This window comes from Brenneria sp. hezel4-2-4, assembly GCF_013155275.1.
Classification (GTDB): Bacteria; Pseudomonadota; Gammaproteobacteria; order Enterobacterales; family Enterobacteriaceae; genus Brenneria.
In genome coordinates, this window is the sequence record NZ_JABJXS010000007.1 from 55,400 (window position 1) to 170,742 (window position 115,343).

Annotated in this window: 96 protein-coding genes, 5 tRNA genes, 1 other RNA gene and 9 pseudogenes (2 of these 111 running past the window's edge); 45 read left to right on the forward strand and 66 right to left on the reverse strand. The window is 53.5% G+C overall.

Going from position 1 to position 115,343, the window contains the following annotated elements; genetic code table 11:
- From HOY33_RS14420 to HOY33_RS14445, 6 genes are all read right to left on the reverse strand, one after another.
- Positions 1 to 727: the 5' portion of a PFL_4669 family integrating conjugative element protein gene (locus tag HOY33_RS14420; protein WP_150437325.1), read on the reverse strand. It extends 95 nt beyond the left edge of the window; the window shows 727 of its 822 coding nt (coding positions 1-727); the start codon lies at positions 725 to 727; its stop codon lies off the left edge, out of view.
- Between the two features lie 288 nt (positions 728 to 1,015).
- On the reverse strand, positions 1,016 to 1,225 hold the full coding sequence (locus tag HOY33_RS14425) for a TraR/DksA family transcriptional regulator (RefSeq protein ID WP_150437326.1): 210 nt from the start codon (positions 1,223 to 1,225) through the stop codon (positions 1,016 to 1,018).
- A complete protein-coding gene (locus HOY33_RS14430; RefSeq protein ID WP_150437327.1) occupies positions 1,215 to 1,799 on the reverse strand; it encodes a DUF2857 domain-containing protein in 585 nt (194 codons plus the stop codon). Before HOY33_RS14430 ends, HOY33_RS14425 begins: the two co-directional genes overlap by 11 nt.
- Positions 1,796 to 3,241 (reverse strand): ParB family protein, encoded by a 1,446-nt coding sequence (locus HOY33_RS14435; RefSeq protein WP_172290881.1) that lies wholly within the window; start codon positions 3,239 to 3,241, stop codon positions 1,796 to 1,798. Before HOY33_RS14435 ends, HOY33_RS14430 begins: the two co-directional genes overlap by 4 nt.
- Positions 3,242 to 3,265: 24 nt before the next feature.
- A complete protein-coding gene (locus tag HOY33_RS14440) occupies positions 3,266 to 3,451 on the reverse strand; it encodes an AlpA family transcriptional regulator (protein ID WP_150437329.1) in 186 nt (61 codons plus the stop codon).
- Positions 3,452 to 3,582: 131 nt separating this feature from the next.
- Positions 3,583 to 4,518, reverse strand: coding sequence for a hypothetical protein (locus HOY33_RS14445; protein ID WP_172290882.1), 936 nt, complete (start codon positions 4,516 to 4,518; stop codon positions 3,583 to 3,585).
- A gap of 688 nt (positions 4,519 to 5,206) precedes the next feature.
- Here HOY33_RS14445 and HOY33_RS14450 point away from each other — a divergent pair.
- On the forward strand, positions 5,207 to 6,007 hold the full coding sequence (locus HOY33_RS14450) for a MipA/OmpV family protein (RefSeq protein ID WP_150437331.1): 801 nt from the start codon (positions 5,207 to 5,209) through the stop codon (positions 6,005 to 6,007).
- A 129-nt stretch (positions 6,008 to 6,136) separates the two neighbouring features.
- On the opposite strand, the gene lepA is transcribed toward HOY33_RS14450, so the two are convergent.
- From lepA to HOY33_RS14465, 3 genes are all read right to left on the reverse strand, one after another.
- Positions 6,137 to 7,936 carry a translation elongation factor 4 gene (lepA, locus tag HOY33_RS14455; protein WP_172290883.1) on the reverse strand — a complete coding sequence of 600 codons (1,800 nt, stop codon included), beginning with the start codon at positions 7,934 to 7,936 and terminating at the stop codon, positions 6,137 to 6,139.
- A gap of 188 nt (positions 7,937 to 8,124) precedes the next feature.
- A complete protein-coding gene (locus tag HOY33_RS14460) occupies positions 8,125 to 9,222 on the reverse strand; it encodes a metal-dependent hydrolase (RefSeq protein WP_150437333.1) in 1,098 nt (365 codons plus the stop codon).
- A gap of 130 nt (positions 9,223 to 9,352) precedes the next feature.
- Positions 9,353 to 10,303 carry a Gfo/Idh/MocA family protein gene (locus tag HOY33_RS14465; protein ID WP_253906973.1) on the reverse strand — a complete coding sequence of 317 codons (951 nt, stop codon included), beginning with the start codon at positions 10,301 to 10,303 and terminating at the stop codon, positions 9,353 to 9,355.
- 340 nt (positions 10,304 to 10,643) lie between these two features.
- Here HOY33_RS14465 and HOY33_RS14470 point away from each other — a divergent pair, with 340 nt between their 5' ends.
- The 5 genes from HOY33_RS14470 (at position 10,644) to HOY33_RS14490 (ending at position 16,564) form a co-directional block, all read left to right on the forward strand.
- Positions 10,644 to 11,645: an alpha/beta fold hydrolase gene (locus tag HOY33_RS14470; RefSeq protein ID WP_150437335.1), complete on the forward strand. Its 1,002-nt coding sequence runs from the start codon at positions 10,644 to 10,646 to the stop codon at positions 11,643 to 11,645.
- Between the two features lie 354 nt (positions 11,646 to 11,999).
- Complete coding sequence (locus tag HOY33_RS14475; protein ID WP_150437336.1) at positions 12,000 to 13,241, forward strand: MFS transporter; 1,242 nt, start codon at positions 12,000 to 12,002, stop codon at positions 13,239 to 13,241.
- A 15-nt stretch (positions 13,242 to 13,256) separates the two neighbouring features.
- A complete protein-coding gene (locus HOY33_RS14480) occupies positions 13,257 to 14,333 on the forward strand; it encodes a sugar phosphate isomerase/epimerase (RefSeq protein ID WP_150437337.1) in 1,077 nt (358 codons plus the stop codon).
- Complete coding sequence (locus HOY33_RS14485; RefSeq protein ID WP_172290885.1) at positions 14,326 to 15,477, forward strand: Gfo/Idh/MocA family protein; 1,152 nt, start codon at positions 14,326 to 14,328, stop codon at positions 15,475 to 15,477. Before HOY33_RS14480 ends, HOY33_RS14485 begins: the two co-directional genes overlap by 8 nt.
- Before the next feature lie 106 nt (positions 15,478 to 15,583).
- On the forward strand, positions 15,584 to 16,564 hold the full coding sequence (locus tag HOY33_RS14490; protein WP_150437339.1) for a LacI family DNA-binding transcriptional regulator: 981 nt from the start codon (positions 15,584 to 15,586) through the stop codon (positions 16,562 to 16,564).
- 526 nt (positions 16,565 to 17,090) lie between these two features.
- Here the strand turns inward: HOY33_RS14490 and HOY33_RS14495 are convergent.
- Both HOY33_RS14495 and HOY33_RS14500 read right to left on the reverse strand, forming a co-directional pair.
- A pseudogene (locus HOY33_RS14495) lies at positions 17,091 to 18,105 on the reverse strand (IS110 family transposase).
- A 571-nt stretch (positions 18,106 to 18,676) separates the two neighbouring features.
- Positions 18,677 to 18,979, reverse strand: a pseudogene (locus HOY33_RS14500) (winged helix-turn-helix transcriptional regulator); the annotation flags it as partial.
- Positions 18,980 to 19,081: 102 nt separating this feature from the next.
- Between HOY33_RS14500 and HOY33_RS14505 the strand changes: the two are divergent.
- From HOY33_RS14505 to HOY33_RS14530, 6 genes and pseudogenes are all read left to right on the forward strand, one after another.
- Positions 19,082 to 20,203, forward strand: coding sequence for an NADH:flavin oxidoreductase (locus HOY33_RS14505; protein ID WP_150437341.1), 1,122 nt, complete (start codon positions 19,082 to 19,084; stop codon positions 20,201 to 20,203).
- Between the two features lie 26 nt (positions 20,204 to 20,229).
- Positions 20,230 to 22,119 (forward strand): annotated as a pseudogene (locus tag HOY33_RS14510) (primase-like DNA-binding domain-containing protein); the annotation flags it as partial.
- A 211-nt stretch (positions 22,120 to 22,330) separates the two neighbouring features.
- Positions 22,331 to 22,648, forward strand: a complete 318-nt coding sequence (locus HOY33_RS14515) for a helix-turn-helix transcriptional regulator (protein ID WP_172290886.1) — start codon at positions 22,331 to 22,333, stop codon at positions 22,646 to 22,648.
- Positions 22,645 to 23,169: a rhodanese family protein gene (locus tag HOY33_RS14520; protein ID WP_150437343.1), complete on the forward strand. Its 525-nt coding sequence runs from the start codon at positions 22,645 to 22,647 to the stop codon at positions 23,167 to 23,169. Before HOY33_RS14515 ends, HOY33_RS14520 begins: the two co-directional genes overlap by 4 nt.
- A gap of 765 nt (positions 23,170 to 23,934) precedes the next feature.
- Positions 23,935 to 25,104, forward strand: a complete 1,170-nt coding sequence (locus HOY33_RS14525) for a reverse transcriptase domain-containing protein (RefSeq protein ID WP_172290887.1) — start codon at positions 23,935 to 23,937, stop codon at positions 25,102 to 25,104.
- Between the two features lie 68 nt (positions 25,105 to 25,172).
- Positions 25,173 to 26,106: pseudogene (locus HOY33_RS14530) on the forward strand (IS3 family transposase).
- A gap of 283 nt (positions 26,107 to 26,389) precedes the next feature.
- Here the strand turns inward: HOY33_RS14530 and HOY33_RS14535 are convergent.
- Positions 26,390 to 27,169 (reverse strand): DeoR/GlpR family DNA-binding transcription regulator, encoded by a 780-nt coding sequence (locus tag HOY33_RS14535; RefSeq protein WP_150437345.1) that lies wholly within the window; start codon positions 27,167 to 27,169, stop codon positions 26,390 to 26,392.
- Positions 27,170 to 27,625: 456 nt separating this feature from the next.
- On the opposite strand from HOY33_RS14535, the gene HOY33_RS14540 reads away from it, so the two are divergent.
- The 8 genes and pseudogenes from HOY33_RS14540 to HOY33_RS14575 form a co-directional block, all read left to right on the forward strand.
- A complete protein-coding gene (locus HOY33_RS14540) occupies positions 27,626 to 27,955 on the forward strand; it encodes a PTS sugar transporter subunit IIB (protein ID WP_150437346.1) in 330 nt (109 codons plus the stop codon).
- 17 nt (positions 27,956 to 27,972) lie between these two features.
- Positions 27,973 to 29,265, forward strand: a complete 1,293-nt coding sequence (locus HOY33_RS14545; RefSeq protein ID WP_150437347.1) for a PTS sugar transporter subunit IIC — start codon at positions 27,973 to 27,975, stop codon at positions 29,263 to 29,265.
- Positions 29,266 to 29,305: 40 nt separating this feature from the next.
- Complete coding sequence (locus HOY33_RS14550) at positions 29,306 to 29,614, forward strand: PTS lactose/cellobiose transporter subunit IIA (RefSeq protein ID WP_150437348.1); 309 nt, start codon at positions 29,306 to 29,308, stop codon at positions 29,612 to 29,614.
- 25 nt (positions 29,615 to 29,639) lie between these two features.
- Complete coding sequence (locus tag HOY33_RS14555; protein WP_150437349.1) at positions 29,640 to 31,040, forward strand: glycoside hydrolase family 1 protein; 1,401 nt, start codon at positions 29,640 to 29,642, stop codon at positions 31,038 to 31,040.
- A gap of 62 nt (positions 31,041 to 31,102) precedes the next feature.
- Positions 31,103 to 32,068 carry a Gfo/Idh/MocA family protein gene (locus tag HOY33_RS14560; protein WP_150437350.1) on the forward strand — a complete coding sequence of 322 codons (966 nt, stop codon included), beginning with the start codon at positions 31,103 to 31,105 and terminating at the stop codon, positions 32,066 to 32,068.
- 4 nt (positions 32,069 to 32,072) lie between these two features.
- Positions 32,073 to 33,101, forward strand: a complete 1,029-nt coding sequence (locus tag HOY33_RS14565; RefSeq protein ID WP_150437351.1) for a Gfo/Idh/MocA family oxidoreductase — start codon at positions 32,073 to 32,075, stop codon at positions 33,099 to 33,101.
- Between the two features lie 147 nt (positions 33,102 to 33,248).
- Entirely contained in the window at positions 33,249 to 34,784 is a 1,536-nt protein-coding gene (locus HOY33_RS14570; RefSeq protein ID WP_150437352.1) for a carbohydrate porin, read from the forward strand.
- A gap of 341 nt (positions 34,785 to 35,125) precedes the next feature.
- Positions 35,126 to 35,383: pseudogene (locus HOY33_RS14575) on the forward strand (integrase core domain-containing protein); the annotation flags it as partial.
- 40 nt (positions 35,384 to 35,423) lie between these two features.
- On the opposite strand, the pseudogene HOY33_RS20665 reads toward HOY33_RS14575, so the two are convergent.
- The 7 genes and pseudogenes from HOY33_RS20665 to HOY33_RS14605 form a co-directional block, all read right to left on the reverse strand.
- Positions 35,424 to 35,648, reverse strand: a pseudogene (locus tag HOY33_RS20665) (group II intron reverse transcriptase/maturase); the annotation flags it as partial.
- Positions 35,649 to 35,700: 52 nt separating this feature from the next.
- Complete coding sequence (locus HOY33_RS14580) at positions 35,701 to 36,384, reverse strand: TetR/AcrR family transcriptional regulator (protein WP_150437353.1); 684 nt, start codon at positions 36,382 to 36,384, stop codon at positions 35,701 to 35,703.
- Between the two features lie 198 nt (positions 36,385 to 36,582).
- On the reverse strand, positions 36,583 to 37,281 hold the full coding sequence (locus HOY33_RS14585; protein ID WP_216660522.1) for a hypothetical protein: 699 nt from the start codon (positions 37,279 to 37,281) through the stop codon (positions 36,583 to 36,585).
- A 218-nt stretch (positions 37,282 to 37,499) separates the two neighbouring features.
- Positions 37,500 to 38,396, reverse strand: a complete 897-nt coding sequence (locus tag HOY33_RS14590; protein ID WP_150437354.1) for an NAD-dependent epimerase/dehydratase family protein — start codon at positions 38,394 to 38,396, stop codon at positions 37,500 to 37,502.
- Between the two features lie 113 nt (positions 38,397 to 38,509).
- Positions 38,510 to 38,707 (reverse strand): 4-oxalocrotonate tautomerase family protein, encoded by a 198-nt coding sequence (locus HOY33_RS14595; protein ID WP_150437355.1) that lies wholly within the window; start codon positions 38,705 to 38,707, stop codon positions 38,510 to 38,512.
- 132 nt (positions 38,708 to 38,839) lie between these two features.
- A complete protein-coding gene (locus tag HOY33_RS14600; protein WP_150437356.1) occupies positions 38,840 to 39,760 on the reverse strand; it encodes a LysR family transcriptional regulator in 921 nt (306 codons plus the stop codon).
- Positions 39,761 to 39,907: 147 nt separating this feature from the next.
- On the reverse strand, positions 39,908 to 40,807 hold the full coding sequence (locus HOY33_RS14605) for a LysR family transcriptional regulator (protein ID WP_150437357.1): 900 nt from the start codon (positions 40,805 to 40,807) through the stop codon (positions 39,908 to 39,910).
- A 721-nt stretch (positions 40,808 to 41,528) separates the two neighbouring features.
- Between HOY33_RS14605 and HOY33_RS14610 the strand changes: the two genes are divergently transcribed.
- On the forward strand, positions 41,529 to 42,998 hold the full coding sequence (locus tag HOY33_RS14610; protein WP_150437358.1) for a DHA2 family efflux MFS transporter permease subunit: 1,470 nt from the start codon (positions 41,529 to 41,531) through the stop codon (positions 42,996 to 42,998).
- A 1,093-nt stretch (positions 42,999 to 44,091) separates the two neighbouring features.
- Here the strand turns inward: HOY33_RS14610 and HOY33_RS14615 are convergent.
- The gene (locus HOY33_RS14615; RefSeq protein WP_172290888.1) at positions 44,092 to 44,406 is read right to left on the reverse strand and encodes a DUF1493 family protein; all 315 of its coding nucleotides are present in this window, start codon (positions 44,404 to 44,406) and stop codon (positions 44,092 to 44,094) included.
- A gap of 480 nt (positions 44,407 to 44,886) precedes the next feature.
- Here HOY33_RS14615 and HOY33_RS14620 point away from each other — a divergent pair.
- Positions 44,887 to 44,967 (forward strand) — tRNA-His (locus HOY33_RS14620).
- 1,003 nt (positions 44,968 to 45,970) lie between these two features.
- On the opposite strand, the gene HOY33_RS14625 is transcribed toward HOY33_RS14620, so the two are convergent.
- From HOY33_RS14625 to HOY33_RS14690, 13 genes and pseudogenes are all read right to left on the reverse strand, one after another.
- A complete protein-coding gene (locus HOY33_RS14625) occupies positions 45,971 to 46,360 on the reverse strand; it encodes a nitrile hydratase accessory protein (protein WP_150437360.1) in 390 nt (129 codons plus the stop codon).
- Positions 46,361 to 46,378: 18 nt separating this feature from the next.
- Positions 46,379 to 46,990: a nitrile hydratase subunit alpha gene (nthA, locus tag HOY33_RS14630; RefSeq protein WP_150437361.1), complete on the reverse strand. Its 612-nt coding sequence runs from the start codon at positions 46,988 to 46,990 to the stop codon at positions 46,379 to 46,381.
- A gap of 12 nt (positions 46,991 to 47,002) precedes the next feature.
- Entirely contained in the window at positions 47,003 to 47,686 is a 684-nt protein-coding gene (gene nthB, locus HOY33_RS14635; protein WP_085689560.1) for a nitrile hydratase subunit beta, read from the reverse strand.
- Between the two features lie 291 nt (positions 47,687 to 47,977).
- Positions 47,978 to 48,775, reverse strand: a complete 798-nt coding sequence (locus tag HOY33_RS14640) for an ABC transporter ATP-binding protein (RefSeq protein WP_150437362.1) — start codon at positions 48,773 to 48,775, stop codon at positions 47,978 to 47,980.
- A complete protein-coding gene (locus tag HOY33_RS14645; protein ID WP_172290889.1) occupies positions 48,772 to 49,788 on the reverse strand; it encodes an iron ABC transporter permease in 1,017 nt (338 codons plus the stop codon). The genes HOY33_RS14640 and HOY33_RS14645 overlap by 4 nt, the downstream gene beginning before the upstream one ends.
- Positions 49,785 to 50,879: an ABC transporter substrate-binding protein gene (locus tag HOY33_RS14650; protein WP_199378709.1), complete on the reverse strand. Its 1,095-nt coding sequence runs from the start codon at positions 50,877 to 50,879 to the stop codon at positions 49,785 to 49,787. Before HOY33_RS14650 ends, HOY33_RS14645 begins: the two co-directional genes overlap by 4 nt.
- 167 nt (positions 50,880 to 51,046) lie before the next feature.
- A complete protein-coding gene (locus HOY33_RS14655; RefSeq protein WP_172290890.1) occupies positions 51,047 to 52,561 on the reverse strand; it encodes an amidase in 1,515 nt (504 codons plus the stop codon).
- A gap of 77 nt (positions 52,562 to 52,638) precedes the next feature.
- Positions 52,639 to 53,691 (reverse strand): phenylacetaldoxime dehydratase family protein, encoded by a 1,053-nt coding sequence (locus HOY33_RS14660; RefSeq protein ID WP_150437365.1) that lies wholly within the window; start codon positions 53,689 to 53,691, stop codon positions 52,639 to 52,641.
- Between the two features lie 267 nt (positions 53,692 to 53,958).
- Positions 53,959 to 54,816 carry a transporter gene (locus HOY33_RS14665; protein ID WP_253906974.1) on the reverse strand — a complete coding sequence of 286 codons (858 nt, stop codon included), beginning with the start codon at positions 54,814 to 54,816 and terminating at the stop codon, positions 53,959 to 53,961.
- A 466-nt stretch (positions 54,817 to 55,282) separates the two neighbouring features.
- On the reverse strand, positions 55,283 to 56,227 hold the full coding sequence (locus tag HOY33_RS14670) for a helix-turn-helix domain-containing protein (RefSeq protein ID WP_150437366.1): 945 nt from the start codon (positions 56,225 to 56,227) through the stop codon (positions 55,283 to 55,285).
- Between the two features lie 739 nt (positions 56,228 to 56,966).
- The gene (locus HOY33_RS14675) at positions 56,967 to 57,161 is read right to left on the reverse strand and encodes a hypothetical protein (RefSeq protein WP_172290891.1); all 195 of its coding nucleotides are present in this window, start codon (positions 57,159 to 57,161) and stop codon (positions 56,967 to 56,969) included.
- Between the two features lie 59 nt (positions 57,162 to 57,220).
- A pseudogene (locus tag HOY33_RS20670) lies at positions 57,221 to 58,306 on the reverse strand (tannase/feruloyl esterase family alpha/beta hydrolase).
- Between the two features lie 277 nt (positions 58,307 to 58,583).
- Positions 58,584 to 58,730: a hypothetical protein gene (locus HOY33_RS14690; protein ID WP_172290893.1), complete on the reverse strand. Its 147-nt coding sequence runs from the start codon at positions 58,728 to 58,730 to the stop codon at positions 58,584 to 58,586.
- A 120-nt stretch (positions 58,731 to 58,850) separates the two neighbouring features.
- Between HOY33_RS14690 and HOY33_RS14695 the strand changes: the two genes are divergently transcribed.
- Positions 58,851 to 59,513 (forward strand): NAD(P)-dependent oxidoreductase, encoded by a 663-nt coding sequence (locus tag HOY33_RS14695; RefSeq protein WP_172290894.1) that lies wholly within the window; start codon positions 58,851 to 58,853, stop codon positions 59,511 to 59,513.
- Between the two features lie 383 nt (positions 59,514 to 59,896).
- Here the strand turns inward: HOY33_RS14695 and HOY33_RS14700 are convergent, their stop codons facing one another.
- The 8 genes from HOY33_RS14700 to HOY33_RS14735 all read right to left on the reverse strand — a co-directional run bounded on the left by HOY33_RS14700 (position 59,897) and on the right by HOY33_RS14735 (position 67,742).
- A complete protein-coding gene (locus tag HOY33_RS14700; RefSeq protein ID WP_172290895.1) occupies positions 59,897 to 61,045 on the reverse strand; it encodes a beta-ketoacyl-ACP synthase III in 1,149 nt (382 codons plus the stop codon).
- Between the two features lie 437 nt (positions 61,046 to 61,482).
- A complete protein-coding gene (gene nrdF / locus HOY33_RS14705) occupies positions 61,483 to 62,445 on the reverse strand; it encodes a class 1b ribonucleoside-diphosphate reductase subunit beta (protein ID WP_172290896.1) in 963 nt (320 codons plus the stop codon).
- 24 nt (positions 62,446 to 62,469) lie between these two features.
- Entirely contained in the window at positions 62,470 to 64,620 is a 2,151-nt protein-coding gene (nrdE, locus tag HOY33_RS14710) for a class 1b ribonucleoside-diphosphate reductase subunit alpha (RefSeq protein WP_172290897.1), read from the reverse strand.
- Positions 64,599 to 65,006 carry a class Ib ribonucleoside-diphosphate reductase assembly flavoprotein NrdI gene (gene nrdI, locus HOY33_RS14715; protein WP_172290898.1) on the reverse strand — a complete coding sequence of 136 codons (408 nt, stop codon included), beginning with the start codon at positions 65,004 to 65,006 and terminating at the stop codon, positions 64,599 to 64,601. Before nrdI ends, nrdE begins: the two co-directional genes overlap by 22 nt.
- Positions 65,007 to 65,015: 9 nt before the next feature.
- The gene (gene nrdH, locus HOY33_RS14720) at positions 65,016 to 65,255 is read right to left on the reverse strand and encodes a glutaredoxin-like protein NrdH (protein ID WP_172290899.1); all 240 of its coding nucleotides are present in this window, start codon (positions 65,253 to 65,255) and stop codon (positions 65,016 to 65,018) included.
- 342 nt (positions 65,256 to 65,597) lie between these two features.
- A complete protein-coding gene (speD, locus tag HOY33_RS14725; RefSeq protein ID WP_172290900.1) occupies positions 65,598 to 66,392 on the reverse strand; it encodes an adenosylmethionine decarboxylase in 795 nt (264 codons plus the stop codon).
- A gap of 29 nt (positions 66,393 to 66,421) precedes the next feature.
- Positions 66,422 to 67,285 (reverse strand): polyamine aminopropyltransferase, encoded by an 864-nt coding sequence (gene speE / locus HOY33_RS14730; RefSeq protein WP_172290901.1) that lies wholly within the window; start codon positions 67,283 to 67,285, stop codon positions 66,422 to 66,424.
- Between the two features lie 109 nt (positions 67,286 to 67,394).
- A complete protein-coding gene (locus tag HOY33_RS14735; protein ID WP_172290902.1) occupies positions 67,395 to 67,742 on the reverse strand; it encodes a YacC family pilotin-like protein in 348 nt (115 codons plus the stop codon).
- A gap of 185 nt (positions 67,743 to 67,927) precedes the next feature.
- Here HOY33_RS14735 and HOY33_RS14740 point away from each other — a divergent pair, with 185 nt between their 5' ends.
- From HOY33_RS14740 to hpt, 4 genes are all read left to right on the forward strand, one after another.
- Positions 67,928 to 68,944, forward strand: a complete 1,017-nt coding sequence (locus HOY33_RS14740; RefSeq protein WP_172290903.1) for a Fe(3+) ABC transporter substrate-binding protein — start codon at positions 67,928 to 67,930, stop codon at positions 68,942 to 68,944.
- A gap of 112 nt (positions 68,945 to 69,056) precedes the next feature.
- A complete protein-coding gene (locus tag HOY33_RS14745) occupies positions 69,057 to 70,691 on the forward strand; it encodes an iron ABC transporter permease (RefSeq protein WP_330528036.1) in 1,635 nt (544 codons plus the stop codon).
- On the forward strand, positions 70,688 to 71,761 hold the full coding sequence (locus tag HOY33_RS14750; RefSeq protein ID WP_172290904.1) for an ABC transporter ATP-binding protein: 1,074 nt from the start codon (positions 70,688 to 70,690) through the stop codon (positions 71,759 to 71,761). The genes HOY33_RS14745 and HOY33_RS14750 overlap by 4 nt, the downstream gene beginning before the upstream one ends.
- A 201-nt stretch (positions 71,762 to 71,962) precedes the next feature.
- The gene (gene hpt, locus HOY33_RS14755; protein ID WP_172290905.1) at positions 71,963 to 72,505 is read left to right on the forward strand and encodes a hypoxanthine phosphoribosyltransferase; all 543 of its coding nucleotides are present in this window, start codon (positions 71,963 to 71,965) and stop codon (positions 72,503 to 72,505) included.
- Positions 72,506 to 72,554: 49 nt separating this feature from the next.
- On the opposite strand, the gene can is transcribed toward hpt, so the two are convergent.
- The gene (can, locus tag HOY33_RS14760) at positions 72,555 to 73,196 is read right to left on the reverse strand and encodes a carbonate dehydratase (RefSeq protein ID WP_172290906.1); all 642 of its coding nucleotides are present in this window, start codon (positions 73,194 to 73,196) and stop codon (positions 72,555 to 72,557) included.
- A gap of 126 nt (positions 73,197 to 73,322) precedes the next feature.
- Between can and HOY33_RS14765 the strand changes: the two genes are divergently transcribed.
- Together HOY33_RS14765 and HOY33_RS14770 are read left to right on the forward strand one after the other, a co-directional pair.
- Positions 73,323 to 74,246 (forward strand): ABC transporter ATP-binding protein, encoded by a 924-nt coding sequence (locus tag HOY33_RS14765; RefSeq protein WP_172290907.1) that lies wholly within the window; start codon positions 73,323 to 73,325, stop codon positions 74,244 to 74,246.
- On the forward strand, positions 74,243 to 75,013 hold the full coding sequence (locus HOY33_RS14770; RefSeq protein WP_172290908.1) for an ABC transporter permease: 771 nt from the start codon (positions 74,243 to 74,245) through the stop codon (positions 75,011 to 75,013). Before HOY33_RS14765 ends, HOY33_RS14770 begins: the two co-directional genes overlap by 4 nt.
- 50 nt (positions 75,014 to 75,063) lie before the next feature.
- Here HOY33_RS14770 and panD read toward each other — a convergent pair whose 3' ends face one another.
- The 8 genes from panD to thpR form a co-directional block, all read right to left on the reverse strand.
- Positions 75,064 to 75,444 (reverse strand): aspartate 1-decarboxylase, encoded by a 381-nt coding sequence (gene panD, locus HOY33_RS14775; RefSeq protein ID WP_172290909.1) that lies wholly within the window; start codon positions 75,442 to 75,444, stop codon positions 75,064 to 75,066.
- Between the two features lie 140 nt (positions 75,445 to 75,584).
- Positions 75,585 to 76,439, reverse strand: a complete 855-nt coding sequence (panC, locus tag HOY33_RS14780) for a pantoate--beta-alanine ligase (protein ID WP_172290910.1) — start codon at positions 76,437 to 76,439, stop codon at positions 75,585 to 75,587.
- Between the two features lie 240 nt (positions 76,440 to 76,679).
- Positions 76,680 to 77,177, reverse strand: a complete 498-nt coding sequence (gene folK / locus HOY33_RS14785; protein ID WP_172290911.1) for a 2-amino-4-hydroxy-6-hydroxymethyldihydropteridine diphosphokinase — start codon at positions 77,175 to 77,177, stop codon at positions 76,680 to 76,682.
- A complete protein-coding gene (pcnB, locus tag HOY33_RS14790) occupies positions 77,177 to 78,589 on the reverse strand; it encodes a polynucleotide adenylyltransferase PcnB (protein ID WP_172290961.1) in 1,413 nt (470 codons plus the stop codon). Before pcnB ends, folK begins: the two co-directional genes overlap by 1 nt.
- A gap of 54 nt (positions 78,590 to 78,643) precedes the next feature.
- Positions 78,644 to 79,564 (reverse strand): tRNA glutamyl-Q(34) synthetase GluQRS, encoded by a 921-nt coding sequence (gluQRS, locus tag HOY33_RS14795; protein ID WP_172290962.1) that lies wholly within the window; start codon positions 79,562 to 79,564, stop codon positions 78,644 to 78,646.
- A gap of 152 nt (positions 79,565 to 79,716) precedes the next feature.
- The gene (gene dksA / locus HOY33_RS14800) at positions 79,717 to 80,172 is read right to left on the reverse strand and encodes an RNA polymerase-binding protein DksA (protein ID WP_136168102.1); all 456 of its coding nucleotides are present in this window, start codon (positions 80,170 to 80,172) and stop codon (positions 79,717 to 79,719) included.
- A 245-nt stretch (positions 80,173 to 80,417) separates the two neighbouring features.
- Positions 80,418 to 81,125 carry a DNA/RNA nuclease SfsA gene (gene sfsA / locus HOY33_RS14805; protein ID WP_172290912.1) on the reverse strand — a complete coding sequence of 236 codons (708 nt, stop codon included), beginning with the start codon at positions 81,123 to 81,125 and terminating at the stop codon, positions 80,418 to 80,420.
- A 7-nt stretch (positions 81,126 to 81,132) separates the two neighbouring features.
- Positions 81,133 to 81,666, reverse strand: coding sequence for an RNA 2',3'-cyclic phosphodiesterase (thpR, locus tag HOY33_RS14810; RefSeq protein WP_172290913.1), 534 nt, complete (start codon positions 81,664 to 81,666; stop codon positions 81,133 to 81,135).
- Positions 81,667 to 81,741: 75 nt separating this feature from the next.
- On the opposite strand from thpR, the gene hrpB reads away from it, so the two are divergent.
- The 5 genes from hrpB to fhuB all read left to right on the forward strand — a co-directional run bounded on the left by hrpB (position 81,742) and on the right by fhuB (position 91,023).
- Positions 81,742 to 84,186, forward strand: a complete 2,445-nt coding sequence (hrpB, locus tag HOY33_RS14815; protein WP_172290914.1) for an ATP-dependent helicase HrpB — start codon at positions 81,742 to 81,744, stop codon at positions 84,184 to 84,186.
- A gap of 103 nt (positions 84,187 to 84,289) precedes the next feature.
- Complete coding sequence (gene mrcB / locus HOY33_RS14820; RefSeq protein ID WP_172290915.1) at positions 84,290 to 86,767, forward strand: bifunctional glycosyl transferase/transpeptidase; 2,478 nt, start codon at positions 84,290 to 84,292, stop codon at positions 86,765 to 86,767.
- A gap of 557 nt (positions 86,768 to 87,324) precedes the next feature.
- Positions 87,325 to 88,122, forward strand: a complete 798-nt coding sequence (gene fhuC, locus HOY33_RS14825; RefSeq protein ID WP_172290916.1) for a Fe3+-hydroxamate ABC transporter ATP-binding protein FhuC — start codon at positions 87,325 to 87,327, stop codon at positions 88,120 to 88,122.
- Positions 88,123 to 88,124: 2 nt separating this feature from the next.
- Positions 88,125 to 89,045 (forward strand): Fe(3+)-hydroxamate ABC transporter substrate-binding protein FhuD, encoded by a 921-nt coding sequence (gene fhuD / locus HOY33_RS14830; protein WP_172290917.1) that lies wholly within the window; start codon positions 88,125 to 88,127, stop codon positions 89,043 to 89,045.
- Positions 89,035 to 91,023, forward strand: a complete 1,989-nt coding sequence (gene fhuB, locus HOY33_RS14835; RefSeq protein ID WP_172290918.1) for a Fe(3+)-hydroxamate ABC transporter permease FhuB — start codon at positions 89,035 to 89,037, stop codon at positions 91,021 to 91,023. Before fhuD ends, fhuB begins: the two co-directional genes overlap by 11 nt.
- A gap of 48 nt (positions 91,024 to 91,071) precedes the next feature.
- Here the strand turns inward: fhuB and fhuE are convergent, their stop codons facing one another.
- Together fhuE and hemL are read right to left on the reverse strand one after the other, a co-directional pair.
- Positions 91,072 to 93,291, reverse strand: coding sequence for a ferric-rhodotorulic acid/ferric-coprogen receptor FhuE (fhuE, locus tag HOY33_RS14840; protein ID WP_172290919.1), 2,220 nt, complete (start codon positions 93,289 to 93,291; stop codon positions 91,072 to 91,074).
- Between the two features lie 375 nt (positions 93,292 to 93,666).
- Positions 93,667 to 94,947 carry a glutamate-1-semialdehyde 2,1-aminomutase gene (hemL, locus tag HOY33_RS14845; RefSeq protein WP_172290920.1) on the reverse strand — a complete coding sequence of 427 codons (1,281 nt, stop codon included), beginning with the start codon at positions 94,945 to 94,947 and terminating at the stop codon, positions 93,667 to 93,669.
- Between the two features lie 273 nt (positions 94,948 to 95,220).
- Here hemL and erpA point away from each other — a divergent pair, with 273 nt between their 5' ends.
- Positions 95,221 to 95,565 (forward strand): iron-sulfur cluster insertion protein ErpA, encoded by a 345-nt coding sequence (erpA, locus tag HOY33_RS14850; RefSeq protein WP_172290921.1) that lies wholly within the window; start codon positions 95,221 to 95,223, stop codon positions 95,563 to 95,565.
- A 75-nt stretch (positions 95,566 to 95,640) separates the two neighbouring features.
- Here erpA and btuF read toward each other — a convergent pair whose 3' ends face one another.
- Together btuF and mtnN are read right to left on the reverse strand one after the other, a co-directional pair.
- Complete coding sequence (btuF, locus tag HOY33_RS14855) at positions 95,641 to 96,459, reverse strand: vitamin B12 ABC transporter substrate-binding protein BtuF (RefSeq protein WP_172290922.1); 819 nt, start codon at positions 96,457 to 96,459, stop codon at positions 95,641 to 95,643.
- Entirely contained in the window at positions 96,460 to 97,161 is a 702-nt protein-coding gene (mtnN, locus tag HOY33_RS14860; RefSeq protein ID WP_172290923.1) for a 5'-methylthioadenosine/S-adenosylhomocysteine nucleosidase, read from the reverse strand.
- 119 nt (positions 97,162 to 97,280) lie between these two features.
- On the opposite strand from mtnN, the gene dgt reads away from it, so the two are divergent.
- The 8 genes and pseudogenes from dgt to HOY33_RS20675 all read left to right on the forward strand — a co-directional run.
- Positions 97,281 to 98,792 carry a dGTPase gene (gene dgt, locus HOY33_RS14865; protein WP_172290924.1) on the forward strand — a complete coding sequence of 504 codons (1,512 nt, stop codon included), beginning with the start codon at positions 97,281 to 97,283 and terminating at the stop codon, positions 98,790 to 98,792.
- 149 nt (positions 98,793 to 98,941) lie between these two features.
- On the forward strand, positions 98,942 to 100,384 hold the full coding sequence (degP, locus tag HOY33_RS14870) for a serine endoprotease DegP (protein WP_172290925.1): 1,443 nt from the start codon (positions 98,942 to 98,944) through the stop codon (positions 100,382 to 100,384).
- Between the two features lie 176 nt (positions 100,385 to 100,560).
- Complete coding sequence (locus HOY33_RS14875; RefSeq protein ID WP_172290963.1) at positions 100,561 to 101,718, forward strand: CdaR family transcriptional regulator; 1,158 nt, start codon at positions 100,561 to 100,563, stop codon at positions 101,716 to 101,718.
- Between the two features lie 329 nt (positions 101,719 to 102,047).
- The gene (locus HOY33_RS14880; protein ID WP_370541770.1) at positions 102,048 to 103,052 is read left to right on the forward strand and encodes a sulfate ABC transporter substrate-binding protein; all 1,005 of its coding nucleotides are present in this window, start codon (positions 102,048 to 102,050) and stop codon (positions 103,050 to 103,052) included.
- Positions 103,053 to 103,160: 108 nt separating this feature from the next.
- Complete coding sequence (gene cysT / locus HOY33_RS14885; protein ID WP_172290926.1) at positions 103,161 to 103,973, forward strand: sulfate ABC transporter permease subunit CysT; 813 nt, start codon at positions 103,161 to 103,163, stop codon at positions 103,971 to 103,973.
- 11 nt (positions 103,974 to 103,984) lie between these two features.
- Positions 103,985 to 104,866: a sulfate ABC transporter permease subunit CysW gene (gene cysW / locus HOY33_RS14890; protein ID WP_172290927.1), complete on the forward strand. Its 882-nt coding sequence runs from the start codon at positions 103,985 to 103,987 to the stop codon at positions 104,864 to 104,866.
- A complete protein-coding gene (locus HOY33_RS14895) occupies positions 104,856 to 105,848 on the forward strand; it encodes a sulfate/molybdate ABC transporter ATP-binding protein (protein ID WP_172290928.1) in 993 nt (330 codons plus the stop codon). The genes cysW and HOY33_RS14895 overlap by 11 nt, the downstream gene beginning before the upstream one ends.
- 46 nt (positions 105,849 to 105,894) lie before the next feature.
- Positions 105,895 to 106,226: pseudogene (locus tag HOY33_RS20675) on the forward strand (transposase); the annotation flags it as partial.
- 45 nt (positions 106,227 to 106,271) lie between these two features.
- Here the strand turns inward: HOY33_RS20675 and HOY33_RS14905 are convergent.
- From HOY33_RS14905 to HOY33_RS14935, 7 genes are all read right to left on the reverse strand, one after another.
- Positions 106,272 to 107,531 carry an efflux RND transporter periplasmic adaptor subunit gene (locus HOY33_RS14905; protein ID WP_172290930.1) on the reverse strand — a complete coding sequence of 420 codons (1,260 nt, stop codon included), beginning with the start codon at positions 107,529 to 107,531 and terminating at the stop codon, positions 106,272 to 106,274.
- A complete protein-coding gene (locus HOY33_RS14910; RefSeq protein ID WP_172290931.1) occupies positions 107,524 to 108,987 on the reverse strand; it encodes a TolC family protein in 1,464 nt (487 codons plus the stop codon). The genes HOY33_RS14905 and HOY33_RS14910 overlap by 8 nt, the downstream gene beginning before the upstream one ends.
- Positions 108,980 to 110,179: an ABC transporter permease gene (locus HOY33_RS14915; protein ID WP_172290932.1), complete on the reverse strand. Its 1,200-nt coding sequence runs from the start codon at positions 110,177 to 110,179 to the stop codon at positions 108,980 to 108,982. The genes HOY33_RS14910 and HOY33_RS14915 overlap by 8 nt, the downstream gene beginning before the upstream one ends.
- Positions 110,172 to 110,864: an ABC transporter ATP-binding protein gene (locus HOY33_RS14920; protein ID WP_172290933.1), complete on the reverse strand. Its 693-nt coding sequence runs from the start codon at positions 110,862 to 110,864 to the stop codon at positions 110,172 to 110,174. The genes HOY33_RS14915 and HOY33_RS14920 overlap by 8 nt, the downstream gene beginning before the upstream one ends.
- 36 nt (positions 110,865 to 110,900) lie before the next feature.
- A complete protein-coding gene (locus HOY33_RS14925; protein ID WP_172290934.1) occupies positions 110,901 to 111,704 on the reverse strand; it encodes a hypothetical protein in 804 nt (267 codons plus the stop codon).
- A gap of 129 nt (positions 111,705 to 111,833) precedes the next feature.
- A complete protein-coding gene (locus HOY33_RS14930; protein WP_172290935.1) occupies positions 111,834 to 112,295 on the reverse strand; it encodes a hypothetical protein in 462 nt (153 codons plus the stop codon).
- A 100-nt stretch (positions 112,296 to 112,395) separates the two neighbouring features.
- Entirely contained in the window at positions 112,396 to 112,740 is a 345-nt protein-coding gene (locus HOY33_RS14935) for a hypothetical protein (RefSeq protein WP_172290936.1), read from the reverse strand.
- Positions 112,741 to 113,153: 413 nt separating this feature from the next.
- Between HOY33_RS14935 and HOY33_RS14940 the strand changes: the two are divergent.
- A pseudogene (locus tag HOY33_RS14940) lies at positions 113,154 to 113,273 on the forward strand (integrase domain-containing protein); the annotation flags it as partial.
- 76 nt (positions 113,274 to 113,349) lie between these two features.
- On the opposite strand, the gene HOY33_RS14945 reads toward HOY33_RS14940, so the two are convergent.
- From HOY33_RS14945 to HOY33_RS14965, 5 genes are all read right to left on the reverse strand, one after another.
- Positions 113,350 to 113,477, reverse strand: a non-coding RNA gene (locus HOY33_RS14945) — RtT sRNA.
- A gap of 45 nt (positions 113,478 to 113,522) precedes the next feature.
- A tRNA-Lys gene (locus HOY33_RS14950) sits at positions 113,523 to 113,598 on the reverse strand.
- 7 nt (positions 113,599 to 113,605) lie between these two features.
- Positions 113,606 to 113,681: transfer RNA gene (locus HOY33_RS14955), tRNA-Val, on the reverse strand.
- Positions 113,682 to 113,725: 44 nt separating this feature from the next.
- Positions 113,726 to 113,801: transfer RNA gene (locus HOY33_RS14960), tRNA-Val, on the reverse strand.
- Between the two features lie 43 nt (positions 113,802 to 113,844).
- Positions 113,845 to 113,920: transfer RNA gene (locus HOY33_RS14965), tRNA-Val, on the reverse strand.
- A gap of 272 nt (positions 113,921 to 114,192) precedes the next feature.
- On the opposite strand from HOY33_RS14965, the gene gltX reads away from it, so the two are divergent.
- Positions 114,193 to 115,343: the 5' portion of a glutamate--tRNA ligase gene (gene gltX, locus HOY33_RS14970; protein WP_172290937.1), read on the forward strand. 265 nt of this gene lie beyond the right edge of the window; the window shows 1,151 of its 1,416 coding nt (coding positions 1-1,151); its start codon is at positions 114,193 to 114,195; the stop codon falls past the right edge of the window.

Consider the following 115,343-nt stretch of genomic DNA (forward strand, 5'->3'; position numbering starts at 1 on the left):
TATCAGCCACAGGTTCAGGTCTATCCTCTGAGGCAAACCGGAGCGGTGGCGCATAGGCCGAGCGTCGGGAGCCCTTAAAGATATCGTCCGGCACGGGACCGGCTAATTCTTCCGCCGCCTGTGCGCGGGCATTGCCGTCACGGATATCCTGCCGGGTAACGGGAATACGCCGGTATTTCTGGGCCAGCACAAAAATACTGCGGATCAGGTTGCCGCCGCGCTGACGAATGTCGTTGAGCTCCACGCGGTTAATCAGCGCCATGTGATTCGCCAGCATCAGGTTGCGCATCAGCTTGTCGAAATCGGTCAGCAGATAGACGGCAATAAACCCTAACTGGGAAGCGGCAAACACCGGGAACCGCGCAGGCTGGATACTGAGGCAGCTTTCAACGGTCATCATTTCCGGGATCTGGGCGAATACGGCGTCCATACTGCCGATTAATGCGTTCATTTCCTCCCGAGCGGACAGTAACCGTTCTTCCAGCCTCAGCATCCAGATATCGGCATAGGGGTTGTCGGTGATGGCATCCAGGCGGAGGATATTCATGATATTAAGGAAACGCGGCATCCCGATGATGCCGTGGACATCTTCTTCCGGGTTTGCCTGGCGCCCCTGCCACAGCTGGGTCGCCAAATGGGTGTGCAGTTCAATGGTGATGGCGCTGCGTAACGGGCCGCTGGTGAGACGGTAATTATCCCGGCTGCTTTGCTGTTCGTTTTCGTTCATGAGAGGCTCCTGCAAATGAAGGAGCGGACAGGGTGTTACAGTTTATTCTAGGGTGATATTGCAAAACCAATTATAAAAATGAAGGAAATGGGCTGGCTGGTTTGATAGGCTATAATTTTGACTTTCTTATTATTGATAGGAAACGGTCTAAAAATATTCTGCCAGAATATTTTTAGACCGTTTCCGTTTGAAAGTGAGATATTAATCGGTAAAAACTATGTCTATCGATTGCACTGATAAGAAAAACACGCAGAGAAAGAAACTCCCCGCCTTTGGGTCGTCTTATTCTTAGCGCAGCTGGCGCTCAAGCTTTGCCTGGCAATCAATACACGTTGTTACGCCGGGCAATGTCCCACGCCGTTTGTCTGGAATGCGTTCACCGCATAGCCGGCAGTAAGACAATGATGGCGTTGCAGCAGGTCTGAAACGGTTTTTTTCGATAAGCTTTTCCAACTGCTGCTCATTGAGTTCCTGATCGCGATCGATTTCATCTGGCATGTGATTTCCTCCTGTCCGATGCTTCTTTTTCGCAAAGCGTGATGCGGTTCCAGACCACGGTGAGCGACGGGCCCTCATCTTGTGATGAGAGTTCTTCGGTAACTTGCATCATGATGTCCAGCGCGTTGAGCGAGTCGATGTTTTCCGGGCGTCGTTTTTGCCAACGAACCCAGATTTCAGCATCGGTATCTTCATCCGGGATTTGCGTCCGGCCCTGAGAAATAGATATACCTAGCAACCGGCGTCGGGCGCTGATTTCATTAGACGACAGGCCAAAATACTGGTTCAGAAGCTCAATTGAACCGCCCAGACAGATGGCCCGGTTAATCTGTTGTTGCAGGAGTACCTCCTGACGGGACTGAGCCAGGATCTGGCGTAGAACTTCGTGTTGGATCGTGACATTCATAAACTGCGCGGACGCCCGGCTGACAATGAACAGCTCGTCTAGGGATAACTGATTGATGGCGTTCATTTCGTCGTAAGTGAAACCCAGCGCTTCGCAGTAGCGAATGTTGCCTTCTTTCAGCGCATGCAGTACGTCAGTCAATACCGCGTAGTTCAGTGACGGGATCATGATGATGCCTCCTCCCGTTGTTTCTCATGCAGGCGGCGCAGCAGACGGATCAACTGGAAAATATTTATGACCACATCGTCGCCAAATCCGGCTGACGTCATCGCGGAGCCCAGTAATAAATGCTGCCACAGTGACGCGGCTCCCCCCATTTTTTGCGCCAGAAAAGACAGAAGTTGCCAGTAGGTACGAGCCTCATTCGACAACGGGCTGTCTGGCTCTGCCAAATCAAAGCCGTTTTCCTGCGAGGGTTGTATCAGATGTTCCAGACCGGCTTTTGCCGCCAGCCCCCATGCCGTTTGTTCGGCAAGCGATGGCAGATTTTCGGTAGTGTCAAAGACAGGCTCGATATCCCATCCAGCCTCCGGGCGTTCCAGGGGCGATATCTCCGCCGGATCAGTATCGGTGATATTCCCGCTTTCGCTTTCCTGTTCCTCTTTCCCTGCAGCATGGGGCTTGACAGAAGGGGCGGATCCGGGTTTTGCGTGAGAATCATAAAAAGGTTCGTCATTTTGTTCCGGTACTTCGTCCGCCGTATTTCGGGGTGTTGAGAGGACCGTTCTGACCTCTGGTTGATAACGGCGTTGCTCGTTGATCTCAGGGAGTGTTGGGGTTGGTGATCCCAATAGCGCTTGGCGTTTCTGAGCCCCGGCATCGGTGATCAATGCCACGGCATTGTAATCGATCTCCAGCGCCTGGCTGATAAGTCCCGTTAGTTCGTCCCGAATACCGTCATACGAGAAACCCGCCAGCGGGCCATTAAAGGGGATAAGAGCCATAGCGAAGACATCATTAAAGTCAGGTTTGCCAGCGACAGATTGATACTGGGTATCCCAGAATTTTGATGTGCAGGCGCGCAGCATTAACAACCTTTCAATGGTGGTTTTAGGCAGGCCGCTGTACAGCAAATCCGGAATATGAGGCAGGAGATAGTTAATCGTCGCTGTCATTCTGCTGTATACCGACTGGTGGATTGCATAGCCGGCCTGATCAAGTTTCTGGAGTAATTCTGTTTGGGACATCGCGCCATAGAGCGACAGGCAAATATCAGCCGCTTTTTGTACGGCCAGGGATTTTTCAATAAATGTCAGCGAACCGCGCAGATCATTCTCGACCAGATGACCGAGCAGACAGTGTAAATTACCGCGCTCTACAGGACCGGACAGCCATTTGTGGAACAGGCAGGTGATATCCCAGAATACTTTATCCTGCGTCTCCAGCCAGAGTTCATTCAGAATAGACAGTCGGGTATTCCCGCCATTGAATACAATATAATGGCTTTCGCCTGGTCGTTGGGTGATTTTCGGAGGATGGTCGAGCCCGCGGTTTTTAATTGATGTCTTGATTTCCTCATAATAGGGATTCCGGATAATTCTGGGATCGAGTTCAAAGGCCCTGAGTTGGTCCAGTTTCACGGATAAAAGGGTACCTTGATTATCTTTCATCATCCTTTTCCTCTGAAAAAATGATTAACGGTTGGCTAATTTAATATTGATCCATTCATCAATTTCAGATTCGAGCCAGGCTACGCTGGCCGGACCTATTTTGACCGAATGAGGAAAGTTGCCGCTTTTCATATACAGATATATTTGCGAGCGTTTTAAACCGGTTTTTTCTTCAACCTGCTTTAGTCGTAATAGCTGATGTGATGTCATAGTATCCTCCTGTGGCAGAAATGGGTTATGTCCGGAAATGACACGACAACACAAACAGGAGCAGGGATAAAGTTAATGAACCCGTATTAAGGATTGGAAAACCCTTAATACGGGGTTCAGTCAAATAATGCTTATCTTGATGATGTTGATACCCCAAGGAAAGATGGTGAGCCACGCTCAAGAGCAGTTTTTAGTGTCTCGCCGCTTAGACGATCCGTTATACCGTCGGCTAATGCCCATTGTTCAAAGATGGACAGCAGCTTGTAAGGCTGGTTAACCAATGGACTGATGGCCTCATTATGCTTGCAGGAGAGCCAGAACAAGCGCGATAGCGGGGTGGATATCCGTGTTGTAGAAGTTGATATAGTTTTATTTTTCGCCAGTATCTGGATTAATTTTTCAAGCTCAGTATGGCGGAGAACGAAACAGGCATCTAGAGGTAGGGCGTGGAGCGGAAAGTGTTCTTTTCGACAATATTTATTTATGTTGTGAAAGATAATGCGATCGTGAATTTGGGGGGCGATGTTTTTAGGTAGTAGTTTTATTTGTTTTTTCATCCTTTCTTGCCATGTGATTTCTTCAAATACCTGAAATATTTCTCCTGAAATGATAGTGGAAAAACCGTAGTTTATTGTGTTTTTCTCTGTCATCGGCGATGGAATACTCAACGATTGAGCTAGTAAATGTTGTATTAAAATATATTCGTATCCTATTAATGGTGTGTCAAGGATTTTGTTTTTAGAAAGAAAGTACTCTCCCTCAGTGTCGATAATTAAATCTCTTTTATTAATGAAGCAATCTTTTTCAAGCAAGCAAAGTCTATGGGTAAGTTTGTTTTCTGCTTTTTTTAATTTTACTTTGTTATTTAAGGTTTTTACTTTTCTTAACCTAACAGGAGACTGAAAATAAATGGAGAGGTGTATTTTCCCACATAAGGCATCTCGATAAATATCTCTTTTTTTTATTTTTATATTCGTCGATAGAGTAGCTATTTTGACTGCTTCTCTTATTGTAACCCAGTCAGGTATTCTACTCATTGAATAAAATGGTTTGTCGTGTTTTTTCATAATGCTTCTCCTTCTATATTACGAGGCTAACTGTTTTGATAGTCATCAATTCCCTGTTGTTTAATGATGTTAGAATGTATTTTTTTCTAGAAAAATAATTAAACTGAGTGAAAAATTGTCTTGTTGACGGTAGTTTTCTTTAATTGGATAACAGCTGATTCGTTGGAATATCAACATGGTAATGTATTATACGTTCACGTTATCAGTGAGTATTTTCTAACGAGGATTTAGGAGTTTAATTTCATATATAATAATTGGTTATGTTGATTTTTTGCATTTTTTCCTGTTAGAGCTTCCCTCTCGATTGCTGCGTATTGACAACAATGAAACGAAACAGTATCGTTTCGTTATTGTTGATCTATCTCATACTGTATGTAAATAACAATGTGACGATCTGTACGAAGGTGCGTTACCGGTGAATTGATTTCATCCTGTCTGAGGCGCTTTGGCTAGGCGGAATATGCCCTCCCGTAACGGAGCGATCTGATGTATTTTTTGTGCTAAATATCATGATGTTAGGTTGATCTTAAGTGCGTGGTGCAGCCTGTTGAGTGTTCGCTCGAACGGGTTCACAAAGAGGGGGCGGGTCACTACAGCACGAATGATGGATGTGTTTTTCTGGCTCCAGGGACGATTCAAGATTGACGGCCCTTGAGCTTCCTCACTTACGTTAAAAAAGGACTATGCAATGAAGCACCCCACCGATTCTTTCAGATTGACCAGCTGTTCCGTATCGGCGGCATTGGCGATGTTTACCGTTTCGCTGTCCTGGGCGCCGATGGCGGCTGCGCAAACTGCCAAGCCCGACGGAGATGGATCTTCAACATGGGCATTAGGCGCGGGCGTTGCCGTTGTTCAGAAGCCTTATCGCGATATTGATACTGATGTTGTTCCCTTACCGCTATTTTCGTACGAAAACAGATGGATTAGCGCTTCTGTTCCAAAGCTGGACTTAAAACTCCTTTCCAATGAATCCGTTACCCTGAGCCTGAGGGCCAGATACGCCGGGGACGGCTATGATGCGGACGACTCCCCGTTCCTTGCCGGCATGGATGATCGCAAGGGCAGTATATGGGCAGGGGGGGCAATGATGTGGAAGACGGGCATCGTCGATCTTTCGGCGGAAGTTCTCGGCGACGTTTCCGGCAATAGCAAGGGCTCTCGTGCAAAATTGCAGGCGGAGCGGCGTTTTTCCTCCGGCGCTTTTGGCATAACGCCGAGGTTGGGCGTTGCGTGGGTGGATAGCAAATTCGTTGATTACTATTATGGCGTGAGGCGTTCAGAAGCGCGTCCAAACCGCGGTTTTTATGAGGGGGAGTCTGCCACCAATGTTGAGGCGGGGGTGCGCATGGATTACACTCTGGCGCGGCGTCACACCTTGTTTCTTGATGCGAGCGCCACCCGGTTCGGCAGCGCCATCAAAGATAGCCCGTTAGTCGACAGTTCAAGCCAAACGATGGTGAGCGTCGGTTATCTCTATCGTTTTTAATCAAACTTGATTTATCGCTCATGGCGGGCCGTCGCCGTGAGTCTCTTCCTGAGAGCGGTTGACAAATACGCCCTGTCTATACAGGGCGATCTGTGTGCTTCGGCCGCCGTATCCGGCGGCGATGGATAATCAGCCGTCAATCGCCAAAATCGCCATAAACGCCTCGCGTGGGATTTCCCGTTTTGAAAACCCGATGTTGTGTTTCTTATTTTCGCGTTGCTTGCGAATGAGCCGTTTTTTCTGCGAGAGGCTGCCCTGAAATCCTTGTGCCAGCGCGCTTTTGCGCAACGGTGGGATATCTTCCCGCGCGATGAAGCGGTTTTCCACTTTTGCTTGCACCGGCACCGGATACAGCTTGCGCGGGATGACGTACTTCAGCGTTTTCACGATTTCGGACGCCCGCGCCCAGGCTTTTTGTCGGGCGATGATAAAAGAAAAGGCGTCCACCAGTTGGTTATCGAGATAAATATCGCAACGCACCAGATCGGCGCGGCGATAGCCTGAGAGTTCGTAATCCAGCGTGGCGTAGCCCTGGGTGAGGGATTTGAGCGTATCAAAAAAGCCGAAAACCATCTCATTAAGCGGGATCGCCCAGGTCAGACGCACGGCGCCGCCGTCCAGATAGCGCATATCCACAAACTCGCCGCGCCGGGAGGCGCAGAATTCCATCATGGCGCCCACATAGGTATCCGGGGTATGAATGGTGCTGACGACATAAGGCTCTTCGACGTAATTCAGCACGTCTTCGCCCGGAAAATGAGCCGGATTATCGACGCTCAGGCATTGGCCGTTATGTAACCAGACGCGATATTCAACGCTTGGCGCGGTGGCAATCACCGAGATGCCGTATTCCCGCTTCAGGCGCTCGCGGACGATATCCATGTGCAGCATCCCCAGAAAACCACAGCGGAAGCCCGCGCCCAGCGAGGCGGAGACTTCCGGTTCAATGTGCAGCGCCGCATCATTAAGAGACAGTTTATCCATGGCGTTGCGCAATCCTTTCAGATCGTCATCCGCATCGGGATAAAGCCCGGAAAACACCATCGGTTTCATCTCCTGATAGCGGGAAACCGCTTCGGTTGCGGGATTCGCCGCCAGCGTCAGGGTATCGCCGACGCGGATCGCGCCCGCATCTTTAATTCCGGCGGCGATATAGCCCACTTCTCCGGTATCCAGTTTTTCACACGGCTGGCGTGCGGGTAGGAAAGCCCCGGTTTCAGTGACCTCAAAGCGAAAACCGGATGACATGAAACAGAGAGCATCGCCGGTGTTGATGCTGCCGTCCACGATACGCACATGCATGATGGCGCCGTGATAAGGATCGTAATGGGAGTCAAACACCAACGCCCGGAGCGAGGTGTGCGATTCGCCGAGCGGGGAGGGGAAATGCCGAGCGACGAACGCAAGCACGGCGGCCACACCTTCCCCGGTTTTTGCCGATACCGGCAACACCGTGCTGATATCCAGGCCGGGAATGTCGGCCAGTTGCTGCATCACGCCGGCGATATCGGCTTGCGGACTATCAATTTTGTTCAGGACCGGCAGTAGGGTCAGGCCATGTCGTCGAGCCAGATTGAGATTGGCGATGGTCTGAGCCTGAACGCCTTGCGCGGCGTCAACCAGCAGTATCGCGCCTTCGCAGGCGGCCAGGCTGCGCGAAACTTCCGCGGAAAAATCGACGTGTCCCGGCGTATCCACTAGATTGAATTGATACTGGCGGCCCTCATCGCTCTGATAGCGCATACGCACCGTTTGCAGTTTGATGGTGATGCCGCGTTCACGCTCAATATCCATGGAGTCGAGCAGCAGTTCCCGCATGTCCCGCCGGGCCACGGTAGAGGTGAGTTCAATAAAACGATCGGCCAGCGTGGATTTACCGTGGTCGATATGGGCGATAATGCAAAAATTGCGAATGGAGGAAAATGACATGGGAATGGCCTTTTACATCACTGTTCCGCTTATCAACCAGCACGGTTAATCAAGCGAACAAAAAAATCCCACTGAAGATTGACTCAGTGAACGCATAATCAAAACGATGTAAAAGTAGATAGCCGGGGCGGATGATAACGCATTTCACTTTTGCCGCGCAAGCGCGCGGCAAAAGTGAACGCCGACGGTTATGACGATGCCGGCTTGCCGACCGGCATGGCGAGATCGCAGGTGTGCGCCGCGGATGTCTCTGCATAGGGCGCCGACCAGGCGGACAGCGGCAAAGGCGGTTGCTGATGAAAAATACGTTTCATCATCAGCTTCAATTCCGTCAGGCTGGGCATGCCGCTTGACCAGGCGGAGGGAACCACGGTGACCCACTTCCCATCGGCGGCGCATTCGGCCATTTTGAAACGAAAGGTGTACTGCCCGGCAATCCCCATTCGTAAGTCGCTGACGACCAACGCGTTACCGATGATGTCGTAACGCAGCCAGTCATTGGTAAACCAGCGCAGCCTGTCGTGCAGCGGTACGCCGTTTACGATGTGCGCGATATCGGGATGAAGCGGAAGACGAATCCATTCTGGTGGTCTATCGTCAAACCAACTGCTTACGGATTCGTAGTAGTGGCCGTCCGGGGTTTTGGCGATGACGCGCCATATCAGAGCATTGAACGGCATGGACACGGCGCGTAATTCCGTCACCGCGATCCCCTGATTGCGCATGGCATGGGAAACCCGCTGTTCAGCCAGCATGCGTCCGCCCATCCCAAAAGCAAGGTAGGCGGTACTGAGCGCCAGCGCGACGGATAATATACGGATACTGCGGGTATTAAGTCCTTTTCGCGCGGCGAAAACCACGGCAGCCAGCAACGGTAGGGTGTAGGCGGGGTCAATGATGAAAACCGCCGACCAGCTTTCAGGCACGGCGGGAAACGGCCAGAAGAGCCGGGTGCCGTAGACGGTAAACGCATCCAGCAGCGGGTGGGTGATAAGGACCAGCCATAAGGTGAAAAACAGACGTCCACGGCGATAGGGCGCATCGGGCCAACGCCGCCGAATCAGCCAGGTCAGCAATCCCGCCAGTCCGGTCAGCACAAAAAGGGAATGCGTAAAACCGCGGTGATAGGTCATCGCCGACACCGGATCGGCATAAGGGATGAGTACATCCAGATCCGGCAGGGTTGCAAGCGCGGCTCCGTAGAACAGGGCGCGCCGTCCCTGCGTCCGCCCCAGCAGACTGCCTTGTATTGCGCCTCCCAACAGAGCCTGTGTGACGGAATCCATGGTGATGATCCTTGCTTTTATCCAGTGGTTATTGTCCGGCGATACGCGCCGAATGAACATGGGCGGCATAGCCTATTGCCCGTCGTTTCGCCGTCGGGCTGACGGCGCCCGCCGCGCGTTCATTCTTTCATCATGGCGTCATTCTGGATGACTCAAGGATACGCACAGCTTGCATACTGATATCAAGCATAGTGTTTGCCGCCGCCGTGTCGTTGTCATTGATGATTTCATTGAATTTTTTAAATTCATAAAAGTGCCGGTGTTTTCCCTGATTAAAGTCCAGCTCTTCTGATGCGCCGTCATTCCGGTTTATTGTGAATTTTGTCATGCTATTGAGCGGCGTTCTAATAACGATATTTCCGGTTGTGCCCTGAATGGTATTGATTATCGGGGCTTTGCAATCCTTTGCGCCAATGCTTGATACTTTGAAACCCGGATAATCAAGAGAAAGTATCCCGCTGGTATCCACGCCCTTCTCTATATTCGCCGAGTAGCTGAATGTCTTCGGCGAACCGAAAAGTCCAATGATGGCGTGGATATTATAGATGTTGAGATCCATCAAGGCGCCGCCATATTTTTCCTTGTCGAACGCAGGGTGGATAATTCCTTTTTTGAAGTCGTCATAACGGGACGAATACTGGCTATAATTAAGTTGAACGATTTTTATATCGCCAATGTCGTTGATTTTATTTTTGAGGTCGGCATAGGCCGGGAGATAGTGAATATTCATGGCCTCAAGAATGATTAAGTTATTGTTCTTCGCCAGTTCATACAAGGAGTAAAGCTCGGCAAGGTGCGGAACAATGGGTTTTTCGATAATAATGTGCTTGCCTTTTTCGAGGGCTTTTTTGGCGAATGTATAATGTAAATGATTGGGCAATGCTATATACACGGCATCGCAGTCGCTTGCCAGCAATAAATCGTAATCGGTAAATACGTTGCGAATACCGTATGTTTGGCTCAATGCCTCGCCCTTGCTCTGGGAGTGTTCTGTGGCAAGAATGGCATCCAGAGTCAGGTCGAGTTCTTTGAGGACGGGTAAAAGCTCCTTGACAATCATACCAGTACCAACAATTGACATTTTCATATGTTCTTCGTGTTACCTCTCGATATGGCCGTTTTGCCGTTGTCTTCTTTTTACCCGAAGTTCGGCGTGGAGTAAATTTCAATGACGCCCGGCTTGCGACCGGACACTTTCGCCTATAGCCAAAAATAACCGGCCCAGCGCCGTCAATGTTCTCGCTTGCGGGCACCGAAGAACCATCGATGGATATGGCCGACATGATTTAAAATATATTGTTTCCAATGTTGATGCTTTTTAGTTGTTTATCAATCCAGCGGATTTAACTAAGCTTTTCTGTCGATCTTCAAACTACTGTCCCCGTGCATCCGGCCGGATAACACCTGCAAGGTAAAACGTTATGCGTCATATCATCAAAATAGTCAGCGTTATGTTATTAATGGCTTCCGCCTGTTCTGTCCATGCCGCCGATGTGGTAACGGCGCTTGGCCGGGATTTTACTTTTCCGAACAAAATTGAAGGATTACCGCAAAAATTGTCGGATTTCAAGGGATTACAGATAAACACATTTACCACCAGTGACGGCGTCAAGCTGAGCTACTGGGAAGCGGGAGCAGGCGATCCCCTGATTTTTATTCCCGGCTGGTCGGGGAACGGGGCGGAGTATGTCAATATTATGTCTCTGCTCAGTAAGCAATATCACGTTTATGTGCTTGACCCACGGAATCAGGGGTTGTCGCAAAATGTGGAGTACGGCAACCGATTGTCGCGTTACGGCGCCGATCTTAAAGAGTTTACCGACCATATCGGCGCAAAATCCGTGAACCTTTGCGGCTGGTCGATGGGGGCGTCGGTCATCTGGTCGTATATCGATCTTTTCGGAACAAAAAATATCAACAAGCTGATTTTTATTGACGAACCGATTTCTATCTACACCCATTCGGACTGGTCGGAAAAAGAGCGTCTGGAAGCCGGCGGAATGACGACCTCGCCGGAACGCATGATTGCGGCATTTACCCAGGGCGCGGCGACCAATAATCAGATTGTGGATATGGCCGCAATGGAACGTTACGCGGCGATGGACTCGAAATATTTTCAAAATTCAGAGGCGCTTGCGCGTGAATTCATAAAAAACGATCCCAAATTTCTCTCGCTGGTGCTTTTTGACCATGCAACAAACGACTGGCGTGACGTGATCCGCCATAAAATTAATGTGCCGACCGCTATTTTCACTGGCGATTACAGCCATAACGTTCCCAGTCAGCAATGGATGCATTCCGTTATTCCGGGATCGGAATTGTTTGTCTACACGAAAGAACAACAAGGGGATCACTTCCTGGCGTTCAAAAATCCGCTGCGTTTTACCCAGGATGTCGTGACTTTCCTTAATAAATCGAAGTGAAACGCGCTTACGATGCCGGCGCAACGGAATTGCGCCGGCCGTAAGCGCCCCGGCGGCCGGTTCCAGGCGCTGGACAGCAGCCGGAGCGCGTTCTATTGGGACCGCCGCCGGCGTTTATCCAAAATCCTGATTTCTCCGGCCGACGCGTTCCTTCCAACCAGACGACGCCTTTATCCCTTATAACCCTTTTCCGTGATGCCCATAGAGGCGACGCGTTGTCGCCTTGCCTACCGCCAGGTTTTATCGTGACTGCTATCCCAAATTTGAACAGGGATGGTGTAACCTTAAAAGTAATCGATTACATTTTAGTTGTGTTTTTTTGTAATCGATTACTTTTACCTGGTGAGGCTGAAAATGATGTCAACAACGGGAAGTAGTGAAAGGGCGGGCGCGCAGCATCGGTTTATTGTGCCGCGGTTATCGCTGATGATGTTTCTGCAATTTTTTATATGGGGAAGCTGGTCGGTAACGTTGGGGCTGGTGATGACGCAGCACAATATGTCATTGCTGATTGGCGACGCGTTTTCCGCCGGACCGATAGCCTCTATCCTGTCGCCGTTTGTGCTGGGAATGCTGGTTGACCGCTTCTTCCCGTCGCAAAAAGTGATGGCGGTCATGCATGTGGCCGGCGCGGCCATTCTGTGGTTCGTGCCGCAGGCGCTGATCAGCGAAAACGGCACGCTGCTGATCGCGTTGTTGTTCGGCTATACGCTTTGTTATATGCCGACGCTGGCATTAACCAACAACATCGCCTTTCACAGCCTGAAGGATATTGATAAAACCTTTCCTGTGGTGCGGGTATTCGGCACTATCGGCTGGATCGTCGCCGGCATTTTTATCGGCGTGACCGGTATTTCCTCAACGGTGCATATTTTCTCATTGGCGGCGATATGTTCTATGGTGCTGGCGGTTTATAGCCTGACGTTGCCGCATACGCCGGCGCCGGCCAAAGGCTTGCCCGTGGCGTTGCGCGATCTGCTCTGTGCCGATGCGTTTGCCTTACTGAAAAACCGGCATTTCTTTATCTTCGCGCTGTGCGCCACGCTGATTTCCATTCCTCTCGGTACATACTACGCCTATACAGCCTCTTATCTTGCCGATGCGGGGGTGCAAGACGTCAGTACCGCCATGTCTTTCGGCCAGATGTCTGAAATTTTCTTCATGCTGGTGATCCCGCTGTTGTTCAGACGGCTGGGGGTGAAATACATGCTGTTTATCGGGATGTTCGCCTGGTTTGTTCGCTACGCGTTCTTTGCGCTGGGAGTGAGTGAAGAAGGCCGCTGGCTGCTGTATATCGGTATTCTGTTGCATGGCGTCTGTTATGACTTCTTCTTCGTCGTCGGTTTTATCTACACCGAGCGTGTGGCCGGGGACAAAGTCAAGGGGCAGGCGCAGAGCATGATCGTCATGTTTACCTACGGGATTGGGATGTTGCTGGGGTCGCAGATTTCCGGCGCGTTGTACAACGCATTGGTGGCCGGTCAGACGGTGCCGCAGGCATGGGTGACGTTCTGGTGGATCCCGGCGGTTGCCGCAGCGGTTATCGCGCTTATTTTCCTCTTTTCGTTCAAATATGACGAGAAAGAGAGGGTTTGAGTATTCGGAGGTGAAATGAAAACCATTAAGGGGCCGGGGATTTTCCTGGCGCAGTTCATCGGGGAGCAATCCCCGTTTAATACCCTCGAGGGGCTGGCGGCATGGGTCTCTTCTCTGGGATATAAGGCGCTCCAGATCCCTTGTAATCATAAAACGATTTTCGATCTGGAACTGGCCGCCGCCAGCCAGACCTACTGCGATGAGGTTAACGGCAAACTGGCGCAGCATGGCCTGGTCATCAGCGAGCTGTCCACGCATCTGGAAGGGCAACTGATGGCGGTGCATCCGGCCTATAACGATGCGTTTGACGGTTTTGCGCCCGACGCGGTGCGGGGGGATAGCGCCGCCCGCCAGGCCTGGGCGGCCGGCATGCTGAAACGGGCCGCCCAGGCCTCGGAACATTTGGGGCTGCGGGCGCATGCCACCTTTTCCGGCTCTCTCGCCTGGCCGTATATTTATCCCTGGCCGCCGCATAATCAGACGTTGCTGAGCGAAGCGTTCCATGAACTGGCGCGCCGCTGGCGGCCGGTACTGGATTGTTTTGACGCGCATGGGATCGACGTTTGTTATGAAATTCATCCTTGCGAGGATTTACATGATGGCGCGACCTTCGAACGTTTTCTGGCACTGGTGGATCATCACCCGCGCTGCAATATTCTGTTCGATCCCAGCCATCTCTATCTGCAACACATGGACTATCTGGCGTTTATCGATCTCTATCACTCGCGCATCAAAGCGTTTCATGTGAAAGATGCCGAATTCACCGTCAATGGGCGAAGCGGCGCCTACGGCGGTTTTCAACGCTGGTCGGACCGCGCCGGACGCTTTCGCTCGCCCGGCGATGGCGCTATCGACTTCAAAGGCATTTTCAGCCGGCTGACGCAACATGACTACGACGGCTGGGCGGTGCTGGAATGGGAGTGCTGCCTGAAAGACGGCGAAACCGGCGCGCGCGAAGGCGGCGAATTTATTCGCCGGCACATTATACCTGTCGCCGATCGCGCGTTTGACGATTTCGCCGCGGCAGTGGAGCGTCGCGCCGACGTGCGCAGAATATTGGGTATCGCGCCGGGGGAAACGTCTCATGATTAATGTCGGCATTATCGGCACCGGTTTTATCGGGCCGGCGCATATCGAAGCGATCCGCCGTCTGGGGTTCGTCCGGGTGGTGGCGCTCTGCGACACACCGTTAGAGGTGGCGCGCGCCAAAGCGGCGCAGCTCAATGTCCCGCATGCGTATGGCGATGTGGACGCGTTACTGGCGCATCCCGGTCTGGATGCGGTGCATAACTGTACGCCGAACCACCTGCACGCGGACATTAACCGTAAGATCCTCCGGGCCGGCAAGCACGTTTTTTCCGAAAAACCGCTTTGTATGACCGCGGATGAAGCGCGAGAATTGGTTCAAATGGCACAGGAGGCCGGCGTGGTGCACGGCGTCAGTTTCGTTTATCGCCAGTTCGCCATGGTCCGTCAGGCGGCCAGCATGTTGCGTCATGGGCAGGCAGGCCGTCTTTTCTCGGCGCACGGCAGCTACTTGCAGGACTGGATGCTGCTGGAAAGTGATTACAACTGGCGCGTCGAGGCGAATATCGGCGGCGTTTCGCGCGCGGTGGCGGATATCGGCTCTCACTGGTGCGATACGGTACAGTTCGTCACCGGACGGCGCATTACCGACGTCATGGCGGATTTATCCATCGTCTGGCCGACCCGGAAAGCCGGCGTGCGGGGCGGCTCGACTTTTACCGCGCGTCAGGAGGCCGGCGGCGATGAAGACCGCCCGGTCACCACGGAGGATATGGGGTTCGTGCTATTTCGTTTTGATGACGGCAGTAAGGGGGGTTTTCATGTTTCGCAGGTCTGCGCGGGCAGAAAAAATAGCCTGAGCTTCGAGGTGAACGGCAGCGAGGCGTCGGTGGCCTGGGATCAGGAAACGCCGCAGAAACTCTGGGTGGGGCATCGCAGTCAGCCTAACCAATGGCTGTCGGACGATCCCGGTCTGATGGAGCCGGATGCGGCGGGGTGGGCGCACTTTCCCGGCGGTCATATCGAAGGATGGCCTGATGCGTTTAAGAACATGATGTTGCAGTACTATTCCGCTATTCGTAACGGTAAAACGCCGGCGCCGGATAGCCGTGGGTTCGCCACTTTCCATGACGGCGCCAACGTGATGTTCATCATTGAGGCGATCATCAAAAGCCATCGGCAGCAGCGTTGGGTCAGCGTCGCTTCCTGAACGGATTTCCCGATGCGCAAGGATGGCGTCGGGCTTTGATTCAGTCCCCCGTTAAACTGTGATAGCCTTCCCCAATAAGTGGTTAATTCCAGGATATGTCATTGTTATGTCAATTCAGAAAATCGCCAGGCTTGCCGGGGTTTCAGTGGCGACGGTTTCCCGTGTGCTGAACAATATCGATACGGTAAAACCGAAAAACCGCGAACGCGTACTTCAGGCTATCAGCGAGAGTAATTACCAACCCAACTTACTGGCGCGCCAGCTCCGAACCGCCCGGAGCTCCATGATTCTGGTGATGGTGTCGAATATCTCCAATCCCTTCTGCGCCGATGTGGTGAAAGGCATTGAAGAGGAAGCGGAAAAAAACGGCTATCGCATTTTATTGTGTAATTCCGGCACGGATATTCAGCGTTCCATATCCAGCCTGAAGCTACTCTCCGGCAAGATCGTCGACGGGATTATCACCATGGATGCGTTCTCGAAACTACCGGAATTAACCACCATGATCGATCGCATGCCCTGGGTTCAGTGCGCCGAATATGCCGACGACGGCGGCGTCTCCTGTGTCGGGATCGATGATATCGATGCCGCCGGATTTGTCATCCAGCATTTGATCACGCGCGGACGCGGCCGTATCGCATTGATTAACCACGATCTGAGTTATAAATATGCACGATTGAGGGAGCGGGGTTATAAAATGGCGCTGGAACGGCAAGGGCTAACCTACCGCGCCGTCGAATACGCCAGCGATCTCACCTTCTGCGCCGGCAAAACGGCGATGGAGAATCTATTGCGGGGCGAACGTCGTCCCGATGCCGTGTTTGCGGTTTCGGATACGCTGGCGGCGGGCGCGATGCGCGCGATTGAAGAGGCGGGACTGTCCATCCCCGATGATATGGCGATAGTGGGGTTTGACGGCACGGAACTCTCGGAGATGGTATCGCCGCAGTTAAGCACCATCGCCCAGCCATCCGCCGACATCGGCCGCAAAGCCGTGGGGCTGCTGCTGAATAAAATCAATAATCCCGATTCGCCGGCGGAGCGGGTCGTTCTGGACTGGCACTTTATTTCACGGGCCAGCGTCTGACGGCGCACCGCTTATCAGGTTACACGCGTGGCGCAGAGCATTCATATCAACGTTGCAGCAAGGGCCGCTCTGAGGTTTTTATATAATATTGTAATTATGCTCTAGGGATACCGGTGCGCATCGTGTGTAATAATTAACCATGTCACCCCGCTAGTTTTTGCTGCGGCAAGAATGCTGGTCTAGCCGAGCGAACTCCGTAGTATATTGATTACGGGATGCCCTTTTCACAGATTTTGCTTGCGTCATGGTTCACTATATGAACGCATCCCGTTTGCAAGGCTTCAATTGTGTTGACGTTGATGGTCGGTTGTAGCTCTATATCCGACCTTGGCGCAGCCGGTGCTGCGGGCCTCGATGAGATCCGCTGACTCACGCCTTATTCCCTGAATGAGCTTAAAGTTCAAAGGACCATCCAAGTTTAGTTAGTCATGGTCTTACCTGTCGTTGCTATCTCTACGGCTGCCCTCGCAACCTTTCAGTATTCATCCTTATTTTGAAAGAGTTAATGTTTATCAGCCCATACCCTTCAGAACGGCCTGATGCTGATGTGTTTTTTGTCGCAGGTCCAGTTATGTGCCGATAGGGTACATACTGTACGCGCTATCTTGTTAGCCATCCCCAGCACGGTTACGCTGGCTGGCCGTCTTTTCATCAGCTCTGTTACCCATGGATTTGGCTCTTTCGTCAGCAGCGTCGCTGCCCTTGTACCATGGATAAACAGCGTCTTCAGACAGGCATCACCGCGTTTACTGATGCCCGGGAGCCGCACCTTGCCGCCTGTACCAGTTTGATCAGGCACCAGACCGATGCAGGTCGCGTGAACGGAAGGTTCCCGCATCTATCATCATGGCGACAGCGGCGGTAGTGACCAGCGGGCCAATGCCCGGGATATCCATGAGCCGCTGACAGGCTTCATTCTGTTTCGCCCAGGCGGCAGGCAGTTTTTCAATGCTATCTATCTACATATCAAGGTCGCTGAGCCGTCGGTACTGGTCTTCAATCTGGTAAATAAGGAACGGCGGCAGATTTTCCTTCAGATGTTCATGTACCTCAGGCTTCGTCTTGTCCAGTGATAACCGGCTCTTACGCACCGTTTCGCCGAACACCGGCAGTAATCCATGCAGCACGTTGAGCTGTGCGGTGCGGAACTTCACCAACTGACGACGCATTTTCTGCAGCGACAGTGCGGCCTGCGGCTCTTCAGTTTTGACGGCGACAGCTTTAGACGGTTGCTGGATCGCCATCTAGATAGCGCGGCATCCATCACGTCATTTTTGTTGCCCATTATGAAGGGATTGACGAATTTGCCCTGTAACCTGAAGCAATCTGACCTTATGCCCTAGCTTTTCCAGCTCACGGGCCCAGTACTGATAGCCACCGGGGACCTCCATAGCAATCAGATAAGATTCACGATTGCTGACATATTCTAGCAGTGCTTCGCGCTTAATCTGTTTATCGATAACTTCACCGGTATGCTCATCAATGAAGTGGATCTGCATCAGATGTTTTGCAATATCGATGCCAACAGGGGAATATTTCATCTTGCTGCTCCTCCAGTTATCGGGGAGCTTTATGCGTACCGTATTGGGCATCATGATGCCGTAAAGCTGCGAGGATCCATTCCTCATCTGCTGAACCCTTCGCCGCTCTCAAATAGTTGGGATCAGTTCATCTCACTCATTGCTACGATTTTACTGGATTAATAACGTGTCCACTATTCGTTGGCAGGATTACTGGAACGATGTCGACCGGGAGGAAAAACGGCGGATATACCACTAGGGAAATGGCAATTTCAGCATCGATGGAGAACAGATCAAGCTGGGTGAAAGGATGTTTAAATAGCGCTATCTCATGAATTAAGTCACTAGCCAATGGCTGGCGCAGGCTCTTACAGTCAGAGCTGTACATTTCGAAAATTCCGCTTAAGGGAAACCGGAGCGGGCTTTCTGCTAATCGGCGTCATTACCCTCAGCTATCCAATCCCACCAGTTACGCTTCTTCGACACATACTTCTCTTCAAACCTAAACCTTTGACACCATATTCGGCGTCATTTCCTCCATATCGAATGCTTGCCGCGCGGCTTCGACCGCGGGCAGATAGCTTCGGGTTCATGCGCACAGTGCCTCGATGGGGTCTTTAAGCGTTCGGCCCAGCGGGGTGATTTCGTATTCAACGGCAATGGGTGAAGCAGTGATCACCCAGCGAACAACAATACCATTGCGTTGTAGCCGCCTGAGGCTTTGCGCCAATGACTTTTGGGTGATGACTTTCAGCTCGCGTTTGAGCTCATTAAAGCGCAACGGTTTTTCACATAGGGAAGCGAGGATCAGAACGGGCCATTTATCTGCAATTTGCTCGAGTAGCAGACGATGAAGGCATTGAGTGGCGGAACAGTCTTCCGGTTTTTTCAGCATAGAGGTTCCCTCAGGGAAACCAGGTGGCGTTGAGGTACCTGATTGACGAGTAATATGCATAATATACTATGAACGACGCCAACCTAACCGGAGAGTTAACCTATGACCTCATCCAAAGCCGACATCCTGTTTCAGCCTTTCCATTTGAATAATCTGGTGCTGAAGAACCGTATCGTGATGGCGCCCATGACTCGTTCATTTGCAACTGACGGCGTGCCTGATGAAACAATTGCCGCCTACTACCAGCGTCGCGCCGAAGGTGATGTGGGCCTGATTCTCTCTGAAGGTACGGTGATAAACCGGCCTGCTTCACGTAATGACCCCAAAATCCCCTTTTTTTATGGTGAAAAAGCGCTGGCTGGCTGGCAGCGCGTGATCGACCATGTTCACGCCGCCGGCGGCAAGATGGGGCCGCAGCTGTGGCACACGGGGTCAGTCAGCAGTTTTCTGACTGACTGGGTACCGGATACCGAGGTGGAAAGCCCATCAGGGCTGATTGCTCCAGGTCAACCACACGGTGTGGCAATGAGCGATGAGGCTATCGCCGACACCATAGCTGCCTTCGGTCAGGCTGCGGCCGAGGCCAAACGGCTGGGCTTTGACGTGGTGGAAATCCACGGTGCACACGGCTATCTGATCGATCAGTTTTTCTGGTCGGGAACCAATCAGCGCACCGACGGCTACGGTGGCGCAACCCTGAAACAGCGTGCACGTTTTGCATCTGAGGTAATAAAGGCCATGCGCAAAGCGGTTGGCCCTGATTTCCCGCTTATTTTGCGCGTCAGCCAGTGGAAGCAACAGGACTATGCAGCGCGTCTCGCGTCAACGCCTGAAGCGATGGCAGACTGGCTGGTTCCGTTAGTTGACGCCGGTGTGAATATACTCCACTGCTCTCAGCGCCGGTTCTGGGAACCGGAGTTTCCCGATATCGACGGTGAAGGCGGGTTAAACTTTGCCGGTTGGGCGAAGAAACTGACCGGTGCAACGACCATCAGCGTTGGATCCGTTGGCCTTTCCAGCGACTTTATGGGCGCCTTTGCCGGTGAGGATGCCAAACCCGCCAGCCTCGATAACCTTATCGAGCGCTTGGAACGCAACGAGTTTGATCTGATCGCCGTGGGGCGCGCATTGCTGAGCGATCCGGACTGGGCAATCAAAATCCGTACGGGTAACCACGCAGCGCTGCAGGATTTTACCGTCGACGCGTTAAAGACGCTAATCTAGCAAACTGACAGTGCAGTGGTGAGATCTATGAGGCCCGGGATGGGCGCGGCACCTGGATTTGCAACCAGTGCGGGGCCGGTGACGGCCTGAACTTGGTGGAAAAGGTTTTATCGCTGTCGGCGAAAGCGGCGGCGGAACGGGTGGCCGACCTGCTGTTGCCGCTGGTTAACTGCGCGGGGGATATCGTCAACGTGCAATTGATTAATGCCGCCGGGGACAAGCGGACCCTGGCCGGGGGCCAGGTCAAGGCGGCCTGTCACTGGCTGGCGGGCCAGGATAATGCCGTTATCTGGCTGACCGAAGGCTACGCCACCGGGTTGTCCGTGCACCAACTGACCGGCGAGACGGTCTGCGTGGCCCTCAGCGCCAACAACCTGGCCGCCGTGGCGCAGGCGTTGCGCGAATGTTACCCGGACGCGCGGCTGTTGCTGGCTGCCGAGAACGGCACCGGCCAGACCCGCGCCGTAGATACTGGGCGACTGGAACGACGTGTACCAGCCGCAGGGCGCGATTGCGACGCAGGCGCAGTTGCTGGCGTTCAGCCAACCGGCCGTCACCAGCCCGTTTGATGCGCTCAGCGATGCCGACCTGAAAGCTATGAGCGCCAGCGAAAAGGCCGAGCTGTTGGCCGCGCATTATGGCAATATGCTGGCCGTGCCATCGCTCGGTGAAGAGATTTGCCGCTACGAACACGGGGCATGGCAGGTGTTGCCGCACCGCCAACTGTGCCGGGAAATCGCCGCGCTGTTCCAGACGGTGCGCGCGCCATTCTCGGCGGCGGGCATCAACGGCATTCTGGGCACCCTCAAGCTGATGGTGCCGCATATGGGCGAACTGGCCCGCCGCCTTATCGGCTTTCGTAACGGGGTGTTTGATACCGTCATCGGGCGGTTTTGCTGCCACCGCCAGGAGAACTGGTTGCGCACCGTCAACAGCGTGGACTATATCGCGCCCAAGGCCGGGGATAATCTGGCCGAGCATGCGCCGCACTTCTAGCTCTGGTTGACGCGGGCCGCCGGACAACAGGCCGAAAAGTAGGAGTGTATCCTCGCGGCGTTATTTATGGTGTTGGCCAACCGCTACGACTGGCAACTGTTCCTGGAAGTGACCGACCCCGGCGGCAGCGGCAAGAGCGTGATGGCCGCCGTCGCCAACCTGCTCGCAGGGCAGGACAATACCACCTCGTCCACCATCGATACCCTGGAGTCGGCGCGCTCGAGTGCTCTTCCGTGGTCGGGTTCTCGCTGATTATCCTGCCCGACCAGGAGAAATGGAACGGCGACGGCGCGGGCATCAAGGCCATTACCGGCGGCGACGCGGTGGCCATCGACCCGAAATACCGGGATGCGTATTCCACGCACATTCCGGCGGTCATTTTTGCGGTCAACAACAACCCGATGTGCTTTAGCGACCGCAGCGGCGGCGTGTCCCGTCGCCGGGTGATCACCACCTTCCCGGATGCGATACAGGCCAATAAGCGTGATCCGCAACTGCTGACAAAAATCCGCGGTGAACTGGCGGTGATCGTGCGCCACCTGATGCCGCGCTTTGCCAACCCGAACGCGGCGCGCGCGTTGCTCCAGGCGCAGCAGAACTTGGCGGAGGCATTGACGGTCAAGCGCCATGCCGATCCGCTGGTCGATTTTTGCGGCTACCTCGCGGCGCTCAGCATGCCGGTCGGGTTGTACATGGGGAACGCCAATATTCGCCCGGCCAACCCGCGCCGTTACCTGTATCACGCTTACCTGTCGTTTATGGAGGCTCGCGGGCACCAACACCCGATGAGCCTGACGGTGCCGAATACGCTGTGTGAGTATGAAATCGTGCTGTTGAAACGCAAGACTAAGCAGGGAATGCAAACCAACCTAGCGTTGCGTGACGAGAGCGACGCCGACTGGCTGCCGAAGTGCGACTAACTGGCAGCGGTGCGATGACTTTAAACCGGCGAAAGCCGGTTTTTTTACGCTTATATTGCGGGGCTTACCGATTTATTACCGCTTAAATATCTTGTTAATATATAAAACAGTGTCTTAGTTATCATTGTTCATGACTTGCACAAATATTTTTGTTTTGTACGCATAATTGTGTATTTTATATTTATCTAAGTTTAGTGAATTCTAAAATAAAATGCCTGAAAACAGTTTAGCTCAACTTAAAGAAAGCGCCCAGGCAGCTTCAGGTTTGCTCAGGTCAATGAGTAACCCCAGTCGGTTGCTGATCCTCTGTATGCTCATTGACTCTCCCGGTACGTCTGCGGGGGAACTAAGCAGAGTGGTCGGATTGAGTCCTTCTGCGACGTCACAACATCTTGCGAGGATGAAGGCGGAAAATCTTATTGAATGCAAGCGGCTGGCACAGCGAATGAATTACTTCATCAAAGATGAGTCGGTTTGGAAGCTGGTAACAATCCTGAAAGAAATTTACTGCCCGGAGGTAGGACAATGAGTGATAACACGGCTTCACCAGCCCAGATCCAGCGCCTCAGAGAGCGTGGGGCTGTCATCGTTGATATTCGTGAAACGGATGAGTTTCGCCGAGAACATATTGACGGCGCCATTTCTCTGCCGCTAACAGAAATTCAAGCGGGCAGACAACTAGAAACGGCTTCAACACGCTATCCGGTGATTTTTCATTGCCAGGCCGGTACCCGTACAAAACAAAACGCTGATGTCTTGGCCCGTATGGTGAAGCCGACGGAGTTTATGATCATGGACGGTGGGATCAACGCCTGGAAACAGGCCGGGCTGCCCACGGTACAGGATAAAAAACAAACCCTTCCTCTGATGCGACAGGTGCAGATCACTGCCGGGAGCCTCATTCTGGCCGGTGTAATTGCGGGTTACGGTGTCAATCCCGGTTTCTTTCTCTTGTCCGGTTTTATCGGCTCAGGGCTCATTTTCGCCGGCGTCAGTGGCTGGTGCGGCATGGCAAATCTGTTGGTAAAAATGCCCTGGAACAGGCAATAACAATACCCGATGGGTGATTGCGGCGCATAGCACTAATCCTGGCCTGGCGTGCGTACGAAAATGCAAGACTAAGCCCGGAGGCGATAAACCCATCGGGTTGTTAATTGGCGACGGCGAAGCCGATTTGTTACCGAAGTGCGACAGGGGGTAACTTCCTTTCACTATTGGTGCTGCCGATCAATAAGGTGTTATTGATCTACAGAACCCATTGGAGGCTATTACAGCGGGCGGCCTATAGTCGGATTGAACACTGCGCCGCCGCCCAGCACCTGGGAACCTCAATGGCCGCGTCCACATGCGCATTCTATAATATGTCTTCACCACACCGGCTCCGGCCGGTTTTTTTGTGGTGTGCCGGGCATGCTCAGCAGCTAGGGGGTGAAAGTCCCCTGTCCAGCTTGATGGTGGCGAAGGACTAGCGAAGCGCAAGGGCGTCGTCGTGAGGCGGGGTCTGAAGGAAGCGTGGAGCAAAACCATGACCTGACGAACAGAAACCCGATACAAGACCTACCCGGCTGGCGGAGCAAGCCAATGATTGCAAAGACCATAACCATCAAGAGCCGGGGTGGTAGATTGGGCAGGTGTGTGGCGAAAGCGGCAGAGCTTACCCCGGGAGGCCTGTCCAGCGTTCTGCATTCAGAACTGGGTGCATCGCAAGGTGCGCTGACCTGCGGACAGGAGTCAGCAGAGGGCATAGTAGGACAAGGTTGTCTGAAGGCCCGAACGGTAATGAGTGACGAGTATCAGCAGAGGTTCTGACCGGTCATGCAGCAGAAAACGCATTGCGCCCCTATAGCGGAAGGACGGGGTGAGGCCCCGGAAGGTCGTTGTCAGGGGGCTGAAACCGTGCAGGCACCGACGAATGGAGAAAGTCCGCCGTCAACCGCATGGCTGATGGAAGCCATCTGTGAACCCGTCAATCTCAGGCAAGCCCTGAAAAGAGTAAAGGCCAATAAAGGCGCGGCAGGTGTAGACGGTATGAGCGCAAGCGAACTGCCGGACTATCTGAAGCATCACTGGCTGGAGCTGAAAGCGCAACTGCTGTCCGGCAGTTACCGCCCATCCCCTGTGAGAAGAGTCTCCATCCCGAAACCCGGCGGCGGCGAACGCCTGCTGGGTATTCCGGCGGTGGTGGATCGCTTTGTCCAGCAGGCGACGATGCAGGTGTTGCAGAGGCAGTGGGACAGCATGTTCTCTGAGCACAGTTACGGGTTCCTGAAAGCAGGCGTGATGGAAGCAGAGCTGGTAATGCCGATGACGGAAGGGACGCCGCAGGGTGGACTGCTGTCGCCGTTGTTATCGAATCTGCTGCTGGACGACTTCGACAGGGAACTGGAGAAACGCGGGCTGAAGTTCGCTCGTTACGCAGATGACTGCAACATCTACGTGAAAAGTGAACGGGCAGGTAACCGTGTGATGGCGGGGCTGACGCGCTGGCTGAGCCGGAAGCTGAAGCTGAAGGTCAACGCGAAGAAGAGTGCGGTAGCGCGCCCTGACACGCGTAAGTTCCTGGGCTATAGCTTCAGAACGGGCAGGAAGGTGTGGTGCGTGGTGTCGCCGGAGTCGGTAAAGCGGTTCAAAACGCGGGTAAGGGCGCTGACGGGGCGTAACACGGGAAGGAGTCTGGAGCAGCTAATCCGGCCGTTGAAGCGATACCTGACGGGATGGAAAAGCTACTACGGTCTGAACCAGTGGCCGTCGCTGATGCGCCCGCTAAACATGTGGATAAGGAGCAGGCTACGCTGCGTCCTGTGGAAACAGTGGAAAACAAGCCGCAGGCGCTTCGAAGAGTTACGTGTTCGCGGAATAGGGAAAGAGCTTGCGGTGCAGACGGTGGGAAGCTGCCACAGTCTCTGGCGAATAAGCTGTAGTCCGGGGCTGAATATGGCATTACCAAACAGTCTGTTCCTGAAACTGGGCCTGCCGGAGTTATAGTCAGGTGACGATAAACTGAACTGCCCCGGAAATCCTGGAGACTAAACTTTTTGAGAGAGGTAAACAGGATGACCAAAAATATGCGTTTTTCCCCTGAGGTCCGTCAGCGGGCCGTCCGTATGGTTCTGGAAAGTCAGAGCGAATACCATTAATTATGGGCAGCCTTCAACTCCATTGCCCCAAAGATTGGCTGCTCGCCGGAGATGCTCCGCACCTGGATTCGCCATCATCTGGAGAAACGCAGCCTGCGTCACTAGCGCGATGAGCGACTGAAGGTGGATATACGGCGGGTGTACGATGAAAACCACAGTGTATATGGAGTACGCAAAGTTTGGCGCCAGTTGCGTCAGGAGGGTATCAGCGTGGCCAGATGCACGATCACTAGGCTGATGAAGGTCATGGAGCTTGCTGGTGTGCGCCGGGGTAAAAAAGTGCGCACCATGGTTAGCCGGAAAGACGTTGCCGCAGGTGACCGGGTGAACTGCCAGTTCGTGGTAGAACGGCCGGAGTAGGTGTGGGTGGCTGATTTTACCTACATGTGCACCCGGCAGAGCTTTGCATACGTGGCCTTCATTATCGACGTGTTCGCCGGTAGTATGGGGTTCGTCGTCGATGGAAACGACGTTCGTGCTGGACGCCCTGGCGCAGGTGTTGTGGTTCAGATGCCCCTGCGGTGGCACTATCCATCACAGTGATAAAGGCTCCCAGCATGTGTCGCTGGCGTACACGCATCGGTTTAAGTATGCAGAATTTCTGGTATCGACCAGCAGCACGGGTGACTCATACGACAACGCGATGGCAGAAAGCATCAACGGACTTTATAAAGCGGAGGTGATCTATCGTAAGAGCTGGAAAAACCGCGCCAAAGTGGAGTTAGCCACGCTGGCGTGGGTGGACTGGTATAACAACAGACGATTACTGGAACGACTGGGTCATATCACGCAGGCAGAAGCAGAACAGGCATATTACGCTTCCATCGGAAACGGTGATCTGGCAGCCTGAGTTCAAAGACAAAATACTCTCCCGGAAAACCGGGGTGATTCAGTAACCAATCCTGCATACGATAATTTTAGTGATTTTTTTTAAAACATGATATTGAGCTAGACATCATTCATGAATTGTGAAATGCAAGCCCTATGCCACTGGCTTATATTCCTTAAAAAGGAATATAAGCTGAATTAAAAAAGTCACAATCAGAAATGCTCACGTTTATTGTAGAGACATTCAGTGTAACAATTATTATCCGGATTTTTTGAATTGGGTTGCTCAAAAAATTTAGGGAGTTTCAGTTATACTTATCTATGTCAACAGTTTTCTCGTTCACCACAATCAGTTCCACATCATTCGCTTCAATAAGTTTTAGTATGTTTTGTGGGGGGAGTTTATCTGTAATAATATGGTCAATGTCCGACCAGGTGCATGACTGATACATCAGTTGAGTGTTGAATTTGCTAAATGAGGTAATGCAGATAACCTTTTTTGACTGTTTCGCCATGGCTACTTTTTGCAGTGCATCAAGTTCCGTATCTGTTGTTATTCCTGCTTCAGATAATGCGCTGACGCCAATAAAAGCTTTGTCAGCATGGTATCTTTTAATTTGCTCTATGGTTGTATTGCCTAATATAGCATGAGAGTAATCATCAAATCCCCCTCCCAATATGGATATGCTGATCCCTTTTTTTCCAATAATCTCACTTAGTACTTCAATAGAGTTTGTAATAACACATACCGATGAGGGTAATTGGCGAGCAAGGGCCACAGATGTGGTGCCGGCATCAATGAAAATGATATCTTTATCATTAATGTTTTTTGCAGCCCAAGCTGAAAGTAGTGCTTTTTCAGGGCTACACTGTGTACGTTTAACATAAGGGTATTCAACACGTTTTTCTGCCAGAATAGCGCCGCCACGGATGCGCATAATATGCGGGAGTTGAGCAAGTTTAACTAAATCCCGGCGAGCGGAATCAGACGAAATATTATATTGCTGGCAGATGTAATCAAGAGTCACTTTTCCCTGCATTTTGATTAGCTCTTCTAACTCGATTAACCGTTCTTCTTGTGTCATTAACATATTCCATTCTTTTTATATGTAAGGATAGCCGATTGATATTATCTGATAACGTTGTCTGCGTACATGGACGATTGGTAGGCCGGATACTTGTGTTCTCAATGTAGCCTTCCATTCATTCGCTTAAAAACACTTAACAATGCACCTGTGTATAGTTAAAAAACAACTTATTGCGAAATAAATTAAGTGAATACTTAATTTTATGTGATTTTTATCACAAATAAGTAATGAATTGTAAGTGCTCCATCTTTTTTGCGTATCTTATCACGGAATCCCCTTGTCCGTGCTGCCAGTATGCAAATGTCATACAGATGCATGTAACCCGAGAGGACATACACGATTTACCAGATACTCTGGTGTACAGGGGAATCCCACCGGTTCATCTAATGTGTCGTGGTTGAAATAGATCGCCTTTGTCACTTACTTATCTTTCTATAAAAAGAGGGCTGAACGATGAACAAAATTTTCCTGTGTTGTGCGGCTGGTATGTCGACAAGTATCGTCGTAAATAAAATGAAACAAGTTGCCAGTTCTAAAGGTATTGAGGCGGAAATTATTGCCGTGGCGATGGAAGAATTTGAATCGACCATTCCACATTTTGATTGTTGTCTGTTAGGACCACAAATTAAATATAAGTTTGAGGAATTTAAAATCATTGCGCAGCGTGAAGGTAAACCTATCGCCATTATCAGCAATATGGATTACGGCATGCTCAAAGGCGAAAAAATCCTTGATGATGCACTGAAACTGATCCGCGACGCTAAAACCAACCCAGTGCAATAATTTTACAGGGTATTATTATGTCGAACGCATTTTTTAATTTTATTGAAAATAAAATCACGCCCGTTGCCGCTATCGCCGGAACACAACGCCATATAATGGCGGTGCGCGATGGTTTTATTGGCGCTATGCCCTTTATGATCGTTGGCTCTTTTTTACTTATTTTTGCTTTTCCGCCTTTTTCGCCGGATACCTCGTTCTTTATTGGTAAGCTGTGGTTATCCGTTGCCCAAGAGTATTTTAACGAAATCATGACCCCCTACCACATGACGATGGGGATCATGGCCTGCTATATCAGTGCGGGGATAGCTTATAACCTGGCGCAAACCTACAAGCAGGATACTTTTTCCTGCGCAATGCTCTCCCTGATGACCTTTCTCCTGATCTCGTCGCCCTATAAAGAGGGTTCACTCCCCGCGGCCTTCCTCGGCGGATCGGGGATTTTTACCGCGATTCTGGTGGGAGTATTCTGCGTCGAACTGGTCCGCATCCTGAAGGTATATAACATCGGTATTAAGTTGCCAGAACAGGTGCCGGATAAAATTCGCCACTCCTTTAATCTGCTAATCCCGGCGATTGTTATTATTTGCACGATTTATCCGTTGAACGTGGTGCTACAGCATCAGTTTGGCATGCTGTTGCCGGAGATCATCATGACTGCCTTCACCCCGCTGATTTCGGCGGCGGACTCCCTACCGGCGGTTCTGATTGCGGTCTTACTCTGCCAGGTATTGTGGTTCTCAGGCATCAACGGTGGGGCGATTGTCGTCGGCATTCTGCAACCGTTCTATCTGATCAACCTCGGACTGAACCAGACGGCGCTAGCCAACGGTTTGCCTATTCCGCACATTTTCGCTGAAGCATTCTGGGCTTTCTTCATCAATCTCGGTGGCTCAGGTGCCACCCTGGCGCTGGTTCTTCTCTACATGCGCAGTAAAGCGGTGCACCTTCGTGCTATTGGTAAGCTGTCGGTGGTGCCGGTCTGCTTCAACATCAACGAACCGGTCATCTTTGGGAGCCCGGTGGTGATGAACCCCGTGCTCTTTATCCCCTTCATTATCGCCCCGGTGGTGAACGCCGTCATCGCCTGGTTTGCCACCACCAGCGGCCTTATTGCCAAAGTGATCTCGCTAGTTCCCTGGACCACGCCCGCTCCGGTTGGCGCAGCATGGGGGGCTGGTTGGGTCATGAACAACACACTGTTAGTTGTGGCGTTGATTGTTATCGACATATTTATCTACCTGCCTTTCTTCAAAATTTACGAAAAGCAGCTTCTTGAGCAGGAACAAGATCAGGAAGTGGCAACGGCATAAGCCGTTCCTCCCGCCTTCTTATATTGAGTGGAGACAGAACATGGATATGGAATCAACGGTAATGGAATTGATCATCAATGCAGGGGAATCGCGCAGCTATGCGATGGAGGCTCTGCGTGCCGCCAAACGTGGCGAGTGGGAGCAGGTAGCGGCGAAACTTTCTGCCTCAGCGCAAGCCTCAAAACGTGCGCACGATGTTCAGACCATGTTGATTGGTCTGGACGAAGGGTGCGGCAAGGTGCAGGTCAATCTGGTGCTGGTCCATGCGCAGGATCACATCATGACCTCCATGTTGGCACGTGAGCTGATTGAGGAAATCATTGACGTCCAGCGTCAGTTACAGCGTTAACCCTTTCTTCTTACTGGAGTAAAACATGACATTTCCAAGTGGTTTCTTGTGGGGCGGCGCGGTTGCGGCCAACCAATGTGAAGGGGCCTGGAACATTGACGGCAAAGGGCCGAGTATCCAGGATGTCACCCCTCAAGGGGTGATGGGACCGATGACGGCACAGCCGACGGAAGATAACCTGAAGCTTACAGGGATCGATTTTTATCATCGTTATAAAGAAGACATTAAACTCTTTGCCGAAATGGGGTTTAAGATTTTTCGCACCTCAATTGCCTGGTCGCGTATCTTTCCCAATGGTGATGAACCGCACCCCAATGAAGCGGGACTTGCGTTTTATGACGCCCTTTTTGACGAGTGCCATAAATACGGCATTGAGCCATTGGTAACTCTTTCGCATTATGAAACACCGCTGCATCTGACCAGGGAATATAACGGCTGGGCGAACCGGGTGCTGATCAGTTTTTATGCCCGCTATGTCACCACGGTGTTTACCCGCTATCAGCACAAGGTGAAATACTGGCTCACCTTTAATGAAATTAACTCGGTGTTACATCACCCCCTGATGAGTGGAGGCATCGAAACGCCTAAGAATGAGCTGAGTCAGCAAGATTTATATCAGGCGGTGCACCACGAATTAGTGGCAAGCGCACTTGCGACGAAGATTGGCCGGGAAATCATGCCGCAGGCAAAATTTGGATGCATGGTTTTAAGTCTGCCCATTTACCCGCTGACCCCAAATCCCGATGATGTGATGGCCTGTATGCACGCCGACCACCGCAATGATTTCTTTGCCGATGTGCACGTGCGCGGTTATTACCCCGGCTATATGAAGCGCTATTTCCGTGAGCAGGGTATTCATCTTCAGATTGAAGAAGACGATATTCAGATCTTGACTCACACGGTCGATTTTCTGTCTTTCAGTTATTACTTCAGTACCTGCGAAACCGTGCAGACCGGTGTCGATGGAGCTACAGGGAATTTAATTGGCGGTGTTAAAAATCCGCACTTAGCCGCCAGTGAGTGGGGCTGGCAGATTGATCCGCAGGGGCTGCGCTACATCTTAAACAAATACTATGACCGCTATCAGATCCCGCTGTTTATTGTGGAGAACGGCCTGGGGGCGAAGGATGTGTTGATAACTGACAGTGCGGGCGAACCCACGGTCAATGACGACTATCGCATCCAGTATTTGCGTGAACACCTGGAGCAGGTCCATGAGGCCATTCTCGATGGTGTACCGGTCATGGGCTACACCACCTGGGGCTGCATCGATCTGGTCAGTGCCTCTACAGCTCAACTATCCAAGCGCTACGGGTTTATTTACGTCGATCGCGATGACGACGGGAAGGGCTCATTGGCGCGCTACAAGAAAAAATCCTTTTACTGGTACCAGAACGTTATCCATTCCAACGGTGTTGAGCTTTAAGCAAGCAGATTTGATTTTACTAATCCAACTGCACTTCTGCGGGGGACACAACGAGGTGGTAGATGAAATTAGGCATTCTTGGCACGGGCATGATCGTCAAAGATTGGCTCTTGACGGTCCACAAGCTGCCCTTTAGGGCTCTTGCGATTTTAGGTACGCCGCAAACGGAAGATGAAACACGTGAGCTGGCGACACGCTACCAGATTGACGACATTTTTTTTGATTACCAGGCCATGTTGGACAGCGATGTCGACACGATTTATGTGGCGTTGCCGAACCATTTGCATTTCCTGTTTGCCAGCAAGGCGCTGCAAAAAGGTAAACACGTCATTATCGAAAAGCCCATCACCACCAGTATGGATGAGCTTAGTACTCTGAAGGGGCTGGCCACAGAGCACAATGTCATCATGCTGGAAGCGATGAATATCCATTCTCTGCCGGCCTATTTATCACTTCAGTCGCAGCTGGCTAGTATCGGCAACATTAAACTGGTGACGCTGAATTACAGCCAGTACTCCTCGCGTTACGATGATTTTATGGCAGGCATTGTCCACCCGGCCTTTGATGTCAGAAAGGGGGGCGGGGCGTTGATGGACATCAATGTCTATAACCTTCATTTCGTCGCCGGACTGTTTGGTGAGCCGAAGGCGGTCAATTACGTTGCCAACGTGCATAACAACATTGATACCAGCGGCATGATGTTGCTCGATTACGGCGACTTTAAATGTGTCTGCATTGCCGCAAAAGACTGTAAAGCCCCGACCACCTCCCTAATTCAGGGAGATAAAGGTAATGTGCAAATACCCCTGCCGGTTAACCAAATGACAGGTTTTGATATGGTATTGAATAACGGTGATCGCGCGCAGTTTACTTTTAATCGTCGTGAACATCGCCTGCTTTATGAATTCCAGACCTTTATTTGCATTATCGACACACTGGATTATCAAGCTGCTGCACGCCTACTTGATGTAAGCACCATTGCAACGCGGATGATTGAAAGTGGTAAAAAACAACTGATTGTGGAGTGAAACAGTGACAACGAAATTAATTCTTGGCTTTATCGGCAATGGCAAAAGCGCTAACCGTTATCATCTGCCGTTTATTCTTTCGCGTGCGGATAAAATCCTCACCAAAACCATTTATTCTGCCACCGCAAGTCGGGACAGATGGCCCCAATTACCGGGTGTGACGTACACCGATAATCTGGATGTGCTGCTGGGCGACCCGGAAATACAGGTGGTGGTGGTCAGTACGCCGTCTGCACTGCATTATGACTTTGCCTTGAAGGTATTACAGGCCGGAAAGCACTGCGTTGTTGAAAAACCCTTTACTCATACTGAGGAAGAGGCGCAAACCTTATTTAACGTGGCGAAAGAGAAAGGATTAATGGTGCAGTGTTATCAGAATCGCCGTTTTGACAGTGATTTTCTGACCACCCAAAAAGTCATTGAATCCGGCAAGCTAGGGGATTTACTCGAAGTAGAAATGCATTATGACTATTACCGTCCGTCTGTTCCTGAATCGGTTAAAGAGTTTAGTGCGATTAACTCATATCTGTATGGTCACGGCTGTCACACCCTCGACCAGGTGATTTCGTACTTTGGTGTACCGGATCACGTCCGTTACGATGTTCGCCAACTGCTGGGCGACGGGCGTATGAATGACTATTTCGATGTGGATATGTACTACGGCACGTTGAAGGTCTCAGTGAAATCGAGCTACTTCCGTGTCAAAGAGCGCCCGAGCTTTGTGGCATACGGAAAAAAAGGGATGTTTATCAAGTACAGCAAAGATAAGCAGGAGCATCATCTCAAGCTCTTTTATATGCCCGATAACGTCGACTTTGGGCAAGATGCTCCTGAAGATTACGGCGTGCTGACCTGGATGGATAATACTGGTGTCTATCATGAAGAAAAAGTGGTCACAGAGCAGGGCGATTATGCCCGCTATTATGACGCGCTTTATGAAACCCTTATTAACGGCAAAGAAAAATTAGTGAAAGATGATGAAACTTTGCTGCAAATTAAATTACTGGAAACAGGGATTTCAGGTTTGAATTAACCCTTGTTTGTTCCATCTGGTTGTATTGTGAACTTTTAGCGGTACAACCCTTTTTTATAATAAGACCGACCATCATAGGTTATATCACCTGTGCGCCCATTACGCCTGTAAACAATAACTAAATAAGTTTTTCATTATAGGATTAATATGAACATTAAACCCGTGCTCTACCTCTTTACATTAAGTGCCTCTTCTTTATTTGTGGCGAATGCGCTTTATGCCGCACCGCTGACGCTTGAAGAACGTGTGGCTATCCTCGAAAATCAGCTCTCCTCTAATATGAAGGAATTGGATGCGACCAAAGCACAGTTAAAAAAATACGAATCGGCTAACCTGCCCACTACGGCGAGAAATGAAACAAAGTCTGTTTCGGTTATAACCTCTGATGTTGCCTCGATGACTTTAGCAGACATAAGTAAATATGTGAAAGAGGATATCGGTTTTAATTACTCAGGTTATTTCCGCTCTGGCTATGCGGCCGGTAACCGGGGGGCGGCGAAATCCTATGCTATTGGCTCACTGGGGCGCTTCGGTCAGGAAAACAGCTCCTGGTATGACCTTGAACTTTCGCAGCGCGTTTATCATGACGGTATTAAAACGGCTAAAGCGGTGGTGATGCTGGATGGCAACGTCGGCGGACAATACAGTGCTGGCTGGTTTGACCGTACCTCCGATAACCTGCTGCAATTTTCCGATATCTATCTGACCACGCGAGGTTTTCTGCCTTTCGCGCCGGAGGCGGATTTTTGGGTCGGTAAACATACGCTGCCGAAATTTGAAATCCAGATGCTTGACTTCAAATACCACAAGTCAGACTCCGCCGCCGGTATTGGGCTGGAAAACTGGCAACTGGGGCCGGGTAAGGTTAATGTCGCACTGGTGAGAGAAGATCTGGATGCGCATGCCATCGACAGTAGCATGGATCAGACCCAGCAGATCAATACCAATACTGTCGATGCCCGTTACACCGGGATGCCATTATGGAATAAAGCCACTCTGGATCTCTTTGGTCGCTATTCTGCCGCCAACAAGACAGACCAGAATAAGCGCGATGAAAATAATGGGACTTACTACAGCGTGAAAGATGCCTGGCACGCTGGGGCAAGGCTAACACAAAACTGGCAAAACGGCGGTTTTACCTATTTGACCGCTCAAATGGCGAACAACTCCATTGCCAGTGGCATGGGGCTGGTAACCGATTCCAGCGCTCTCTATGGCTACAATGGTCAGTATTATGGTGAACACACGAACGGCACGGCCTGGCGCGTGCTCTCGGAAGGGGAAAACTACCTGTTGCCGAATGTTGTCATCGCACATGCCCTCGTGTATGCCGCAGGCAATGACATCTATGACTATTACACAGGTGCTCACACCGACTTCCACTCTACCCGCGCGGTGATGCGTCCAGCCTATATCTGGGACACCTTTAACCAGACAGGAGTTGAGCTGGGGTGGTTCGATCAGCGCAACAAAGCAGACGGGGAGAGCTATCGTGAGTCGGGACTGAAAATGACGCTGTTCCACACCCTGAAGGTGGGCCCCAGCATGTTAACCTCGCGCCCGGAAATTCGTTTCTTTGCTACTTATCTGAAGTCTTTTGATAACGAGATAACTCAATTCACCTTTAACGACGATAAAAAAGATCAGTTTACCGTTGGTGCTCAGGCAGAGGTGTGGTGGTAAATCATCGCTGTTTGCCGATGACTGAGTGCCGTTAATCTCAATTGCTTGTAAAAATAGTGACTGCTCCCCGCCGTATACGGCGGGGAGCAGTCACTTCTCATGTGGTTACGTATGTCATCGGGTATTTACGGGGATGACCAGCCAGATTCATTCCTTTTGATTGCAGAATAGCTGTAAAGTAGTACATCTGGGAGGATAATCAGCCTCAATACGAAATCGGTGGGGACTGATGTATCTGCAGTATGTGGTACTGCATCTTCTGACCTGTTGAGAGAAATATAGCGAATCGTACACTCGTCCATGATGGTGGTGCGAACGATATCCAGGAGTCTGTATATAAAGCAGAACTTCTGGCATCGACCGGAAGCACGGGCGACTCATACGACAACGCGATGGCAGAACGCATCAACGGACTTTATAAAGCGGAGGTGATCTATCGTAAGAGCTGGAAAAACCGCGCCAAAGTGGAGTTAGCCACGCTAGCGTGGGGGGACTGGTATAACAACAGACGATTACTGGAGCGACTGGGTCATATTCCGCCGGCAGAAGCAGAACAGGCATACTACGCTTCCATCGGAAACGGTGATCTGGTCACCTGAGTTCACAGACAAAACACTCTCCCGGAAAACCGGGGCGGTTCAGTAATCGATGATGCACAGTATCGAAGTAATGGGGCAGGTCTCCCTCAATAACCCTGTATCCCCGCGTTTCTCTGCAGAATGTGAGTTGTAATTCTAGCGTGCGGATCGCTGGTGGACACTAAGTTCCGGACGGAAGCCATATGAGCGCGTATTAAAATCGCTCTCCCCGATGGATCGATTGCTACCAGCATTGCCCCTGAACAATACGGTCCCGTAATTTGGGGCTACAGTGGTGATTGTTTTTTGAATAACTTGATGTGGGAGAGCTAAATCTTTTACTCAGGAAATTTGTGCACATAAGCACGCATGAAGACTTCTACCGCGCGTGAAACAATATCCGATATTTGTCTTTCGCTTAGCTGAACAGTCACATTGTATAAGCCTGCTTCATTTATCTCAGATTCCAGTAAGCCAAAATAATGACAGGCGGCAACATGGGGATCCGAACTGTGGAAATAGCCTTTCTCAATCAATGGGTTGAAATATTGTTCAAGATGGTAAACTACCCGCGCGGAACCTTGCTGGTAAAATAACCGGCCCACATCAGGGTTTGTTGAGGCAGCAATCATCATCCGCCGCACGGCAAGTGACTGCGGCGTATGAAAACTGGTAAGGATGTACTGTCCAAATTTGATTAGTGCGTATTGGCAGTCTTCTTCATGATCGGGAAAATTCAGCGAATCTATAGCGTTCCCTGAAGGGGCACTAAATTGAGGATCATGTCCGCTACGGTACAAAAAATTGATTATTTCGCCATCATGTTCTTGCGATGCCTTGGTTATCAATGCAGAAAACAACGACTCTTTCGAGTCAAAATAGCGGTATAGCGTCGATTTTGCGCTACCAGAGCTTGCTGCTATTGCGTCCATTGTCGCGTTTGCAAAACCGACTTCAAGAAAGACATCTCTTGCTGCAGTTAAGAAGGCGTTGCGAATGTTTTCTGTTTTGCTTCTGGGCATTAATGCTCCATCGAATTTCTTATCGCAGATTAATAAAAGTATAACACCGAAACGATGTAGTATCGTTTCGGTGTTGTCAAGCTACATTACTGTCGATCATACGATCAATCAGTTAAGTCGCTGATGTTGTTTATATATTGACTTTAAATCATGTTTTTAATGTAATATCTCTTGTGTCTGTAATGCATTTTATCTGCTTCACTTTGCAGCTGTTACTGTTAAATTGCGGAAAAAAGCAACTGTGCCTGATTCTAGCCAGACACCAACTCCGCCTCGCTGGTTTGCGCCCAGTTTCAAATCGTTGACGATTAATGACGGTGTCGTTTTTCTGTCCAGATAGAGTACTGCCTTCTGTCCGGTTACGACAATTTTCATGTGTATCCAGCGCTCCATGCCCAGCTCGGCATAGCTTTCATACTTTTCCGGCGATGCTTGTCTGAGTCTGTCAAATTTGTAATCAGGGTAAGCGACATACTGAACGCTGTGATTGCGCCGAACCTGATCCTCCGCAATGCTGTTCGTGGGGCGCAGATAAATACTTTCAAAGCGTCCGTCGCTGTCAATGCGGAAAGTCAAACCGATGAACCCTCTGGCGTAGGCCGGAGCCTTTTCCACTAGTTGACTAGCAACATCGACTTCCACCACACCGTCGCCAAAATCAAGCGGCAACCATGCCATAAAATTTCGGTCGGCCAGTTTTTCCTTTTCTGGATCCTGTATCGCCGAAGAAGGCATGGTCATTTTAAACGCCGGCTCGCCTTTGAACGCGCTTTGTTCAAGTGATACACCGGAAAGCGTGAAGTTCCCGACGGCAAGGCTGGCCGCGGCGCCGGCGGAAAAAAATTCAGCGGCGCAGAACAAGCCGAGAGAAAAAGGTAAGGTGCGTATCAGACTCATAAATTCTCCGGTATGCTAATTTAATTGCCTAAGCTAATGGTATGACATCAATTGCTAATTCGATATAAAACAATGGATTCCATGTGATGATAACCAGCGGTGCTCCGGCAGATAAAGCGTCATTTGGATTGGACTCTGCAAACGTTTTGTAGGGGATGAACTAATGGGGTTGAACCGGGGCTCCCTGTCTCTTCGTTCTTTCGCCGGGCAACGGGTTGCTATTCGATAGCCATTTCGGTCAGGATCCATTGGATAACGGAGTTATGTCGCGGTTTCCAGCCTAGTTCCTCGCGGGCGCGCACCGATCTGACCCTGCTGTTGGAACCTAATGAGTAGCGGGCCCGGGTTTGACCCCATACCTGTGCAGCCTGTTCAATCGACCAGCTTTCCGGCCCTTGGACGCCGAGACGTTTCGCCAGCGTCGTCCCTAATTCAGCAAAGGATGATTCTCCATTCTCGACAAAATAGAATGCGCCTGATGACGCATTTTTCAACGCCAGCCGGTAAAGTTCGCAAAGATCATCTATATGGACGTTCGACCAGATATTCACGCCTTTTCCAACGATGCGCATTACGCCGCTCTCCCTAGCCTGATTAATGAGCAGCGGGATCTGTACGCTGCGGGTGCCTGGGAGCTTTCCCTCCCCATAGATGAGGCTGTTGCACAGAACTATGCCGCGTATTCCCTGTGCTGCCAGTATTTTTTCATCAATCGCCCTGCGTGCCTGTTTTTCCGGCGTTATCAGCAGCGCGCTGTTCTCATCAAAGCTGGTGTCGTTGACTTTATTGCCATCACTCATATCGGCGATAACGCTGGTTCCGCTGGTATGGATGAGCGGCTTGCCGCTGCTGCGAAGCGCTGTCAATAAGGTTTCCACGGTATTCCGGTCATCGCTGTTGGCGGCATTGATGACGGCATCGGCCTGCTGTGCCTCGCGGGTGAGCAACTCCCTGTCGTTCAGGTCGCCGAGAATGGGTTCGATCCCTCTGGCCGTCAGCAGTCCGGCCTTATCTGGATTACGGACCAGCCCTCGGATGCGGTGTCCGGCGCTGCGTAAATATACTGACAGCGAGCCGCCAATGTATCCTGTTGAACCGGTGATGAAAATCTTCATTTCGGGCCTCCTTTTCATCGGTAATTATATAACGCCGCATGGGTCAGAACCGTTGTTCACGGTTGAACAACGGCCTGATATAGACACAAGAAGGGATAGGATATAAACAATCCTCAGCCTGATTTTTTCAGCGTCTCGGAAAACAATTCACCGGAAATGGCCCAGTTCTCGGTCTTCACGTCGTTAAAAATAACGTATACATACCGCGGATCGACATTGGCATGTTCGGCAATGGCGTCGGTGACGGCTTTGGCTATCGCAGGTTTGGCCTCATCGCGGCCTTCGAACATCTGGATGTTAACTACGGGCATTATTTGATCCTCTTTCAGCGTTGGAACGATTCTGGTTTGTCAGGTCATCCTGATGGCTCTTTTATCCTAGTGCTAACTTTCAAGTTGATAAAGGTGCGAAAAGAACACGCAGAGTAGATGTAAATTCTACAATCAGCCGAAAGCATTCGCTGCGGAAAGGCTGACCAACTCATCAATGATAAATCTTACGCCAGGTAAAAGGTGGCGCGAACGGGGCCAGATGACGTTCAGTTCCGTGGCCGAAGGCGTTAGCTCCGGCAGCAGCGTAACCAGCTTGCCTGCTTCAATATCAGGCCGTAGTAAGGATTCAGGGAATTGCACGATACCGGCCCCCGCCACGCAGGCTTCAATCATGGCGTCGCCGTCGCTGATCTGGTGAAAAGGCGATGGATTGAACTTTACATCCTGCCCATCGGTGCCTTTAATCAGCCAGCTCAGCGGCTTACCGCCGCGCCAGGCCATAATGCAGCGCTGTTGTTTCAACTCGTCAAGGGAACTCGGTATGCCGTACTGCGCCAGATACGTGGGAGAGGCGCACAGAATCAGGCGTTGCTCATTCAGTCGCCGCGCGATCAGGTCCGTACTGTTTTTCAAAGGGCCGAAGCGGATCGCCAGATCGAAACCCATATCCAACGGATCGATAACCCTGTCATTAAAGGTAAGCGTGAGTTTCAGATGAGGATAACGCCGGCACATATCCAGCAGGACAGGCAGCATGACGGAACGGCCAAATGCGGCGGGCATATCAATCCGCACCAGACCCGACGGTTCCGTGAGCTTTGAACGCAAGGCTATTTCCGCCGACTGTAGTATATCAAGCGCGCTCTGGCAACTGGCCAGATAAGCCTCTCCTTCCGTAGTCAGGCTGATTTTACGCGTGGTGCGGTGAAAGAGTGGCGTTCCCAGACTGTGCTCAAGGCGGCTGATGCTTTTACCTATGGCTGATTTTGTAATGCCAAGCTGTTCCGCAGCTTCAGTGAAGCTTTGTGCGTTGGCGGCGGCGACGAAATGGACGATGCCACGGAAAGATTCGGTCGAGACAGGGATAGACATTTTACCTATACGCCTTTTTATTTGCAGTTCAGCGGATATTTTATTCTAGCGAAAACGGCATACCGCGGGCAGTGACAAATGAAGTCGTCCCCCTCGCCGACACGGGGCTGCATTGGGATGTCTCGCTGGCGTAAATCCCTAATCAGCTCATGAGTCCACCGTCTCTTGCCCGAAATGTTCTGTTGCGAAGGCCAGAAAACGGCGCAGTTTGGGGGTTAGTCTTCTATCCGGCGCATACATCAAATGAAAAGGGCGGGGGGGGATTGTATAATTGGGCAATACGGCATTGAGTCTGCCCGCCTCAATATGCGGAATAACCAGTTCGGAAGGCTGCATAACCACGCCAAAACCGGCCAGCGCCGCGCTGATTAAGGCTTCGCCGCTGTCCAGCAGCAGGCGGCCGCTCACGGGGATAGATATGCTTCCCTCGCGGCCTTCAAAAGTCCACGTCGTTCGCAATGACGTATGCGTGAAAATCAGACATTCATGGTGCAGCAAATCTTCCGGAACATGCAAGGGGGAGGCCGAAGCAAGATAGGAAGGGGAAGCGCAGATCATAAGGGTATAGGGCGCCAGCTTTCTCGCCATTAATCCGCTGTCCGCCAGTTCCCCTACGCGAAAAACGGCATCGTATCCTTCATCAATCAGATCGACATATCGGTTAGTCAGCGTCAGTTCGATGGTGATTTCGGGGTACTGATTGATAAAAAGTGGCAGTTTTTGTGTTAGAGCATTGATGCCGAACGTTACTGGCGCATTAATTTTAAGACGACCTCGGGGGATTATTCGGGCTTCTTCCGCGAAGGATTCGGCGGCTTCGACTTCAGCAAGAATGATTTTTGCCCGCTCGTAAAAGTGGTGGCCTGCTTCTGTCAGGCTGTGCTGACGAGTGGTTCTGTTCAGTAGACGAACACCTAAATGCTGTTCAAGTACTGAAACATGCTTTCCTACAAGCTGTGGCGACATTGTCAGTGCATTGGCCGCTGCCGTAAAAGAGCCGAGTTCAACTGCCTTAACATAAACAGTCATACTGGTAAGACGGTCCATTGGAAACAACCTGTTTTTACTTGTGAAGAATAACACTACTTTATATTGATAATGAGAGTCGACCCTAAAGAGGCATTTGCAATGCATTACACGCAAACTGTTTAAATCAGGTTCATTGCGCCCTTGTGCTGGTAGCTAACGAGGCAAATGTAATGGTATCCCATCCGGTGGAATGGGCGTCAGCGCGTAGCAGCGGCATAGCCGATGCTATGCATCGGGTTGTAATATGGCTGGGGGGATCTTGAAAACGAGATTATGTCTGCGTGGTTGACCTGCCAGATGTTGTCTCGGTCGCGGAAACGATGGGGGAACGGGTGCAAGACGATAACAGCGAATATTTGTGTAATGTGCATTGACGGAGCTTTTACTCACTGCTCAATGAGCATGAAGCCGTGCGAATGGTTAACTGACTATGTCCGTTTCGTCCAAGCCACTGCCACACTGATTTATCCTTCCTGTCGTCATCGTTGACTTTGTCGCACACTCTGTGCATAGCTGGCGTAGTTCGCTATGGTAGAGTGACTCTCTGGTATAAAGTTATACAGACATGATGATTTCCGCGGGGCAAAATGATAAAAATGAAGTGGTCAACTAAAACTGGACCGTTGTGCGGATTCAGAAACTCCTGGATAGAAATTGCTTCCCCCATCCGCTGGGTGCAGCGTTCTGAGGGCCTGATTTTGTTGTGGAATAATTCTAGAACAGTGGTGGTGTCGAGCAAATGAACCGTGAACGGAATATTCTGACACCACGCGCCTTTGCTGAAGTAGGGAGTACTTCCGGTGATCGTCTCGCACCCGGTACGAAACTTGTTCTGGGGATCTTGGTGGTCTCGACGTTCGTGGTCGTGCTTAACGAGACTATCATGAATGTGGCTTTGGCAACTCTCATTGTCGACCTCGGTATCTCTGCAGCGACAGCACAGTGGCTTACGACTGCATACCTGCTCACTATGGCGATCGTGATCCCTGTCTCAGGCTTCCTTCTCCAGCGTTTCACCGTTCGCCAATTGTTCATCACGGCCATGTCGCTATTCACAATTGGCACCTTAGTTGCGGCCTTGTCCTCAGGTTTCGCCATGCTCCTGAGCGGACGTATCGTGCAGGCGGCGGGCGCTGCTGTTATGATGCCCTTGCTCATGACAGCAGTAATGCACTCCGTGCCAGCACGACGACGGGGTTCTATCATGGGCACTATATCGATCGTAACCGCAGCAGCGCCCGCGCTCGGACCTGCAGTGTCTGGTGCGGTGCTAAGCGTATTGGACTGGCCATTCCTGTTCTGGACAGTATTGCCGATTGCTATGACGACGCTCCTCATTGGCATCTTCCGCTTGCGCAATGTAACCCAGACGCGCCGCGTTCGTATCGATGTGCTCTCGGTTATTCTTTCCGTTTTTGCGTTTGGCGGCATCTTGTTCGGGCTCGTTAGCATCGGTGAGTCCGCGAACGACGTGACGCACATTAATCCGCTGGTCCCCCTTATCGTTGGCGCTGCCTTCCTGCTTGTATTCATCATTCGGCAACGATATCTCGCTCATCATGACCTTGCGCTGTTGGATTTGCGCACGTTCCGGACGCCTCAGTTCTCGTGGGCGATCATTGTCACCGGTCTGGTGGCGATGACTTTGTTCGGCACGCTCACTGTTCTCCCTCTCTATCTGCAGAGCGTGCTGGGGATCGGCCCATTTGCCACCGGCCTGCTGCTGCTGCCTGGTGGGGTGCTTCTCGCGGTACTCTCACCGCTCGTCGGGAGTCTGTACGATCGGGGCGGTATTGGTCCTCTTATCATGTCCGGGGCAGTTCTACTGGCGTTATCACAGTTCGCTTTCGTGCTGGCGCTTGCTCAGTACGATTCCTCACTTTCGGCGATGATTATGTTCACTGTGATGCACATCGCTTTGGCCTTTCTCTTTACTCCTCTGATGACTGTGGCCCTCAGTTCGCTCCCCGCCGTGCTTTACTCGCATGGCAGCGCGACCTTTTCAACCGTGCAACAACTGGCTGGCGCAGCTGGCACGGCGACGCTTGTCACGCTCATGACCGTCGGCTCCACCCGCGCTGGTGGGGAAAGCAACATTGCCGCCGGCGTGCGCGACGCCTATATTGGGGCATCCGTCATCGCTGTCATCGCTGTCATCTCTGCGGCGGTACTTGTATTGCTCGTCCGGCGACGTCGTTCTCGCAACTAGCATGGGACGAAATGCAATCCTCGCAGAGGACTTCACACTCTCGAGTCTTGTCATCATCCCTCAACTGAGTCGCGCCGGCTGGCAGGTATGCGAAGTCACCTCGGCCCATGTCGCCGCCACCTCGCCCGATGTCAAGGATGTATGCCAAACGGACCTTAAGCAGACCAGTTGGCCTCCGCCGGACAAGGAGGGCTATACATGGCAGAAGCTCAGGCCCGTTCCCGTCGTCACTGTCGGCGGCATGGTGGAGAGGAGGTGACGAACTTAGCTTTGTAGTCAATGCTTGCGTTTTTAGGGAGGCTCGGAATTTACCTGCAGATATGCCTGCTGGGTGGTGCTACTGAGGGCATCTTTGTGCGTCGGAGATACCAGCGCTGTCGGGTGGGGGAACGTCTGACTATTAAGCCGTGCCGACTTATCGGCATGGTTTATTTATGGATACTGTCGGCGTGGTCGTTACCTGCAGGGGGACTGTAAAAATCAGCAATCAACAAGTAAGTAGCATCTCTAACACGCTCACCACCTTCATCTGTTTTCAGGTCGCCGGATGTTTTTTCCCTTCTGCTTGCCGCCACCTACGAGCTGGCTACTGGCGCAACAGAGGGTGATCGTTCGCCCCAACAAGCAGGCTAGGGTATGTCCCTTAACCTCCCTGCATACCAAAAAGTGATGTAGTAATCATTCCCGGAATGTGATTTTTGGTTGAATACTGAGCATTTTTAGGGCGATTTTTATCGCTTAAAGGTGTTTTTTGCAAAGTCATAACAATGCTGATCTGTACAAAAAACAGTTACGGGACACACCCTAGTTCCCACGTAGGCGAATACGCCATTCACATGTTGCCCATACCTGCGAGGGGAAAGGCCAAAAACACCATCTTGATGCTTATCGCCATCGCAATAATTTTGCATTAAAACACTGTAAGCAAGGGCCGCTTGGAAAATGGTAAATATCTCACGCTAAGACTGTTTTTCAAACGTTAGCGCGGATATTCCCCCTGCAAGCGGCCCGGAACGCAGGTTAACGCAAGCTCCCCGGCAGGGAGGGATGTTACCCCACGATATCGGGAGGCTTATAGTCTTTTGTCTGGTAATCAATCATAAAGCCAGCGGCCCTCCTTGGCGGATTCGATCAACATACCAACGGTTAGAGGTTTTGGTGGTGCCTTTGGTGTAAATGCCTCAAATAACCCCTTCTCATTCGGAAAATAATCAGTGAAACTTATGTCTTGCGTACTGATACCAAAACTTTCAACGTATTCTGTAAGTAGAGCTATAGCATCCTCACTGGCAAGCTTCACGTTCCGCTTTAGATCAGTATCGGGAGTGATTACAAGGAATCTCTTTGCAAAAAAGATGTGACCATCATACTTTTTAATCAGTTCAATTACACGTCGCTCAATGCTCATAATGATGGCTATCCTCTTCATGCATAATAAGGTTGTGATGGGAGACTGCTTCATTATCTTTTGCACCAAAATGGTCGGAAATCTTATCAACAAGCATCCAGAATAAAACGCCCCTTGACTAGAGCCCACCGATTCCCCGTAAATTTACGTGCCGTTTAGTTCTTTTGTTGTATCCATACATGCTTACTCTAAAGTTAAGGTTATCTAATCATAACTCCGTCATATCAGACCCAGAATATAAATTGTCGGCTACCCTACTTTTTCAAGCGCGCAGTCTACGTTTCTGGGCTTCCCGCTTTACCTGTGGATAAAAAACAATCAAACATGTATCTATTACCAACAATAGGAGTAGGGTAATCAGGCAAGAGTGATTTTCTCTTCTTCACCTGTATGTTTTTTTGCCTACTTTTTCTGTGGGCATTTTTTTCTTTTGAAATCATGATGTGATAATATTTCCATGATATTTAAATGTAAATCCAGCCGCCATTAGCTCAACGTGGCAAGAGCATTGCTTCGTGACAGGAAGTAAGAGCCGGGGTTCGAGACCTCGATGGCGGTCCAAATTGATTATCGTAAAATTGACATTCACTCAGTTTTTTTGGGGGGCTACACCACAGAAATTTTCAAGATTGAGCTCGCTACCAAGATCGTTTTCCACTGGCGAAACATGGGGTGAAAAATTTAAAAAACGATAGATTTCAAATAAATTCCAAACTGAAAAATACCAATTTATAGTAAGGTTGCCTTTCATCGAGCAGAGAGGTTCACCAGTCAATGCTATTTACGACAATATTAATAACCGTGGTGGTAATCATTCTGTTTATCGACACTATACACACATATTCAAATCGAAAGGATGCTGTAAAATCCGCTTTCAAGTTTTGGTTCTTTGCCATTGGTGTGGCTGTTTCTTCAGGGATTTTCGCTGATGCTCTATATGACTGGCTAGCCTGTAGATAAGTCAGCATGGTTCACGGGACCATGTCACACGCAATAATCCCAGTCTTTTGTTACTTGCGTATGGTGAAGAATTGTTTCACCTCAAGAGGTGGTAACGCATAACGCCACAACATTTGAACAATCGATTCTAACGTCTCATCAATGTAACATTGAGAGGTCAATCGCCAAGTCTGTTCTTCTAATCTGTCTGCGATAGCTGATAACTAATCCTCAAAAGATTTCCCATCGGATGAAACGCGATCGACTCGATAAGATTCATCCGGTAACTATAAATCAGGCACGGCCCACGTCGGGAAGGGGAGAGCAGGATATTTCACTCAGACTTAGCCTTCCGTTCGATCGTTTCAATCCCACTCATCGCATTTTCCAAACCCGGTGTACACTGGTGTGCAGTCGGACGTTACGGTACTGCCGTTGCTGGCTCCAGCAATACATATCAATCCGCTGAGAGCGGCCGAACGCTGTCGACGGGGGGATAACGTCGGGCATTTAAACGATCAACGCCTGGCAATGTTATCCATTGCCAGGAGTGGGATTTTGTCAGGTCTGCTTGAGCACAACATAAACAGATACGTTAGACAGGCAAAGAAACCCGCCGTAGGAATTAAATCAGAGCTGGCTCGATCATAATAGGATCGTATTTAGCTACATGGTGTTTGTGAACCGGCGTTTCCAGGATCACCTTCGCCCGATGGTCCAGCCCATTTGACGACAGTTTGTCATGCCGCGCCAGCACCACTTCCAATGCGGTGACGAAATGTTCGTAATAGCGCCAGTCGTCTTGGGTAAAACCGGGATTGGCGGCTTCCCACTGTTTTATCGTTTCCGTCAGGGCTTCCTGAAACTCCGACCACGCGAACTCGCCGGCCTCGCAGGCCGCGACGGCGACGGCGAAGGCGCGCAGCTCCCAGGGTTTATTGAAGGGGGCCTGTCCCTCGCGATGATTCAACGCCGTGGCCAGTTCGCTGTTATCCGTGCTGATGATAGGGGTCATGAGACGCCTCCGATATGGTTAGACGGCGGTGGCCGGACCCGTCCCGATCAGGGAGTCGCGGGTCACCAGAGCCGCCAGTTGCTCTTCGGTCATGCCTTCGGTATTCGCCGGACGCAAGGGCAGAACCCAGTAGCGGATCTCCGAGTTGGAATCCCACACCCGTATTTCCGTCGAAGGAGGAAGTTCGAAGTGGAAATCCTCGCTCAGCACTTTACGCGGCTCCCGCACGATCCTTGAGCGGTAGGGCATGGACTTATACCAGTTCGGCGGCATGCCGAGCACAGGCCAGGGGTAGCAGGAGCAGAGGGTACAGACGATCACATGGTGTACGCTATCGGTGCACTCAAGCGCAATCATGTGCTCGCCCTGCAGTCCGCCAACATCGAGCTCCTGACAGGCTTTGGTCGCATCAGCCAGCAGACGCTGTTTGAAGGCGGGATCGGTCCAGGCTTTCGCCACCACCTTCGCGCCAAGATGAGGGCCGATCTCATTTTCATAAAGATCGGCGAATTTATTCACCCCGTCCTCGGACATCAGGCCTTTTTCAATCAGGATGGATTCAATCGCCTTGACCCGGGCGGCGATCTCTTCCTCCGTTTTCTGGGTGTGGGCCAGACTCACTCGTGTCATAACGTCAACTCCTTATTTAGCCAAAGTGATGTAGGGTTCCCAGGCATCGGTACAGACAACGCCGTTCGGCTCAGCCGCCTCTTCGCCATACAGCTCCGCGTTGGTAAAACGCAGGGTATAGAGGTGTTCTGAAGTTTCAGGCAGTCCGTTACCCGTGGTGTCCGGATAGACGTGCGCCCCGTGATACATGATGATTTCACCGGTTCGCCCACGGACATAGCCCGCCCGGCGAGTATGGTGTTTCGGCACGCTGGCATCGACCGTCACGCGATCGCCTACCTTGAATTTGGGTTGGGAATCCAGCTGGCGCGAGGTTGAAAAACCATTGCGGACGGCCCATTCAGCGAAGTTGACCAGCTCCGGGTCTTTGTTGGGCGGCAGCGGCACCTGAGGGTAATGAAGGTAATATTCGGTACGCTTTTCAAGTTCTTCCTGGGTCCAGTAACCTTTCTTCTCGCCGATCTGCTCGGTCGCTTCTACCCAATGTTCATAATAGAAGGCCGTGAGGTAATGGAGAGGATGCAGTTTTTCAAGATGGCAGCGGAACTCGTCAAGCCCGAACATGCCGGCGCGCGCCGCGAAAGGAAACATCGCATAGGCGGCTTTTTCCCATTCGGCATGGTAAGCCGGTTCCCATTGGGTCGGGCCGACGGGGCCCATCCCGTCCATCCCGCCAACGTCATGTATTCCGTTCATATAACCCCCTTATCGCATCGGGATTCGGATTTGACTGGCGACCACCCCGAAAATGGCCATCCAGCGGCGGGATAATCCCGCCAAAACGTGTCGAAAGTCGTCTACCCTCAGGCAAGCTCAGGCCAGTCGGAAAACGGCCACAAAGGACCATAAAGAACAAGATAGGGCGTTAACCTTCCGCATGCTTTGCTGTGCCGGTCACGGGATGGGCTGACAGAGACAAGTTCGCCGCGCGGCGCAAGCCAACGCCCTGTGTCTCCGTCAGACGCCGTGGTTACGCCCGTCGGTCCGTCATAGCGCAGGCGCCCTGAATCGCAGCAGGGCGGCGCCGTCGAACGGATCGACCAGATAGTGGGCATGAACGCCGAATGTGCTGAGCAGCAGTTGCGGCGTCAGAACTTCGCGCGGTGGCCCCAGCGCGATCAGCCGTCCCCGATCCAGCACCGCCAAACGATCGCACAGCAGGGCATGGTTGAGATCGTGCAGGGCCACCAGCGTGGTGACCGGTAAGTGGCGTACCAGCGCCAGAATGGCCAGTTGATGCTGAATATCCAGATGATTGCCCGGCTCATCCAGCAGCAAAATTTGTGGACGTTGGGCCAGCGCCTTGGCCAGATGCACCCGCTGGCGCTCGCCTCCCGACAGGCTGTGCCAGCGCCGGGCGCTAAGGTGGGCGGCGCCGACATCATGCAGCGCCTGGCGCACGATGGCCTCCTCTTGCGCGGACCAAGGGCTCAGCGCCGACAACCATGGCGTGCGGCCCAGCGCAACGACGTCAAAGACGCTGATGACGTCCTCGGTGTCAGCCTGTTGTTCGACCATGGCAATCTGGCGGGCGCGGCTCCAGCGTGGCCAATCCCGCAGGTCTTTGTCTCCGAGCTGGACGGTTCCGCTGTCAGGTTTTCGCAAACCGCTCAGCAGCTTGAGCAAGGTGGATTTACCCGAACCGTTGGGGCCGACGATGCCGAACGTTTCTTCATGGCGTACCGCCAGCGCGATATCCTGCAACAACACATTGCCACCTTGTTGGTAACTCAGATTGGCGCAGCTGAGCACAACCGGTTGAGGTGGCGAGGGGACGGCGGTCATCGCATTCTCCTTCTATCGAGCAAGATCAGGGCAAATACCGGCGCGCCGACCAGTGCGGTGATCACCCCGACGGGGATCACCTGTCCGACTATCAGCGTGCGGGAAAGGATGTCGGCCGCGATCAGAAACAGTGCGCCGCTTAGTGCGCTTAATGGCAACAGATGGGCATGCCGGGTGCCGGACAGCAGACGAACGGCGTGGGGAATGACGAGCCCGACGAAACCGATGGAGCCGACGATCGACACCATAATGGCGGTCACCAGCGCTGCGCTGCTGATCAACAGCAGCTGTATCCGCCGGACGGGGATGCCTAGCCCCGCGGCCGAATCAACGCCGAAGGTGAATGCATCCAACGCCCTGCGATGCCACAAACAAACGATTAGCCCCAGCAAGGATATCGGGACCGCCAGCCAGACCGAAGACCAGCGAACGCCGCTGAGGCTGCCCAGCATCCAGAACATAATGCCGCGCGCCTGTTCAGAGTTGGCCGACTTGGTGATTAAAAATGCGGTCAGCGCATTGAACAGTTGCGAGCCGGCGATACCCGCCAGAATGATTTGCGTCGCCGGGGCCGAGGCGCCGCCGGCCCGGGCCAGCAGAGTGACGAGCGCAAAGGCGGTGATGGCGCCCACAAAGGCCCCGCCGGAGAGGGTGAGCACGCCGGCGCCCAATCCGAATAATGCAACCAGCACCGCGCCGGTCGACGCGCCGGCGGAGATGCCGAGCAGATAGGGGTCGGCCAGCGGATTGCGCAGGAGCGATTGCAGTATCACGCCGCAGGTCGCCAGGCCCGCGCCGCAGGCCCCGGCGACCAGGGCGCGGGGCAGGCGGTAATTCCAGATAATCCCTTCGTCGATGGGATCCAGTATGTAGCCCGCCGACCCCAGTTTATTGACTATCGCCTGTACGACGACGGTGAGCTTTATCGATGTTTCGCCGATGGCGACGCCCAGTAATATCGCGGCGATAAGCGCCAGGCAGGCGATAAGACTGACCAGCCATTTTCTGGTCATTTGGGCAAATCCGCGTTTTTGGCGATGGCGGAAGCGATCGTTTCCAGGCCGCCGAACATTCTCAGGCTGGCATGCATCGCTTCGGCGTCCAGGATAATGATGCGGTTATTCTTGACCGCCGCCATGTTGCGAGTGACCGGATCGTGTTGCAGAAACGCCAGTTTTTTCTGGTGGTCATCGGCCGGGAAACGACGGCGATCCATCCGGGCAATGATGATAAACGTCGGGTTGGCCTTGGCGATGGTTTCCCAGCCGACAGCCGGCCACTCTTCGTCAGACTCGACGATGTTGTGTACGCCCAGCGTGTTGAGCATGAAGTCAGGCACGCCTTTGCGGCCCGCGACAAACGGATCGCTCTTGAGATCGCTGCTGGAAAACCAGAAAAGCGCGCTGGTGTGGGAGAGATCCTGCCGCTGCGTCATGGCTCTGGCTTTGGCCAGTCTGGCCTGCAGCTCGTCATTCAGTTGTTGACCGCGCGGCTGCACATCGAAAATCGCCGCCAATTGGCTGATGCTTTTATACAGACTCTCAATGCGGAAGGTTTCCTGGCGCGTGCCGTCGGCGCCTATCAAATTATTTTTACCTTCGCAATCGGCGGGCATCACGTAGGTGGGAATATTTAACTCGTCAAATTGCTGACGGCTGCCCACCACGCCTTGCGGGCCAACCATCATTTCAAACTGTGAGACCACCAACTGCGGCCGTTTGCTTATGACGGTCTCAAATCCCGGCGCGTTATCGGCCAGCCGCTCAACCTTGGCGTTCTGCGCCTGGTATTGCGGCAGCACGTTGTTAAACCACAGCGACGTTCCCACTAATTTGTCGCCCAGTCCCAGGGCATACAACATCTCGCTTCCCGTCTGGCCAATGGTCACCACTTTTGTGGGCGCGCGCTGAAAGGTCAGCGTGCTGCCGCAGTTCTGCAACGTCAGCGGAAACTGGGTGGCTGTGGCCTGTGCGCCGCACGACGCCATCGCGCAGGCCAGCAGCAGCGACCGCCGGTAGCGGCCCCGCACGGGATGCCGGCGGCGGGTGAAATGGGGGAAGGAGAAGGGCAATGCATGGAAAAGCGAAGAAAATTTATGCGGCATGATATCTCCATAGCGTCAGTGCTTGTGTGTAACCCGCGGCAGGTGCAGTAGGGATCCGGGCATACGCATTTGCTACCCGGCCGTGCGAAAGGCGCCGCGCGGTCGGGTCGCTGAATTCGGCGTGGCATGGATGGCAGAATCAACCCCGTCGTCCATGCTACCGCGTTTTAGAACTTGCGCCAGTCTCCCGCCGCTTCAAACGCCGACGCTGCCTGGTAAAGCGTACCTTCGCCATAGTGACGACCAATCAGCATGAGCCCCACCGGCAAACCATCGACCAGCCCACAGGGAACAGAGAAGGCCGGATGACCGGTAATGTCCTGTGCCGCGGTATTGCCGAGCATTTCAAATGCCCGCGATATGTATTGAGTAACGGAACAGTCTTTCTCAGGCAGAGGTTGCGCGGTGATAGGAACGGTCGGCATCACCAACACATCATAGTTTGCCAGCTCGCGGTCATAACCCGCACGGGCTCTGCGTGCGATGTTCTGTGCCTTGGCATAGTAGCGGCCGTTGTAGCGCTCCAGTCCGTACTGTCCGACGAACATACAGATTTTGAGCGAAGCGGACAGCGCTTCGGCCTGGGAACGCCATTGCGCCTGTTTATCCAGCAGCGCCACGTCATACTGACCTTTCCAGTTAAACCCCATGCCGTTCCCGTGCATCATCTGCATGGTCAGCCCTTCGCAGCCGATCGGCGTCCAGAGCGCGCCCGCCAGTGTATGTTCAGGGAGCGATATTTCGTCGACCGTGGCACCCAGACGTTCAAAACGAGCAATGGCTTCTCGGACTTTGTCCGCGACGCGCGGATCCTGATTGGCGAGCTGGAACCCTTCGGTCACAATACCGATCTTCAGGCCGTCCACGCCGCGGTTCAGAAACTCGGTATAGGATTGCACCGCGGGCGCATACTGACGCGGATCCAACCCGTCGGCGCCGGCGATCGCTTCCAGCATCAATGCGTTATCGCGGACATTGGCGGTAATCGGGCCGGCATGATCCACTGTGGCCTCGATCGGCATAATACCGGTATAAGGCACCAAACCATGGGTGGGTTTCATGCCATAAGTGCCGCAGAATGCCGACGGGATGCGAATGGAACCGCCCTGATCGCACCCTATGGCCATGTCGACCTCACCCGAGGCCACCAGCGCGGCGCTGCCGGAGGAGGAGCCGCCGGCGGCGTAGCCGTGACGGTTGGGGTTGTGCACCGGCGCCGGATGGGAAGTATGGCTGCCGCCGGAAAGACAAAAGTGCTCGCAGGTGGCTTTACCGCTGATCGTGGCGCCGGCATCCAGAAGACGGGTGACGACGGTGGCGTCATAAGAAGGCACGAACCCCTCAAGCGTGGTGGAGCCATTCATCATCGGTACGCCGGCCAGGGAAACGTTATCCTTGAGCGCGACGGTGCGGCCAGCCAGCTTGCCGGCGCCGGCGCCTTTCACTTCGGTTTTGTAGTACCAGGCATTCAGCGGGTTTTCCGCACCCTCGGGGCGATAACCGGCCTCGCGCGGGTAACGCGTCTCGGGGATATCATCAGGCAATTCGTCAACCAGGTCATAGGCGTCGAAATTGGCTTGCATCAGCGCCAGGTATTCACTCGCCAGTTCCGGCGTCAGTTGGATGTGCAGGCGGTCGGCGATCTCTTGCAGTTGTTCGGGCGTGGGGCGTTCAATAGCCATGTTATTTCCTTCATGAATGCGGCGCTTCATCAATAGTTCGACGAATCCGCCCTAGGGGTAGATTGAAAAAGGGGTGATCAGTTCTCAGATTGCGCATCGCGCATCATCCCGGTTTGTGCATGACAGTTGATGTATTCGAACATTTGGTGGCGCGCATCGGAGACGGAAACTTCGTGATAGAGCCGTAGTTTTTGCAGTCCGGTGACGACGCGGAAAAATGTGGTGAATATGCGCAGGTGGGTAGGGTGGGATTCCGCCCATCGCTCCAGCTTGTCGAGCGAGCGCCAGTAGCCGATATCGTAGGCGATATCCAGCAGATTGCCGTCCAGATCGATGTTGCGCACGAAACGGTTGCTGTAGCAGCCCAGCGCCTGACCCTCGTCGCGAAGAAAATCCATGCCGTCCTGCAGGGGGGGCAGCATCTGCTTAAAGTACAGCTCGCGTTCTTCTTCTCCGGCGTCGACCCAGTCCTGTCCGGAACGGATCAGCGCGATATTGTCATGGCCCTGCACCACAACGCGGCCGCCTTTGGCGGGATCGCCGGACAGGAGGCGCAACTCGCTCGAAGGTTGCAGCCAGTCGGTTTGCGAGAGCGGGATACGATCGCGCACCGAGCCCCAATAGCCGTGCTCCTGCACTTCGTCGCTGATGTTATCCATGATGGCGCCGACGCCTGGCAGATCTTCTTTGAATGCATACAGGGTTTCGAACTGGTCGGCGCGCGGGGCGATGATCTCGCGGAAATAGCCCAGCCCTTCGTTCAGCCGTGCGTCATCGGCCCACCAGTCGGCGATCGACGGCGAACGCAGCCAGCGGCAGTATGCCGCCGGATCGCGCCAGTAGCCGACGACGATGAAATTGCCATAGCCCTGAGCGTCGACATGGTAGGTCATATCGTGATTCCCCGGGCCGTCGTCGACGCTAAAACTTGAGACGATGTGGCGCATGGCCTTCAGGGCCGCATCACGCTGCTCTTCAAGGAACTGCACGCCGAGATAGGCCATGACCACCTGTGTGAGGCTTTCATCGGCACGGCCCGCGAACATGGGAAACGGCGGCTGATAGTCATCATGAACACGGCGGGACAGTGTCCGGGGGCATTTCAAATGTTTGTCGATTGCGGATTCCATAAGGGCTCCTGATTGATGTTCAATAGTCAGCTTACCGAAGAGAGCGGACAGGTATGACCGGTCGCCGCCGGCGCACGCGGCCGCTCCCCGACCTGGTTAATACTATGTAGGCAGACGATTCGGGATGCTTGTTTCACCGGGACATCTGTTTTGCTAAAAAGGACAACCGTACCCCGATTCGTTGTTCGGGAGGGCATTACCCTGGTGTAACGCGACTGTGTACGGTACTTGGAATTGAACGTTCCGGGTCCGTCGACCCGGTAGAGATTAAAACAGTTTCATAATACGCAGCGTGGTGCTGAAATCGGTCTGGAACCCGCCGTCTACGCTGATGTCGCGCTGAACCAGCCACTGCACCTGCAAATCGGGCCGCACAAATTTCGCCGTTTGCAAACGCACCTGCTGTGAGCGTGTGGCGGCGCCGTTCGCTGAACCGTCCAGATATTGGGTACCGCCCCAGTTTTTGGCGTAACCGACGGCGAAGGTCCAGGTTTTGTCCTGAGGAGGAATATAGGACAGCCATAATTGCGCCTGATAGCTGTTGTCCTGTGAAAGCGTGCCGTCACCCCGGCTGACGGCGTCGTCATTGTCGCCATACCAGGTGGTATCGAATGATGCCTGTGCGATAAAGTTATCGCCAAGCCGCTGGGTTCCGCCCACCTGAAAATCAAACTTCCAGCGGTTTTCGCCTATGTTCAGCGTCTCCCCGGCATCGTAATTGCCCATAGGGAGATAGAGATAAGGCACAATGGCGAAAGTGGTTCCGGAAGTTGAATTATTGATCAGCCAAAGGGGCGCGGTGAGGATCGGATCGCCCAGCCCTGATGTTGAACTCAGTTCCGTGCCGGCCAGCTTGCCATCATAGAGTCGTCCATAGGGTAATAATACTTGGGGCGCCAGGGTAAATCCGCCGACGTCCATATAATGGACATAACGGAAAATACCAATCATTGAATTCAGCCGAGTATCATCTTTAATATAATTGCCGCCGACGGGTTTATAAGTGTCGCGATGGGCATAGGTGAAATAGGAAAGAAAAGCGTCGGTGCCCACTGGTGCAGGAACTAAATCCAGCGAATCCAAATCCACCGCCTGGGCGGATTGAAAAAATAAGATTGCAGCCAAAGGAATAACATACCGTCGGCGCCAGCGAGTAGATCGCATCATCGCGCTGAGACCTCCTCTTTTCATCGTCTCAGGATCGCGGTTAGGATATTGCAAACGATTACCTTTGACTGATTTCATGATTAACCCCCACGTTTAAAACGGAATAATGACTGCGGCCTGTTAGTGATTTCAGACCATAAGATGTGGTTATTTCTTTCGTCTTGCCTGCCTGTAGATGAAGGCACCGACGCCATCAATGGCGGAGTAGAAAATTGATTCCGCTCCTGATTGACACTTTTAACCCGAGAGTGCTATTACCGCCATGGCTCAAATGGACAAGGGATGTACTCAAAAGGACAGTTTGCCCAGGGGGAAGAAATCCGGTGAAAAAGATCGTATATCTCGTTGAGTTTCGCGTAGGCGGAATAAAAAAAACGACAGCGCCTGTACAGGTCGCTGTCGCTCAGAGGCGGGGCGATAAGACTCAGGACTGGACGATTTCCTGTTTCAACAATGAACTTGGCGCATAACCGAATGCTTGGCGGAACGCCCGGCTGAAGTGGGAGAGATCCTTGAAACCGTACTCCATGGCTATCTGAGATACGCTGCGCGCGCGTTTATCCTGCAGCGCATGGCGACAGGCCAATAGCCGTTCTTGCCATACCATGGCCATGGGCGTTTTTTGCCGGGCGGAGAACGCCCGCACCACGGTGCGGGGGGATACGTAGTGCGCTTTCGCGATCATATCCAACGACAGAGCGTCATCCTGTAAATGGTCGCGGATATATTGCACGATTTTTTCATACAGGTTGTAATAGCGGTCGCTCGCGTTATCGTTATCCGCGACTTGCAGACTAAAGACCAACATGTCCAACATCATGTCGAAATACCTGATAGCCATGTCGTCATGGGTCATCAGAAGGGAATTTGAACTGGCTTGCAACAGCATCTCCCGCAGCGGCGTCATGCCTGGCCGGCTGGCATCCAGCGAGATGGCGGTGAATTTCTCTACGTTAGGGATGCGCCGCATTAACAACGGGCGGGGAATACGCAAGATATGCAGCGCTTGCGAGTCGATGTTGAAAGTGAATTCTTTGGCTGAATCATACAGTACCATACTGCCCGCTGGCAGTACGGCCTGCCGGCCACTTTGTTCGAACCAAGCCTGCCCCCGCTGCACCAGTCCAAGCCAAAGATCGTCATTGGGGCCGCTACGTAGCTCTTGTGCCCCCCGTTTCCAGTGATGTGCCGGTGCATTGAGCGTAGCAAGCGAAAGGGACTTGATTGCCCGGAATTGCATGTATGCCAGAAAGCCGCTCTTGGATACCGGCCGATTCGTTGCCTTGAGGCAATGACGACAAACGACCTCTGTCCAGTATTCAAAACGCTGCTTGTCAGCCATGTTCTCAGTTGAATACACGATGGACATATTCTGTCCTCCACAACACTTTTTGAGAAATGGTGTGTACACCGCTATCAGCGTACGCTTTCATATAGCATGGTATAAGCAAAAACTACGCCAATTATTCTGTTTCTGATGGGTAGATGTAATGTGTTAAAAAAACAATTAATTATGTAAGTTTGGTGTGTATGAATTCGGATTATGTGCGGATTGCCACAAATTTTATAATGTTTATTGTAGTGCAACTGCACTAAATTGCTGTGCAACGTTGGTAGCTATCGGCGGGAATTGACTAACATCCCGATAACTATTTCATAGTAACGGGTAGTGCAATAATAACGGTAGGTAAAAAATATTAATTTTGTATTTTATGTATGATTATATTTTGTTTTTTTGTATTTGTTGGGGGATTGTGCTGGTTTTTGACTGTCCGATAGTTTGGTATCCGACCGGTAGATAAGCAGATGAGAAGCTATCCTTGCTTGCAGAACATTTTCAAAATGACCTACAATATGGCCTACAGCGATTATGAATGGTAATGAGTTTTGTTACTTATCATATATATAGATGATAAGGTCGATTTCCGTCCGTTCCGCCACTTATTATCTTTGGATGTTTTTATACATCCTATGAGTTAAGAAACCGCAACTCATCAGTGAGTTGCGGTTTTTTTTCGTCCCTATGTTTCCACCGGCATGCCGGGCAAGACAAAGATAATGAGTAGATCGCCCGAAGAGGGTATTCCGGTATACTCATATTGAATTGTTTATGACGGAAAGCGGTTTAACTCCAGAACAAAGCCCCAGACCCGATACCGCATTCGCCGTGTTTGAGTTGTTCGTAGCGTGTCCATTCTTCCTGTGTCAATCCCCAGCATTGTGCGCAGTTGAGCACGACGCGCGGCAACTTTCTCAATGCTATTGATGTTGATAAGGGTATCGCTGTCAGATGATTTTTTCATCGCTGTTCCTCCGTTGTTGATGTTGTCGAGGTAATACTAAAGGCGACAGAGGAGTGCGGCTACTGTAGGACACCGGACTGGATGCCGCTCTGGCCGAGGGTGACTGCGCCACTGCCGCCGTTGCCGAAAGCGACGACCGAACTGGAGCGGAAGTCCGGATCGTTACGGTGGGTAAAAATGCGCAGTACCGCGTCCCCCAGCAATGCCATGCCGCCGCTATTGCCAGTGGCGGGGTTGCCCGCATCCGGCCAGGGGTTGGGCTGGCCGGGGTTTTCCGGTGGCAGAAGCAGGGTGCCCTGGACATCGCTGAGCGAAAAACCGGGTTGAACGACATGGCCGTTCTCATCGGTGACCGCGGTGAGAAGCGTACTGACGGTCCCGATCTGGACGTCGGTGAAGCAGGTGTCGCCAGGCGTTCCTTCCTTGCAGCGCGGCAGATCCACGGCGGCACGGAAATCGCACGCCATCGGATTCTGGATGAGGCCGTCCTTGACGCCGTCTATCGCATCGCATTTCTGATTGATAATGGGAGCCGGCTTTTTCAGCAGCGCGGGAGATACCAGGGCATCGGGGGAGCGGATGGAGGCCAGCGACAGGCCGACGCCCTGAAAAGCCTTGGTCGCCAGGTTGACGTATGCCGATCCGGCGACGAAGCCGTCGAATTCCTCCGGAAAGTGAGACGCTGCAACCAGCGTGTCGCGGCCGCCACCCGAGCATCCGCAGAAGTAGGAATAGGCGATCTCCTACGACTGGCCGGAGACCCGTCCATAGAACGCGGTGGTGAATTGTTTGCCCATGCCGGCCAGAACCTTGTGGGCGCGATAGAGGAAGTCATCCAGCGCGTCCTGGTCGATCTCCCCATCGCTCTTAACGGCCCATTTGCCCTGGGTGAAGCCGTAGTGTCCCTCGTCCGTCGCGAAAGAGGCATAGCCCTTTCGCAAGACGTCGGTCGGCTTGCCCTGCACGCTGATAGAGATCGTCGGCCAGGTGGCGTTGCTGACTGAGAATGTGCCGCAATGTCCGCCGCAGCCGATCTGCAGGTACTTGCGGTTCCAGTTTTCAGGCAGCGTTGCGAGGAAGTGAGCCGTCTTTCCCGTGGCCTCGTTGGTGACGAAGGTGCCCGTGATCTGGCAATAGGCCGGCATGTCGTTCGTGGCCGGGGTAAACTTGACGCCGGTGGTGAGGAAAGGCCCGGACTGAGCCTCGTCCGGCAATCGCCGGACATCGACTTTCGTGCGCAGCCCGGACACGAGCGTTTGCAGCGCTGCGGGTTGGCACAGTTCGCTCAACGGTACGGATGAGGCCTGCGCTGGCGGCGACACAGGCGGTGTGCGGTCGTATACGACGAAGAGTGCGATGGTCGGTCGCCAGCGTCAAGGCGGCGATGCCAGAGAGAACCGGTAGTCTTTTCATTTCAGTGTCCTATTGTTTGTAGCCCGTGAAACGCTCTTGCACACCTGCCGGCGCTTTTTCCGGCGTCTGCAAAAGGGCGATGATTGCCCTCTCGGCCCATTCTTTCAACACTGCCTGGCCGAGTTGGCCGTTGGCACCGCCAACACCGATTCTCATAACAACATCCTTTGGTTAGCTACAAAACTTTTGTTCGTAACGATACCATGGTAGTTTCTGATATTCGCAAGAGTGTACAACTCTGTTCGTTACGTAATCTTATCCAAATAGGGGATGACGATGCGAATTGTGGTTCTGGGCGCAACCGGCACAACGGGCGGATACGCTGTGAGTGAGGCGCTGGCCGCGGGATATGAAGTCGTGGCCTATGTCCGTAATCCCCGAGCCGTGCAGCCCCGTGCCGGACTTACGGTGATGGACGGTTCGGTCGAGGACGTCGCCGCAATGCGGGGGGCGTTCGAGGGCGCCGAAGCCGTGGTCTATTGCCTTGGCGTCCGCACCAGCGTCAGATCGGTGTTCCGGAAGACGGATTTTCAACAAAGGACGCTGCCCAAGGTCATTGCTGCTATCAATGCAGCGGGTGTCAGACGTTTCGTGTTGCTGTCGTCCTTTGGGGTGGGCGAAACGCGAGCCAAAGGGGCATTTATCCCCAGGTTCGTGTTCCATACCCTGTTCGGCGGCAGCCTGTTTGCCGACAAGGCCATCGCCGAACGGGCGCTCTCCGATTGCCGGGCGAACTGGACGGCGGTCTATCCGGTTTCACTGAAAAACGGACCCGTTGATTCGGCTTGGGACCTGCTGCCGCTGGACGATGTTCGCCATGTTCCGGGAAACCCCATGCTGACTTTTGCAACGGTTGCCAAAGTGCTTGTAGATTTGATCTCCGATGACAGCCGGAATCGGCGCAAGCTACTACTGACGGCTCACGGCGCATGGAAATAAAACCTCGATTTTCGCTGATCCAGACACATACCTGAAAGACAGATTTAGCCAGATCGATACCGATGACTTTTATCGCGTTCATGATGCTGTACCCCAGAAAAGAAGACCGCTCAGCATAAGTGTGGCAGGACTTACGATAATGAAACCGTATCGCCGAAAGGCATACGGTTTCTTTTCCTCTTTATGATATCTCCGGCATAGCCGGGTATCCGACGCGAAATGGCTCACGCTACGAAAAGAGAATATTTTTTATGGTGCGCATCCCTGCGTACCACCATAACGCAATTTCGCCTGGAAATTTTTTACTCCACGTGAATGGCGGGAGGCGCATTAAACGATAATACGCCTTCTGTTTTGTCGCCAATAGGGTTGTGGAAAAGGATTTACATTACCGTGAGGTGCATAAATGAACCATTAAAGCGTCCGCTTTCCGGAATAAAGCAAAGAATTTTCTGTCCGCTTTTCAGCTCATTGGATTTAATCAGTTCGTCCAGCATAATATAAATAGAAGCAGAACCGACATTACCTTTGGTGGTCAGATTGGTGAACCAGCGCTCCTGTGGAATATTAAAACTATTTTTTTCCATACATTCGGCAATCGGTTGGCGGAAATAATTTGATGACATATGAGGCAGGAACCAATCAATATTGTCTGCCGAAATTCTCCGGCGCTCAATAGTTTTAAGCAGCGGTTTTCCCAAAGCAATATCGACGATATTCTCATTCAGTAATCTAACATCTTGTTTTACGGAAAAAATAGAACGATCTCCCCAATCTTTGACCGGGAAACGCATCCAGCCAATCAGCGTGCCGTTTTCATCTTTTTCCGCTCCGGAATACATACAGGTTTCCAACTCATTAGCGTAAGAATAGATATCAATCCAGTCGATACGCAGCGAGGAACCATTTGGACGTGGTTGGTTTTCCAGCAAGATGGCGCCCGCGCCGTCTGACAACATCCAACGCAGGAAATCTTTTTCAAAGGCGATTTCAGGGTGTTTTTCTAGTGCTTCGACTTTCGCCTGATTTTCATTGATAAAGTTACGCGCGTGCATTACCGTTGAGGCGATTTCAGATGCGGTGGTGACGGCATTGCGGGAGGCGCCGGAAAGCACCGACAGCCATCCGTATTTTAATGCGGTAACGCCCGCTACGCAGATCCCCGCTGTGGAAACCACTTCGCAAGAAGGATTACCCAGTTCTCCGTGCACCATCACGCCGTGGTTAGGCATCAGTTGGTCGGGCATGCTGGTGCCTGTGGCAAGGCATTCAATATCTTCCGGGGAGAAATCGTCGTCAAATAGGCCTTTTATCGCTTCCGCCGTGAGTTGCGCATTGGTATAACGAGGCTCCCCTGTTTCTGGGTCTAAAACGTAATAACGTGTTTTAATACCATTACTGCGTAATACAATTTTTTTTGCTCTGGACGGCGCTCCGCCAATATATCCCAATACCTTTTCAATTGAGTTATTATCAACCGGTTCGCCCGGCATAAATGAGGATGTTTTGTTTATATAGACACAATTATCCATTATAACACTCCGTTATTATAAATTACAGGTTTGAAGTTCCCGGTGTCAAATACGCAACCAAATTAAATATACAGGGTATTATTAATGCCCTAGAGAAGAATGACGGCGTTTTATTAGTGTGATTTTTATAGTGATGAATAGTGAATGATTCACTGCTAATTATTTTTTTTGAAATCCTATATACTTCTAAGACTTTATCGGCGTGGCTATTATGGTAGGTGTTGGAACTCTTCTTTTCAAATTTAAATAAATTTAATTTGTGCTTTTTTCATTTATTTTTTTCTGAAAACAGATGAAATGAATTATCGAAGCTAAGTCGATATATTTTTTTTTCGTGAGAATAACGGATTTTTACAATGATTTGTTTTCTATCATGAATTGGAGAATATTGCGCCTGAGGGGGAAATTATGAGGCGAACGCCCCATAATTCCCGGAACTAGAAATCCCAGTCCTCATCTTCGGTGTTGACCGCTTTGCCAATGACGTACGACGATCCGGAACCGGAGAAGAAGTCGTGATTCTCGTCCGCATTGGGCGAAAGGGCGGAAAGAATCGCCGGATTGACGTCCGTCATGCTGGCGGGGAATAACGCTTCATAGCCCAGATTCATCAGCGCTTTGTTGGCGTTATAGTGCAGGAATTTCTTCACATCCTCCGTCCAGCCGACGCCGTCATACAGCTCCTGGGTATACAGCACTTCATTGTCATACAAATCCTGTAGCAGATCGTAAGCGAAGTTTTTCACCTGTTGCTGGCGGGCCGTATCCGCTTTGGCCAGACCTTGCTGGAATTTATAACCAATATAATAACCGTGCACCGCTTCATCGCGAATAATCAGCCGGATCAAATCGGCGGTGTTGGTCAGTTTGGCCCGGCTTGACCAGTACATGGGCAGATAAAAGCCGGAATAGAACAGGAAGGACTCCAGAAACACGCTGGCGACCTTTTTCATCAACGGATCGTCGCTGCGGTAGTGGCTCAGAATGATGGCGGCTTTTTTCTGCAAGGCCGGATTTTCTTCGCTCCAGCGATAGGCATCGTCTACTTCACTGGTCAGACACAGGGTGGAAAAGATGGAACTGTAAGAGCGGGCATGCACCGCTTCCATAAAGCTGATGTTGGATAGCACCGCTTCCTCGTGGGGGGTGACGGCATCGGGCATCAGCGTCGGTGCGCCCAGGGTGTTCTGAATCGTATCCAGCAGCGTCAGTCCGGTAAACACCCGGATTGTCAGCTGGCGTTCATGCGCGTTTAACGTTCCCCAGGAGGGGATGTCATTGGATAACGGGACTTTTTCCGGCAGCCAGAAATTCGAGGTAAGCCGGTTCCAGACCTCCAGATCTTTGTCGTCTTCAATTTTGTTCCAGTTGATGGCCTGTACGCGCGTTAGCGATGTCATAATCAGATTTCCTTCAGCGATAGCTTACAAAGCGCAGGACACGCAGCCCTGAACCTCGGTACCTTCCAATGCCATCTGCCGTATGCGAATGTAGTAAATGGTTTTGATGCCTTTGGTCCACGCATAGATTTGCGCTTTATTGATATCCCGCGTGGTGGCGGTATCACGGAAGAACAGCGTCAGCGACAATCCCTGGTCGACATGCTGGGTTGCCGCCGCGTAGGTATCAATAATCTTCTGCGGGCCGATGTCATAGGCGTCCTGGTAATATTCCAGATTGTCATTGGTCATGTAGGGGGCAGGGTAGTAGACCCGGCCAATCTTGCCCTCTTTGCGGATTTCAATCCTCGACACGATCGGGTGGATGCTTGATGTGGAGTGATTGATATAGGAAATCGAGCCGGTCGGGGGCACTGCCTGCAAGTTCTGGTTATAAATACCATGCGTCATAACGGCGTCGCGCAGCGTTGCCCAGTCCTGCTGGTCGGGAATGGTTATCCCCGCTTGTTCGAACAGTTCACGCACCCGTTCCGTAGCGGGTTGCCAGCGTTGTTCCACGTATTTATCGAAGTACTCGCCGGAGGCGTATTTAGAATTTTCGAATCCTTTAAAACGCCGTCCGCGCTCTATCGCCAGCTGATTTGAGGCGCGTAGCGCATGGTAGGCAACGGTGTAAAAATAGATATTGGTGAAGTCGATCGCTTCCTCTGAACCGTAAAATATTCTCTCGCGGGCCAGATAGCCATGCAGATTCATCTGCCCGAGGCCGATAGCGTGGGATTCATCGTTGCCTTTTTCTATCGATGGCACGGAGCGGATGTGGCTCATATCGGAGACGGCGGACAGCGCCCGGATCGCCATTTCAACCGTGAGGCCGAAGTCTGGCGACGACATCGCCTTAGCGATATTCAGGGAGCCGAGGTTGCAGGAGATGTCTTTACCAATGTGGCGATAACCGAGATCTTCGTCGTACAGGCTTGCGTCATTGACCTGCAAAATCTCGGAGCACAGGTTGCTCATATTGATGCGGCCCTGAATCGGATTGGCGCGATTGACCGTGTCCTCGAACATCATATAGGGATAGCCGGACTCAAACTGGATCTCGGCCAGGATCTGAAAGAACTCCCGCGCCTTGATCTGCGATTTACGGATCCGTTTGTCGTTGACCATCTCATGGTATTTTTCGCTGACGCTGATTTCCGACAGCGGAACGCCATACACCTGCTCGACGTCGTAGGGCGAAAACAGGTACATCACCTGATTGTTTTTCGCCAGTTGGAAAGTGATGTCCGGGATGACCACGCCAAGCGACAACGTTTTAATGCGGATTTTCTCATCGGCATTTTCCCGCTTGGTATCGAGGAAGCGCAGAATGTCGGGGTGGTGGGCGTTGAGGTATACCGCGCCGGCGCCTTGACGCGCGCCCAACTGATTAGCGTAGGAAAAGGCGTCTTCCAGCATTTTCATCACCGGGATGATGCCGGATGACTGGTTCTCTATTCTTTTTATCGGCGCGCCGGTTTCGCGGATATTGGTAAGCATGAAGGCCACGCCGCCGCCGCGTTTGGAGAGTTGTAACGCGGAGTTAATCGCGCGTCCAATCGATTCCATGTTGTCTTCAATACGCAGCAGGAAGCAGGAGACCAGTTCGCCGCGCTGTTTTTTTCCGCAGTTGAGAAAGGTGGGCGTGGCAGGCTGAAAACGGCCGCTAATGATTTCCTCCACCAGCGCGCCGGCAAGCTCGGTGTTACCGGCCGCCAACGTGAGCGCCACCATGCAGACGCGATCTTCGTAGCGTTCCAGATAGCGCTTGCCGTCAAAGGTTTTGAGCGTATAGCCGGTGTAGTATTTGAACGCGCCAAGAAAGGTCTGGAAACGGAATTTATGGCTGTAGGCCTGTTGAAAAAGACTTTTGATAAAGCTGAAGGCGTACTGATCCAGCACCTCGGCTTCGTAATAGTTCTCTTCAACCAGATAGCGCAGCTTTTCTTCCAGGTTATGGAAGAACACCGTATTCTGATTGACGTGCTGTAAGAAATAGCGCCGCGCCGCCAGCTTGTCCTGCTCGAACTGAATGTGACCCTCGGCGTCGTAAAGGTTCAGCATGGCATTCAGCGCATGGTAATCCAGCTCCGTGGCGGCTGGTTTGGTGATCACGGGTTCTGTTGTTGCCAAAATTCAGTTACTCCCTTTCGCACGTTTGCAACGTCTTCTGCCGTACCCAGCAGTTCGAAGCGATACAGATAAGGCACCTGACACTTTTGCGCGATGATGTCGCCGGCGAGGCCGTAAGCGGCCCCAAAATTGGTATTGCCCGCGGCGATGACGCCGCGCAGGTAGTCGCGGTTTTGTCGATCGTTCAGAAACAGGATCACCTGACGGGGCACCGAACCTTTGGCGCTTCCCCCTCCATAGCTGGGAACCACCAGAATATAGGGACGATCCATTTTCAGTCCGGGCTGTTCAATCGCTATCGGAATACGCAGGGCGGGCAACCCGACCCTGGCAACGAAGCGGTGGGTGTTCTCCGACTGGCTGGAAAAGTAAACCAGCGGGTTCATCGCGCCCCCTTACTGCAACCGTTGAGATTGCTGTAGCGTGCTGATTTTATCCGGGCGAAAGCCGCTCCAGTGATCGTCAGCGGTCATCACCACCGGTACTTGCTGATAACCCAACGCTCTTACCTGCGCTAACGCCTGCTCATCTTCCGTTAAGTCCACCAGTTGATAATGAATGCCCTGCTTATCCAGTGCGCGGCATGTTGCATTACATTGAACACAGTCCGGCTTGGTGAAAATAGTAATACGCATGATTCGTATTTACCTTTTAATGTAAGAGTCATGTGTCGGAGCGGCTGTTTCTGTGGGCGTTAGCGCCCGTACCGATCCATGGAGCAACCATCATTTGCGATGCGGTTACGAATTAGATACTAGATGTAGGTGTTTTAAATTTCAACCATACAATATATAGGAATTACGCTGAAATTTATCCAGCAGGGATGTAAGCCAGACGGCGCAAGGGAAAAATAAAAATCAAGGAAAAAATTTTCTTTCAACAACGGAATAATCAACGCCGTTTCTGGCGGCGTTTTATTCAGTTCAGGTGGTTGCCGTTGATGAGGTGAAAGGGAGCCAGGCTCCCTTGGTTGAACATTAGAGTACGGGCAGGTTTCTGCCGTAATAGATCTCCTGCATTTCGTGATACAGCAAATCGGTGATTCGTTTACGTTCCTCGGCGCTTAATGTGCTGGGATCGACGTTGAACAGGTAATGCTTAAGGTCGAAATCTTTCAGCAACATCTTGGTGTGGAACATGTTTTCCTGATAAACGTTGACATCCATCAGGTGATACAGCGATTTCATGTCCGCCGACATAAAGTTCTGGATCGAGTTGATCTGATGATCGATAAAGTGTTTTACGCCATTGATATCGCGGGTAAAGCCGCGCACGCGATAATCAATGGTGACGATATCCGATTCCAACTGGTGGATTAAATAGTTCAGCGCTTTCAGCGGCGAGATAACGCCGCAGGTCGACACTTCGATATCGGCGCGAAAGGTGCATAGCCCGACTTCAGGATGACTTTCCGGATAGGTGTGCACGCAAATGTGGCTTTTGTCCAGATGGGCGACCACGGAGTTGGGCAAGGGGCCCGGAAGCTCGGAGTTATCGACATCGCGCGGGTCCATCGGCTCTTCGCTGACCAGAATGGTCACGCTGGCGCCTTGCGGTTCGTAATCCTGACGGGCGATATTGAGAATGTTGGCGCCGATAATCGAGCAGGTTTCGCTCAGGATTTCGGTCAAACGGTTAGCGTTATACTGTTCATCAATGTAAGCGATGTAACCGTCACGGTCATCGGCAGTTCTGGTGTAACAGATATCGTAGATACAAAAACTCAGGCTTTTGGTCAGATTGTTAAAGCCGTGTAGTTTCAGCTTGTGCAATTTAAGTCACCCCCTTATGGATGCGATAATCAGCGCGCGGCCGATAATGCATTCAGTAAATATTGCGGCAGCGCGAAGCTACCTACGTGAACGGCCGGATTGTAATAGCGGCACTCGATACCGGACGCATTAAAGCGTTGTTGTAATGTCTCCACGCTTATCTGACGCAGCGACGGATGGTTGCTGGCCCAGGCAAACGTCATGATGCCGCCGTAATAGGTGGGGATCGCCGCCTGATAAAATGTTACATCGCTAAAGTAGCGGCTGAGTTTATGGTGGCTGTTGACGGCCTCATCCTGTTGCAGAAAACAAACGCCGTTCTGCGCAACGAAAATACCGCCTTCATTCAGGCAGCGCGCGCATCCCTGATAAAAGTCAGACGTGAACAGGCTTTCGCCCGGCCCGATGGGATCGGTGCAGTCGGAAATGATGACATCGAATGTTTCGTCACACTGATTAACGAAGTTCACGCCGTCGTCGATGACCAGACGAAAACGCGGATCGTCGTAGGCGCCGGCATTATGGTTGGGTAAGTACCGGCGGCAGAATTCCACTACGCCCGCATCAATTTCCACCATGGTGATTTGTTCGATACCGGCATGACGGCTGACTTCACGCAGTATGCCGCCGTCGCCGCCGCCGATAATCAGCACGCGTTTCGCCCGCCCGTGAGACAACAGGGGGATATGGGTCAGCATTTCGTGGTAGATGAATTCGTCACGTTCGGTGGTTTGCACCACGCCATCCAGCGCCATGACACGGCCGAGCGCCGCGTTTTCAAAGATGATCAGATCCTGATGGTCAGTCTTTTCGTGGTATAGCACCCGGTCGATGGAAAAGTACTGGCCAAAGTTGGCATGCAGGGTTTCATACCAAATTTCTTTCTGGGACATGTTAGGGCTTCCTCCGCGATAACAGCCATGAAAATTGGCGCGCCATGATAGCTAACTCTTGCGGCGCTTGCACGGTCAAATTTCAGTCAGTGCAGAAGGAAGGAAGAAATTATTTCGCGTAGGCAAGCAAACCGAGTGAGTTACGAGCCAGAGACTGGCATTTCTGCGGCGTGGGGATAGCGATTTTGCTGAGATCCCGATAGCTCTCTTCCCCCAGCGCCGTCATGTTATAGGCATTGTAATTACTGAGATCCCAACGATTTTGCCGGGCGAATGCCAATAGCGACTGGCGAATTTGTTCGTTGGGCAAATCCTGATATCCGCAATTATTTTTCAGATAAACGAAAACGGCGGTTAAATCGGCAAGATCTTCCGCTTCAAATTCATTCAGTGCCTTGCCGGCGGAGGAGAAGCTCATCAGACTCAGCAGGAGTAGCGCCAGCGCAGAGTTTTTCATGGTTAAGTTCGTTCCGATTATTGTCATGAGACGTTATCACAATTGTAGATAACCTGACTAAATTTTCTTGCGCCGCGTCATTTTTGTTATTCGTAAGGATTGTGTAAAAAGTTAGTGACGTAAAGTAACTGATTGTGAATAATGAGAGCGATTCTGATAACTATTATCATTTATTGAGGCATCTCATGAAGAAACAGATTCTGATCGGTTCGATCCTTTCCGCGCTTGCCATCAGCAGCGCCGCGCACGCCGCATCTGAAGTCAATATCTATTCATACCGTCAGGCCTATTTGATTGAACCCATTCTCAAAGAGTTCACGCAGCAAACCGGCATCAAGGCCAATGTTATCTATGCCGAGTCAGGGCTGGTGGAGCGTTTAAAAAGGGAGGGGAGCCTAAGCCCGGCGGATGTAGTGCTGACGGTGGATATTAACCGTCTGATGGAAGTGGTTGATGCGGATTTGTCGCAGCCGCTGAAAGATAAAACGCTGGAAGAGAACATTCCGTCGCAATACCGCGATTCTCAGGGCCGCTGGGTCGGACTGACGACGCGCGCCCGGGCGATTTATACCTCAAAAGATCGGGTAGGAAAGATCCCGGCGTCTTTTGACTATCTGGACCTGGCCGACCCCAAATATAAAGGGCGTATTTGCACCCGCTCTTTTAAAAATGCTTACAACGTGTCGCTGACGGCGGCGATGCTGGCGCATCACGGCGAGGCGAAAACCCGGCAATGGCTGGAAGGCTTAAAGGCGAATCTGGCGCAGAAGCCGCAGGGCGGCGATCGCGATCAGATTAAAGCCATCACGGAAGGCGTGTGCGATTACTCGCTGGGGAATAGCTATTATCTGGTCAGAATGCTTGCCGATGATAAGCAGCGCAGCTGGGGCGAAGCCGTCAATATCAACTTCCCGGGTCAGGAAGCATCAGGCACGCACGTTAACATCAGCGGGGCTGTGCTGGCGAAATATGCGCCAAACCGCGACAATGCCGTGCAGCTGATTCGCTTCCTCAGCGAGGATCGGGCGCAGCATATGTACGCTGACGTTAACGGCGAATATCCGGTGAAACCGGGCGTACAGCCGTCGGAAGTGGTTGCGTCGTGGGGAACATTCAAGGCCGATGCGCTGCCGCTGGAGAAAATCGCCGACGAATATCAGCACGCCTTGCGGTTAATCGATGAGGTTAAGTTTGATCTGTAAATAAACATCTGATATTCAGGTGATAGGATAATTCAAGCCCGGAATATATCGCCCTGCGGAAAGCGTGATTATTGTTCCGGGCATTTTTGTTTACGAGTGGTACGGAATAGACGTGGCGAGTGAGAGCGGTTTCAGTATCCGACGTTGGCGAGTGAGTAGTTGGTTATTAACGGGGCTGTTGCTGTTCCCGATAGCCGCCATTTTTTTCCAGGCCTTTTTCGCCCGGGGCGAGGGGTTTATTCATCTGTGGCAAACCGTGTTGCCCACCTATATTGTCAACTCTCTGGGGTTGGTGGCGGGGACGGTGGCGCTGAGTCTATTATTGGGTCTGCCTGCCGCCTGGCTGATGACCCAGTATCGTTTTCCCGGTCAACGCGGGTTGCGGTGGATGCTGTGTTTACCGCTGGCCATGCCGCCTTATCTGGTCGCCTATATTTATACCGATCTGCTGGACTATGCCGGCCCGGTGCAGGGATGGCTGCGTCGGGCGTTTTCCCTGCACAGCGCCGGTGATTACTGGTTTCCGCCGATCCGCTCTCTCGGCGGCGCCTGCGTCGTTCTGGCGCTGGTGCTGTATCCGTACGTTTACCTGCTGGCGCGCAAAGCCTTGCTGGAACAGTCGGTTACCTTGCTGCATTCGGCGCGTCTGCTTAACCATTCCCCCAACCGGGCTTTCCGGCGCATCGCTTTTCCGCTGGCCAGACCGGCGATTGTCGTCGGCGCCTCGCTGGTGGCGATGGAAACCCTGGGCGATTTCGGCACCGTCTCCTATTTTGCTCAGGCCACGCTGACCACCGCCGTGTATGACACCTGGCTGGGGTATGGCGATCTGGGCGCTTCGACGCGAATTTCCGCCCTGATGTTGCTGTTCATCTTTATGATGATCTCGGCGGAGTTTTACAGCCGGCGTCGGCAGCGTATTTATCAGAAAAGCATGGGGCAGGAGCGGGAAGATCAACAGCCGCTTACCGGCCTGAGAAAATGGCTGGCGCTGGGGTATTGCTGGGGGCTTATTGCGCTGGCGATGGGGATACCCTGCCTGATCCTGATAACCTGGAGCTGGCGCTATATCACTCAGTCCTGGTCGATGGCGTTTTTTCACTACGGCATGAACAGCCTGCTGGTATCGTCGCTGGCGGCGGGCGTGACGCTGCTGGCGGCGCTGGTGCTGGTCTTCTCCACCCGCCTGGATAAATCCAGCCCGGTATTATTGCGGCTGGCCAGCCTTGGGTACGCGGTGCCCGGCACCATTCTGGCTATCGGCCTGCTTATTCCTCTGGCGGCGTTCGACCATGCCGTCAACCGGCTGGCCAACTGGATAAACCTGCCCGCGCCGGGACTATTGCTGTCGGGAACGCTGTTCGCGCTGGTGATCGCTTACTGCATCCGTTTTAGCGCCATGATGATAGGCAGCGTGGAAAGCAGCATGTCGAGAATCTCGCCGTCGCTGGATATGGTCAGCCGGACATTAGGAAGTTCTCCCGCGCAGCTGTTGCAACGGGTGCATCTGCCGCTATTGCGACGGGGGATCGTAACCGGTACGTTGCTGGTTTTTATTGAGAGTATGAAAGAATTGAATGCGTCGCTGTTGCTGCGGCCGTTTAATTTTGAAACGCTGGCAACCTATGTTTTTACCTTTACCTCCGATGAGCAACTGGAGCAGGCGGCGCTGCCGGCGATGATCCTGGTGCTGGTCGGGCTGTTCCCCGTTATCTGGCTGAATGCGGTGCTGGAAAATAAACGATGACAGATGTAACCGACGTATTAAAGATTGAGCACATAACCTGCCGTTATCAGCCGCGTAAGGAAAGGGACGGGAACGTACTGAATAACCTTTCCCTGACGGTACGGCAGCGGGAAATTGTTTGTCTGCTCGGCGCCAGCGGCTGCGGCAAGACCACCTTGCTTAAAGCGGTGGCGGGACTGCTTGCGCTGGATAAAGGTTTGATCGCCATCGCCGGCCAAACGATGAGCGATAGCGAACGGATTGTCGCGCCGGAGTTCCGCCAGGTCGGGTTGATTTTTCAGGATTACGCGTTATTTCCGCACCTGACGGTGGCGGAAAATATCGCCTTTGGCCTGTACGGCCAGCCGCAGGAAACGATTGTCCGTAGCGTCGGCGAGATGATCGATCTGGTGCGTCTGGACGGGCTGGAAGCCCGCTACCCGCATGAACTTTCCGGCGGACAGCAGCAGCGGGTGGCGATAGCCCGCGCCCTGGTCTGTAAACCGAGCGTACTGCTGCTTGATGAGCCTTTTTCCAATATTGATAATCAGGTGCGCGACAACCTGATGAGCGAGTTACGCATTATTCTGAAGCAGCGGCAGGTTGCCACCGTGTTTGTGACCCACAGTAAGGAAGAGGCTTTTGCCTTTGCCGATCGGCTGGCGGTCATGGACAATGGCGCCATTGTGCAGGAAGGCTATCCGGCAACGCTGTACCAGCGTCCCAACAGCCGTTTTGTTGCCGATTATCTGGGCAGCAGCAACTATCTGCCGGTTAACATCCTCAGCGATCATCAGTGGCAGAGCCTGTTCGGCGAGCACCTCGCCGCCCACCCCCACGGGCAGCCGATCGGTTCGCAATGTGACTGGCTGGTTCGTCCGCATGATATTGCTCTGGCGCTGGATCCCAACGGCACGGCGCAGATTCAGGATCGGTTGTTTATGGGCACCTTAAACCACTACCGCATCAAACTGGACGATCGCATTATCCAGGTGCAAAGCAGCACCTGGTTTGAGCCGGGGCAGCCGGTAAGGCTGAGCGTCAAGGCCTCGCAGCCACTCTTTTTCCCCAGCGCGGCCGGGAGTGAATAAGAGACGGCGGCCTTGATTTCATTCGGGCGATTACCCGGACGCGGTGATGTTTTTTCAACGCCCGGTTTGGGGTAATACCCGGTAGCCTGCGCTTTCTGGTATACTTCGCGCCCTTAGGCGCTATCCGTCTGCACTGGCGCATCATCAATGGTCAGAGCCTGAACCCTCTTGATGGTGCTGAATACCTTTATTCAAAGAGTTATGAGTATGATGAAACATACCGTAGAAGTCATGATTTCCGAACAGGAAGTCAGGGCGCGGGTTACCGAATTGGGCCGGGAAATCAGCGAACATTATCGTGACAGCGGCAGCGATATGGTCTTGGTTGGTTTATTGCGCGGGTCGTTTATTTTTATGGCCGATTTATGCCGGGCGATTGATGTTTCACACGAAGTCGATTTCATGACGGCCTCCAGCTATGGCAGCGGTATGAGCACCACCCGTGACGTGAAGATCCTCAAAGATCTGGATGAGGATATTCGGGGCAAGGATGTGTTGATTGTCGAGGACATTATCGACTCGGGAAATACCTTGAGCAGAGTGCGTGAAATCCTGCAATTGCGCGCCCCGAAGTCGCTGGCGATCTGTACGCTGTTGGATAAGCCGGAACGCCGTGAAGTAAGTGTGAAAGTCGAGTGGGTCGGCTTCTCTATTCCTGATGAATTCGTGGTCGGCTATGGTATTGACTACGCGCAGCATTATCGGCACTTGCCGTATGTTGGTAAGGTTATTCCTCAGGAATAAACAGGGTTACTGACGCCCGGAACCGGCATAGGTTGGGCGTCAGTGGCGATCAGGAACGGGAAGACATGGCCCGGCGATAGCGTTGTTCCAGCGTCTCCCTGCTGGTGGCCGTCACTTCCAGATCGCGCAGCCGTCCGTCCTGAATACCGTAAACCCATCCGTGGATGGTCACTTTCTGGCCGCGTTTCCAGGCCGACTGCATCACGGTGGAGTGACCGAGATTATAAACCTGCTCGACCACGTTGATTTCGCACAGGGTATTCAGCCGTTGTTCGGGAGGCAATTCTCCCAGCAGCGAACTATGCTTATACCACAGGTCGCGGATGTGCAGCAGCCAGTTGTTGATTAAGCCCAGTTCGGGGTTTTCCACCGCCGCCTGGACTCCGCCACAGCCGTAATGGCCGCAAATAATGATATGTTCGACTTCCAGAACTTCGACGGCATATTGCACCACGGAAAGGCAATTCAGGTCGGTATGAATCACCAGATTGGCAACGTTGCGATGAACAAACAGTTCGCCCGGTTCGAGGCTGGTGAGGCTTTCCGCCGGTACGCGGCTGTCGGAACACCCAATCCACAAAAATCGAGGTCGTTGTGCCTGCGCCAGTCGTTCAAAATAACCAGGATCCTCTTCCACCATCGTTGTTGACCAGCGTTGGTTATTGGCGATGAGCGTTTCGATTTCTTTCATGAAAGTAAATGACCTGTAACAAACAAGGGGCGGTGGGGGTAATATAAGTCAACAATCGCCGTTTGAAAACGATAGTTTATGAATTGAAACTGTAGAACTTACTGATAATAAGGCAACCCATTTTTTATGACATATGCACTGGAGCTGGCGCAGTTAACTAAAACCTACCCGGGAGGCGTCAGGGCGTTGCGCGGCATCGATTTACGTGTTGACGCGGGTGATTTCTACGCTCTGTTAGGGCCGAATGGCGCCGGGAAGTCCACTACGATCGGCATCATCAGCTCTTTGGTCAATAAGACCGCCGGGAAAGTTCAGGTATTTGGTTACGATCTAGAGCGGGATGTGGTTAACGCGAAACGTCAATTGGGACTGGTCCCGCAGGAATTCAACTTTAATCCGTTTGAAACCGTGTTGCAGATTGTGGTCAATCAGGCGGGGTATTACGGCGTTAAACGTCATGATGCGCAAAAAAGGGCGGAAAAGTATCTGAACCAGCTGGATTTATGGGGAAAACGCAACGACCGCGCCCGTATGTTGTCCGGCGGGATGAAGCGTCGTCTGATGATTGCCCGCGCGTTGATGCATGAGCCGAAGTTACTGATCCTGGATGAACCCACCGCCGGGGTGGATATCGAACTGCGCCGCTCCATGTGGGGATTCCTGAAGGAGTTGAATGCGCAGGGGACGACGATTATTTTGACCACCCACTATCTGGAAGAGGCTGAAATGCTGTGCCGCAACATCGGCATTATTCAGCATGGCGAATTGGTGGAAAATACCTCCATGAAACACCTGCTTTCCAAGCTTAAATCAGAAACCTTTATTTTCGATCTGGCGGCCAAGAGCCCGTTGCCGAAGCTTGAGGGGTATCAGTATCGTCTGGTGGATACCTCGACGTTGGAAGTGGAAGTCATGCGCGAACAAGGGCTAAACGGCTTGTTCAGCCAGCTAAGCGGGCAGGGCATCCAGGTGTTGAGTATGCGTAACAAAGCTAACCGGCTGGAAGAATTGTTCGTCACCCTGGTTAATGGTTATGGAGGAAAAGCATGATGCGTTTGTATTGGGTGGCGTTGCAGAGTATCTGGATCAAAGAGGTGAACCGTTTTGGCCGAATCTGGATACAGACGCTGGTGCCGCCGGTTATCACCATGACGCTGTATTTTATTATCTTTGGCAATCTGGTCGGTTCGCGCATCGGGGATATGCGCGGATTCGATTATATGCAGTTTATCGTTCCCGGGCTGATTATGATGTCGGTGATCACCAATGCCTATGCGAATGTGGCTTCTTCCTTCTTCAGCGCAAAATTTCAGCGCAACATTGAAGAACTGCTGGTGGCGCCGGTTCCGACCCATGTGGTGATTGCCGGTTATGTCGGCGGCGGAGTGGCGCGGGGGATCTGCGTCGGCGTGCTGGTGACGGCGGTATCGCTGTTTTTTGTGCCGCTGCATGTTCATGCTTGGTGGATCATTGTATTAACGCTGCTGCTGACGGCGGTGCTGTTCTCGCTGGCGGGATTGCTGAATGCGGTTTTCGCCAAAACTTTTGACGATATCAGCCTGATCCCGACTTTTGTACTGACGCCCTTGACCTATCTCGGCGGGGTGTTTTATTCGCTGACGCTGCTGTCGCCGTTCTGGCAGTCGGTATCCAAACTTAATCCCGTGGTGTATATGATCAGCGGATTCCGCTGTGGTTTTCTCGGGATACAGGATGTCCCGCTGGTATTTACCATGGCGGTGTTGGTCGCCTTTATCGTCGTATTTTATATTCTGGCGTGGTGGCTGATTGAAAACGGACGCGGGCTGCGAACCTGATCTGCGGATGGAAGTAAAAGGCGGTGGCGGCACCGCCTTGGTTATTCAATTCAGGCTATCTGTACCGGAATCGCTTTGGCCTGGCGCTGTAGCTCGTTGTCGCCGGAGAAATAAGCGACTTTGGGATGATGGCTTCTCGCCTGCTCATCGGACATCTGCACATAAGAACAGATGATCAGCTTATCGCCCACGCAGGCGCAACGGGCGGCGGCGCCGTTTACCGAAATAATCCGCGAGCCTCGTTCTCCGGCTATCGCATAGGTTGAGAACCGCTGGCCGTTATCCACGTTGTAGATATCAATGGCTTCGTATTCCAGTATGCCAGCCGCATCCATAAAATCCTGATCGATAGCGCAAGAGCCTTCGTAATGTAAATCGGCCTGGGTTACTTTTACCCGGTGCAGTTTGCCCTGCAACATGGTACGTATCATTGTTTATCACCTCGGTTATCCCCTTCATCTTTCAAGCTGCATCTGTGTTGGCTTCCCTCTCTCACCCCAGTCACTTACTGGTGTAAGCTCCTGGGGATTCATTCAGGCGCCGCCTTGATGCAACTCGAAATCTATTGGGTTCATACGGTCAAATCGACCTGCTGGTTATCAATTAATCGCGCTTTACCCAGCCAGGCGGCCATTAACACCACCGCGCGGGTGCTGGCTGCCGTGAGCGGCTGCAACGTGTCGGCATCACGGATGAACAGTTCGTCAGGCGTGAACCCGGCTTGTCGCAGCGATTCTTCCGCCTGGGCAATCAGCGGCTCTATCTGGCGATCGCCGGCAGCCAGTTGCTCCACTACGGTTGCCATGATCTGATGTAATCGTGGCGCGATCCGGCGCTGCTCGGCGCTGAGATAACCGTTGCGTGAGCTGAGCGCCAGCCCGTCGTTGGCGCGCACAATCGGTACGCCGACAATACTGATGTCATAACTCATATCGCTGACAAGCTGACGGATCAACGCCAACTGCTGATAATCTTTTTCGCCGAAGCAGGCCAGATCGGGCTGTACCATATTAAACAGTTTGCTGACGATAGTGGCGACGCCGCGAAAATGGCCGGGACGACTGGCGCCTTCCAGCATATAAGAAAGACCGGGAACCTCGACGAAAGTTTGTTCTTCCAGTCCGTTGGGATAGATCACCTCGGAGCCGGGAGCGAAAACCAGGTCGACGCCGCGCTGGTTCAGCTTCTCACAGTCTTCCTGCAACGTCCGTGGATAATGCGCCAAATCATCTTGCCGTTCAAACTGCATCGGATTGACGAAAATGCTGACGACCACAATGTCGGCCCGTTCTCTCGCTTCATCAACCAGCCTCATGTGCCCGTCGTGCAAATTACCCATAGTAGGCACCAGAGCGATACGTTTCCCCTCCTGGCGCCAGCGACGGATTTCACGACGTAGCAGTAGAGGGGTTTCAATAATCAACACACCTACACTCCTTAACGATTAACGAAAACAGCCAATTTTAGTAAAAAGAATAATCAGGAGAAGCTGGCGTTGTCAGCCATAATGCAAACAAATTTTCTCTGTTCTTATTGCCATTGAGACGCCGGGCGTTCGGTTTTATGACGGCCTTCCTGACGTCAAGATGGCGGAGGAGCAGGGGATCATTCTAATGGAAGCACACGGGTAACGATAGCATTCACCCCACCTGAATAAACAGAGGGATCAGCCGACGCGGCTCTTATCCCAAAACGTCAACCCGTTACGGCCAACGTTAGTCAAAAGATGGGAGAGCGCTTCTCCATCGGGAAAAACCAGTTCCGGGGCGATCTCGGCCAGCGGAAACAGCATGAATTCGCGATTTTTCATATCGTAATGAGGAACCGTCAGCCGCGGCGTCTGGATGACCTCATCGCCGAACAGCAACATATCCAGATCCAGCGTACGCGGCCCCCAGCGGTGCGCTTTGCGCACGCGTCCCTGTTGCTGTTCAATCGTCTGGGTATGATCCAGCAGGCGCTCGGCGTCCAGAGCGGTTTCCAGTTCGGCAACGGCGTTCAGATAATCGGGTTGATCCTGCGGGCCTAACGGTCGGCTACGGTAAAAAGAGGAACAGCGGATCAACCGGGTTTGCGGCAGGTTATCCAGCGCGGTCAGGGCGGCATTAACCTGCTGTAAAGGCTGTGCCAGATTGCTGCCCAGGGCCAGATAAACGCGCGTCATCAGGCTTTTTCTCGGCGCTCGGCGCTCGGTTTGCGCGGACGCCGGGGGCGGGAACGACGATGTGGCGTCGGGCCGTCATCCAGAGAACTCAGCATGGCCTGCTGACGCGGCGGCACCGCCGCCTGGAACTCTCCCCACCAGTGCGCCAGACGCAGCAGATCCTGATGGTTTTCTATTTCAGCGCGCAGACACAGCAGATCATAGGCGGCCCGGAACTTGGGATGCTCCATCAGTTTATAGGCGCGCTTGCCCTGGCGGCGTGACAGACGTAGCTGCAACTGCCAGATATCACGCACCAGCGAGGTAATACGTTTAGGTATCGCCAGTGAACGGCACTGTTCGTCCAGAATGTCATTCATCGCCAGTGAAAAGGCATCAAAATAGGCCAGACCGCTTTCCTGTGCCAACTTTTGCGCGTGCTCAATCAGCGGATACCACAACATGGCCGAGAACAGAAATGCCGGGTTAACCCGCATATTGTTTTGCAGCCGTTGATCGGTATTTTTCAAGACCTGAGCCACCATCCGTTCCAGCGTGGTATCGCCCGTTTCGGTAAAGTTACGGCTGATTAACGGGAAAAGCGGCTGGAATAACTGATATTCACACAGCATTTTGTAGGTTGGATAGCCGTAACCGGTCTGTAACAGCTTCAGCGATTCCTCAAACATGCGGGCCGCCGGGATGTCGTGCAGCAGGGCGGCAAGGCGGGGGATCGGTTCGGCCGTTTCGGGGCTGATGGTCATACCCAGTTTGGCCGCGAAGCGCACCGCGCGCAGCATTCGTACCGGATCTTCGCGATAGCGGGTTTCCGGATCGCCGATCATGCGAATCACGCCCTGACGCAGATCGTTTAAGCCGTCGGTATAGTCACGCACGGTGAAATCAGAAATCGTGTAATAAAGGCTATTGATGGAGAAATCGCGGCGTTGAGCGTCTTCCTCGATGGAGCCAAAAATATTGTCGCGCAACAGCATGCCGCTCTGGGCTTGCTGGGCTGAATTCCTGATTTCCTGCTGTTCCTGGTGCCGCTCATGGTGGCCGCGGAATGTGGCGACTTCGATCACTTCCGGCCCGAACATCACATGAGCCAGACGGAAGCGGCGGCCGACCAAACGGCAATTGCGGAATAACTTACGCACCTGTTCCGGGGTGGCGTTGGTGGTGATATCAAAATCTTTGGGTTTTTTGCCCAGCAGCAGGTCACGGACGCCGCCGCCGACCAGATAAGCCTCGTAGCCCGCTTTGTTCAGGCGATAAAGTACTTTCAGTGCGTTATCACTGATATCACTGCGCGAAATATTATGCTGGTCACGCGGGATCACCGTCAAATGCTGACGCGTTTTCTCAGGTTTGACCATTTCGTTCTCACGATTCAGTACTTTACGGCAAAAATTAGCGACTCGGGTAAAGATAATACACCTCGATAGTGATGGATAAACAAAGTCACAATAAAAAATAGCGGCTAATCATAGCTCACCGGGCCCGGTTTGAGAATGCCGATGTGAGCTCTGGCCGGTTTTTGCTGCTGGCGAAGGGATTCGGGAAAGCGACCAATGTTCTACGGACCACTCAAGTAATGCCGCAAGCGTCAGGTCTTGCCAGCTTTCGGGCAATGGCTGATGTAAAAACTGTAATGCCGATATCAATATCGGGCGCGGGTCGCTATCGGGCAGCGCCGGGGCATGATTTTGTTTGGAGAGTTTATGTCCGTGCGCATTCAGTACCAGCGGCAGATGGATATACGCCGGCTGTTCATATCCCAGTTGACGATATAGCGAGATCTGCCGCACGGTGGGGGCGATCAGATCGGCTCCGCGGACAATTTCCGTGACGCCCTGCGCATGATCGTCGACGACCACGGCCAGATTGTAGGCAAAAAGCCCGTCGCGACGATGAATAATAAAGTCTTCACCCGCCAATGCGCGATCCGCATAAATTTCACCGCTTAATCGATCATAAAAGTGGCATACCGGCATGGTCTGGCGTAAGCGTAGTGCGGCGTTTTTGGCGCTTAGGCCGCGATCCCGGCAATAACCGTCATAGTGTCCGCCTAATTGCCGGATACGGCGGCGGCTACAGGTGCAGTAGTAGCATAATCCCTGTTGCGTAAGCCAATGCAGCGCCTGGTGATAAAGCGCGTGGCGTTGTGACTGATAGACGACTTCGCCGTCCCAATAAAGGCCGTAATGCTCAAGCTGGGAGAGGATACGGGCGGCAGCGCCGGGGATTTCACGGGGAGGGTCGATGTCTTCGATACGCACCAGCCAGCGCCCGCGCTGAGCGCGAGCCTGAAGGTAACTGCCGAGGGCGGCAATCAGAGAACCAAAGTGCAGATCCCCGCTTGGGGAAGGGGCAAAACGCCCGATGTAACGATCTGTTTGACGCATCACTATAAGAATAACGCCGCGCATCGGCACTAAATCGGCAGCAGGCCGCGGCGAACGTTTTCTTTCTATAACGTTAAGCGCGGCTTATCGCCGCAGAGCCTATCCCTGTGTGCGAATATCCGCCCGCAGGGTTAGGCTTTTAGGATGAATGATTACCCAGCCATCTGCTTTTCGCGTATTTCCGCCAGTGTTTTGCAGTCAATACACAGATCAGCCGTTGGACGAGCTTCCAAACGACGGATGCCAATCTCCACGCCGCAGGATTCGCAATAACCGAAGTCTTCATCTTCGATTTTTTGCAAGGTTTTGGCGATCTTCTTGATCAGCTTGCGTTCACGATCGCGGTTGCGCAGTTCAAGGCTGAATTCTTCTTCCTGAGCCGCACGATCCACTGGATCGGGGAAATTAGCCGCTTCATCTCGCATATGCGATACGGTACGATCCACTTCGTCCCTGAGTTGGTTGCGCCATGCTTCAAGAATACGCTTAAAATGAGCCAACTGAGCGTCGTTCATATACTCTTCGCCCGGCTTCTCCTGGTATGGCTCTACTCCGGCAATTGCGAGAATGCTCAGAGAAGATGTCTTACGGTTTTGCCCTTCTTGCATGTTGCTTCTCCTACATAACACGACACGCACTATACCCTGCTTATTTGCCGCCGCAGCCAGGCTGCAACGCCAATTATTCGGGGTATATCGATCCCCTAAGGGGAAAAACAGGCCGCTATAAATAGCAGATGAAGATTAGGTTGGCAATGGTTCCTGACACGGGCCTGATAAAGTGTGAGGAACAACGTATTATCATCGGATGATAAACAACATGTTAGCGTGTATTGCTACGGCCATTTTATTTATCACGTTATCAATAACGGCAACGGATCGGTAAGTTTGATGCTGTCAGGGGATAAATTGGCGCCATAACATAAAATTTCAACCCCCTGCTGTTGCGCTGTCACCAATAATTCAGCGTAACGCGGGTCAATCTGTCGGGCAGGGCAAACCTGGTTGATCCCCGAATGAAGGACGGCGAAAAACAGCACGGCTCGCTCGCCATTGGCTGCTACCTGTTGGAGTTCGCGCAGGTGCTTTTGTCCCCTGAGCGTAACCGCATCGGGAAAGTAACCACATCCATGTTGCAACAATGTGACAGATTTCACCTCAATATAGCAGTTAATCTTGTCCGGCGCTTGTAATAGCAGGTCAATACGGCTGTTTTCCGTGCCGTATTTGACTTCCGTTTTTAAGGACGTATAACCCGCGAAGGTTGCTATCTGATTTGCTAACAAGGCTTCATGCAATAAGGCATTGGCACGCAACGTATTAACGCAAATCCAGTGATTTTCCTGCGTCTCGGTCAGCTCCCAGCTGTGCGGATATTTCCGCTTCAGGTTGTCGGAGGTGGAGTACCAGACGGTATCGCCGGGGGTGGCGCATCCGGTCATTGCGCCGGTATTGGCGCAGTGCAGCGTAAGTTCTTTTCCTTCCGGGGTCACTACATCGGCCAGAAAGCGTTTGTAGCGTTTAATCAGCCGGGCCGGCTGTAAGCGGGGAATGAATTGCATAGGTATCCTACTTGTTGATCAGCGGCCAGCTTGCCAATTCCTGATAGCGGGTTTTGCCATGTTCAAACAGTGATTGATAAAGCGAAAAATGGCGTATGGGGATTGACCAGTTAAAATCCGCGGGCGGCAGGGCAACGAATTTGGTTGCGCCGCGCAGCAGGGTGATATGCGGGTGGAAAGGCTGCGAGGGCTGGCTGCATCCGTTGCGGGCCGCCTGCGAGCGTAATAAATCCGCCAGTTGCAATAACCCGCGGGGAGCCTGTCGGCAGCCCATCCATACCACGCCGGAGCGCGGCCATTGGCCCGCGTCATTCAGATGCAGCGTAAATTCAGGCTGGCGGATTCGCCCCGCCAGCGTGCGCAGAGCCAGTTCTTTTTGTTCACTCACGTCGCCAAGAAAGGCCAACGTCAGATGAAGGTTGGCCGCAGCGACCGGGCGACCGGCCTGCGCTGAAAAGCTATCGGCGCGCCAGCGCACGATCGCCTGGCGGGTCGATTCCGGTAGCGACAAAGCAAAAAACAGGCGACGGGTGGGATGCATGTCGATCTCTTAAGTTCTGATTCCAGCAGATGCTACAATGCCTGCCGCTGAAAGTTAACCCTTACGGAGATTTCTGTGATTTTACCGCCCGTCAGTGCCGTATTGAATGATGTGATCGCCGCGCTGCACATGTCGCCCCAGGTTTTATTGAATGCGCCGACCGGTGCGGGAAAATCAACCTGGCTGCCGTTGCAACTGCTGCATCAGGGCAAACTGGACGGTCGGATCATCATGCTGGAGCCGCGACGGCTGGCGGCGAAAAGCGTGGCCTGGCGTCTGGCGCAGCAGTTGGGGGAAGAACCCGGCCGGACGATTGGCTACCGTATGCGCGCAGAAAGCCGGGTCAGCGCCTCAACCCGTCTGGAGGTGGTCACCGAAGGAATATTGACGCGCATGCTGCAACAGGACGCTGAACTGAACGGCGTGGCGCTGGTTATTCTGGATGAGTTTCACGAGCGTAGCTTGCAGGCCGATCTGGCGCTGGCGTTGCTGTTGGAGGTTCAGACGGGGCTGCGTGAGGATTTGAAGCTGTTGATTATGTCCGCCACGCTGGATAATGCCCGGCTTTCGGTCCTGCTTCCCGAGGCGAGCGTGGTGACGTCCGCGGGGCGCAGCTATCCGGTTGAGCGTCATTATCACCCGTTGAATGGTCAGGAGCGGCTGGAGGAGGGCGTAGCCCGTCAGGTAAAACGTTTACTGGCCGAGGAAACCGGGTCGATGTTGTTATTTCTCCCCGGCGTGGCTGAAATCAAGCGGGTACAGGCTTTGCTGGCGGGCAGCGTGACGGACGATGTGGACTTGTGCCCTTTATATGGCGCGCTGACGCTGGCGGAGCAGCAGAAAGCGATCCTGCCGTCGGAAAGCGGACGGCGTAAGGTCGTTTTGGCGACCAATATCGCCGAAACCAGTCTGACCATCGAAGGGATCCGGCTGGTGGTGGACAGTGGACTGGAACGGATGGCGCGCTTTGACGTCAAAAGCGGTTTGACCAGGCTGGTCACCCAGCGTATCAGTCAGGCATCGATGGTCCAGCGCGCCGGACGCGCCGGGCGGTTAAGCGAAGGGATCTGCTGGCATTTATGTTCCCGCGAACAGGCCGAGCGCGCCGCCGCGCAAAGCGATGCGGAAATACTCAACGGCGATCTCAGTAGTTTCTGGCTGGATCTGTTGCAGTGGGGATGTACCGACGCCGGCCAATTAACCTGGCTGGATGCGCCGCCGCCGCCCGCTTTACAGGCGGCCCGGCAACTTTTGCGCCAGCTAGCGGTTACTGATCGGCATGACAAACTGACGTCGGAAGGGCGGAAAATCGCCGCGCTGGGGTGCGATCCGCGCTTGGCGACCATGTTGTGTGCCGCCGCCCGGCAAAATGACGATGCGCTGGCAACGGCGGGGTGTCTGGCCGCGATACTGGAAGAGCCGCCCCGCAGCGGATCGATGAACCTGCTTGACTGGCTGCATCGCCCGTTGCCGCACTGGCTGCGGCGCGCGCAGCAGCTTACCCGTCGTTTGTCCGGGACGTCGGGCCGTATAGACGACGGATGGGCCGCCTGGCTGCTGGCGCAAGGCTTCGCCGATCGCATCGCCCGGCGCCGAAGTCAGGATGGCCGCTATCAACTGGCAAACGGCGCCGGGGCGATGATGTCGGCGGACGAGGCGTTGTCCGGCACCGACTGGCTGATGGTTCCCAGTTTATTGCAAAACAGCCATAATGCGGATGCGCGTATCCTGCTGGCGTTGCCGCTGGATATGGCGCGTTTGGAACAACAACTGCCCGGGTTGGTCAGCGAACATAACGTGGTGCGCTGGGACGAAGAAAAAGGTACGCTGCGCGCCAGTAAATGCAGTCAGATCGGTTGCCTGACGTTGCGCTCCCGTCCATTAAGCAAACCCTCCGACGAGGAGTTGCAACAGGCGATGTTGGGCTGGCTGCGGGAACAGGGGTTGTCCGCGCTGAACTGGGATGCGGCGGCATTGCAGTTACGCGCCAGAATACAATGCGCCCGCCAGTGGTTGCCCGAGGTAAACTGGCCGTCGGTGGATGATGAAACCTTGCTGGCGACGCTGGAACAGTGGCTACTGCCGTCTTTGTCCGGGGTGAGGGATATGCGGGCATTGCGACAGATTAACCTCGGCGAGGCGTTGATGCGCCTGCTGGACTGGCCGTTGCGCCAGCGGCTGGACAGCGCGTTGCCCAGCCATTACACCGCGCCGGGCGGGAGCCGTTTGCCTATCGCCTATTATGAGGATAAGCCGCCGGTGCTGTCGGTACGGATGCAGGAAATGTTTGGCGAGCGGCAGAGTCCGCTGCTGGCGGAAGGGCGGGTTGCGCTGGTGCTGGAGCTTTTATCGCCCGCGCAGCGTCCCTTACAGATTACGCGCGATCTGGCGGCTTTCTGGCAGGGCGCTTACCGTGAAGTTCAAAAAGAGATGAAAGGGCGTTATCCCAAACATGTCTGGCCGGACGATCCGGCGAATACGGCGCCGACCCGGCGTACCAGGAAATATCAGAATCATTAATTTCAGACGTTTCCTCTTCTTTGCAAAGGGCGGTGGAAACAGAGTAGGCGGCTTGAGTACCGAAGTAGGTGGCCGTTAATAACCTGACGGAGAAGTAACAGCAATGTCTCGGGATGACCGCGAACCGATTGGACGCAAGGGGAAAGCGTCGGGACGTAAACCTGCTCGCAAGCAGGCGATACGGCGTCGCAGGGATGACGACTATGATGATGATTACGAAGATTATCAGGATGGCTTTGATGACGACGACGATGGTTATGATGATGAGGACACGATGACGCGAAAACCGCGTAACAAACGGCGCTGGCTGGGGCTATTCATCAAATTGTTCCTGGTGTTCGCCGTATTGATGGCGATCTACGGCGTGTACCTCGACAGCCAGATCCGCAGCCGTATTGAAGGCAAGGTGTGGCAGTTGCCGGCGGCGGTGTACGGACGCATGGTTAATCTTGAGCCTGGGATGCCGTATAACCAGAAAGAGATGATTGGCCTGCTGGAAGGCATGCAATATCGCCAGGTGACCCGGATCACCCGTCCCGGCGAATTCAGCGTACGCGGCAACAACATTGAAATGCTGCGCCGTCCGTTCGATTTTCCTGACGGCAAAGAGGGGCAGATCCGCGCCCGTCTGACGTTCAGCAACGATCGTCTGTCGCAGATCCAGAATCTGGATAACCAGCGCAATTTCGGTTTCTTCCGTCTCGATCCGAAACTTATCACCATGATGCAGTCGCCGAATGGCGAACAGCGCCTGTTCGTGCAGCGCGCCGGGTTTCCCGATTTGCTGGTGGACACGCTCATCGCCACCGAAGATCGTCATTTCTATGAGCATGACGGCATCAGCCTGTATTCCATCGGCCGCGCGTTTTTAGCCAATATCACCGCCGGTCGGGCGGTGCAGGGCGGGAGCACCCTGACGCAACAACTGGTGAAAAACCTGTTCCTGACCAATGAGCGCTCCCTGTGGCGTAAGGCTAACGAAGCCTATATGGCGTTGATCATGGATTATCGCTATAGCAAGGATCGTATTCTGGAGTTGTATCTCAACGAAGTGTACCTCGGTCAGAGCGGCAGCGATCAGATCCGCGGGTTCCCGCTGGCCAGTCTTTACTATTTTGGCCGTCCGGTGAATGAGCTGAGTCTCGATCAACAGGCGCTGCTGGTCGGAATGGTGAAAGGGGCGTCGCTGTATAATCCGTGGCGTAATCCTAAAATCACGCTGGAACGCCGTAATCTGGTATTGCGCCTGCTTCAGAATCAGCAGGTGATCGATGTCGAACTGTATAACATGCTGAGCGCGCGGCCGCTGGGCGTGCAGCCGAAAGGCGGCGTCATCAGTCCCCAGCCGGCGTTTATGCAACTGGTTCGTCAGGAATTACAGCAGCGGCTGGGGGATAAAGTCAGCGACCTGTCGGGGGTGAAAGTGTTCACCACGCTTGACCCGGTATCGCAGGATGCGGCGGAAAAAGCGGTGGAAGAGGGGATCCCGGCCTTGAGGGCCGCGCGGGGCGTTAACGATCTGGAAACCGCGATGGTGATCGTCGATCGTTTCAGCGGCGAGATCCGGGCGATGGTTGGGGGATCACAGACGCAATACGCCGGCTTCAACCGCGCCTTGCAGGCGCGTCGGCCGGTTGGTTCGTTGGCGAAACCCCCCACCTATCTGGCGGCGCTGAGTCAGCCCGATGCCTATCGGCTGAATACCTGGCTGGCGGATGAACCGTTGTCGCTAAGGCAGCCCAACGGCCAATTGTGGCAGCCGAAAAACTACGATCGCCAATTCCGCGGGCGCGTGATGCTGGTTGACGCGCTGGCGAATTCACTCAACGTGCCAACGGTGAATCTGGGGATGGCGGTGGGGCTGGATCAGGTTACCGCCACGCTGAAACGACTGGGGATCCCCGAGAATGTGATTGAACCGGTTCCTTCGATGCTGCTGGGGGCGATCAGCCTGACGCCGATGGAAGTGGCGCAGGAATATCAGACCATTGCCAGCGGCGGAAACCGGGCGTCATTGTCCTCGTTGCGCTCGGTTATTGCGGAAGACGGTAATGTGCTGTATCAGAGTTTCCCCCAGGCCGAACGTGCGGTTCCCGCGCAGGCGGCTTATCTGACGCTGTACGGTATGCAACAGGTGGTGGCGCGCGGCACCTCACGTTCTCTGGCGGTCAAGTTCCCGAATTATCATCTGGCGGCGAAAACCGGTACTACCAACGATCTGCGCGATAGCTGGTTTGCCGGGATAGATGGTAAAGAAGTGGCGATCAGTTGGGTCGGGCGGGATAACAACGGGCCGGCAAAGCTGACCGGCGCGAACGGCGCGTTGACCATTTATCGTCGCTATCTGGAAAACCAGACGCCGCTGCCGTTGATGCTGACGCCGCCGGAAGGGATCGCCACCATGACGGTCGACGGCGGCGGCAATTTCCTGTGTAACGGCAGCGGCGGCGGACGGGTTTTACCGGTATGGACGGATAATCCGCAGGCGCTGTGTCAGGCCAGCCAGCCGCAGACGGCGCAGCCAGCGCAGCAAAATGGCGAGGGCGTCGCGGATTGGATCAGGGAAATGTTCGGCCAATAATTTTTTCTTCCGGCCCCCGCGTCGCCCTGTCTCTTAGTCGCATTTTTATGCAGACGCAGAGGCAGTTTCGTGCGCCGGAATGCCGCCATTTCTATGCCATGCCGTAGCACGCGCCCGACGCAGGGCGCTCAAGCGCCGCCGCCCTGCGAACCCAGGCTTCCGGCTAAATTATGCCGCTGACGCGGTGCCTTCGTCGGCATCAGGCTTAACGGACCGCTTGCGACACGTTCCCGACGTGGCGCAAGCTTTCGCCGCATCCATGCGGCTCATCCTAAGCCTGCTACCTCCTCAGCATAATTTTTTACGCCGGGTAACAGCCAAACCCGTTAGAACCCCTGCATTTGTGACTAAGAGACAGGGCGTCGCCGGGGGATCTTTTTCGCCTTGTCTCTGGCGTTTTTGCGTCTTCATCGTTGATTTCCGGCAGTGTAAATTCCTTGCGGAGCGTATTCCGTTACGCCTATTATGCAATCTTTATAATAATTATTATCATTGTCTTTTAGTTTGATAACCATTAACCACCTTGATTCCAGGTCGGCGGTAAAGCTCAAAACGTTATGCGAAACCAACATGCACTGCCAGATACTACGTTCAGGCTGGATAAAGTCAGCTTTTCCATCGCCGGCCGTACGCTGCTTCACCCGCTGTCCCTGACTTTCCCGGTGGGAAAAGTCTGCGGTTTGATTGGACACAATGGCTCCGGGAAATCCACGCTGTTGAAAATTCTTGGTCGCCATCAGGCGGCCAGCAGCGGTTCGGCCTGGTTGGGCGAACGCTCCGTCAACGACTGGGACAGCAAATCCTTTGCCCGTCAGGTCGCTTACTTACCCCAGCAGTTGCCCGCCGCGGAAGGCATGACCGTGCGCGAATTGGTCGCGGTGGGGCGCTATCCGTGGCACGGCGCGTTGGGGCGTTTCGGCAGCGCCGATCGGGAAAAGGTCGACGAGGCGATTATGCTGGTGGGGCTGAAAGCCTTTGCCAACCGTCTGGTGGACAGTCTGTCCGGCGGCGAACGGCAACGGGCCTGGCTGGCGATGACGGTGGCGCAGGACAGCCGTTGTCTGCTATTGGATGAACCGACCTCCGCGCTGGACATTGCCCACCAGGTTGAGGTTCTGGCGTTGATCCAGCGCATGAGCCGGCAGCGCGGCCTGACGGTGATCGCCGTTTTACACGACATCAATATGGCGGCCCGTTATTGCGATTATTTAGTGGCATTGCGCGGCGGTGAAATGATTGCGCAAGGCGATCCGCTGGCGCTGATGAACGGCCCGGTGCTGGAAAATATTTACGGAATTCCCATGGGGATACTGCCTCATCCCGGCGGTGGCGCGCCGGTAAGTTTTGTTTGCTGACCATGTCTGACTTATTTCTTTCTGTTGATCCCCCGGATCGGAAACGCCGCCGTTTGCTGACGGCGCTGATGCTATCGCCGCTATTCTATTCCTCATTCGGTCGGGGGGGCGTTTATCCCGATACGCAGCGTATCGTGGCGCTGGAATGGCTGTCGGTTGAGATCATGATGGCGCTGGGCGTCACGCCGCTGGCCGTGGCGGATATCTATAATTACCGCCTGTGGGTGGAGGAACCTGTTTTGCCGCAACAGGTCATTGATGTCGGCTTGCGTACGGAGCCGAACCTGGAACTGCTGGCCGAGCTTCAACCCTCGCTGATTCTATATTCCAAAGGCTACGGCCCGTCGGAGGATAAAATTAAGCGCATCGCGCCGATTCTGGGGTTCGATTTTAATGACCAGCATGGCAAACCGCTGACCATCGCGCAGGGATCGGTCGTGACGCTGGCGAGGGCGCTGGGCATACCTGAAGCGGCCGAGCGGCATTTGCAACAGCTTGCGGCATTTATGCAGCAGGCAAAAACACGCTTGCAGCCCTATACCCAACGTCCTCTGCTGTTGTTTTCCCTGCTGGATGCGCGTCACGCGCTGGTGTTGGGCAAAAACAGTTTATTTCAGCAGGTGATGGATGAACTCGGGATTGAAAATGCCTGGCGCGGAGAAACCAGTTTTTGGGGCAGCGCCATCGTCGGCATCGAGCGTCTGACCGAAATTAATGATGCTCACGCGCTTTGTTTCGATCACGGCAATGATGCGATTACGCGACAGGTCTCCGCCAGCCCGCTATGGCAGGCAATACCGTTTGTGCGGCAGCGGCGTTGGCAGCGGGTGCCCGCGGTATGGGTTTATGGCGGCACGCTGGCGGCGATGCGTTTTTGCCGCGTGCTGGAACAGGCATTGGAGGCGCGGCGTCATGTCGGTTAAGCATCGAATGCTGCCTATCCTGCTGATTGGACTGCTGTTGGCGTTGACGCTGGGGATGGGCGGCTACAATTTGCAGCGGCAATTGCCGGTGGCGTTATGGTCACAGGGGCTATGGCAGCCGTCCACCGACGATATTCGGCAACTTCTGTTCCACTATAGTCTGTTGCCGCGGATGGCGCTGGCTCTGCTGGTGGGGGCCGGGTTGGGGCTGTGCGGCGTGCTGTTCCAGCAGGTATTGCGTAATCCGCTGGCGGAATCGTCGACGCTGGGGATCGCCACGGGCGCCCAGTTGGGCATCACGGTGGCGACGCTGGCGGCGCTGCCCGGCGGCGCGTTTATCCAGCAAATCGCCGCGATGATCGGCGCGTTACTGGTCGGCGCGCTGGTGTTCGGCGTTGCCTGGGGCAAGCGATTATCACCGGTTACGCTGATACTGGCCGGGCTGGTGCTGAGCTTTTACTGCGGCGCGGTCAACCAACTGCTGGCGCTGTTTCACCACGATCAGCTTCAGAATATGTTTCTGTGGAGCAGCGGCGCGCTGAATCAGCAGGACTGGCGGAACGTGTGGTTTGTCCTCCCCCGGCTGCTGGCGTGTTTCTGTCTGGCGCTATTACTGCTGCGTCCGCTGACGTTGCTGGGGCTGGACGACGGCGTCGCGCGTAATTTGGGCTTAGGACTATCGCTGGCGCGGTTGGGCGCCCTCGGGCTGGCGGTTTTCCTCAGCGCCCAACTGGTCAATGCGACCGGCATTATCGGTTTTATCGGTTTGTTTGCCCCGCTGTTGGCGAAAATGCTGGGCGCCAGGCGATTACTGCATCGACTTTGGCTGGCCCCGCTGTTGGGCGCGCTATTGCTCGGCGTGACCGATCAGATCGTGATCTGGCTGACCGGCGTATGGCGCGAGGTGCCGACGGGCGCGGCGACCGCCCTGATTGGCGCGCCGCTGCTGCTGTGGCTGCTGCCGCGCCTGCGCGCCAGCGGGCCGGCTTCGATGACGGATCGTGCCGGCGCGCAGACGACGGAACGCCGCCAATGGGGTCTGTGGCTATTGGGGGGCAGTCTGTTGCTTGCCGCGGTGGTGTTAACGGCGCTGTTGCTGGGGAAAAACGCCCAGGGCTGGCAGTGGAGCAGCGGCGATCTGTCAACCCAGCTATTGCCGTGGCGCTGGCCGCGGGTGCTGGCGGCGCTGACCGCCGGGGTGATGCTGGCGGTGGCCGGCACGCTGATACAGAAACTGACCGGTAACCCGATGGGCAGCCCGGAAGTGCTGGGGATCAGCTCCGGCGCGTCGTTCGGAGTGATCCTGCTGATGTTCCTGGTGCCCGGCAATGCGTTTGTGTGGTTGATCCCCGCCGGAAGCGCGGGCGCGGCGGCGACGCTGTTGACGATAGTTATCGTCGCCGGACGCGGCGGGTTTTCCACCCAGCGCATGCTGTTGGCGGGTATTGCATTGAGTACGGCGTTCACCACCGTGATTACCCTGCTGTTGGCCAGCGGCGATCCGCGCATGGGAAGCGTGCTGACCTGGTTGTCCGGGTCAACCTATGCCGTCGAAGCGACGGATGCGCTGCGAACGGCGGTTATAGCCGCCTTATTGTTGCTGATGGTGCCGCTGTGTCAGCGCTGGTTACGTATTTTGCCGTTAGGCGCCGCGACGGCGCGCGGGCTTGGAATGGCCGTCACGCCGGTGCGTCTGCTGGTGCTGCTGTTGGCTTCGGTGCTGACCGCCATGGCTACGCTGATGGTGGGGCCGATGAGCTTTGTGGGGTTGATGGCGCCGCATCTGGCGCGCCTGATGGGTTTTAGCCGCGTGATGCCGCAACTGTGCTGTTCGGCGTTGATCGGCGGATTGCTGATGGTGTTGGCCGACTGGTGCGGGCGCATGATGTTGTTCCCGAATCAGATCCCGGCCGGGCTGCTGGCGACCTTTATCGGCGCGCCGTATTTTGTTTATCTGCTGCGTAAGCAGGTGAGATAAGCAGCCCCACATCGTGGGGCTGCGGCGGGTTGTCGAAACGATCGTCGGTCAGAATGTGTAGTTGACCGCCACCGAGACGCTGCGCGGCGCGCCGTAAACGCTATAACTGTTCAGGTAGCTGTAGTAGGTCTTATCCAGCAGGTTGTTGATGTTGGCCTGTACGGAGAACTGAGGCGTGACCTGATAACGGCCAAACAGACTCACCAGCGAATAGCTTCCCTGGGTGACGCGGGTTTCGCCCTGGGGGCCGGTGACATCCGCATAGGTATGACTCTGCCAGTTGACGCCGCCGCCCACCGTCAGTTCCGGCAACGTAGGTAGCTGATAGCGGGTAAACAGCTTCAACTGCGTCCGGGGTAAGTGGGAGTTTACCGCCGTATTGTCCTGATCGACGGCGGTATAGTGCGAGCCGCCGAGGGTGAGTTGCAGATTGTCGGTCACGGCGCCGTTCAACTCGACATCGAAGCCTTTGCTGACCGTGCCTTGCGCGCCGTAATACGCCTGCTGGGACGTGCCGGGCACAAACAAACTGCCGTCGGGCTGGGCGACGTTATCCTGCTCGATGCGAAATACCGAAAAGGAGGCGGTCAACCGGCCGTCATACCAGGCCGCTTTCAGGCCGGTTTCATAGTTTTTCCCCACTATCGGATCGAGGTAGCTGCCGTTGCGATCTTTATAGTCCTGCGGCATAAAGATTTCGGTGTAGCTCACATAGGTCGACCAGACGTCATTGATGTCATAGATCAGGCCGCCGTAAGGCGTGATGTTATCCTGATTACGCACTGAGGTGGTCGCGGGGGTACTCCAGTAATTTTTGGCGGTGCTGCGCCAGTCGGTGTAACGCGCGCCGACGATGAGCGCCAGCGGGTCGGCCAGCGAGAAGCGGGCGGCGGTATAGAGCGCTTTTTGATGCACGGTCTCGTCCGAATAATCGGCGAAGTCAGGCCAGCTAAGATCGGAGGTAACGCCGTTCCAGTTGTTAAAATTGCCGATATCCACAACGGGAACCACGGCGTAGCGATAGTTATTGGTCTGCCGGCTGTAACTGACGCCGCTCACCAGTTCATGCTGGCGGCCCAGCAGCTCAAACGGCCCGCGAACCAGCGTGTCGATGGCGTCCAGTTTGCGCGTGCCGATATACCAGCCGCCGTAGCCAGAGGTGCCCAGACCGGTGGTTTTATCGGGGAGGCCGCCGATGAACATCAGCTTGCTGTCGAAGTCGGTTTCCGCGTGGGTGGCGGCGCTGCGGATTTCCCAGCCGTTATCAAACTGATGGTTGAGGTTGGCAAACACCTTGGTGGTGTCGACATAGTGATGGCTCCAGTTCGGCGCCACGTTGAATCCGCGATCCAAACGGGTGCGGCTGCCGTCGCTGTACCAATTGGGCATGCCGCCCCAGGTTACTGAAGTAGGAGTGCTTTGCTGGTAATCATAACCCAGCGACAGCGTGGTGTTGGCGGACAGATCGGCATCGATCACGCCGTAAAGAAATTTTTTCCGGTAGTGGTAGCGGTCAAGGAAAGAGTCATTATCCTGATAGCCGGCGATAACGCGGCCGCGTACGTCTCCGGACTGGCTAAGCGGGGCGGACAAATCCGCGACGTAGCGTTGATTGTCCCAACTGCCATAGCTGCCCGATACCGAACCGATAAACTCGCGGCTGTCGGCATGTTTGCGCACCATATTAACCGATGCGGAGGGGTTGCCGGCGCCGGTTAACAACCCCGTCGCGCCGCGCACGACTTCGATGCGATCATAAATGGCGGTGTCCGAACCCGCGTCGCCGAAGTTCCATGCTTCGGTCATGGTGGTGGGAATACCGTCAAACTGATAGTTGTTAATGTAGAATCCGCGCGAATAAAAGCTGGTGCGCTCACTGTCGATCACCTGGGTGGCAATGCCGGTGGTATTTTGTAATACCTCCCCGATGCTCTGTAGATTCTGATCCTGAATGCGCTGTTTGGTTATCACGCTGACCGATTGCGGAATATCACGCGGGGTTAGCGACAGACCCGTGCCGGCGCTGGTGGTTTTGACGCTGTAGTCCGTATCGCTGTCGACCGCGTCGTTGCCCGGACTGGCGCTGACGACCAGGGTATCCCCGGCATTCGCGCTCTCATCGGCGGCCAGAACGTCAGGGGCGGTCAAGGCCGAAGCGATTAAGATAGCGATAAGGGAAAGTGCGTATTTGCTTTTTGATCCGCCAAGCGCGGCGTTGTCAATACGCCGGTTTTCCCTCACCGGTACGGTCTGTGAATACATGGGCATTCCTTATGATAAAGTTATTGTTTTTACTGAATATTTTAAAACCAGCGTACCGCTAGGCCTGATTTCCGACCGGCGCGGCAGCATTAGGGCGAGCAATGAGTGTGATGTGGTTAATAATTTGAATGCGAATAATACTCATTATAAGCATTATTGTAAATAAACGTAAGCGCTCACCAATGGGGCAAAAAAAGACAAGAAATCGCGGTTTGCTTGTTGTGGATACAGGCAGCGGCCGAGCGGTGGTTAACGGCGCGGGGGGCGCGATCGGCTTTCCGCTCGGCGGCAGGGAAATAGCGTGGGTCAGTCAGAGATGCGCGCGCCCTATCATGTTGATGATCGGGCGCGGCTTAAGAAACGCAGTGGCTTGGTCGGCGGTTACAACCGGGCAAAGCAGAACTGCGCGGCTTCTATCGTGCGTTCGATATCCTGCGGGGTATGCGCCAGCGACATAAAGCCGGCTTCAAAGGCGGAAGGGGCCAGATAGACGCCTTCTTCCAGCATCATGTGGAAGAAGCGCTTGAAGCGTTCTACGTCGCTCGTCATCACGTCCTGATAGCAGGTAACGCTATTCGCCTCGGTAAAGAACAGGCCGAACATGCCGCCTGCCTGATTCACCACCAGCGGGATATGTTCCGCTTTGGCCGCCGCCAGCAGCCCCGCCGCCAGCTGCTGCGTTAGTTCGGTCAGCGTTTGATGAACGCCGGGTTTGGCGACTTCCGTAAGGCAGGCGAAACCGGCGGCCATGGCGATCGGGTTGCCGGACAACGTCCCGGCCTGATAAACCGGCCCGGTCGGCGCCAGCGCCTGCATCACTTCGCGTCGGCCGCCAAACGCCCCGACCGGCATGCCGCCGCCGATGATTTTCCCCAGACAGGTTAAATCAGGCACCACCCCGTAGTGCGCCTGTGCGCCGGCGAGGGCGACGCGAAAGCCGGTCATCACTTCATCGATAATCAATAGCGCGCCGAATTCATCGCACAGCGCGCGTAATCCGGGTAAAAACTCGGGTAACGGCGGAACGCAGTTCATATTACCGGCGACCGGCTCCACAATAATGGCGGCGATATCCTGAGGATATTGCTCAAACGCGGCGCGTACGGAGCTCAGGTCGTTATAGGTGCAGGTCAGGGTATGGCGGGCGAAATCCGCCGGTACGCCCGGGGAGTTCGGCTGCCCCAGCGTTAACGCGCCGGAGCCGGCTTTCACCAGCAGGCAGTCGGCGTGTCCGTGGTAGCAGCCTTCGAATTTGATGATTTTATCGCGCCCGGTAAAACCGCGCGCCAGACGGATCGCGCTCATGGTCGCCTCTGTACCGGAGTTGACCATGCGAACCATGTCGATGGTCGGCACCAGCGACGTCACCAGCCGCGCCATCCGCACTTCCATTTCCGTCGGCGCGCCAAAGCTCAATCCACGTTCCGCCGCCGCGATCACCGCCTGACGAATGGCCGGATGGTTATGCCCCAGCACCATCGGTCCCCAGGAGCCAACGTAGTCGATGTAGGATTTGCCATCGGCATCGTAAAGATAGGCGCCGTCCGCCCGTTCGATAAACAGAGGAACGCCGCCAACGCCGTTAAACGCACGGACCGGCGAATTGACGCCGCCTGGAATGAGTTGCTGCGCCGCCGCATACAGACTTTCAGATTTGTTCATTAAGAGGGTCCTGACGTTACGTTTATCGTGGAAAGTAAGGCTATTCTAATAAACTGACCCGCGTTATGAAATCATTGTGCTGCCGTCGTGCCGGAAAACCCGGCGCGTCGGGGATCGAAAGCGTGGCGGAAGCAGCGCGCCGGCTGCATAATATGGCGATTAATTCGTCCACCGATGTCAAATCTTGAACGTTTTAACCCGCTATTGGATAATAAGCGTATGATTGGGTGAGCATGTATATCACCCGATAAGCATTGAGTTGGGAGTAAAGAGATGAGCGACGATATGGCATTGCCCCTGCAATTTACTGATGCGGCGGCGAAAAAAGTGAAACTCCTGGTGGCTGATGAAGAAAACCCAGAGCTGAAACTGCGGGTTTATATCACCGGAGGGGGGTGCAGCGGCTTCCAGTACGGCTTTACGTTTGACGACCAGATCAACGAAGGCGATATGACCATCGAGAAGCAGGGCGTTGCGTTGGTGGTTGACCCGATGAGCCTGCAATATCTGGTGGGCGGTTCGGTCGATTACACCGAAGGGCTGGAAGGTTCGCGTTTTATCGTGACCAACCCGAATGCCAAAACAACCTGTGGTTGCGGTTCTTCTTTCAGTATCTGATCGCGCCTTCATCGGCCAGGAAACCTTAAAACCCGTGCAATCGGAATGACTGCGCGGGTTTTTGATTTTTTGGCGCTAATCCGTTTGTTTCAATTCGGCCAATTGCCGGCAAATTTGTTGCGCCGCCAGCAACAAACGGGGGCCGCTGCGATTAAACCAGTCTTCATTAACCGCAATCACCGGCGCCGACAGTTGAGGACGCCAAAAAGCCTGCGTACTGGCGATGGCGTCGGGCGAACCACTGATGATAATGGCCTGCGGTTTGCGCATCAGCACCTGTTCCCGGCTGACCTGAGGCCACGGCGCCGGGCTGTCGCTGAAAATATTCTGCGCGCCGCACAGTGAGACGACCTGACTTTGCAACGTGCCTTTGGCGGAGGTGAACAACGGCTGGGAACCAAACTGCATGAAAACCCGCAGCGGTTGCTGGTTTGTATATTGCCGCCGTAATTCGGCCAACTGCCGACGAAGCGCGGCGGCGGCATGTTGCGCCTGTTCAGGATGGGAACTGTATTGCGCCAGATGCGTCAAAGCGTCGGGAATATCGTCAAGCGTTTTGGGATCCAGATAAACCACCGGGATGCCAAAATTGATCAGCTGTTCCAGCGGCCTTTGCGGATTGCCTTCGCGCCAGGCCAGAATAAGATCGGGCCGTAGCGCGAGGATCCGCTCAAGGTTAATTCCCTGCCAGGAGGCGACCCGCTCCAGTTCTTTGGCCTGCGGCGGATAGTCGGACCATGCGCTGACCGCCGCCATCTGCCCCCCCATACCGGCGGCGTAGGCCATTTCCGTGGCATGCGGCGCCAGGCTGATGACGCGCTGCGGCACCGCGTTGGCCGCGGCGATCGCCGAAAATAGCAGTAGCCCGAGCAGGCCGAGGATCGGCGATTTCATTTACCGGCGTTCAGCCAGCGCCTGCAACATGGTTTCCACCATGCGGGTGGACTGCTGGGCGGCAAGCGCCAGAAATTCATCAAAGCTCAGGTGGGATTCCTGGTCGGCAACGTCGGAAATCGCCCGCACAATGACGAAAGGCACGGCAAACTGATGGCAGACGTGCGCAATGGCGGTGGCTTCCATTTCTACTGCGATAGCCTGCGGAAAGGTGCGACGAATACGAGCCAGCGGCTCCGCGCCGTTGATAAACGCATCGCCGCTGACCACCAACCCCCGCACCGCATTCAACTGAAGTTTGGCAATCGCCTCCTGCGCCAGCGTAATTAATCCCTCATCGGCGGTGAAAGCCGCCGGGCAGCCGGCCATCTGGCCCGGCTCATAGCCAAAGGCGGTGACATCGGCGTCGTGATAGCGTACTTCATCGGAAATGACAATATCGCCGACCTTGAGCGTGGCGGTCAGCCCGCCGGCGGAACCGGTGTTGATCACCACGTCCGGCTGGCCGTGTTCCAACAATAAGGTGGTTCCCAGCGCGGCGGAAACTTTACCGATGCCGGACTTCAGCAATGCGACGTCGACCCCGTTCAACCGACCGCTGTAGATTTCACAACCTGCGCGCTGGAAGGTTTGACGGTTTTCGATCCGATCGCGCAGTAAGGTAACTTCTTGTTCCATAGCGCCGATAATGCCGACTTTCATAAGGTTCCCCACAAATTTTGTGATAAATGGCACGAGTATAGCGCCAGCTAGTCTATCATGGCTAACGGGGTTAAATGGAGACGGTGAGAAGCTTACGGCGGCATTCAATGGAGAATTTTATGTCTGATATCGATTTTGCGAAAAAGATGAGTTTTCAGCGGCCTCTCAGCAGTAAGACGATTACTGCCGAGAATGAATATGCCATTGTTCGCCAGTTCGAAAGCGATCGCGGACGCATCATCAACTCCGCCGCCATTCGCCGTCTACAGCAAAAAACGCAGGTCTTTCCGCTGGAGCGTAATGCGGCGGTACGTTCGCGCCTGACCCATTCGATGGAAGTTCAGCAGGTCGGGCGTTATATCGCCAAAGATATCCTGGATCGCCTGAAGCGGGATAACCGGCTGGAGGCGCTGGGGTTGGACCAATGGCAAACGCCTTTTGAAAGCATGGTGGAAATGGCGTGCCTGATGCATGACATCGGCAATCCCCCGTTCGGCCATTTTGGCGAGTCGGCGATCAATAACTGGTTCGGGCAGTTATTGGACGTCGCGCATCTGGAGGATGAGGCGATAAGCGAAGATCGCTGCCGGGTCGGTTTTTTACAGCGTAAAAACGACGATCTGGATGAATTGCGCTGGCGTATTCGTCAGGATTTAAGCCATTTCGAAGGCAATGCGCAGGCCATTCGTATGGTGCATACCCTGCTTAAGCTGAATCTGACCTACGGACAGGTCGGCTGTATCTTAAAATATACCCGGCCGGCCTATTGGCGCGGCGGCGTGCCCGCGCAGTACGACTACCTGATGAAAAAGCCGGGTTATTATCTGGCTGAAGAAGCCTTTGTCACCACCCTGCGCGAAGCCTTGTCAATGGGGGAATTTCATCGTCATCCGCTGACTTATATTATGGAAGCGGCAGACGATATTTCTTATTGCATTGCGGATCTGGAAGATGCGGTCGAGAAAGATATTCTCACCGTAGAACAACTCTATGAGCGTTTGCAGGAGGCCTGGGGGGAAACGCTTGCCGGCGATTTATTCGCCAAAACCGTTGGCCGGGCGTTTGATAATAAAAATCATCATCAATGGCGCGGCTCCAACGATCAATTTTTCATGAACCTGCGGGTTAACACGGTGGCCAAACTGGTGCCGCATGCCTCGCAGCGCTTTATTGATAATTTGCCGAAAATTTACACCGGCGAGTTTAATCAGGCGTTGCTGGAGGATGAGAGCGAACAGAATCGTTTACTGAAAATCTTTAAACGTGTGGCGCTGAAACACGTATTCAATCATCACGAAGTGGAACAGCTTGAACTTCAGGGATACCGGGTTATCCGCGGACTGCTGGATATTTACAGCCCGCTGCTCGATATGTCGTATGAAGATTTCAGCCGGTTGGTGACGGAAGATACCCACCGGCGCTACCCGATAGAAACGCGGTTGTATCATAAATTATCCCGCAAACATTGCCTGGCTTACCGTGAGGCCGTTGAGAATCTGCAAACGTTATCCCCGGAAGAACAGGAAGTTCGCGAGTATTATTACCGCGCCCGCTTAATTCAGGACTATATCAGCGGCATGACCGATCTTTATGCCTATGATGAATATCGGAGACTGATGGCGGCGGAATAGAAAGAATTTTGTAAACAGGCTCAATATTTTCTTACGCTTCAGCAGCTTCCACTGATGAACTTTGTTGCTTCATATTTATCTGATGCAATACGACCGCTGTATAAAGGTCGCGGGACTTGCCTGTTGATTACGATGGAAACACTATTCCCATGAAAAGAAAATCATTAGTTTTAAGCGCGCTGACGTTAAGCCTGGCGATGGCAATGGGGCCGCTCGGCGCGAATGCGGCGGAGCCCGCCGCATCCCCGGTTGCATCGAACCCGCTTCCCAGTCTGGCGCCGATGCTGGAAAAAGTCATGCCTTCGGTGGTCAGCATCTATGTGGAAGGGCATACCAGCGTGAGCAATGAGAAGATCCCTCAACAGCTACAGCCTTTCTTTGGTGAGAATTCACCTTTCTGCCAGGAAGGTTCGCCGTTCCAGGGATCGCCGATGTGTCAGGACGGCGGCGATGAGGACGGCGACGGACAGCCCTCCAGACAGCAAAATTTTCAGGCGCTGGGCGCCGGCGTGGTCATCAATGCTGAAAAAGGCTATGTGGTCACCAATAACCACGTGGTGGACAACGCCGACAAGATTCAGGTTCGGCTCAACGACGGGCGTAAATATGAGGCCAAAACGATTGGCAAAGATCCCCGTTCTGATGTGGCGCTGCTCCAACTGAAAGAGTTTAAGAATCTGACGGCGGTCAAACTGGCGGATTCGGATCAGTTGCGTGTCGGCGATTATACGGTGGCGATCGGTAACCCGTACGGTCTGGGGGAAACGGCAACCTCGGGGATTGTGTCGGCGCTGGGGCGCAGCGGATTGAATATTGAAAATTATGAAAACTTTATTCAGACCGATGCCGCCATCAACCGGGGGAATTCCGGCGGCGCATTGGTTAACCTGAACGGTGAACTGATCGGTTTAAATACCGCCATTCTGGCGCCCGACGGCGGCAATATCGGTATCGGTTTCGCTATCCCGAGCAATATGGTGAAAAGCCTGGTGGCGCAGATTATCGAGTTCGGCGAGGTGAAACGCGGCGAACTGGGGATTCTCGGCACCGAACTGAACTCAGAGCTGGCGCAGGCGATGAAGGTGGACGCGCAGCGCGGCGCGTTTGTCAGCCAGGTGCAACCTCAATCCGCCGCCGCCGCCGCGGGGATTAAAGCGGGCGATGTCATTGTGACGCTGAACGGTAAGGCGATCGGCAGCTTTGCCGCGTTGCGGGCGCAAGTGGGATCGTTGCCTGTCGGCAGCAAAGTGGCGCTGGGCTTATTGCGCGACGGCAAACCGCTAACGGTGGATGTCACCTTGCAGCAGAGCAGCCAGGCGCAGGTGGCGTCAGGGAATCTTTATTCCGGCATTGAAGGCGCCGAATTAAGCAATACGCAGCTGGGCGGCCAAAAAGGCGTCAAGGTCGATAACGTGAAAGCGGGTTCCGCGGCGGCGAAAATCGGCCTGAAAATGGATGATGTTATCCTGGGCGTAAACCAGCAGCCGGTACAGAATCTTGGCGAGCTGCGTAAAATCCTCGACGGCAAGCCCGCCGTTCTGGCGCTGAATATTCGCCGCGGCGACAGCAATCTTTATCTGCTGGCGCAATAATTCAATGTGATGTAAACCGGGTGTCGCCGCACCCGGTTACCTTTCTGTTTCTGCCTGCATTTTGTGAAGCCTGCCACAGTTTCAAGCGAACTGTTGATTCTTTGTGAATTTGCACAATGTGCGGCGTAACACGCAGCGCTATGCTGGTGCGATTGTCGTACTTCTTCGAGGTGGAAATGGCGTCGTATCATCTTAATGCCAAAATGGCGCAGGATATTGTCGCACGGACTATGCAGATTATTGATAGCAATATCAACGTCATGGATGCCCGCGGTAAGATTATTGGCAGCGGCGATCAGGAGCGGTTGGGGGAATTGCATGAAGGCGCGCTGCTGGCATTGTCTCAGGGGCGGGTTGTCGATATTGATGAAGCGGTGGCGCGCCATCTGCACGGCGTTCGCCCCGGCATCAATCTGCCGCTGCGTATCGACGGAGATATTGTCGGGGTGATCGGTCTGACCGGCAACCCCGGACAACTGCGTCAGTACGGCGAACTGGTATGCATGACGGCGGAAATGATGCTTGAGCAGGCAAGATTGCTGCATATGCTGGCTCAGGATAGCCGCCTGCGTGAAGAACTGGTGCTTAACCTGATTCGTACCGATGAACTTTCTCCCGCCTTGATGGAGTGGGCGCAGCGTTTAGGCATCGATCTTAATCAGCCCCGCGTAGTGGCGGTGGTCGAGGTTGATAGCGGTCAGCTTGGCGTAGACAGCGCGATGGCGGAATTGCAGCAGTTGCAGACGCTGCTGACTACGCCGGAGCGCGACAACCTGATCGCCATTGTTTCCCTGACGGAAATGGTGGTGCTGAAACCGGCATTGAACAGTCATGGCCGCTGGGATGCGGAAGAACACCGCCGCCGCGTGGATAGCCTGCTGTCGCGCATGGCGGAAAGCAGCCGTTTGCGAGTGCGTCTGGCGCTGGGAAACTACTTTTCAGGCCCCGGCAGTATCGCCCGTTCCTACCGTACCGCCCGAACCACCATGAGCGTCGGCAAGCAACGGATGCCTGCACAACGCTGCTATTACTATCAGGATCTTATGCTGCCGGTTTTACTGGACAGCTTGCGGGGCGGCTGGCAGGCGAACGAACTGGTGCGCCCGCTAACCCGGCTGAAAGCGATGGACGGTAATGGCCTGCTATGCCGCACGTTGAACGTTTGGTTCCGTAACAATGTCCAGCCCGGCGCAACGGCGAAGGCGTTGTTTATTCATCGCAATACGCTGGAATACCGCCTTAATCGTATCTCTGAGCTTACCGGGCTGGATTTGGGGAATTTCGACGATCGCCTGCTGCTGTACGTCGCCTTGCAACTGGACGAAGAAGAGTAAGTTTTCACCGCGCCGCCGGAACAGCCGCTGTTCCGGCGCAGCTCACTTACTTAGATTGAAAACTATTACATAACCATTAACAATATAACGCGATAGCATAAATTATCGCGAAACAGTATTTTTGCCCCTTTCTCATATCCTCTATTGTCACTTCCATGTTGTCGGTCTGATATTCGTGTGCAAATCACGCCAGCCGGTCGTATCCATCGCTATTTTTTGAGTCGGATTGATTCAAAAATGTCAGGAATGGCAACGCATTAACCTATTGTTCCGTGCACACAAGCGTTTGTATAAATACCGTCAAATTTTAGGGAGTGATAATGATGTCAATACGTCGTCTGGGGTTGTCTCTTGCTACGGCAACGCTATTGTTTTCTGGCGTCGCTTCTGCGGCAACGGAATTATTGAATGTGTCTTACGATCCGACCCGTGAACTGTATCAACAATATAACGCCGCTTTTATCAAGCATTGGAAAGAAACCACCGGTGAGGATATTTCCATCAAGAATTCGCATGGCGGCTCGGGCAAGCAGGCGCGATCGGTGATTGACGGCTTACAGGCTGACGTGGTGACGTTGGCGCTGGCCGGGGATATTGATGCGCTTAATCTGAATCAACAGATTATCGATCCGAAGTGGCAGGCGCGCTTGCCTGATAACAGTACGCCTTATACTTCCACTATCGTTTTTCTGGTTAGAAAAGGTAATCCGAAGCAGATCAAAGACTGGGACGACCTGGTGAAACCGGGCGTTGAAGTGATTACGCCAAACCCGAAAACTTCTGGCGGCGCGCGTTGGAATTTCCTGGCCGCCTGGGCTTATGCCAAAGCGCAACCCGGTGGTAATGATGAAACGGCGCTGAAGTTCGTCACCGAACTGTACCGTCATGCGCCGGTGCTGGATACCGGCGCTCGTGGCTCGACGATCAGCTTTGTTCAACGTCAACTGGGCGATGTGCTGCTGGCCTGGGAAAACGAAGCCTATCTGTCGTTGAAGGAGCAGGGCGGCGATCAACTGGAAATTGTGACGCCATCGCTGTCAATTCTGGCTGAACCGCCGGTTGCCGTGGTTGATAAAGTGGTGGAGCGCAAAGGCACTCAGAAGCAGGCGGAAGCCTATCTGCAATATCTCTACAGTGATGAGGCGCAGCGGATTATCGGTAAAAACTTCTATCGTCCGCGTAATGCCAACATTGCTGAAGAATTTAAAGATCAATTTGCGCCAGTGAATCTGGTCACCATTGATAAAGACTTCGGCGGTTGGAAGGCCGCACAGGATCAATTCTTCAAAGATGGTGCGGTATTCGACAAAATATTCCAGGAGATCAATAAGTAATTAACCGATCTTCCGATTCTTTCAGGCCGCTGTTTATCCAGCGGCTTTATCACGTCGGCAATGTTTGATTAGCCAGGCTACCTGAGCAATGATTATTAAAGGCACTGTATGTCACAACGTTCTTCCTCGGTCATTCCCGGTTTCGGATTAACTTTAGGTTTTAGCCTGAGTTACTTAGGGTTGATTGTACTGATCCCGTTGGCCGGTATGTTTCTTTATGCCAGCCAACTCACCTTGGCGCAATTCTGGGAGCTGATCACCAGCCGACAGGTGTTGTTCTCGCTCCAGCTATCTTTCGGTACGGCGCTGACCGCGGCATTGATCAATGGCATTTTGGGAACGCTGCTGGCGTGGGTGCTGGTCCGTTACACTTTTCCCGGCCGCAAGATCATTGATGCGATGATCGATATGCCGTTTGCATTGCCGACCGCCGTGGCGGGGATTGCGCTGACGGCGTTGTATGCGCCAAACGGCCTGATCGGATCGCTATTTCCGTTTAAAATCGCCTATACCAGTATTGGCATCACGCTGGCGTTGATTTTCGTCACCCTGCCTTTCGTCGTTCGCACATTGCAGCCGGTGCTTGCCGATATTCCGAAAGAAATCGAAGAGGCCGCCGCCTGTCTGGGCGCGCGTCCGCTGCAAGTGTTCCGCCATGTTCTGATCCCCGCCTTGCTTCCCGCCTGGCTGACCGGTTTCGCCCTGGCGTTTGCCCGCGGGGTGGGGGAATACGGTTCAGTGGTGTTTATCGCGGGCAACATTCCGTTTAAAACAGAAATTCTGCCGCTGCTGATCGTCTCTAAACTCGATCAGTATGACTATAAAGGCGCAACCGGGATTGGCGTATTTATGCTGCTGGTTTCATTCATCATGTTGCTGTTGATTAATTTATTGCAGCGCCGCATTCAACCGAAACTGTAAGGCATGTCGTCATGGAACAGGTTATTTCCGCTCAGGCCGGTAAGCAAAAAATCCAGAAAAACCCAGTAACGTATTACGTTCTGGTTTCACTGGCGTGGATCGTTTTTTTTCTGGTTCTGGTTTTGCCGCTGCTGATGGTGGTGACGCAGGGGTTGGAGAAAGGCATTGGCGCTTTCTGGGAGGCGATTACCGAGCCGGATGCGATTTCCGCATTAAAACTGACGTTATTGGCAACGGCGATTTCCGTGCCGCTTAACGTTGTTTTCGGTCTGGCGACCGCGTGGTGCGTGACGAAATTTGAATTCCGCGGCAAAAGTTTTCTGCTGGCGTTAATCGATTTACCGTTTTCCGTTTCACCGGTGGTGGCCGGTTTGGTCTATGTCCTGCTGTTTGGGGCGCAAAGTAAACTCTATCCGTTCCTGACCGCCCATAATCTGGAAATCGTTTATGCGGTGCCGGGGATTGTGCTGGCGACCATTTTCGTCACGCTGCCCTATGTGGCGCGTGAACTGATTCCGCTGATGGAGCAGCAGGGATCGCAGGAAGAAGAGGCCGCCCGACTGTTGGGCGCCAACGGTTGGCAGATGTTCTGGCATATCACGCTGCCTAACGTGAAGTGGGCATTGATTTATGGCGTGGTGCTGTGCACCGCCAGGGCGATGGGGGAATTCGGCGCCGTCTCCGTTATCTCCGGACATATTCGCGGTTTGACCAACACGCTGCCGCTGCATATCGAAATTCTTTATAACGAATACAATATCGTCGCTGCTTTTAGCGTCGCCATTCTGCTGTTGGTGATGTCGCTGGTCGTGCTGCTGTTACGCCAGTGGAGTGAGAGCCGCCTGACGAAGCAAATACAGAAACAACAGGAGTTGACCAAAAATGAGCATTGAGATCCGCAATATTAATAAACAATTTGGTCAGTTTCAGGCCCTGAATGAAATTAATCTGGCGATTCAGAGTGGCGAACTGGTGGCGTTGCTGGGGCCGTCCGGATGTGGCAAGACGACGTTATTGCGCATCATCGCCGGTCTGGAACAGCCGGATAGCGGCAGCATTATTTTTCATGGCGAGGATGTCTCGGTTCACGACGTGCGCAAACGTAATGTCGGATTCGTTTTTCAGCACTATGCCTTATTCCGTCATATGACGGTGTTTGACAACGTGGCGTTTGGGCTGCGGATGAAGCCGAAAAATATCCGCCCGTCGAAACGTGACATTGAGCGGAAAGTCCATGAATTACTTAATCTGGTTCAATTGGACTGGCTGGCGGATCGCTATCCTGAACAGTTGTCCGGCGGTCAGCGCCAGCGTATCGCCCTGGCCAGAGCGCTGATTGTCGAGCCTAGCATCCTACTGTTGGATGAACCTTTTGGCGCGCTGGATGCCAAGGTGCGTAAAGAACTGCGCCGCTGGTTATCTCAACTGCATGAAGATATCAATCTGACGTCGGTGTTTGTGACCCACGATCAGGAAGAGGCGATGGAAGTCGCCGATCGTATCGTGCTGATGAATAAAGGCGTGATTGAACAAATCGGTTCGCCCGATGAAGTTTACAATCACCCGGCCAGCGAGTTTGTGTATCACTTTCTGGGCGACAGCAACCGACTGACGATTGAACAAACCGAGGAAACCATTTTGTTCCGTCCTCATGAAGTGGCGTTGTCCGTTCAGGCGCAGGAAGGCTACCAGCCGGTGATCGTTCGTGATATTCGCCCACTGGGCGCATTAACCCGCCTGTCATTGAAGATTGGCAATCAGCAGGAGCTGATAGAGGCTGAAGTGGCAAAGGACGACCTGAGTCTGCATGGTTTGCAGAAAGGCGATGTCATCCAGTTCAAGCCCAAGCGCTATAACCATGATTGGGAAATCTGATCGTTAACGCTAAGTCTGGTTGTGATATCAAATCTGGAAAAACGCTCTGCATAGGGCGTTTTTTTATGGTCAGGGACAGCGTTGCTGTTACAAAGCGCTCATCAATCGTGGTTCCATTACTTTCTGGCTGGAAGATGGCTTTCTTTCAGGTAGGGTATGAGACCGCTATACCCTGGTCATGAGGGCAATCACGGCGCGACTCTGATCTTGCCATCTACTGTCCTGATGATTAAAGGCGTGTTCCGGCTCACATTAAGTGCTGCTCAGGGTTTCCTTAACTTCATTTTATCCCTGATGAGCGTTCCGGATTACACTCGCGTCAGCAAACGCGCAACGTCCTCAAAAGCATCCGCATTAATAGAAAGCAGGTCACATATCACATAGATGGTTTTATTCAGTAGAAGGCGTTTGTTAACGATAGACTTATTTGTCGATTTCTATCTCTCCCGTGGATAGGCCCGCCACCTCAACACCCGGCGGCACGGCAAGCCCCGGCGTCACATCGATTCGCCGTGGCGCGCTGGCGGCGTCGGGACGGAAAATCACATAGCTGTTGCCCGCATCGTCGGTGCGCAGCGCTTCGGCGGGAACGGCAATCCCTTGTTCATTGCGGTACGTCACCACCGAAAGTCGGGCGCTCATCCCCAGCCGAAGACGCTGGCGCTTTTCGGGGGATGGCGTGTCGATGGCGACCAGCACGTCATAGCGAGCGCCTGCGCTCTCGGATTCGGCGGCTCGGCCCTCGATACCGATAGTCTGGATACGGCCTTGCAGCGTCCGCCCGGCGAAGCCGTCGCCGTCGATCTCCACTGGCATCCCCTCGCGTAGCTGGTGCAGATCGGCCTCTTCAATGCTGGCGACGGCTTGCAGACGCTCGGGGTTAATCAGGCCGAACAGCGGCATACCCTGTGCGATATGCATCCCCGGTTGCGGCGGTTGCCACTTGCTGGTTTCCGTTACGGGGGGTCGTACCAGCACACCGGCGAACGGCGCGCGCACTACCTGCTGCGCTTGCATAGCCAGCAGCGCCTGATGACGCGATTTAGCATTCGCCAGTTCCATTTCAGCAATCTGACGATCTTCGCCGCGCCCCTTGTTCAGCGTGGCCTGCAACTCTTCTTGCGCGGCGGCCAGATCTTGCCGCTGAGCCTGCACCTGCTGTTTCAGCGCATCCACTTCCATGCGGGCTACAATACCGCGCTCAAACAGTGTACGGGTGTCTTTCAGGCTGGTCTCGGTGTTCGCCAGCGTGATACGGGCGTTGTTCAGGGTGCGGCGCGCCCGCGCCACTTCCTGACTTTGTTCCCAATGTTGCAGTTCCTGCTCCATGCGCTGCGCCTTGAGCAGTTCGGCCAGCGCCTGACGCAGTTGGATATCCAGCAGACCTGTATCCAGCGTCAGCAGCGGTTGCCCTTTTTCTACACGCTGCCCTTCGGCGACCAACACGCTTTTAATCGTGCCTTCAAACGGCGCGGAGAACGTCAGATGGGTGGCCGCTTGAATCCGACCGATCAGTCCCAGCCGGTTCTCCAGCACCTGTGGTTCGATGCGCAGCCATTGCATTTGCGGTGCGTCGGCGACTGGCTCCGACCAGAACCGCCAAATGCCGGTTACGGCAATCGGGATGATCAGGATTGTCAGCGCGGCTAAGCGGCGCGACCAGAAGCGTACGATTTTAATCATTGAGTGAGATATCCCAGCTTAACAGCGTTGTTCCCAGCGTCTGATCCAGTTCGGCCTGGGCGTTGAGATAGGCGATCAGCGCGTCGAGCCGGGCATTTTCAGCGTTGCGCAGGTCGGCCTCATAGCTCAACACCTGAAAGTTGCTGGAGCGCCCGACGGTGAGCTTATCCCGTTCGATATCCAGCTTGCGGCGCGACAGATCGCGGGCGCGTTGGGCGATTTCGAACTGGCGCCAGCGTACGCCGATACCGCGCACGGCATTGGTGACGTCGCGTTCCAACTGCTGGCGGGCCTCGGCGAGCTGTACACGCTGATTCTGCACGCTCACCCGCGCCTGCACTTCCGCCTGCCGCTGGCTCATGTCGCCGATGGGAATTTCCACCTGCACGCCGACATAGTTTTCCCAACTGCGTGAGCCGTCCGCCGCGGCGTTGCGGTTTCGTTGCTGACTCGCCCCGCCCACCAGGGACACATCCCACAACCGTTCGTTACGCGCCACCGCCAGATTGATATCCGCCTGTTCGCCGGCGATCAACTGCGTGAGGTAGGTGGGCTGCATGGCTTCGGCCTGTTTCAGCGCCTCGGCGGGGCTGACGCTGACTCGGCTGACCTGTAGCTTTTCGGCGGCGCGGATCGGCGTGCGTAAATCCAGCGCCAGCAGTTGCAGCAGTTCCAGGCGGCTGCTGTCGAGCTGGTTGTGCGCGTCTTCGTAAGACAGTTCCTGCGTCGCCACGTCCGCTTCGGTCTGCACAATGTCAAACTCCGCCATTCGCCCGGCAGCGATCAGCGAACGGTTTACGGCCAGCAACTGACGCGAGCGCGTCAGCGCATCGTTGGCAATTTGCAACTGCTCTTGCGCGCGCAGCAGTTCCCGGTAGGCGACAATAATCTGCGTAATGGTCTGGGCGACGGTGGCTTTCAGCATCAGGCTGTTGGCTTGTTCGGTCAGCCGGGCCAGCCGCACCGGCGCGGTGGCGGCTTCACGGCCCGCGCCGCGCAGCAGCGGCTGAATAACGGTGATGCTGGCCCCGTCGTTGCGGTCGTTTCCGGCATCGTCGGCCTGCGTGGTTCGATGCGTCCAGGCCAGGCTGAACTGGGTACCGTAGGGCGTCAGCAGCGTGGTGGTGGGGGCAATGTCGCGCTGGCGGTAGCGGTCGTCATGATTTCGCGCCGCCAGATAACTGCCGCTTAGCACCAGTTTGGGCGTGAATCGGTCTTCGGCCACCAGCAGATCGAATTTCTGCGCTACGCGATCCAGATAGGCGCTGCGGATAACGCGGTTGTCGCGCAGGCTGAGGTAGATAGCGTCGCTCAACGTCAGATCAATGATTTGCGCATTGAGCCGCGCAGCGCTGGCTCCCGGACGGGGGGGGTGGGACGGCAACAGACGATCGGTCAGCGCGGCCGAAGCATTCAGGCTGATAAGCAATAGGACGGAAGTAAAGGCTCTAATCATCGCGCAGCGCCCTTACCGGTTCGAGCCGGGCCGCCGTCAGGGCCGGATACAGGCCGAAGAACAATCCGACCAGCAGCGAACTGATGATCCCCAGCGGCAACGACAGCGGCGACAGGGAAAAGGCCCAGCCGGACAGTTTTACGAACAGCCAGGCGGCGGCCAGACCGAAAACAGACCCGGCCAACGCCCCGGCCACTGCCAGCACGACCGCTTCCAGTAGAAATTGGCGGCCAATATCCTGTGGGCGTGCCCCCAACGCCATGCGCACGCCGATTTCACGCCGCCGTTCGGACACATTCATCACCATGACGTTCATCACGCCCACGCCGCCCACCAGTAGCGCGATCCCGCCCAGCCCAGCCAGCAGCCAGGTGAAGGTGCGCGACTGGCGCGCCATCCCCTCCAACAGTTGCTGCGGGATCTGAACCGTTACCTCGCGGCCTGGAGCAAGCGATGAGAGGTAGTTGCGCAGCGCGGCGGCCTGCTGCGGCAGCGTGGCGCCATCGCGGGCTCGCGCCACTACGGTACCAATTTCCGGGGAGGGAACCAGACGACGGATTCCCTCGACGGGCAGCAGAATAGCCTCGTCCACTGGCACCGGGATCAGGGGATTTTGCCCTCGTTCCTGCAAAACACCCACCACCTCGAACAGATAGCCGCCGATCTGTATCCGGCTGCGGAGTGACGCGCCCAGTTCAATGGCGGCTTTCGCGCCCAGCACCGCATAGGTGCTCTGGCGATCGTAACGGGTGAGGAAACGGCCTTGCGTCATGCGTAGCTCCATCGCCAGAGCCAGCTCGGCGCTGGTGCCGACCACAATAGTACTGAAATTTCGACCGTTCAGGCGGGCGTCGGTTGAGGTCAGGATAAGCGGAGCAGCGTAGTGGATACCGGGTAAGGCGCGGGTCAGTGCCAATGTATCCAGTGTGACGGGCGCGCGGCGCTGACCGCCCGATTCTGCTGCGGAAAAGCTTGCAACCAGCATATCGCTGCCCATGTCTTTAAATGTACTGATGGCGTCTGCCGCCGCATTGTGACCGATGTTCAGCAGTGCGACCATCGACGCGCAGCCGACAGCGATACCCAGCAGGGCCAGTAGCGCCCGACGTCCCAACTGTCGCAGGCTATCCAGCGGTTCGGTCAGGGTGTGGCGCAGCGAAGGGCCGTAGGGGCAATGGGAAGTATCAGACATAGCATTCTTCCTGTATGCGCCCATCGCATACCTGAATCCGGCGCTGCATCTGCCGGGCGATGGATTCGTCGTGCGTCACCATCACCAGCGTGACACCCTGTTTACGGTTCAGCGTCAGCAACAGCGAGAGGATTCCACTGGCGGTCTGGCTGTCGAGGTTGCCGGTGGGTTCGTCGGCCAGCAGTAAAGACGGTTCGCCAACCAGGGCGCGGGCGATGGCGACGCGCTGGCGCTGACCGCCGGACAGATCCGCCGGACGGTGACAGACGCGATCGATCAGCCCGACCCGTTCCAGTTGTTTTTGTGCCGCCTGGCGAGCGTCATGACGGGAATGGCCGCGATAGAGCAGCGGCAGCGCCACGTTATCCAGCGCGGTAAGGCGCGGCAGCAGGTTGAAACTCTGGAACACGAAACCGATAACCTGATTGCGCATTCTGGCCCGTTCGTCGGCAGATGCCTGCGCCATGTCGCGACCATTCAGCAACAGACGCCCGGCGCTGGGCTGGTCGAGCAGCCCGATGATATTCAGCAGGGTGCTTTTGCCCGAACCGGACGCGCCGACAATGGCACTGCTCTGGCCGGAAGGAATGGATAGCGAAACATCATGCAGCACCGACTGCATGGATGCGCCGGTACGGTAGGCGTGGGTGATGCTTTGCAGGCAGAGCAACGGCGTATTTTCCATCAATCCCCCAGCATTGCGGGCAGGGACGATAACGGATTATTTTTTATTGTCATTGGCAAGCAGGGTGAAAAGGCTCATCGGAACGAGATGGGAATTTTTCTCCTGTAGCTCGTTTTTCCAGTTATTCAGCGTACTAAACAGGGAGGTGCTATTTGTTGTAAGCGATGAAGAATCTGACGCAATTACCGACTGCAATCGTGCTTCATAACCTGTCGGATATTGTGCCTGTTCTATTGCAGGTAGCGACTGATAATGTTCTAGAATATCAGAGAGTGATTTGGTGATTTTCCCAGTTCGGTTATATTCCGCTTCCATTTTTGCCACGATTTTCTCACGCCATGCTTGTTCCTGATCATATGATTCCGACCAGGCCGCCCGACGTTCATTGACGGTGAAGGCACCACTGTCATCATAGGTGATCAGGGCGAGTTGTTCCCGCGACATTCCTTTGAAGGGATTGCTTGCTTTACCGTTTAAATAATCAGTGGCCTGTTTTGCCCTAGCCAGCAAATCTGGGTCAGTTGTATCGGGAATTTCGGCGTCATAAATTTTTTTATACGAATCGGTATAATAATTCGCGTCGGTGATCTCTTTAAGAATTGACTCGGCTTTGGTCTTGAGTTCGCTGCGGCTAAGACTGGCGTCGCGTTTTTCTGCTCGAGTAGCTGCATCACTTAATTGCTGGGCGAAAGACGACACCTTAGTGGATGTTGTATTGGTGGATTTATTTTGTTCACTCTGTACGGAATCGCTGCTCACTTGATTTTTAATTGCTGAACTCGATGTATTACTTATTTCGTTAGTTAACGTGGTTATTGAAAATTTATTGATGCTGACCATAAACTTCTCCATTCGTTATAGTGTCGCCTGATTGAATTGAAAATAAATTAAATCGACACCACAATACATTTTAATAACAGTACCCATCGCCACCTGTTGGTGACAATGGGGCTATCCATTTCTGGATAATTACTTCATGGTAAATTCAACCGCCCATGCGCCAGTTATACTGGTTGACGTGATGGTGGCTTTACAAGTAGCCCCACCGCTTGCTGTCGCCGTTTTGTTCCATTTTGGTACTTTGGGAATTGTGCCGCTAAACAATCCCCCCGGAATAACTTCATTTACAAACGTCGTACCAAAAACGCAGGTTTTTTTGCCAATGGTGTAGCGAACTACTGCGGCATTTGCGTCAGACGTAATGAGGTTTTGCACAATATATTTATCGGTTCCTTTTGCTACAACAGAAGTTTCCGGCGCAGGTTTCGCTAGTACGCTTGTGCTAACTTCGTTAGTTGTCACTGGGGAATATTTTGCCGGTGCGGTTCCGAGGTTTTTAAATGTAATAGTTACCGGCCCAGCATAAGCCGCGCCAGCAGTAAACAATGACGCAACTGTAATCGTAGCCAGAATACTTTTTTTAATTCGCATATCACATATCTCCATATATTGATTTTTCACACATTTAATAACAAACACATCTTGCCCGATATGCGGCACGGCTTCTTTACTATGCCGCCATCCATCCCTGCTACTGTTTATTCAGCCGTTCCAATAGATTCGTTATCCTCTGCTGTTGAACTTGATCGTACAGCTCGGACGGCATCTCGCGGTCATCGTTGGTGAGTAAGTTGACTGAGGACATGGCTATCGTAGTTTCCGTCAACTGCGTTATAACTGGAGGGTTAGCATTTGCATCACGAAACAGGCGGGACATCATAAGTTCCTCGCCACTAAGGCTAAACAGCCCGGAAGTTGACAACGATTTGTCTGACAAGCCATTCGCCAGTGAAGCCTGTGATTGCACCGTCTTTGAAGTGTTGCTTGGCGTATTTTGCACCTGAATATAGGCCGTCGTGGCTGTGTTGATTTCCATATCCCAATCCTTGAGGTATCAATAGCGTCAGTCGATTTCATTAGAAACAGGCGGAAAAATCTGTCTGATCAAATATCGACACAATTATTTAAATCTTTACTAATTCTTTACTATTTACTGCATTAATGCTTTCACTGTATTTGCATTTTATTATTTATATACAATGGGTTATCGTCACGCTTGCCTCTTCTGAAATTTATTTTTTTGCTCAATTTTTAAACCATCGCATGAACCACTAACAAAGTGGTACTGATCGGCCAAACCGATCGATATGATCTTGCCGATCTATAAAAACAATTATCTTTTGATCGTTACTTCAATATAGATTCTTCCGGGATTTCTACTAACTGTATGACTTTATTCGCTTTATCCTCAATAGGATGGGTGAAGTACTTTTTCCTGTTCGTCAAGGAAATGGCACCCGGCAGGCTATCATGGCGGAGTATTACCGGCAGGTGCTGGAAACCGCTCGCGCAAAAGACGCCGGGATGGCGGCGGCGCTGGAACTCTCGAGGTTGATGGGATTACGCTCATGACAGTGATGGAGTGGTGCAATATTCTGTTTTCTTACTTCTCCGGACTCTATAAAGGTATCCCAAGAAGATGAATTGGTGGGTCGTGCAGGATGACTCGGCCTTTGGCCTCGCCCCTTCGGGGTCAACGCTGACGCGTTGTTGTCTCGCTTCGCTCGGCTCGAACCTGAACGCAGGTTCTCACCCGCACGACTCGTGCAATATAAAGATAAGTGGATTGACTTCGGAGAGGTAAAACTTTGCGGATATTGGTGGGTCGTGCAGGATTCGAACCTGCGACCAATTGATTAAAAGTCAACTGCTCTACCAACTGAGCTAACGACCCGCAGAAGTGGTGGGTGATGACGGGATCGAACCGCCGACCCCCTCCTTGTAAGGGAGGTGCTCTCCCAGCTGAGCTAATCACCCACTTATGTACTTCACTTGCTATAAGAAGATCGCTGGTATGAGATTGGTGGGTGATGACGGGATCGAACCGCCGACCCCCTCCTTGTAAGGGAGGTGCTCTCCCAGCTGAGCTAATCACCCAATCTCACTTCTTCTTACTTACACAACGCGGCACTCGAAAGAGTGGTGGGTGATGACGGGATCGAACCGCCGACCCCCTCCTTGTAAGGGAGGTGCTCTCCCAGCTGAGCTAATCACCCTCGCTGTGTGGAGTCGCATTATAGGGATAGTTGAAAGTGAGTCAACGCTTTTTAAAAGTAAAATGGCCGTTCGTTGTAAAATTAGGCAGGACGTCTTATTTCTGGTCGTTACCGATGCTTCCTTATTCACTTCAATAAGTAATAAACCGTGCTGTGGTTCGTTACAGCGTTGAGGATTCGGGGCAGAATGATAGAATGTTGTCCACTTTTGTTATTTGAACTCATGTCGGTATCCGCCGGCAGCCGTTGCGTAATAAGGCTTGTAATCCCAAATGAAAATCAAAACCCGTTTCGCGCCCAGTCCAACTGGCTATCTTCACGTCGGCGGCGCCCGTACCGCACTTTATTCCTGGCTGTTTGCCCGTCATCAAAACGGCGAGTTCGTTTTGCGTATTGAAGATACCGATCTGGAGCGTTCCACACAGGATGCGATTGATGCCATCATGGATGGTATGAACTGGCTGAATCTTAATTGGGATGAAGGCCCGTATTATCAGACCAAACGCTTTGATCGTTATAATGCGGTCATTGATCAAATGGTGGAAAACGGTACGGCCTATAAGTGTTATTGCTCAAAGGAACGTCTGGACGCGTTGCGTGAAAAACAGATGGAGAACGGCGAGAAGCCGCGTTATGACGGATGTTGCCGTGATTCCCATGAGCATCATTCCGCTGATGAACCTCATGTGGTGCGTTTTCGCAACCCGCAGGAGGGCGCGGTTATTTTTAACGATCGCATCCGCGGCCCCATCGAGTTCAGTAACCAGGAGCTTGACGATCTGATTATCCGTCGTACCGATGGCTCGCCAACCTATAACTTTTGCGTCGTGATCGACGATTGGGATATGGAAATCACCCACGTCATCCGTGGTGAAGACCATATCAACAATACGCCGCGTCAAATCAACATCCTCAAAGCGTTGGGCGCTCCCGTGCCGGAATATGCCCATGTTTCCATGATCCTGGGCGACGATGGTAAAAAGCTTTCCAAGCGTCACGGCGCCGTCGGGGTGATGCAGTATCGTGATGATGGCTACCTGCCTGAAGCGCTGTTGAACTATCTGGTGCGCTTGGGGTGGTCATATGGCGATCAGGAAATCTTCTCCGTTGACGAGATGAAAGCATTGTTCTCATTAGATGCCATCAGCAAATCCGCCAGTGCTTTTAATACCGAAAAGCTGCAATGGCTGAACCACCACTATATTAATCACCTGCCGGCGGAATATGTGGCGACGCATCTGGCGTGGCATATCGAACAGGCGGGCATTGATACCCGTACCGGCCCGCAACTGAGCGAACTGGTTACATTACTGGGCGAGCGCTGCAAAACCCTGAAAGAGATTGCGGCTTCCTGCCGTTACTTTTATGAGGATTTCGACCAGTTTGACGCTGATGCGGCGAAGAAGCATTTGCGTCCGGTTGC

What these genes read in the sequence shown, in the direction of transcription:
- HOY33_RS14425 (WP_150437326.1), bottom strand. Translation starts at nt 1,225, where the DNA reads ATGCCAGATGAAATCGATCGCGATCAGGAACTCAATGAGCAGCAGTTG.
- HOY33_RS14430 (WP_150437327.1), bottom strand. Translation starts at nt 1,799, where the DNA reads ATGATCCCGTCACTGAACTACGCGGTATTGACTGACGTACTGCATGCG.
- HOY33_RS14435 (WP_172290881.1), bottom strand. Translation starts at nt 3,241, where the DNA reads ATGAAAGATAATCAAGGTACCCTTTTATCCGTGAAACTGGACCAACTC.
- HOY33_RS14440 (WP_150437329.1), bottom strand. Translation starts at nt 3,451, where the DNA reads ATGACATCACATCAGCTATTACGACTAAAGCAGGTTGAAGAAAAAACC.
- HOY33_RS14445 (WP_172290882.1), bottom strand. Translation starts at nt 4,518, where the DNA reads ATGAAAAAACACGACAAACCATTTTATTCAATGAGTAGAATACCTGAC.
- HOY33_RS14450 (WP_150437331.1), top strand. Translation starts at nt 5,207, where the DNA reads ATGAAGCACCCCACCGATTCTTTCAGATTGACCAGCTGTTCCGTATCG.
- lepA (WP_172290883.1), bottom strand. Translation starts at nt 7,936, where the DNA reads ATGTCATTTTCCTCCATTCGCAATTTTTGCATTATCGCCCATATCGAC.
- HOY33_RS14460 (WP_150437333.1), bottom strand. Translation starts at nt 9,222, where the DNA reads ATGGATTCCGTCACACAGGCTCTGTTGGGAGGCGCAATACAAGGCAGT.
- HOY33_RS14465 (WP_253906973.1), bottom strand. Translation starts at nt 10,303, where the DNA reads ATGTCAATTGTTGGTACTGGTATGATTGTCAAGGAGCTTTTACCCGTC.
- HOY33_RS14470 (WP_150437335.1), top strand. Translation starts at nt 10,644, where the DNA reads ATGCGTCATATCATCAAAATAGTCAGCGTTATGTTATTAATGGCTTCC.
- HOY33_RS14475 (WP_150437336.1), top strand. Translation starts at nt 12,000, where the DNA reads ATGATGTCAACAACGGGAAGTAGTGAAAGGGCGGGCGCGCAGCATCGG.
- HOY33_RS14480 (WP_150437337.1), top strand. Translation starts at nt 13,257, where the DNA reads ATGAAAACCATTAAGGGGCCGGGGATTTTCCTGGCGCAGTTCATCGGG.
- HOY33_RS14485 (WP_172290885.1), top strand. Translation starts at nt 14,326, where the DNA reads ATGATTAATGTCGGCATTATCGGCACCGGTTTTATCGGGCCGGCGCAT.
- HOY33_RS14490 (WP_150437339.1), top strand. Translation starts at nt 15,584, where the DNA reads ATGTCAATTCAGAAAATCGCCAGGCTTGCCGGGGTTTCAGTGGCGACG.
- HOY33_RS14505 (WP_150437341.1), top strand. Translation starts at nt 19,082, where the DNA reads ATGACCTCATCCAAAGCCGACATCCTGTTTCAGCCTTTCCATTTGAAT.
- HOY33_RS14515 (WP_172290886.1), top strand. Translation starts at nt 22,331, where the DNA reads ATGCCTGAAAACAGTTTAGCTCAACTTAAAGAAAGCGCCCAGGCAGCT.
- HOY33_RS14520 (WP_150437343.1), top strand. Translation starts at nt 22,645, where the DNA reads ATGAGTGATAACACGGCTTCACCAGCCCAGATCCAGCGCCTCAGAGAG.
- HOY33_RS14525 (WP_172290887.1), top strand. Translation starts at nt 23,935, where the DNA reads ATGCAGCAGAAAACGCATTGCGCCCCTATAGCGGAAGGACGGGGTGAG.
- HOY33_RS14535 (WP_150437345.1), bottom strand. Translation starts at nt 27,169, where the DNA reads ATGACACAAGAAGAACGGTTAATCGAGTTAGAAGAGCTAATCAAAATG.
- HOY33_RS14540 (WP_150437346.1), top strand. Translation starts at nt 27,626, where the DNA reads ATGAACAAAATTTTCCTGTGTTGTGCGGCTGGTATGTCGACAAGTATC.
- HOY33_RS14545 (WP_150437347.1), top strand. Translation starts at nt 27,973, where the DNA reads ATGTCGAACGCATTTTTTAATTTTATTGAAAATAAAATCACGCCCGTT.
- HOY33_RS14550 (WP_150437348.1), top strand. Translation starts at nt 29,306, where the DNA reads ATGGATATGGAATCAACGGTAATGGAATTGATCATCAATGCAGGGGAA.
- HOY33_RS14555 (WP_150437349.1), top strand. Translation starts at nt 29,640, where the DNA reads ATGACATTTCCAAGTGGTTTCTTGTGGGGCGGCGCGGTTGCGGCCAAC.
- HOY33_RS14560 (WP_150437350.1), top strand. Translation starts at nt 31,103, where the DNA reads ATGAAATTAGGCATTCTTGGCACGGGCATGATCGTCAAAGATTGGCTC.
- HOY33_RS14570 (WP_150437352.1), top strand. Translation starts at nt 33,249, where the DNA reads ATGAACATTAAACCCGTGCTCTACCTCTTTACATTAAGTGCCTCTTCT.
- HOY33_RS14580 (WP_150437353.1), bottom strand. Translation starts at nt 36,384, where the DNA reads ATGCCCAGAAGCAAAACAGAAAACATTCGCAACGCCTTCTTAACTGCA.
- HOY33_RS14585 (WP_216660522.1), bottom strand. Translation starts at nt 37,281, where the DNA reads ATGAGTCTGATACGCACCTTACCTTTTTCTCTCGGCTTGTTCTGCGCC.
- HOY33_RS14590 (WP_150437354.1), bottom strand. Translation starts at nt 38,396, where the DNA reads ATGAAGATTTTCATCACCGGTTCAACAGGATACATTGGCGGCTCGCTG.
- HOY33_RS14595 (WP_150437355.1), bottom strand. Translation starts at nt 38,707, where the DNA reads ATGCCCGTAGTTAACATCCAGATGTTCGAAGGCCGCGATGAGGCCAAA.
- HOY33_RS14600 (WP_150437356.1), bottom strand. Translation starts at nt 39,760, where the DNA reads ATGTCTATCCCTGTCTCGACCGAATCTTTCCGTGGCATCGTCCATTTC.
- HOY33_RS14605 (WP_150437357.1), bottom strand. Translation starts at nt 40,807, where the DNA reads ATGGACCGTCTTACCAGTATGACTGTTTATGTTAAGGCAGTTGAACTC.
- HOY33_RS14610 (WP_150437358.1), top strand. Translation starts at nt 41,529, where the DNA reads ATGAACCGTGAACGGAATATTCTGACACCACGCGCCTTTGCTGAAGTA.
- HOY33_RS14615 (WP_172290888.1), bottom strand. Translation starts at nt 44,406, where the DNA reads ATGAGCATTGAGCGACGTGTAATTGAACTGATTAAAAAGTATGATGGT.
- HOY33_RS14625 (WP_150437360.1), bottom strand. Translation starts at nt 46,360, where the DNA reads ATGACCCCTATCATCAGCACGGATAACAGCGAACTGGCCACGGCGTTG.
- nthA (WP_150437361.1), bottom strand. Translation starts at nt 46,990, where the DNA reads ATGACACGAGTGAGTCTGGCCCACACCCAGAAAACGGAGGAAGAGATC.
- nthB (WP_085689560.1), bottom strand. Translation starts at nt 47,686, where the DNA reads ATGAACGGAATACATGACGTTGGCGGGATGGACGGGATGGGCCCCGTC.
- HOY33_RS14640 (WP_150437362.1), bottom strand. Translation starts at nt 48,775, where the DNA reads ATGACCGCCGTCCCCTCGCCACCTCAACCGGTTGTGCTCAGCTGCGCC.
- HOY33_RS14645 (WP_172290889.1), bottom strand. Translation starts at nt 49,788, where the DNA reads ATGACCAGAAAATGGCTGGTCAGTCTTATCGCCTGCCTGGCGCTTATC.
- HOY33_RS14650 (WP_199378709.1), bottom strand. Translation starts at nt 50,879, where the DNA reads ATGCCGCATAAATTTTCTTCGCTTTTCCATGCATTGCCCTTCTCCTTC.
- HOY33_RS14655 (WP_172290890.1), bottom strand. Translation starts at nt 52,561, where the DNA reads ATGGCTATTGAACGCCCCACGCCCGAACAACTGCAAGAGATCGCCGAC.
- HOY33_RS14660 (WP_150437365.1), bottom strand. Translation starts at nt 53,691, where the DNA reads ATGGAATCCGCAATCGACAAACATTTGAAATGCCCCCGGACACTGTCC.
- HOY33_RS14670 (WP_150437366.1), bottom strand. Translation starts at nt 56,227, where the DNA reads ATGTCCATCGTGTATTCAACTGAGAACATGGCTGACAAGCAGCGTTTT.
- HOY33_RS14675 (WP_172290891.1), bottom strand. Translation starts at nt 57,161, where the DNA reads ATGAAAAAATCATCTGACAGCGATACCCTTATCAACATCAATAGCATT.
- HOY33_RS14690 (WP_172290893.1), bottom strand. Translation starts at nt 58,730, where the DNA reads ATGAGAATCGGTGTTGGCGGTGCCAACGGCCAACTCGGCCAGGCAGTG.
- HOY33_RS14695 (WP_172290894.1), top strand. Translation starts at nt 58,851, where the DNA reads ATGCGAATTGTGGTTCTGGGCGCAACCGGCACAACGGGCGGATACGCT.
- HOY33_RS14700 (WP_172290895.1), bottom strand. Translation starts at nt 61,045, where the DNA reads ATGGATAATTGTGTCTATATAAACAAAACATCCTCATTTATGCCGGGC.
- nrdF (WP_172290896.1), bottom strand. Translation starts at nt 62,445, where the DNA reads ATGACATCGCTAACGCGCGTACAGGCCATCAACTGGAACAAAATTGAA.
- nrdI (WP_172290898.1), bottom strand. Translation starts at nt 65,006, where the DNA reads ATGAACCCGCTGGTTTACTTTTCCAGCCAGTCGGAGAACACCCACCGC.
- nrdH (WP_172290899.1), bottom strand. Translation starts at nt 65,255, where the DNA reads ATGCGTATTACTATTTTCACCAAGCCGGACTGTGTTCAATGTAATGCA.
- speE (WP_172290901.1), bottom strand. Translation starts at nt 67,285, where the DNA reads ATGTCCCAGAAAGAAATTTGGTATGAAACCCTGCATGCCAACTTTGGC.
- HOY33_RS14735 (WP_172290902.1), bottom strand. Translation starts at nt 67,742, where the DNA reads ATGAAAAACTCTGCGCTGGCGCTACTCCTGCTGAGTCTGATGAGCTTC.
- HOY33_RS14740 (WP_172290903.1), top strand. Translation starts at nt 67,928, where the DNA reads ATGAAGAAACAGATTCTGATCGGTTCGATCCTTTCCGCGCTTGCCATC.
- HOY33_RS14750 (WP_172290904.1), top strand. Translation starts at nt 70,688, where the DNA reads ATGACAGATGTAACCGACGTATTAAAGATTGAGCACATAACCTGCCGT.
- hpt (WP_172290905.1), top strand. Translation starts at nt 71,963, where the DNA reads ATGAGTATGATGAAACATACCGTAGAAGTCATGATTTCCGAACAGGAA.
- can (WP_172290906.1), bottom strand. Translation starts at nt 73,196, where the DNA reads ATGAAAGAAATCGAAACGCTCATCGCCAATAACCAACGCTGGTCAACA.
- HOY33_RS14765 (WP_172290907.1), top strand. Translation starts at nt 73,323, where the DNA reads ATGACATATGCACTGGAGCTGGCGCAGTTAACTAAAACCTACCCGGGA.
- HOY33_RS14770 (WP_172290908.1), top strand. Translation starts at nt 74,243, where the DNA reads ATGATGCGTTTGTATTGGGTGGCGTTGCAGAGTATCTGGATCAAAGAG.
- panD (WP_172290909.1), bottom strand. Translation starts at nt 75,444, where the DNA reads ATGATACGTACCATGTTGCAGGGCAAACTGCACCGGGTAAAAGTAACC.
- folK (WP_172290911.1), bottom strand. Translation starts at nt 77,177, where the DNA reads ATGACGCGCGTTTATCTGGCCCTGGGCAGCAATCTGGCACAGCCTTTA.
- gluQRS (WP_172290962.1), bottom strand. Translation starts at nt 79,564, where the DNA reads ATGCGTCAAACAGATCGTTACATCGGGCGTTTTGCCCCTTCCCCAAGC.
- dksA (WP_136168102.1), bottom strand. Translation starts at nt 80,172, where the DNA reads ATGCAAGAAGGGCAAAACCGTAAGACATCTTCTCTGAGCATTCTCGCA.
- sfsA (WP_172290912.1), bottom strand. Translation starts at nt 81,125, where the DNA reads ATGCAATTCATTCCCCGCTTACAGCCGGCCCGGCTGATTAAACGCTAC.
- thpR (WP_172290913.1), bottom strand. Translation starts at nt 81,666, where the DNA reads ATGCATCCCACCCGTCGCCTGTTTTTTGCTTTGTCGCTACCGGAATCG.
- mrcB (WP_172290915.1), top strand. Translation starts at nt 84,290, where the DNA reads ATGTCTCGGGATGACCGCGAACCGATTGGACGCAAGGGGAAAGCGTCG.
- fhuC (WP_172290916.1), top strand. Translation starts at nt 87,325, where the DNA reads ATGCGAAACCAACATGCACTGCCAGATACTACGTTCAGGCTGGATAAA.
- fhuD (WP_172290917.1), top strand. Translation starts at nt 88,125, where the DNA reads ATGTCTGACTTATTTCTTTCTGTTGATCCCCCGGATCGGAAACGCCGC.
- fhuB (WP_172290918.1), top strand. Translation starts at nt 89,035, where the DNA reads ATGTCGGTTAAGCATCGAATGCTGCCTATCCTGCTGATTGGACTGCTG.
- fhuE (WP_172290919.1), bottom strand. Translation starts at nt 93,291, where the DNA reads ATGCCCATGTATTCACAGACCGTACCGGTGAGGGAAAACCGGCGTATT.
- hemL (WP_172290920.1), bottom strand. Translation starts at nt 94,947, where the DNA reads ATGAACAAATCTGAAAGTCTGTATGCGGCGGCGCAGCAACTCATTCCA.
- erpA (WP_172290921.1), top strand. Translation starts at nt 95,221, where the DNA reads ATGAGCGACGATATGGCATTGCCCCTGCAATTTACTGATGCGGCGGCG.
- btuF (WP_172290922.1), bottom strand. Translation starts at nt 96,459, where the DNA reads ATGAAATCGCCGATCCTCGGCCTGCTCGGGCTACTGCTATTTTCGGCG.
- mtnN (WP_172290923.1), bottom strand. Translation starts at nt 97,161, where the DNA reads ATGAAAGTCGGCATTATCGGCGCTATGGAACAAGAAGTTACCTTACTG.
- dgt (WP_172290924.1), top strand. Translation starts at nt 97,281, where the DNA reads ATGTCTGATATCGATTTTGCGAAAAAGATGAGTTTTCAGCGGCCTCTC.
- degP (WP_172290925.1), top strand. Translation starts at nt 98,942, where the DNA reads ATGAAAAGAAAATCATTAGTTTTAAGCGCGCTGACGTTAAGCCTGGCG.
- HOY33_RS14875 (WP_172290963.1), top strand. Translation starts at nt 100,561, where the DNA reads ATGGCGTCGTATCATCTTAATGCCAAAATGGCGCAGGATATTGTCGCA.
- cysT (WP_172290926.1), top strand. Translation starts at nt 103,161, where the DNA reads ATGTCACAACGTTCTTCCTCGGTCATTCCCGGTTTCGGATTAACTTTA.
- cysW (WP_172290927.1), top strand. Translation starts at nt 103,985, where the DNA reads ATGGAACAGGTTATTTCCGCTCAGGCCGGTAAGCAAAAAATCCAGAAA.
- HOY33_RS14895 (WP_172290928.1), top strand. Translation starts at nt 104,856, where the DNA reads ATGAGCATTGAGATCCGCAATATTAATAAACAATTTGGTCAGTTTCAG.
- HOY33_RS14905 (WP_172290930.1), bottom strand. Translation starts at nt 107,531, where the DNA reads ATGATTAAAATCGTACGCTTCTGGTCGCGCCGCTTAGCCGCGCTGACA.
- HOY33_RS14910 (WP_172290931.1), bottom strand. Translation starts at nt 108,987, where the DNA reads ATGATTAGAGCCTTTACTTCCGTCCTATTGCTTATCAGCCTGAATGCT.
- HOY33_RS14915 (WP_172290932.1), bottom strand. Translation starts at nt 110,179, where the DNA reads ATGTCTGATACTTCCCATTGCCCCTACGGCCCTTCGCTGCGCCACACC.
- HOY33_RS14920 (WP_172290933.1), bottom strand. Translation starts at nt 110,864, where the DNA reads ATGGAAAATACGCCGTTGCTCTGCCTGCAAAGCATCACCCACGCCTAC.
- HOY33_RS14925 (WP_172290934.1), bottom strand. Translation starts at nt 111,704, where the DNA reads ATGGTCAGCATCAATAAATTTTCAATAACCACGTTAACTAACGAAATA.
- HOY33_RS14930 (WP_172290935.1), bottom strand. Translation starts at nt 112,295, where the DNA reads ATGCGAATTAAAAAAAGTATTCTGGCTACGATTACAGTTGCGTCATTG.
- HOY33_RS14935 (WP_172290936.1), bottom strand. Translation starts at nt 112,740, where the DNA reads ATGGAAATCAACACAGCCACGACGGCCTATATTCAGGTGCAAAATACG.